A 113,957-nucleotide genomic window follows, 5' to 3' on the forward strand; every position below is an offset into this window, starting at 1 on the left:
TCGGCAGCGGACGGGAGCTGTACGCGCTCGGCTCCAACCCCGAGGCCGCCCGCCTCGCCGGCATCCCCGTCCGCAAGCGGATCCTGGTCGCCTACACCTTCTGCGGCGCCCTCGCCGGCCTTGCGGGCGCCCTCTACCTGGCCCGCTTCGGCAACGTCGACTCCGGCACGGGCACCGGGTACGAACTGACCGTCGTCAGCGCGGTCGTGGTCGGCGGTGTCGTCTTCACCGGCGGCTCCGGCAGCGTCTACGGGGCCGCGCTCGGTGCCCTGCTGCTGACGTCCATCAACAGCGTCCTGCCCGCCCTCGGCGTCAGCTCGGTGTGGGTGCTCGCCATCAACGGCGTCCTGCTCATCCTCGCCATCGCCGTGGACCGTGTGGTCGCACTGCGGGTGGCGACCGCCCTGAAGAAGAGGAACGCCCGCCATGGCTGACCCCACGTCCTCGCGCGCGAGCCGCTGGTCCGCCCTGAAACGGTGGGACTCCGCCGTAGGCGCCCTCCTGGTCGTCGTGCTCCTGCTGTCCTTCTCCACCGTCGACGGCTTCGGTAACGCGCTCAACCTGTCGTTCCTCATCGGCAACACCCTGCCGATCGCGCTGATCGCCCTGCCGATGACCCTGCTCGTGGTGTCCGGCGAGATCGACCTGTCGGTCGCCTCCACGGCCGGCCTGTCCGGCGCGGTCATGGGCGCCCTGTGGAACCAGGGCATGACCATCGAGACGATCATCCCGATCTGTCTTGCCCTCGGCGTGGTCTGCGGCCTGGTCAACGGCCTGCTGGTCACCCGGCTCGGCCTGTCCTCCCTCGCCGTCACCATCGGCACCCTCGCCGCCTACCGGGGCGTCGCGCAGATCGTGCTCGGCTCCAACTCGGTGACCGACTTCCCCGCGCAGTACCTGGACTTCGCGGCCGGCCGCATCGGCGACAGCTTCGTCCCGCAGGCGTTCATCCCCTTCCTGGTGCTGCTCGTCATCGCCGTGATCGCCCTGCACGCCACCCCGTTCGGGCGGTCCCTGTTCGCGATCGGCGCCAGCGAGGAGGCCGCGCGCTTCACCGGCATCCGCGTCAAGCGCCAGAAGCTGATCCTCTTCACCGTCACCGGTCTGATGGCCTCCCTCACCGGGATCTTCTGGGCCCTGCACTACGCCAGCGCCCGCTACGACAACGCCACCGGACTCGAACTGTCCGTCATCGCGGCCGTGCTGCTCGGCGGCATCGACTTCGACGGCGGCAAGGGCACCCTCGGCGGCGCGATCGCCGGAGTGTTCCTCCTCGGCACCCTCCAGAACGTGATGAGCCTCCAGGACGTCTCCGCCCAGTCGCAGATCGTCGTCACCGGTGTCCTGCTCGTCCTCTCCGTGCTCGGCCCCCGGGTCGCACGCCAGATCTCCGTCGCGAGGGCCGGCCGCGGCGCGGCCTCAGCGCCGGTTCCCAAGGCGCCCACTCCAGCCCCCTGACGGCTACCCCCTGGGCCCCCACCGCCGATTCCGCACCCGCACACCCGCCCGTCCCTCCGTATCCAAGGAATCCTCATGCGCAAGGCACCCCTCCGTCGCTCCTGTGCGGCGCTCGCGGCCGTCACCTCCTTCGCTCTGGCGGCCACCGCCTGCGGCGGCACCACCAAGGAGGACGTCAAGAACGACACCGCCTCGGCGAGCGCGACCGGCAAGGCCGACCCGAACGCCGAGCTGAAGAAGGGCCTGACGGTCGGCTTCCTGCCCAAGCAGGTCAACAACCCGTACTTCACCTCCGCCGACCAGGGCGGCGAGGCGGCCCTCAAGGAGCTGGGCTCCCGCTACAAGGAGGTCGGCCCCTCCAGCGCCACCGACACCTCCGGCCAGGTCAACTACGTCAACACCCTCACCCAGCAGCAGGTCGACGCGATGGCTGTCTCCGCGCAGGACCCGGGCGCCCTGTGCACCGCGCTCAAGCAGGCCATGAGCAACGACATCAAGGTCGTCACCTACGACTCCGACACCAAGCCCGAGTGCCGCAACGCCTTCGTCTCGCAGGCCGGCGCCGAGGACCTGGGCCGCACCGAGGTCCAGCTGCTCGCCGAACAGATCGGCCACAAGGGCGAGATCGCGATCCTTTCGGCCGCGCAGACCGCGACCAACCAGAACACCTGGATCGAGTTCATGAAGGACGAGCTCGAGGACCCGAAGTACAAGGACATCAAGCTCGTCAAGGTCGCCTACGGCGACGACGACGCCCAGAAGTCCTTCCAGCAGACCCAGGGCCTGCTCCAGGAGTACCCGAACCTGAAGGGGATCATCTCCCCGACCACGGTCGGCATCAAGGCCGCCGCCCAGTACCTGTCGGGCTCCAAGTACAAGGGCAAGGTCAAGCTCACCGGCCTCGGCACACCCAACGACATGCGCAAGTACGTCAAGGACGGCACCGTCGAGGGCTTCGAGCTGTGGGACCCGGCGAAGCTCGGCGAGCTGGCCGCCCGCACCGCGGTCGCGATGGTCTCCGGCCGGATCACCGGCAAGGAGGGCGAGACCTTCACCGCCGGCGACATGGGCGAGTACACCATCGGCAAGGACGGTGTGATCAACCTCGGCAAGCCCACCGTCTTCACCAAGGAGAACATCGACAAGTTCGACTTCTGATCCCCGCAACCGAGTCAACGCCACCCCCCTCACCCCCCAGGAGCGGTAACTCATGCAGCGCGTCTGTTTTCTGCTCAAGGTCCGCGAGGACCGGATCGACGAGTACCGCGAGCGGCACGCCGCCGTGTGGCCGGAGATGCTCGACGCTCTCTCGGCCACCGGCTGGCACAACTACTCCCTCTTCCTGCGCGACGACGGCCTCCTCGTCGGCTACCTGGAGACCCGCGACTTCCGGGCCGCCCTCGCCGGCATGGAGGCCACCGAGGTCAACGCCCGCTGGCAGAAGGAGATGGGACCCTTCTTCGAGTCCCTCGACGGTGCCCGCCCCGACGAGGCCATGAAGCCCCTCACCGAGGTGTTCCACCTGGCCTGAGCCCCCGCTCTCCCCGCCGCTCACCCGTCACCTCTCCCCATGTCGCACGACAACGGAGTCCCCGAGATGAAGAGACGTACCGTGCTCGGCGCCGCCCTCACAGGCGCCGTGGTGCCCCCCGCCCTCGGCGCCGCCGCCGCCCGCGCCGCTGCCCCGGGCCCCTCGGTCAGCCAGACCGGCACCACCCTGCTGGACAGCCAGGCCATCTACTTCGTCTCCTACGACGGACTGGTCAACAACAACGCCTTCCAGAAGAACGGCCTCTTGACCTACAAGGGCCACCAGTACGCCGTCTGGTACACGGCCGACCGCAACGCCGTCGTCGGCCGCCGCGCCGTCGGCTCCGGCACCTGGTCCACCGTCAAGGTCGGCCACACCCTGCGCTACAACGACTCCCACAACGTCATCTCCATGGGCGTCTCCAAGGTCGACGGCCGCCTCCACCTCAACATGGACTCCCACAGCGACGGCTTCACCTACGTCAAGTCGGTCGCCGGCCTCATGGACGACCCGGTCGGTCTGAGCTGGACCAGCAGCCGCTTCGGCGCCCCCCGGCCCACCCTCGACGGGCTCGCCCTCACCTCGCAGTTCACCTACCCGCAGTTCGTCTCGACGCCCGACGGCAGGCTCCAACTCAGCTACCGCGCCGGCGTCTCCGGCAACGGCCGCAACGCCCTCGCCGAGTACGACGGCACGTCCTGGACGAGCCTCGGCGAGTGGAGCGGCTCCACCGGCACCTACACCAGCGAGCACGGCTCCTCCACCGCCCGCAACATGTACCTGCACGGCATCGACTACGACCGGAACGGCCGGCTGCACTCCTTCTTCACCTGGCGCGAGCAGAACGGCGCCGTGATGTGCAACGGCGGCGGCATCACCAACCACGACACCGGCTACGTCTACTCCGACGACCGCGGCCGCACCTGGCGCAACAACGCCGGTGCCGTCGTCGGCACCACCGGCGGCTCCGACAAGGTCGCCGTCACCGATCCCGGCCTCGTCGTCGACCCGCTCAACCCGGACCACTCGCTGATGAACCAGGAGAGCCAGTTCACCGACTCCGCCGGCCGCCCGCACGCGATCATCAGCTACGTCCCCGGCCGCTTCGGCCAGTGCACGACGAACTACGTCACCGACCGCACAAGCAACGGCCGCGCCTTCCACCTCCGCAGGAACGCGTCCGGCACCTGGCAGAAGACCGAGATCCCCGTCGCCCTCGGCTCCAGCCAGCGCACCAAGCTCGCGCTGGACACGTACGACAACGCGTACGCGATCCTGCCCTTCGGCCGGATATGGGGAGCGTCCGCCGCCTCCGGGCACACCGACTGGAAGCCGCTGTTCGACGCCGGAGGGCTCAACGCCTTCGGCGAGGTCGTCATCGACGAGACCCGTATGGCACAGGACAATGTCCTGTCCGTGATGTACCAGGTGAAGTCCAGCGGAACCACGCCCTCGGCGCTCCGCGTCATCGACTTCGCCCTCCCCGCCTGAATCCCGTACGAGGGGAGCGTTCCTGCGCCTGACCGGGCCATTCCCGTGGTGGCCCGACGGTAATGTGAACGTATGCCCGCCGCTCCGCACCTTCCTGGAGGTCCCCACCCCATGGCCCAGTCGGTGGGTATCAAGGACGTCGCCGCCGCCGCCGGAGTCTCCGTCGGCACGGTGTCGAACGTCATCAACCGGCCGGACTCGGTGGCCTCCGGGACCCGGGCCCGGGTGCTCGCCGCGATCGACCGCCTCGGCTACGTCCGCAGCGAGTCGGCGCGCCAGCTGCGGGCCGGGCGGAGCCGCATCATGGGACTGCTCGTGCTCGACATGGGCAACCCCTTCTTCGTCGACGTCGCGCGCGGTGCCGAGCGGGCCGCGCGCGACGCCGGGCTCGGCGTGATGGTCTGCAACAGCGCCCAGAGCGCGAGCGAGGAGTCCGAGTACCTGTCGCTCTTCGCCGAGCAGCGCGTCCGGGGCGTCCTGCTGACGCCCGCCGACGCGACCGGACGCAACATCGAGGCGTTCCGCCGCCACGGCATCCCCTTCGTCCTCGTCGACCGTGTCGCCGAGGGCACCACCGAGTGCTCGGTCTCCGTCGACGACGTCGCCGGAGGCGCGCTCGCCGTACGGCACCTGGTGGACGCGGGCCATCGCTCCCTCGCCTACGTCAGCGGCCCCTCGGGCCTCAACCAGGTCCGCGACCGCCGCACCGGCGCCCTGAAGGCGCTGGAGGAGGCCGGCCTCGGCCCGGAGGCCCTGCGGGAACTGCCGACCGAGCGCCTCGACGTGGCCGCGGGCCGGGACGCGGGCGCCCGTCTCCTCGGCCTGGCCGACCGCCCGACCGCCGTGTTCTGCGCCAACGACCTGCTCGCCCTCGGCGTGCTCCAGGCCATGTACGCGGCCGGGGTCAGTGTCCCCGACGACCTCGCCATCGTCGGCTACGACGACATCGAGTTCGCCGCCGCGGCCGCCGTCCCCCTCACCTCCGTGCGCCAGCCCGCCGTCACCATGGGCGCCCTCGCCGCCGAGCTGCTCCTGGAGGAGACCGAGGCCGACACCGCGCCGACCCCGCACGAGCACCGGCGGGTCGTCCTCCAGCCGGAGCTGGTGGTGCGCCGCTCCAGCCTCTCGGCGCGCTGACCGGCCGTTCAACCGACGCGGTGCCGTCACCCCCGCCCGTACTGACCGGAAAGTCAGTAACCTGACCCGGACAGAGCGGGCTTTTCTTGATCCACGGGCTCGGCGGGGCGGAGAATCTGTGCTGGACTGGATCACGGTCCGGAATCCGTCCGCTCAAGGAGCCTCGTTGTCCGTCAGCTACCGGCAGCCCGGTGTCGTCCTCACCGACCGCCGCTTCAGCGTCCCCCTCGACCACCACGACCCGGCGGGGGAGCGGATCGAGCTGGACGGGCGTGAGGTCGTCGCGAGCGACAAGGCCGGCCAGGACCTGCCCTGGCTGCTCTATCTCCAGGGCGGCCCCGGCTTCGGCGCCAACCGCTTCGTCGGCCGCCAGGCATGGCTCGACAGGGCCCTGAAGGAGTACCGGGTCCTGCTCCTCGACCAGCGCGGCACCGGCGCCTCCACCCCGGCCAACCGCCAGACACTCCCGCTGCGCGGCGGCCCCGCCGAGCAGGCCGACTACCTGGCCCGCTTCCGCGCCGACTCCATCGTCCGCGACTGCGAGGCCATCCGCCGCGAGGTCACCGGCGGCGCCCCCTGGACCGTCCTCGGCCAGAGCTTCGGCGGCTTCTGCGCGGTCACCTATCTGTCCTTCGCCCCCGAGGGGCTGAGCACCGCCCTCATCACCGGCGGACTGCCCTCCCTCCACGCGACCGCCGACGACGTCTACCACGCCGCCTACCCGCGCATCGAACGCAAGGTCGCCGCCCACTACGCCCGCTACCCGCAGGACGTCGAGCGGGCCCGCCGGATCGCCGAGCACCTGCTCCAGCACGACGTGGTGCTGCCGAACGGCTACCGGTTCACCGTCGAGGCGTTCCAGTCGCTCGGCATCATGCTCGGCCGCTCCGACGGCAGCCACCGGCTGCACTTCCTGCTGGAGGACGCCTTCGTGCGCACCCCGCAGGGACCCGCCCTCTCCGACGCCTTCCAGGAGGAGGTCCAGGGACTGCTGTCGTACGCCGGCCACCCGCTGTACGCGCTCCTCCACGAGGCGATCTACGGCCAGGACCCGGGCCCCACCGACTGGGCCGCCGAGCGGGTGCGGGCGCGGTTCCCGCAGTTCGACGCCGCCAAGACCCTCACGGGTGACGGCCCGCTGCTGTTCACGGGAGAGTCCGTGCACCCCTGGATGTTCGAGTGCGACCCCGCCCTGCGCCCGCTGCGCGAGACGGCCGAGGACCTGGCGCGGGAGCGGGGCTGGGCACCTCTGTACGACCCGGACCGGCTCGCCGTCAACGAGGTGCCGGTCGCCGCCGCGATCTACCACGACGACATGTACGTGGACACGGCCCACTCGCTTCAGACGGCACGGGCCGTGCGGGGCCTGCGCACCTGGGTGACCGACGAGTTCGAACACGACGGCGTACGGGCCGGCGGGCCGCGGGTCCTGGACCGGCTGCTGGCGCTGGCGCGCGACGAGGAGTGACGATGACCGACGCACCGACCGACCGGCTCCTGCCGCTGCCGGACGACTGGCGGCGCGCCCTCGCCGTGGTGGCCCACCCGGACGACCTCGAGTACGGCTGCGCGGCGGCGATCGCCGCCTGGACCGACGCCGGACGCGAAGTGGCGTACGTCCTCGCCACCCGGGGCGAGGCCGGCATCGACAGCCTGGAGCCCGCGCACTGCGGCCCGCTGCGCGAGCGGGAGCAGCGGGCCGGCGCGGCCGTCGTGGGCGTCTCGGTGGTGGAGTTCCTCGACCACCGGGACGGTGTCATCGAGTACGGCACCGCCCTGCGCCGGGACATCGTCGCCGCGATCCGCCGACACCGCCCCGAACTGGTGATCACCCTGAACCACCGCGACACCTGGGGCGGCACCGCCTGGAACACCCCCGACCACGTCGCGGTGGGCCGCGCCACCCTGGACGCCACCGGCGACGCCGGGAACCGCTGGATCTTCCCCGACCTCGTCGAGCAGGGCCTGGAGCCCTGGGACGGCGTCCGCTGGGTGGCCGTCGCCGGCTCCCCGCACCCCACCCACGCCGTCGACGCGACACCCGGCCTCGACCGCGCCGTCGCCTCCCTCCTCGAACACCGCACCTACCTGGAGACGTTGACCGACCAGGACCCCGAGACCTACGCCCGGGACTTCCTCACGGGCCACGCCCGGGCGGCGGGCGAACGCTTCGGCGGGACCCCGGCCGTGGCCTTCGAGGTGTTCCCCCGCTGAAGCGGCGCGCCCGGCCCCGGTCCGGCGTCGTTAGGGTGAGCCCCATGGAACGACCATCCCTGCGCGCCGACTGCGGCAACTGCTTCGGGCTGTGCTGTGTGGCGCTGCCCTTCGCCGCCTCGGCAGACTTCGCCGTCGACAAGGCCGCGGGCAAGCCCTGCGGGAACCTCCGGGACGACTTCCGGTGCGGCATCCACACCCGGCTGCGGGACGAGGGCTTCACCGGCTGTACCGTCTACGACTGCTTCGGCGCCGGACAGAAGGTCTCCCAGGTCACCTTCGGCGGCCGGGACTGGCGCTCGGGCGGCCGCGAGCACGCCCGGCGGATGTTCGACGTGTTCCCGGTCGTACGGCACCTGCACGAACTCCTCTGGTACCTGACCGAGGCCCTGACACTGCCCGCCGCCCGCCCGGCCCACGCGGAGGTCCGCCGGGCGCTCGACGAGACCGAGCGGCTGACCCGGCGCACCGCCGAGGAACTGGCGGAGCTGGATGTCGCCGCGCACCGGCAGCGCGTCAACGAGGTGCTGCTGAAGGTCAGCGACCTCATGCGGGCGGGCGCGGGACGCGCGAAGAACCGCAGGGGAGCCGACCTGATGGGCGCGCGCCTCAAGGGCGCCGACCTCCGGAAGGCCAATCTGCGCGGCGCCTATCTGATAGCCGCCGACCTGACCGGCGCCGATCTGCGGGGCGCCGACCTCATCGGTGCGGACCTGCGCGACACGGACCTCACCGACGCCGACCTGACCGGCGCCTTCTTCCTCACCCAGCCGCAGATCAACGCGGCCCGCGGCAGTGCCGGCACCCGGCTCCCGGCGTCAGTCACCCGCCCCGGTCACTGGGCAGCGTGACGGCGACGCGCCCGTTTGCGCCCCCTCGACCCCGCCTTCGGCGCCCGCGCCCGGCGCGGTGTCCACGGCCTCGGGCCGGTACCCCGGGCGCCGCTCCAGGCGTACCCGAAGTCCGTCCGGCATCAGCGTCAGCCGCTCGGTGACCCTCAGCCGGTACGCCGGGTCAGGCCGCAGCTTGTAACGGCGCAGCAGCAGCCCCAGCACCAGCGTGGCCTCGTGCAGCGCGAACTGGCGTCCGATGCAGGCCCGTGCCCCCGTGCCGAACGGCTTGTAGGTGTGCGGGGGCCGCGCGCGGACGGCCGCCGCGTCGAAGCGGTCCGGGTCGAACGTCTCGGCGTCGGCGCCCCACACCTCCGGATCCCGGTGCAGCATCGTCGTCAGCACCAGCGCCCAGCCGCCGCGCCGCACCGGATGGGCACCGCCGAGCACGGTGTCCTCCAGGGCCTCCCGCGAGTAGGCGGGCGCCGTCGGCCACAGCCGCAGCGTCTCGTCGAGCACCCGGCGTACGGAGCGCAGCTTGGCGACCTGGTCGTAGCCGGGCCTGGGCGTGGTGCCCCACACCCGGTCCACCTCGGCGCGGGCGCGCGCGGCGAGTTCGGGGCGCAGAGCGAGGTAGTGCAGGGCGAACGACAGGGCGCCCGAAGTGGTCTCGTGCCCGGCGATCAGGAAGGTGAGGACCTGGCGCCGCACATTCGTGGCGGACAGCCGTTCCCCGGTCTCGGGGTGCGCGGTCTCCAGCATCCGGTCGAGCAGGTCCCCGGCGCCACCGCCACCGCCACCGCCTCTGCCACCGCCGCCGGACGACCGGCGTGCGCGCACCACCGCGTCCACCGTGTCGTTCAGGAACGCCATGTCCACGGCGTTCTGCCGGGAGGCGGCCCGCAGCAGCAGCGCCAGCGGGTCGGGGACGACATTGCGGCGCTGGGCGTAGGCGAGGACGCCGACCATCGCGGAGACGAAGGGGTGCGGGCGGTCCCGCTCGAAGGAGCCGAAGTCATGGCCGAAGCCGGTCCTGGCGATCGTCTCCAGGGTCAGCTTGGTCATGTCGCCGGGCACGTCCACGGGCCGCCCGGCCGCACCCGCCCGGTCCCAGTGGTCCATCAGCCGTTCGGTGACGTCGAGCATCATCGGGTGGTACCCGGCCATGGCCTCCCGGCTGAAGCCCGGCGCCAGGACGTCGTGGGCGAGCTGCCAGTTGGGCTCGTCGTTGTACGCCGTGAACAGCCCGTCCCCGGCGACCGGCCGCAGATTGGCGACCCCCAGCCCGACGTGCTTGGCGAACCGCGACTCGTCCGCCATGTCGGCCGCGAGAGCCGCGCCCCCCACGAAGACGATCTCCTTGCCGAACGCCTTCCGCCGGAAGATCGGCCCGAGCCGCCGGCCGAGCCGCATGGAGTCCTGGACCGGCGTACGGGGATTGGAGCCGAGGGCGTCGCCGATCAGGGGCAGTCGGCGCGGCGGATGCGGTATCCGGTGGAGCTCGGGCCAGCCCAGCTCCGCGCTGCGGAAACCCCTGGCGGCCGTGGTCCCCGTCGTCGCCGTCATGGCACCGTCTCCCTCGTGCGCAGGCCCTGTCGAAGCTGTTGTACTCGGGTTCAATAACGCGCTCAGTCTCGACCTGTTGTTGAACTCACGTCAAGTAAGGTGACGCCATGGCAGCCAAGCAGGGGGAGCGTCCCCGTCGCCGGCTCAGCACCGCCGAGCGGCGGGAGCAACTCCTCGACGTCGGGGCCCGGCTGTTCTCGGAGAGTCCGTACGACGATGTGTGGATCGAGCAGGTGGCCGAGATCGCGGGTGTCTCGCGGGGGCTGCTCTACCACTACTTCCCGAACAAGCGGGAGTTCTTCGCGGCCGTCGTGGAGTGCGAGAGCGAGCGGATGCTGCGCACGATGACCCCGGCGCCGGGCCGCTCGGCCCGCGAGCGGCTCACCAACGGGGTCGAGGTCTTCCTCGCGTACGTCGACGAACATCCCCACGGCTTCCGGGCCTTCCACCGTGCCGACGCCACCGGCGACCAGGTCGTGCGCAGGGTCTACCAGCGGGCGCTCGCCACCCAGGAGGCGCAGATCCTCCAGGCGCTCGCAGCGGACGCGGAGTTCGGGGCGGCGCTGGACGGGCGGCCCGGTACCCGGCTCGCCGTACGCGGGTGGCTGTCGTTCACCACGGCCGTGTGCCTGGAGTGGCTCCGGGGCTCGGAGCTGTCACGGGAGCAGGTGCGGGACCTGTGTGTGCGGGCGCTGTTCGGGGTGCTCGCGCCCTGACCGGAGGACCACGTCCTGCCCAGGCCCGCACAGTTCACGGAGTCTCTCGGTCGTCGCCGCCTGTCCTGAAGTTCCCGTGGATCGGCGGGTGCTGGTTGGCGTACGCCCGGATCTTCGATAGGTTAGGCAAGGCTTACCTAATGGAGGTTGGGGATGGGTGACCGTCACACCTGGACGGCCGCGCCCGCCGCGGCCGAGCGTGCCCGCTCGGTGCTCGCGGCGGCGTGGTCCTGCGCGGTGACCGCCGAGGGCGGCCGCGAGGAGTTCGTCGGCGCGCACACCGTCACCGAGGACGGCCGGGTGATCCTGCGTGTCCCGGAGGACAGCACGCTCGTCGCCGCCGCGATCTGCGCTCCGCGCGGCGAGCCGTCCGCCGTACTGGAGTTCGCCGACGTCGCGCCCGTCCCCGTGCGGGGCCGCATCCGGGCCCGGCTGTGGCTCGCCGGCTGGTTCGCGCCCAAGGACGGCGACCTGGAGTTCCGGCCCACCCGGATCGTGCTGCGTGAGCCGTCCGGCGCCGTCGTCGTCGACCTCGACGACTTCGCCGCCGCGGCACCCGACCCGCTGGCCACGGCCGAGCCGAGGCTGCTGACCCACCTCGCCGACGCCCACCCCGACGCCGTCGAGCGGCTCACCCGGCTCGTCCCGCACGACAGCCTGCACGGCGCCGTACGCGTCCAGCCGCTCGCCGTCGACCGCCACGGCCTGACCCTGCGCGTCGAACGAGCACGTACCGACGGCGACGTGCGCCTGACGTTCCACAAGCCCGCCGACGACATGGCGCAGCTCACCGAACGCATGCACGTCCTGCTGTCCCAGGCCAGCGCCGCGTCCTGCCCCCGCGCCCTACAGCGGCAGCGCGCAGACGGCGACGGGTGACGCGAACGGCTCACCCGCCCGCCGCAGTTCACCGGAGTCCGGATCGACCCGGAAGACACTGACCGCGCTCGACCGCTGGAGCGCGGCGAACAGCAGACCGCCGTCTGGGGAGAGGGCGATCTGACGGGGGAACTCCCCGCCCACCGGCACCGTGTCCAGCAGCCGCAGCCGGGCACCCCCCGCCTCGACCGCGTACCGCGTCAGACTGTCGTGCCCCCGGTTGGCGAGATACGCGTACGCGCCGTTCGGCGTCACCACCAGCTGTGCCGGATAGTTCGTGCCCGACCCCGTACCCGTGGACTGGGGCCCGCCCGGTGTGAGCCGGCCACTGTCCGGGTCGTAGGCGCAGACCACCACCGTGTCGTCGACCTCGTTCGCGAGGTACGCGTACCGGCCGCCCGGATGGAACGTGAGGTGCCGGGGCCCCGCGCCCGGCCGGGTCCGCGCCCGCGAGACCTCGCTCAGCGTTCCGCGCCTCTCGTCGAGCCGGTACGTGTACACCGTGTCGGTGCCCAGGTCGACGGCGAGGACATGACCGCCGTCGGGGCTCGTGACGACCTGGTGCGCGTGCGGCCCCTGCTGCCCCGGACCCGGCGCCGGGCTGCTGTGCACGACCAGGTCCGTGCGCTCCCCGAGGGCGCCCGAGGGCTCGACGGGGTGCACGGCGACACTGCCCGTGCCGTAGTTCGCGCTGAGCAGCCACCGTCCGCCGGGGTGCACCGAGAGATGGCAGGGGGCCTCGCCGCCGCTGCTCCGGGTGGAGAGGACCTTCCGGTCGGACAGCCGTACCGCGGTCACCCCGCCCTCGGGGCGCTCGTTCACCGCGTACAGCGTCCGGCCGTCCGGGTGGACCGCGAGATACGACGGGTCACCCACACCGTCGATCGTCCCCCGGCCCGTGATCCGGCCACTCCGGGCGTCGTACACCGCCACGCCGACACCGGTGCCGCCCCCCTCCGCCGAGGTGTACGTACCGAGGAACAGCGGCCTCGGGCCGGTGGGCGTGGGGGACGTCGAGGGGGAACCGGCCTCCGCCGCCGGGGTGCTCGCCGACGGCACGGACGACGACGGCCCGGACGACGACGGCCCGGACGACGACGAGGACCCGGTGGTCCCCTCGGACCCGGAGCACCCCGCCAGGGACGCCGGTACGGCCGTCGCCGCCAGCATGCCCAGCACCCGGCGCCTGCTCCAGGCCCCGGGCTCCCGCCCCGCCTCACTCGTCATCCGTCGCACCCCAGGTCTCGCTCGTCCGTCCGAACCCCACCTTGACGGCTCCGAGCGGCCCGACGCAAAACCCGGACGGCGGGCGGGCCCGCCTGACGGCTACCAGTCGCCGTCCTGGATCGGCCTGCCCGGGGCGTCACCGAGGGGCTTGATCTGGCCGGGGGCGGGCGGCTGCCAGGGATCGAGGTCGGTGCCGAGCCAGTCGCCGACCGGCTTGACCGCGCCGAGCGCGTCCGCGGGCTCGACGTCGACGCCGTCCTGGTCGTAGTAGTCGAACCAGGGGAGCCCCGCGTTCGTGTAGGCCGCGCGGTCCACCGGCGACGGCGGCGGGGCCTCACCGGTGATCCGGCGCCACTCGGGCGGGGTGACGAGGTGGACGAAGACCCGGCCGGCCGGCTGCTCCGCCCAGCTGCCGCGCGGCCAGGTGTCCTGGTAGACCTCCTGGCGCATCGAACCGCCGACACCGAGCCCCATCGCGGCCGGGGCCCGCTGTGGCACCGCCGCACGGGCCGCCGGCACGGCACCCGGCGCCCCGAACGCCATCGGGCTGCCGCCCGGCGCCGACGGTGGCAAGGACGCGCCACCGGGTGCCGGCGGAGGCAGGGGCGCGCCACCGGGCGGCGCGGCCATGGGGGCGGGCATCGGGGCGGCGCCCGGCGGCGGCATCGGGACCGGGCCGCCGTAGCCGCCGACCGGGCCGAAGTTCCGCTCCCGCGCGGCCCGCTGCCGCTCCGCCTCCCGCCAGCCGGCGAGCTGGGCGTCGTTCAGCGGGAACGACTGCAACTGCACCCCGCCGAACACCTCCTCGCCGGTGACCTGCCCCTCGACCGTCGCGCCGAGCCCCAGCGGGACGGCCACGAACTGGCGGACCGTGCCCTTTCCGGAGTTGATGCCGTCGAGCCACGGCTGACGCGGCAGCACCACGTAGTTCTGCGGCTTCCGGCTGAGCCGGTTGCTCCACGGCTCACCCGACACCGCGCACACCTTGCCGACGCCGACCTGGAGCGCGGCAGGCTCCAGGGAACCGCCGAAGTGCAGCCACATCGCCTCGCGCAGATACACGGGGAGCATCACCCCGCCACGCGCCCGCATCTCCTCGGGGGCCGTGTGCGGATAGTCCTCGACCCGGCGGATCGGGAAGTCGCCCAGACCGGGCGGAAGCTGGTGCGTGCCCGTCTCGGGCAGGCGCAGCGTGCGGATGAAGCGCACCCGCACCCCACCCGGCAGATGAAGTGTCGTCCCGTCGATCCGCACGGTGCCGTCGGCCATTCCGTACGCTCCCCTCGTCATCGCGTCGTGCCTTGTGACTTAGTACGTCCGACGGGGCCGGAGCGGTTCCGCCGGGAGGGCAGGGTGGTGCGCAGGCGGTCGCGCAGGCCGGTGAGGCGCGGGGCGCGCTCGCGCTGCTCGCGGGTGCAGCGGTCGAGTTCCTCCAGGAGCCGCTTGGTGCGGTGCTGGGTGTCCAGCTCGTCCAGTATGCGGTTGACCTCGGTCAGCACGGCGCCGTACAGCTGCCACTCGCGCGGGTCGCGCCGGACGTCCTCCAGTAGCAGTTGCGCGAGCTTGTCGCGGGTCGCGACGGCCGTCGACAGCTCGGCGGCGAGGCGGTCCTCCGCGGACTCGGCGCTGCGGCTGACGTCGGTGGTGACGAGGACCGCGAAGCTGACCACCGCGTCACCGATCTCGCCGAGCAGCCGTTCGAGGGTCGCCCCCACCTCGGGGGAGAACAGCGGGCTGGGCTCCCGTTCGCGGGCCAGGTCGGTGAGGGTGCGGGCCAGCACGCGCAGCACCACCGTGCAGATCTCCAGCGTGTCGAGGCCGGTGCGCAGCACGACCCGGTGCAGCAGCCCTTCCCGGACGCGCGGATTGAGCTTCAGGCTGTCCTCGGCCTGCCTGAGGGCCGCGTCGACCTCGACGATGTCGAAGTCGAGCTCACGGGCCTCGTGCAGCCGGGCCGCCGCCACCTCGAAGGCGGGGCGGCCGGCGGCCTCCTCGCCGACGCGGTTCATCAGCCGCCGCATACGACGGGCCAGGTCCTCGATGGACTCGCCGGCCGCCTCCACCCACACCGGGGGAGCGAACAGCAGATTGAAGGCGAGTCCGACGACGGCGCCGATCAGTGTCTCCAGGACCCGGGTCCACGCCGTGTCCCCGACGCGGGTCACCCCGAGCACCAGCATCGCGCTGATCGCCACCTCGGGCACGTACTCGCTGACCCGGACCAGATGGCCGACGGCGAGTGAGGCGAGGATGAGCAGGGCGAGGCTCCACCAGGTCAGACCGACGACCGCGCTGAAGCCGATGGCGACGACCACGCCGGCGACCACCGAGTTCACCCGGCGGATGCCGTTGGTGAGCGTGGCGTAGAGGGTGACCTGGACGACGAGGAGCGCGGTCAGCGGTGCCGTCAGCGGCGCCGGTGACGTGCTGAACCAGAGCGCCACCACGTAGGCGACGGATGCGGCAGCGGCCGACCGCACGGACTGCACGACCACCGGATCCTGTCGCCACCGGGACACCTTTGTGTGCATCAGGTCCCATACACCACGTACGTCTCGCATCCTTGCGCTGTTCCCCTTGCCGGTACGCCGAACTCCTGACCGAGGACCCTAATCACCGAAACGATTCGGCAGGAGGAGGGGGCGGCCCCGCGTGTACTGCGGGTTCACCCCGCGGGCGTGTCGCGGCGCCTCCGGCGGCGAGCGGTTCGGACGGCGAGCGGTTCAGGCGTACAGCTTGTCCAGGAAGGCGCTCAGGTGGCCGACCGTCCGGGCGATCTGCTCCTCCGTGGTGAGGCTCTCCTCGAATCGGCTGCCCGTGTCGAGGGCCTTCTTGCCGCGTACGTAGAGGGAACACGCCAGGTCGGCGCACATGTACACCCCCACGGAGTTGCCCTCCCGACCGGCCGTGCCCGCCTTGCGGGCCGTCATCAGCGAGACCCCGCTGCCCCGGTGCGTCGTCAGGCACAGGGAGCACATGCTGCGGTGCAGGAAGCCGCGCTGGGCGGAGGGGAACCGCAGGGTGACCCCCACGGGCCGACCGTCGCGTTCGGTGACGAGATAGCTGCGGTCGGGCGCACCGGGATCCCGCCAGCCGAGGAAGTCCAGGTCGTCCCAGGGGCGTTCGCCCAGGTCGCGGGGGAGGGAGATGCGCTTCGCCTCGCCCTTGGAGCAGTTGATGAACGAGCTGCGGATCTCCTGCTCGGTGAGCGGCTTCATGGCGGTCCTCCGGAGGGGGCTGTGGGACGAGGCTTCGATGCTGAAACGTAGGGTCTGAAACCTAGGGTCACTAGGTTCTTGCCTAAGCTACTCAGACTTCCGAGGAGGGGCCAATGGTTTTCGTCGGGGCCGGGGCCGACGCCGGGGCCGGGGCCGGGGCCGGGGCGGAGCCGGAGGCGGAGGCGGGGGCGGAGGCGGGGGCGGGTGGCCACACTCCGGGGGCCAGGACGCCGAGAGCGTAGGCGCGGGCCACGAGTTCCGTGCGGCCCGTGGCGGACCAGCGGGCGGACAGGCGGCGCAGGTGGTAGTTGACGCCGTCGACGGTGAGGCCGGTCTCCCGCGCGGCCCGCGCGGTGGTGGCGCCGCCCGCCAGCAGCGCCAGGACGCGGGCCTCGGTCGGACTCGCCGGGGGAGCGGCGGGGCGCTCCGCGGCCTCGGCCACTTCGCCCCGCACCCGGACCAGGACCAGCAGCGAGGGTGTGGTGTCCGGGCCGTCGCTGATCGGGTCGGCCGTGAGCTCCCCGTGCCGGCGCACCCCGTCCGCCGCGTCCCACCGCACGGACACCGGATAGCGCGACCGGTGCCGCAGGCGCAGCGCCTGGGCGATCCGTTCCACCTGCGTCGCCTCCTGCGGACGGAACAGCTCCAGCACGTCCCGCCCGCACAGCCGGCCCGGAGTCGCACCCCACTCCGTTGCCATCGCCGGGTTCGCCAGGATCACCCGGCCGTACACGTCGCACACGGCCGTCGGCAGCGGGATGCGGTCGAAGAGGGCCATGGCGCGGTTCCGCCACACGACGCCGTCACCGGACAGTCCGCCCGCCCCGCCCGCCCCGCCTGCTCCGCCCGGCCCCCGGTCCACCCGCGCCGCCTCCTCCGACCCGCCTCCGCGTTCGCCCCGAGCGGCCCCGCAACCCCGGGCGGCCGCCTCTCCCTACACAATCATGTAGTCGGATGGCACGAGTAAGCAGCCCTCGGGGACAACCCTGGAACGCGGTACTCCCGTACAGCGAAAGGCAGTTGCCGCGCCATGTCCCCCACCGTGCCGCACCCCGCCCCCACCGACGCCGTTCCGGCTCCGCCCGGCACCGCTCCCGCCTCCGGCACCGCTCCCGCTCCCGCTCCCGGCACCGTCCCGGTCGTCGACATCTCCGCCACCGGGCCCGGCAGCACCCCCATCCAGCAGGTCATGGATCTGATGCGGGAGCACGGGCCCGTGCTCGTGCGGCGACTGCACGGCAGGGACACCCTGTTCGTCGCCGATCTCGACCTGGTCGCCGACCTGTCCGACGAGACCCGCTTCGCCAAGGCCGTCGGACCCGCGCTGCGGAACGTCCGCGAGTTCGCCGCCGACGGACTCTTCACGGCGTACGGCGACGAGCCCAACTGGGCCAAGGCGCACGACATCCTGATGCCCGCGTTCGCCCTCGGCTCGATGCGCACCTACCACCCGGTCATGCTCCGCGTGGCCCGCCGGCTGATCGACGCCTGGGACGGGGCGAGCCGCGCGGGCCGGCCGGTGAACGTGCCCGACGACATGACCCGGATGACGCTCGACACCATCGGCCTCGCCGGCTTCGGCTACGACTTCGGCTCCTTCGAACGCGACGAACCCCACCCCTTCGTCGAGGCCATGGTCCGCTGCCTGGAGTGGAGCATGAACCGGCTGGGCCGGACCCCCGGCGACGACCACACGGCGGCCGACGCGGCGTTCCGCGCGGACGCCGACCACCTCGCGCGGGTCGTCGACGACGTCATCGCCGCCCGCGTCGAAGCCGGGAACGACGACACCGACGACCTGCTCGGCCTGATGCTCACCGCCCGGCACCCCGCCGACGGCGCCACACTCGACACCGCCAACGTCCGCAACCAGGTCATCACCTTCCTCATCGCCGGCCACGAGACGACCTCCGGGGCGATGTCCTTCGCCCTGTACCACCTGGCCAAGCACCCGGAGGTCCTGCACCTCGTCCAGCGCGAGGTCGACGCCCTGTGGGGCGACGACACCGACCCCGAACCCACGTTCGACGAGGTGGGGCGGCTGACGTACACCCGGCAGGTGCTCAACGAGGCGCTGCGGCTGTGGCCGACGGCCGCCGCGTTCAGCCGGTACGCCCGCGAGGACACCCTGCTCGGCGGCCGGGTGCCGCTGCGCGCCGGACAGGAGGTCACGGTGCTCGGCCCGATGCTGCACCGGCAGCCCGTGTGGGGCGACAACCCCGAGCTGTTCGACCCCACCCGCTTCACCGCCGAGGCGGAGGCGGCCCGCTCCCCGCACGCCTTCAAACCCTTCGGCACCGGGGAGCGCGCCTGCATCGGACGGCAGTTCGCCCTGCACGAGGCGACGATGCTGCTGGCGATGCTGGTGCACCGCTACCGGCCGCACGACTACGCCGACTACGCCCTCACGGTCAAGGAGACCCTCACCCTCAAGCCCGAGGGCTTCACCCTCACCCTCACGCCGCGTACCACCGCCGACCGCGCGCACAGCCCGCTGCCGGGCGCCGTACCCGCCGGCGCACCCGACCGGGCCGTCACCGCGACCGACGGGACCGCGCTGCCCGCACGGCTCCGCCCGGGCACCCGCGTCCTCTTCCTGCACGGCAGCAACTACGGCACCTGCCGGGAGTTCGCCGCCAGGCTCGCCGACGAGGCGGCCGAGCTGGGCGCACAGACGGAGGTCGCGCCCCTGGACGCCTACGCAGACGGGCTGCCCGCCGACCGCCCGGTGATCATCACGGCCGCCTCCTACAACGGCCGGCCCACCGACGACGCCACCGCCTTCGCCGCCCGGCTCGACACGGAGACGGCCGCCTACGACGGCAGGTACGCCGTCCTCGGTGTCGGTGACCGCAACTGGGCCGCCACCTACCAGCAGGTACCGACCCGCCTCGACGAACGCCTCGCCGCTCTCGGCGGCACCCGCCTGCTGGACCGCGCCGCCGCCGACGCCTCCGGCGATCTCGGCGGCACCGTCCGCGCCTTCGCGGCCGCCCTGCGCACCGCCCTCCTGACCGAGTACGGCGACCCCGAGGCCACGGGCACCCCTGAGGGGCCCGCCCCCGCGTACGAGGTCCGTGTCCTGACCGGCGGCCCCCTGCACGCCGTCGCCGAGCGCCACGGCCTCGCCCCGATGACCGTCACCGAGGCGTACGACCTCACCGCGCCGGGCCACCCCCGCACCAAGCGGTTCGTCCGGCTCGCCCTGCCCGAGGGCACCACCTACCGCACCGGCGACCATCTGACCGTCCTGCCCGTCAACGACCCGGCGCTCGTCCAGCGGGCCGTCACCGCCCTCGGCCTCGACCCGGAGGAGATCCTCGACATTCGCTCCCGGCGCCGAGACGGCCTCGCGGTCGACAGGCCGCTGACCGTACGGAACCTCCTCACCCACCACGTCGAACTGCGGACCCGCCCGACCGCCGACCAGCTGGCGGCGCTCGCCGCGGCCAACCCCTGCCCACCCGAGCGCGCGGCCCTCGCGGCGAGCGCGTCCGGCGACGGTGAGCGGCGCACCCTGGTCGAGGTCGCCGAGGCGTACCCGGCGCTGTGCGGCGCCCTGGACCTGCCGGCCCTGCTCGACCTCCTCACCCCGCTGCGCCCACGCCACTACTCGGTCTCGTCCTCACCGGCGGCCGACCCCGGCCACGTCGACCTGATGGTGTCCCTGCTGGAGGCCCCGGCACGCTCGGGCGACGGCACCTACACCGGCGTCGGCTCCGGCTACCTGAACACCGTCAAGCCGGGCGACACCGTCCTGGCCCGGATCCAGCCGTGCCGTGAGGCCTTCCGGGTCGACCACGACGACCCGGCCCCGGTCATCATGATCGCGGCCGGCACCGGCCTCGCCCCGTTCCGCGGCGCCATCGCCGACCGGGTCGCTCTCAAGGCCGCGGGCGCCGAACTCGCACCCGCCCTCTGCTACTTCGGCTGCGACGCCCCCCACGCGGACTTCCTGCACGCCGACGAGCTGCGCGCCGCCGAGGCCGCCGGCGCCGTCTCGCTGCGCCCCGCCTTCAGCGCGGCCCCGGTCGCCGGGGTCACCTTCGTGCAGCACCGGATCGCCGCCGAGGCCGACGAGGTCGGGGCCCTGCTGGACGCCGGCGCCCGGGTCCTCGTGTGCGGCGACGCCTCCCGGATGGCACCCGGCGTCCGGGAGGCGTTCCGCGCGCTCCTCGCCGAGCGGCACCCCGACGGGGGTCCCGGCCGCGGGCTGGACGACCTGATCGCCTCGGGCCGCTACGTGGAGGACGTCTACGCGGCGGGGTGACCTCTGGGGACGACCCGGTGCGGTCCGGGGGTCCGCCTGGCACAGTGGGCCCCTCGTGCCCGGATGCGAACGAAGGGGGACCGCGGTGGACGCGGAGGAGCGTGCTCGGCTCGTCCTGGCGGCGGCGGGACTGCCGCCGGAGAGCCTCGCCGAGCGGCTGCCGCTCGGTGGCGGCACCTACAACACGGTCGAGGAACTCCGCCTCACCGACGGCACCCGGCTCGTGCTCAAGATCCCTCCGCCGTCCACCGTCCCCGGCCTGACCCACGAGCGTGACCTCCTCGTCGGCGAGGCCGCGTACTGCCGTGCGGCCGGGACCGTCGGCGTCCCCGCGCCGGGGGTGGTCGGCGCCGCCCTCGACGAGAGCGCGCCGACCGGCCGCCACGTGCTGCTCAGCCACTGCCCCGGCGCCGGATGGGAGGGACTGACGGCGGAGCGGAGGGCGGGAGTGCGACGCGAGCTGGGCGGCCTGGTGGCCCGGCTGCACGAGGTCACCGGGCCGGGATTCGGCTACCCGACCGGGGCCCTCGGCTCCCTCGCCTCCGACTGGCGCACCGCCTTCACCACCATGTACGAGGCCGTGCTCGACGACGCCCGCCGCTACGCGGCCTGGCTGCCCCGCCCCGTCGACGAGGTGGCCCGTACCGCACGGCACGCCTACGACGCGCTCGACGAGGTGACCGTGCCGCGACTCGTCCATTTCGACCTGTGGGACGGCAACATCCTCGTGGAGCACGGGGCGTCCGCCCGAGTGGGCGGTCTGATCGACGGCGAGCGCATGTTCTGGGGCGACCCGGTCGCCGACTTCGTCTCCCTCGCGCTGCTCGGGGACATCCGGCAGGACACGGACTTCCTGGCGGGCTATCAGGAAGCGGGAGGGGACCCCCACCTGTCTCCCGGCGCCGCCCGGCGCTACGCCCTCTACCGCAGCTACCTCTCCCTGATCATGCTGGTGGAGACGGTGCCGCGCGAGGCCGACGCGGACGACATCGCCTGGCGGCGGGAACGGGTCGCACCCCATCTGACGGCCGCCCTCGACGAACTGGGCGGCGCCGGTCCTGGCACACGGGTTTCAGCCGATCGTCACGAGGTACTCGCGCGCGGTGCACGACAGGAAGGGAGCACGCCGTGACCGATCACCGGATGGAGGGTCCCGGCGAACACGGTGACCCGATACCGAGGGACATGCCCGATCAGCAGGCGACCAAGGGCGAGGACCCCTGGGAGGTGGTCCCCGGGCGGGGGACCGGCGGGCCCGAGGACGAGGACGCGTCCGAGGAGACCGGCACGGATGTGCCGGACACGGACGAGGCGGGCACCGGACGCCAGGGCGCGCCCCGCTCGGGTGGTGTCCACCCGGAGCAGCCCGTCCCCGACGAGCCGGCCGACTGATCCGTCCGGCTGATTCGGAGGGCTCACGGCCGCTGCCACGAGGCGATCGCCGCACGGCCGCTGAGGCCGCGAAGACTCGGCGCCTCCCCGGTGGGACCCGGGGAGGCGCCGTCATGTCCGGGTGGCACGCTCCTCAGCTCAGCCGTCAGGTCCGGGCTGGTTGATCAGCGCACCTGTCCGGGGCGGCTGCTCAGCCCACCCTTCCGGGCGGCTGCTCAACCCACCTTCCGGCCCCGCAGCGGTTCCGTGTCGGCGCCGGCACCCTGCCGTAGCCCCTCCAGGAACTCCTCCAGCACCTCCACGGCCGTCCGCTCGGGCCGCCAGTGCAGCTCGTCGCGGGCCCGGCTGCAGTCCATCAGCGGCAGCCGCAGCACCGCGTCGAAGAGATGCGGCGAGGCGGGCAGCAGCCTCAGGTTCCACGCGGCGGCGACCGCCGACCGGACGGCGGCCCGGGGCAGCCGCATCGGCCGCGACCCCGTCATCTCGCCCAGCAGCCCCGCGTCCACGGGCGGCTCGGCCGCCAGGTTGAAGGCGCCGCGCACATCGGAGTGGAGCGCCAGCCGGTACGCGTGGGCGGCGTCGTCGGTGTGCAGCGCCTGCACCCGCAGCCCCGGAATGTCGGGCATGAACGGCAGCAGCTCGGGCCGGGCGAGCGGCCCCGGCAGAAGACGCCCGCCGAAGATCCGGCGCTGCTCGCTCGCCGATTCCCGCTTGAACAGGAACGCGGGCCGCATCCGCACCACCCGCACCTCGGGATGCTCGTACTCGAAGGAGTCCAGGGCACGCTCCAGATACGCCTTCTCCCGGCAGTACGCGGCGTCCGGCCAGCCGTGCGTGGGCCACGACTCGTCGACGGACCGGTCCTTCGGGCCCGGCGAGTACGCGCCGACCGAGGAGGCGTGCACCAGGGCCGGGACCTTCGCCGCCGCCACCGCCTCGAAGACCCGCATGCTGCCGAGCACATTGGTCCGCCAGGTGGCGGCCGGGTCGTGGGTGGGCTGGAAGGCCCACGCGAGATGGACGACCGCCGTCGCCCCCTCGAACTCCTTCGTCAGATCGGCGTCCCCGGACCCCAGGTCCACTGCCGACCACTCCGTCTTCTCGGGCGACCAGTCGGGGATCCGACGGGCGAGGCCCCGCACCTGCCCGACCCGCTCGTCCTCCGCGAGCAGCCGTACCAGGCTCGTTCCGACATTGCCGGTGGCACCCGTGATCACGATCCTGTCGCCGGACTCCTTGTTCACCGCTGACTCCTCTCGCGCCGCGACTTCCAGGGCCGCCCACGAGTACCCGGACCACGCCGATGCACGCGGCGGCCCTCCCCGGCGGGCGCCGGTCTGGCCGATTCCCGTGGTGCCCCGACGCGCCCACGAGAGGATCACCCCCATGACCGAGATCATCTTGATGTCCGATCCCGAAGTCGCGGCCGTACCCGTGCGCGACTGCGACGAGCCGCTCGTCGACTTACGCCGGGACAGCCCCCTGCCCGTCGATCCCCGCAAGGCCGATGCCACGGGTGCCTACGCCCATCTGCGCGCGGGTGTGGTGGAGAGGCTGGTCCGGGCCCAGTCGCTGCTGCCGGACGGTCTGCGCCTGCTGTTCGTCGAGGGGTACCGGCCCCCGGCCCTGCAACGCCGGTACTTCGACGAGTACACGGCCGAGATGCGCGCCCTCCACCCCGACTGGGACGCCGCCCGCCTCCGCACGGCGGCCAGCCGCTATGTCTCGCCGCCCGAGCTGGCCCCGCACTCGGCGGGCGCCGCCGTCGACCTGACCCTCGTCGACGCCGACGGCCGCGAACTCGACTGCGGTACGCCGGTCAACGCAAGCCCGGAGGACAGCGCGGGCGCCTGCTATACGGGCGCCGAGAACATCCCCGCCGAGGCCCGCGCCCACCGGGAGATCCTGGGGGCCGCCCTCACGGAGGCCGGGCTGGTCAACTACCCCACCGAGTGGTGGCACTGGTCGTACGGCGACCGCTACTGGGCCCTGATGACGGGCGCGCCCGCCGCCCTGTACGGGCCGAGAGACTTCACGAACTGACGCTCCCGCTCAGGAAAGCCGACTGACGCTCCCGCTCACGAGAAGCCGACTGGCGCCCCCGCACGCGGAAAACGGCCGGCTGTTCCCGCTCACAAAGCCGGCCGTTCCCGCTCACGAAAAGGGGAAGCCCCGACCGGACGGGGGAATCACGGTCGGGGCGGTCTGTGTGTGGGTGCGGATGGCGGTCGCCTCTCGGCGAAACGCTCCACAGGGCTTCAGCCGAACGATCGTCCCTGTGGGCAAAAGGTGAGGCCCGGGGACACTGTCCCATCCGCACCCACGGTTTGTTTAACGGGCAACCACCCGTGGCTGTTCCCTCCGACGCCGGGTCTCGCCAGTGATCCGCGTCACGCCGCCAGCGGGCCGCGGCGACCCCCGGCAGATCATTCCTCGCGCCCCAGCGGGCTCTCGTCCAGCGCGGCCAGCAGATGCGCCGCATTCCGGAACACCATCTCCGCCCCGGCCGCCTCCAGCTCGGGACGCGGGATGCCCCCGCTGAGCACGGCCACACAGCGGACCCCCGCCCGGACGCCGGCCCGCATGTCCCACACCGTGTCCCCGACGAACACCGATCGCTCGGCCGGGGCTTTCGCCAGCTCCAGCGCGTGCTCCACGGGGTCGGGGGCCGGTTTGCCCTTGGCCACGTCCTCCGCGCTCGCCGTCGCCATGATGGCGTCGTCCGCGCCGATCGCGCGCCGCAGCGCGGCCAGCTCCGGCCCGCTGGCGGACGTCGCGAGCACCACCCGCCAGCCCTGCCCGTCGAGCCGCCGCAGCAGCCGTCCGGCCTCCGGCAGCGGGGGCAACCGCTCGAAGTACGTCCCGTACAACGCCTTGTGCGCCGCGCTCAGCGCGTCGCTCTCCTCCTGCTTCGGCTCCTCGGCCAGCACATGGGTGATCAGGTCCCGCGACGGCAGCCCCACCGCCCGGTGGATGTCGTGCATCGCCACCTGGTGCCCGGCCTGCCGGAACGCCTCCCACCAGGCGACCACATGCAGATGGTTGGTGTCGACGAGGGTCCCGTCGACATCGAACACAGCGGCCTTGGCCATGACGCACCTTTCCTCGCATCGGGTGTCACTTCTCGCGTTCCGCAAGGGGCGGTGCTCCCCGTGGGGCGCCCGGCGCGGGCACCTCCCGGTCGTGGGCCCACCGCAGCAGGTCCTCCACGCCCCACGTCGTCACCACCCGGTCCTCGGGTACCCCGCACTCCTCGGCTCGCGCACATCCGTGGATCTGCCAGGTGAGCTGGCCCGGCGCGTGCGCGTCCGTGTCCACGGAGAACAGCACCCCGGCCTCCACCGCCCGCCGCAGCAGCCGCCGGGGCGGGTCCAGCCGCTCCGGCCTGGAGTTGATCTCCAGGGCCGTGCCGGTCTCCGCGCAGGCCGCGAACACCGCGTCCGCGTCGAACTCCGACTCCGGCCGGCCCCGCCCGGTGATCAGCCGCCCCGTGCAGTGCCCCAGCACGTCGGAGCGCGGATCACGGACCGCGGCGACCATCCGCCGGGTCATCGACCGGGCGTCCATCCGCAGCTTGGAGTGGACCGACACCACCACGACGTCGAGGCGGTCCAGCAACTCGGGCTCCTGGTCCAGCGAGCCGTCGTCGAGGATGTCGCACTCGATGCCCGTGAGCAGCCGGAACGGCGCCCACGTCTCGTTCAGCGCGGCTACCACGTCCAGCTGCTCGCGCAGCCGCTCGGGGGACAGACCGCGGGCGACGGTCAGCCGGGGCGAGTGGTCGGTGAGGACCGCCCACTCGTGGCCGAGACGTGCGGCGGTCCGGCCCATCTCCTCGATCGGGCTGCCCCCGTCCGACCAGTCCGAATGCACATGGCAGTCGCCCCGGATCAGCTCCCTCAGCCGGAGGCCGCCGTCCGTGAGCGGGGCCTCGGCCTCCCGCTCCAGCTTCCCCAGATAGTCCGGCACCCGCCCGGCCAGCGCCTCCCGCACCACCTGCGCGGTCTTCGGCCCGATCCCCTTCAGCGACTCCAGCGACCCCGAGGCCGCCCGCTCGGCCACCTCGTCCGCAGGCATCGCGGCGAGCACCGCGGCGGCCGTACGGAACGCGCGTACGCGATACGTGGGGGCCCGGTCCCGCTCCAGCAGGAAGGCGATCCGCTCCAGGGCCTCGACGGGATCCATGGCACCTCCAGCGTTCCGCTTACAGACTCGCCCAGGCGCCGGGTACCCGCACGGCGGCCGTCCGCCGCCCGGTCACGGACGGCGGAACGGGCCTACGCTCTAGACATGACGGAAATCGCGAGTCCCTACATCTCCCACCCTCGGGTCATGGTGCTCGGGGTGCAGCCGGGTACGCCGCCGTTCCGGATCGTGGAGATCGACGGTCAGGTGGTCGGTGAGGCCAAGGCGATGACGGACGTGCTCCAGGCCGCCGCGGCGTACGGGATCACCGTCCATGACCTCGACGACCCGGAGCAGGTGCGCTGGGTGGGCGGCGACAAGTTCACTTGGACGCCGCGCTAGCCCGTTCGGCGGCGCCGGCCCCTCCCTTGGCCCGGCGTGGCAGGCGCCAGGCGCGTCCCTTGGCCCGGCGCGGCAGGCGCCAGGCGATCTTGCGGGACGCCGCCTTGCGGGCCGTCCGCGGCCGCCCGGTGGTGCCACCGCGCGGGGTCTTCGGCTGCTTCCCTACCGCGGGGGCGTGCACGGCCCGGCCGAGCCGTCGGCCGAGCAGCAGATAGCCCAGCAGGGCGCCCGTGGTGTTGAGGATGACGTCGTCGATGTCGAACGCGCGGCCGGTCACCAGTGCGCCCTGCACCAGTTCGACCAGCAGCATCATCAGGGCCGTCAGCGCGGGCACTCGCAGCAGTCCGCGGGTCCCCGGCGCCAGCACCGGCAGCAGGATGCCGAAGGGCACCCCCAGCAGGATGTTCCCGCCGAGCTGCTTGACGGCGTCACGCGGCGACGGGTGGTGCCAGTAGAGCTCCAGGGAGCTGCCGGGGCGCAGGTTGCTGTGTGTGAGGGCCTCCGACGCCGGCGACGGCTGGAGCGTGAGCCCCGCCAGCACCGCGCCGAACGCCACCATGGCCGCGAAGGCCAGCGCCATCACCAGCACCCGCACGGGCAGCGGAAGGGGCCGTCGATCGCCTTGCACGGTCGGCGAACGGCGGCCCGAGACGGTGGGCCGGGAACGTGATGTCGTACGGGCCATCCAACCCTCCCAGTTTCAACTTCCTTGTGTGTCAAGGCGGTTACCCCCGAAGCGGCCCGCGATGCCCGCTCCGGGAGGTCCCGGTGGGCGGGTCAGTCGCCGTACGTCACCTTCACCTCCTTGAAGCCCAGGGACTTCAGCAGCCCTTCGAGCATGTCGGTGGTGTTGGCCTCGGCGCGGTCCGTCAGCCGGCTGTCCTTCGCGGCGTCGCCGATGTGCTTGACGGCGAGCCGCTGGACGGCCTGCTCGCTGTTGGGGTTGTCGGAGAACAGGTCGCCGAGGCGGTCGAGGAGGCCGCGCTGCTTGGAGACGGCGTAGGAGTGCTCCGTGTCGAGGGCGGGGGTGCCGAGCCGGGCGTGCGGGAGGTTGATGGTGGCCGACGTGCGCTCCTTGTTCACCTTCACGTCGTCGTCGCCGACCTTGCCGAGGTCGACATAGGCGTCGACGGTGCCCGCGCCGACGTACAGCGTGCGGGTGCCGCGGATCGCGTCCGGCAGATACTTGGCGTCCTTCTCCAGGTCGACGACCACCTGGAAGTTGCCCGAGGCTGCCTCGTAGCGGCTCATGTCCTGGATGGACCGGAGCAGGGTGGGCCCCGAGCGGTCGTGCTCCTCGGTGCCGAACATGTCGTCGAACCCCTTGAAGACCAGCAGCCTCAGTGCGGCCAGCAGCACCACGATGAGGACCACCACGGCTATGAGCACCTTGGCCCAGCCGGGCAGACGTGTGCGCTTGATGGACGTCGTCATGTCGACGGCCCTCCTTCCTGATTCAACGAATGCCCGCGAAGACCTTGGCGGAACGCGGAGTTGGGGATTGTCCGTACTTCGCCGTAGACCGGCGGCGCTCTTCGTCCCGGCGTGGACGCCCGAAACGGCGTAGAAGGGACGGCCAGTAGCATGAGCCGCGCAACCCGTATTGATCATGTTCATGCGAGGAGCCGACCGTGCGTGACATCGCCGTCTTCACCGGCAGCGCCCACCCCGAACTGGCGGAAGAGATCTGCGCGCACCTGGGGGTGCCGCTGAGCCCGTCCCGGGTGAGCCGGTTCGCGAACGACTGTCTGGAGGTGCAGCTCCAGGGCAACTGCCGGGAGCGGGACGTGTTCCTGGTGCAGCCGCTGGTCGCGCCGGTGCAGGAGCACCTCGTCGAACTGCTCCTGATGTGCGACGCGGCGCGTGGCGCCTCGGCGGGCCGGATCGCCGTGGTCATGCCGCACTACTCGTACGCCCGCTCCGACAAGAAGGACGCCCCGCGCATCTCCATCGGCGGTCGTCTCGTCGCGGATCTGCTGGTCTCGGCGGGGGCCGGGCGGGTGCTCACGATGACCCTGCACTCGCCTCAGGTGCACGGCTTCTTCTCGGTGCCGGTCGATCATCTGCACGCGCTGCGGGAGCTGGCCGCGCACTTCCGCCAGTACGACCTGAGTCGTACGACGGTCGTCTCCCCGGACCTGGGCAACGCCAAGGAGGCGGCGGCGTTCGCACGGATGATCGGCGCGCAGGTCGCCGCGGGGGCCAAACAGCGCTTCGCGGACGACCGGGTGAGCATCAGCTCGGTGATCGGCGAGGTCGCCGGGCGGGACGTCATCGTGCTCGACGACGAGATCGCCAAGGGCAGTACCGTCCTGGAGCTCCTCCAGCGGCTGCGGGAGCTGGGGCCGCGCTCGATCCGGGTGGCCTGCACCCACGGGCTGTTCGCGGCCGGGGCCCTCAAACGGCTGGGCGAGCAGCCGGACGTCCTGGAGATCGTGTGCACCAATACGGTGCCCGTGCCGGTCGAGGAGCGCACCGAGAAGCTGCGGGTCCTCTCCATCGCCCCCGCCTTCGCCGAGGCCGTGCGCCGGATCCACAACGGCGAGTCCGTCAGCGCGCTGTTCGACGCGCTGCCGGGTCACTGAGCGCGCGGGCGCGGCGGGCGGGTTCGCGGCGGGCGGGTTCGCGCTTCAGAGGCGGTTGCGCGAGGAAAGGGCCTCTGAAGCGCGTCATAACGTGCCCGAGGTGGCCTCGGGCTGTTCCAGGGCCGCGTCCAGCGAGGGTGCCGGGGGCAGCAGCCGGGACAGGCCCGTCACCTTGAGGACGCGCAGGGTGAGCGGATGGGTGCAGACCAGGCGCAGCTCACCGCCCCGGTCGAGGACCCGGTGCCGGGCCCGGTGGAGGAGGCGCAGTCCGGAGCAGTCGAAGAACTCGACGTGCCTGAGGTCGATCACGATCCGGGCGCTGGGGCGGCCGGTCAGCGCGTCCAGATGCGGGATGATCTCCACGGCCGCCGCGATGTCGATCTCGCCGTGGAGTTCGAGCACGGTGCGGCCGCGGTCCTCGCGCACGCGCAGATGGTCGGTGGCCGGAGGTGTGGGGTCGCTCGACACGACGGCATCGCCTCCAACCGGACTGTGTGAGGGCAAAACCCGTCCCCGCTCTGCAAGTTACCCCCGTCAGGGTGAATTTCAGCATGTTCGATTGACATATGTCTTTGATTTCTGCGGCCGGTTGTCCGGAATTTTGCGCACCACGGTCTACGACAGTGCCTGCCATGCCTTGGACAGGGCCTGCCGGAACTGTTCGGCCTGGTGCGCGGTGAGCTCCCGGATCATGCGTTCCTCCAGGTCACGCACCGGTTCGGCGAAGCGGGCGAGCAGCTCGCGCCCCTCGTCGGTGAGCAGGATCCGCAGCTCGCGCCGGTTGCGCGGATTGCGCTCCCGGCGCACCAGACCACGGGTCTCGAGGCTGCGCACCAGATCCGCGATGGACTGGGCGGTGACGAACGAGTCCCGGGCGAGCTGCGCCGCCGAGAGCCCGTCGTGCCGCTCCAGCACGGTCAGGGAGGTGTACTGCAGGGCCGTGATCCCGGCCGGTCGCACCAGCTCGTCCAGGTGCGAGCGGACAACCAGCTCGACCTGTTTGACCATGTAGAGCAGCGACGGGGGTGCCTTGGTGCCGACCATGGGGTCAGCGTAAGGCATTGACAGGAAACCTGTGTGTACCGAGACTGCGACCAACAGGAAACCTGTTTGTTGAAATCTTGGCGATCAAGGCTGGGGAGTGGGCAATGACGACCACCTTCGAGAGCGGACCCGGGCGGCTGTTCATCGGTGGACAGTGGCGCGATGCGGCCGACGGGGCACGGACGGACGTGATCGACCCGTCCACGGGGCAGGTGGTCACGACCGTCGCGGAAGCGGGCGCCGCCGACGTCGACGACGCCGTACGGGCCGCGCGTGAGGCCTTCGACAGCGGAGCCTGGTCCCGGCTGAGCGGCCGGGAACGCGGCCGGGTGCTCCACCGTGTCGCCCAGCTGATCCGTGAGAACGCCGACGACATCGCCGCACTGGAGAGCCAGGACGTCGGCAAGCCCATCACGCTCTGCCACGCCGTCGACGTGACGAACGCCGCCAACGACTACGAGTACTACGCCTCCCTCGCCTGGACCCTGGACGGCGGCAACCGCGACGTCCCCATGAACCGCCTCGCCTACACCAAGCGCGGTCCGATCGGCGTCGTCGGCGCGATCACCCCCTTCAACTTCCCGCTCATCCTCGCCGGCAGCAAGATCGCCCCGGCGCTGGCGGCCGGCAACACGGTCGTCCACAAGCCCGCCGAGGAGACCCCGCTCAGCGCCCTCTACATGGCGGAGCTCCTCAAGAAGGCCGGCGTCCCCGACGGTGTCTACAACGTCGTCACCGGCACGGGCCCGGTCGCCGGCGAGGCCCTGCTCCGCCACCCCGGTGTCGACAAGATCGCGTTCACCGGCTCCACCGCCGTCGGCCGGCACGCGGCGAGTGTCGCCGGTGAGGGCCTGAAGCCGGTCACGATGGAACTCGGCGGCAACGCGGCCCACATTGTCTTCGAGGACGCCGACCTCGAGAAGGCCGTCGGCGCGGTCATCAAGGGCTTCGTCTTCAACACCGGCCAGTTCTGCATGGGCGGTCCCCGTCTGCTCGTCGCCCGCCCGCTGTACGAGACCGTCGTCGGCATCCTCGCCGACGCGGTGCCCGGTGTGCCCGTCGGCGACCCCCGGCAGCCCGAGACCGTGGTCGGCCCGATGGCGGGGGAGCGGCACCTGAGGAAGGTCGAGGAGTACGTCGAGCTGGCTCGCAAGGAGGGCGCCCGCATCGTCTGCGGCGGTGAGCGCCTCGACCTGAACGGCGGCTTCTACTACAAGCCCACCGTCATCGCCGACCTCGCGAACGACTCCCGCGTCGTCCAGGAGGAGATCTTCGGCCCGGTCCTCACCGTGCAGCCCTTCGACACCGAGGACGAGGCCGTCGCCCTCGCCAACTCCACCCCGTACGGCCTCGCCTCGGGCCTGCAGACCACGGACCTGGGCCGCGCCCACCGTGTCGCCGACCGGCTGGAGGCGGGCATCGTCTGGATCAACGACTGGGCCATGCTCGACCCGGCCGTGCCCTTCGGCGGCGTGAAGTCCTCCGGTTTCGGGCGGGAGTACGGCCCCGAGGCCCTGGAGTCCTACACCAAGGTCAAGTCCGTCGTCGTCTCGCTCGACTGAGCGCCCTCCCGGGATCACCGGCGGGCTGCGGTGCTGCGGCGGCCCGCCACCGAAGAAGGAGTACACGAGCATGTCCACCACCACACGTGCCGCCGTGGTCGAGTCCGGCGGTGCGCCCTTCACCCTCTCCGAGGTCGTCCTCGACCAGCCGGGGCCGGGCGAGGCGCTGGTCCGCATGGTCGCCGCCGGGCTCTGCCACACCGACCTCGGTGTCGCCAGCGGCGCGCTGCCCTTCCCCCTGCCGGGCGTCCTGGGCCACGAGGGCGCCGGTGTCGTCGAGGCCGTCGGCCCGGGCGTCACCTCCGTCGAGCCGGGCGACCACGTCGTGCTGTCCTTCACCTCCTGCGGCGACTGCCGCAACTGCCGTGACGGGCACCCGGCGTACTGCGCCACCTGGCTGCCGCTGAACCTGATCGGTGGCCGCCGCGCCGACGGCACCAGCACCATCAGCCGCGACGGGCAGGACCTCGGCGGCCACTTCTTCGGCCAGTCGTCCTTCGCCGAGCGCGCCCTGGTCGACGAGCGCGGCCTCGTCAAGGTCGACCCCGACGTCCCGCTGGACTCCATCGCCCCGCTGGGCTGCGGCGTCCAGACCGGTGTGGGCGCCGTCTGGAACGTGCTGGAACCCGGCGCGGGCAGCACGCTCCTCGTGCTCGGCGCCGGAGCCGTCGGCCTGTCCGCCGTCATGGCCGCCGCCCTCACCCCGGCGACCACGGTCATCGCCGTCGACAAGGTCGCCGCGCGCCTGGAGCTGGCCAAGGAACTGGGCGCCACGCACACGGTGAACGCGAGCGAGGTCGCCGACATCGCCGAGGCCGTCATGGAGATCACCGGCGGCCAGGGCGTCGACGGCGCCGTGGAGACCACCGGCAGTGTCTTCGTCCTGCGCAAGGGCGTGGACTCCCTGGCCGCGCGCGGCACCCTTGTCATCGTCGGCGCCCCGCCGTTCGGCACCGAGGTCTCCCTCGACGTCAACGGCATGCTCGGCGGCAAGCGCGTCGTCGGACTCACCCTCGGCGACAACGAGATCCAGACGGCCATCCCCGTCCTCGTCCAGCTGGTGAAGGACGGCAAGCTCCCGCTGGAGCGCCTGATCAGCCGCTACAAGTTCGAGGACATCGACCGGGCGGTGGCCGACATGAGCGACGGCACCAGCATCAAGCCCGTGCTGACGTTCTGACCCGAGCCCTCCCTCCGAGCCGCGTCGTCCCCGCGTGGCTCCGGCCCGGTGGCTGACCGCGTACCCGGTCATCCGCCGGGCCGTCGAACGTCCGGGGCCCCCGCGGCGTCGGAGGAGGGAGAGCAGGTCCGGAAACGAGCAAGGGGTGGGGAATGCGCAGAGGGCTCATGGTGGCGGCGGCCGCCCTGGCCGCGCTGGCGGTGGGCTGCGGCGCCGACGGGGACGACAGTGCGGTGATCACCGGGACACCGCCCGCCACTCCGTACGACGGACCGCTGTACGTGCCGCACAAGGAGGTCGACGAGGACGGCACCGACGCGATGCGGACGGAGTCGGGCGCGGCAGGCCGGGCGCTGGAATGCGACGGTGACCTCTACTCGGGCGGCGGCGGCCCGGGCGGCTGGGGCAAGGACGACGGGGGAGAGACGCCCGAGGAGGGGCTGGAGGCGTACTTCGACATCGAGCAGCCCGACGTACCGCGGGAGGGCTACCGCCTGGAGCGCGAGGAGAAGGACCGGGCCCTCTTCTCGTACGACGTCGACGGCCGCACCAAGGTCGCCGTGATCGTCGCCAAGGACCGCGAGGGCAGCCCCGGCTGGGGCCCCGAGACCACCGCGTCCTGCGACCCCGCCGAACTGCCCGCGAGCTACACGGACTCCCAGTGGTACGAGGTCTGGACCGACGCGAGGGGCCGGCGGGTGCCGATCACCACCGTGCACAGCTCCGAGGGCGCCGAACACTGTGACTGGCAGAAGGCCCACTTCCTGTCGACCGGCCGGGATCGGGCCGACGGCAGCGCACTGTACGGCCGTGACCCCGCGGGCGTCCTCCCCGACGGGATGCTCACCTCCGCCTACGACGGCGACGTCCCCCTGCCCGAGGCGGCCCGCGACACCGGGTACCGCTACGAGGACGAGGACTGGGAGCTGTGGCTGGTCGAGGACGACCCGTCGAAGGCGTACGTCCGCACCCCGGACGGCGTCGAGCTGTGGCCCCGGGTGGCCGAGGGCCACGGCTGCGCCTGACCGGGGCTCACCGCGTCGGCGTGGGGGGGGCGTCGGCGCGGGGCGGCGGACCGGGCGGGGGCTCACCGGCTGCGGTGCAGGGCGACGAGCAGTTGCCACGACTGGTGGGCGATCTCCTCCGAGGTGGCCTCGATCCGGCCGTGCAGCCAGTCGGCGAGGACCCCCGCGAAGGTGGCGGCCACGGCTGACGCCACCAGCGGCGCGTCCGCGGCCCCCGCCAGCTCGCGCTCGCGGAGGCTGTACGCCCGCAGGTCCTGGTACAGCACCCGCCCGAGCGGGCCGCTGCCGCCGGGGGCCAGCAGGGCGCGGTACAGGGCGGTGTGCGGGGTGAGCGACGCGAAGAACTCCACCAGGGCCGCGGGGGCCCGTACCGGGTCGGGGCGGCCGCGCCAGGCGTGCAGCGCCTCCACGGCCTCCCGGACGACATCGGCGCAGGCGTCCACCGCCAGCGCCTCCAGATCGGCGTAGTGCACATAGAACGTGGCCCGGCCCACCCCCGCCCGGCGGACCAGCGCGGCCACGCTGACCTCGTCCAGGGGGCGCCGGGCGCACTCGTCGAGGAGGGCTTCCCGCAGCTTGGCCCGGGTGCGGGCGGCCCGGGGGTCCTCCGCGGTCATCCGGCGACGAGGACGGCGGCCAGGGCGAGCGCGGCGGGCAGCGCCTGCATGACGAGGATCCGGCGGTTGGCGGTGGCGGCGCCGTACACACCGGCGACCACGACGCAGCTCAGGAAGAAGATCTGGGCGCGGAACCCGGTCGGGTCGTCCGCGATCAGGCCCCACACCAGGCCCGCCGCGAGGAAGCCGTTGTAGAGGCCCTGGTTGGCCGCCATCGCCGCCGTCCGCTGCGCCATGTCCGCGTCGAACCCGTGGAATCTCATCCCCGGCGCCTTCTGCCACAGGAACATCTCCATCACCAGGATGTACAGGTGCTCCACCGCCACCAACGCAACCAGCGCACTAGCCAGGATCTCCATGCTGAACAACCTCCACAACCCACTCGGCACCCTCGCCGACTTCTTGGACAGGTGTCCACTATAGCTGGACGACTGTCCAGGAAACAAAGGGGGTGACAGAGGGGGTCCGTACGCCGGTGGGTCCGGAAGTTCGGGGTACCCGGGGAGCGTATGGGCGCCGGGGGTCCGCCCGCGTCCGGAGACCGCGCGGAGGAGAGACATGGCACTGGTACGGGCAGGACTCGTCGTGCTGGACTGCGCCGAGCCCGAGAAGCTCGCGGCGTTCTACAAGGACTTGCTCGACGCGGAGGAGACGGACGCGACCGCCAACCGCGTCGAGATCCAGGGGGCCTGCGGCACCAGGATGGCCTTCCGCCGCGACGTGAACGCGACCCCGCCGAGCTGGCCGCGCCCCGAGAACTCCCTCCAGGCCCACCTGGACTTCTACGTCGACGACCTCGACGAGGCCGAGCGGCGCATCGTCTCGCTGGGCGGCCGCCCCGTCGACACGAAGGAGCCGGCCGGGCCGTTCGAGGAGCGTGGCTACTCCGACCCGGCCGGCCACTCCTTCACCCTGCGCCGCGAACACCCCACGGCCCCCAAGCAGGGCTGACTTCCGTCGGTCTCAGGGGGCCCTTTCACTATGAGCGTCCGATCAGGTCGCGTGGTCTGGTGCCGTGCATCGCAAGGCGCCGGAAGGTCGTCGTAGCGGCGCTACTAGGGCCTTTCGGTAACGCAGCGAGGTGCGGTGCCAGACCACGCGACCCGGACGGGCATAGTGAAAGGACCCCTCAGTCCCGGCCCCCTTTCTCCGGGGCCGGCCACACACCGGTGGACCGCTCGATGGCCTTCGCGCCCGTGCGGTCCACCGCGCTGCGCACGACCGCGAAGATCGCACCCTGCACGGCCGCCGCCAGCAGGATCTCGCCCCACCCGCGATCCCGGTCCAGCGCGTCCGGCGCGTCGTCCTCGTGCCGGATCACCTTCCACGTCTTCTGGAACGCCATCGAGGCCAGCGCACCGCTCACCCAGCCGAGGGCGAATCCGACGGGCTTGTAGGCGAGGGGCAGTTTCTTCTTCTTGGACACTTGGCCTTCCTCCTTCGCGTTGCGGTCTGAAGCGTCGCCGTACGGTCGGCGTCAGGCCCGCCCCCGCGGGGGCACGACCTCGGCGGCGGGCACCGGTCCGGGCGGCGTGCCGTCGCCGAACGGGCGGCCGCCCAGATCCGCGCGGCCGTGCGGCGTGAGCCAGCCCGACAGATCCGGCCCGAGCGGCACGATGCCGGTCGGGTTGATGCCCGTGTGCACCCGGTAGTAGTGCTGCTTGATGTGGTCGAAGTCGACGGTGTCACCGAACCCGGGGGTCTGGAACAGATCACGCGCGTACGCCCACAGCACCGGCTCCTCCGCCAGCTTCCAGCGATTGCACTTGAAGTGACCGTGATAGACGGGGTCGAAACGCACCAGCGTCGTGAACAGCCGGATGTCCGCCTCCGTGATCGTCTCCCCGACCAGGTACCGCTGCCGCGCGAGCCGCTCCGACAGCGCCTCCAGCCGCCGGAACACCCGGGTGCACGCCTCCTCGTACTCCTTCTGCTCCGTGGCGAAGCCCGCCCGGTACACACCGTTGTTGACGTCCTCGTAGACCTCCGCCATCACCGCGTCGATCTCGTCGCGCCGCCCCTCCGGATACAGTTCGGGCGCCCCCGGCCGGTGCAGGGCGGTCCACTCGGTGGCGAGGTCGAGGGTGAGTTGCTGATAGTCGTTGGTGACGAGCTTCCCGCTCGGCACGTCCACGACCGCCGGGACGCTCACCCCGCCCGGGTAGTCGCTCTCCCGCGCGTCGTACGCCTCCTTCAGGAACCGGATGCCGAGCACGGGGTCGCGTCCGTCCGGGTCCAGGGTGAACCGCCAGCTGCGGTCGTCCTGGACGGGGTCGGCGATCGCCATCGACAGGGCGTCCTCCAGCCCGAGCAGCCGCCGTGAGATCACCGCCCGGCTCGCCCAGGGGCAGGCCCTGCTGACGACCAGCCGGTACCGGCCCGCCTCCACGAGCCAGCCGTCCCGGCCGTCGGCGGTGATGCGGTCCGTGAAATGGCTCGCCGACCGCTCGAACCGCTTCCGGCCGTACTCCGCGTTGCCTTCGCCGTCACTCACCGTGCTCGCCCCTCCCGATCCGCTCGCCTCGATACGTGTGTCCTGGTGCGGGTTCCCCGATTTCCGCGACCCCCACGGTGTGAGCGGGACCGGCCGGGGCAGTCGGGCACAGGTGACCGGACAGTGACGGCCACGAGGACGACGAGGCCGCCGACGAACACATCGGGCGGCGGGGGCCAGGAGGAGCTTCATGGGGCGGGAACGGCCCGGCATCGGGATACCCGGGCACGGGATGGACGGGGACGGAACGCCGGGAAGGACGACGGGCGGCGACGGAACGCCCCGGGCGGCCACGGCTGGGGGCGGCAAGGGCGGTACACCACGCCACTCGACCCGCGGGCCGGAGCGCGCCGCGGGCGAAGCGGACGGGAAGGGGATCGGCGGGCCGGAGCGCGCCGCGCGCGAAGCGGACGGGAAGGGGATCGGCGGGCCGGAGCGCGCCGCGCGCGAAGCGGACGGGGCGGGATCCGACAGGCGGGAACGCGCACCGCGCGACGCGGACAGGGCGGGATCCGACAGGCGGGAACGTGCACCGCGCGAAGCGGACGGGGCGGGGCTCGAAGCGCCGGACCACGCACCGGGCGACCCGGACGGGGCGGGGCGCCGGATGCCGGAACACGCGCCGGATCGCACGGACGGCGCAGGGCCCGACGAGCGGGAGGGGCTCGGGGACGGTGCGGCCGAGCTGTGTGAGCCGACCCCGCGGCGGGGCGGCGCGGACGGCGCCGACCGCAGGACCCGCGTCACCGTCCTGGTCGCGCTCGGCGCGAACCTCGTGATCGCCGTCGCCAAGACCATCGGCGGACTGCTCGCCGGATCCCCGGCCCTCCTCTCCGAGGCCGCGCACTCGGTGGCCGACAGCCTCAACGAGGTCTTCCTCCTCGCCGCGCTGCGCCGCAGCCGCCGCCCGGCGGACAGCCGGCACCCCTTCGGCTACGGCAAGGAACGCTTCTTCTGGTCCCTGCTCGCTGCCGTCGGCATCTTCGTCATGGGCGGCTGCTTCTCCGTCTTCCAGGGCTTCCACGCCTTGGCAGGCGGCTCGGAGGACTCCTACGACGGCTATGTCGCCGGCCTCGTCGTCCTCGGTGTCGCCCTGCTCTCCGAGGGTGCCTCCCTGCTGCGCGCCCTGCACCAGGTGCGCGCGCAGGGCGGCGCGGGCGGCCTGCGGGACCCGGCGCTGCGGACGGTCGTCGCCGAGGACGGCACCGCCGTACTGGGCGTGACCCTCGCGATCGCCGGGATGGCCCTGCACATGGTGACGGGGCAGGTGCTCTGGGAGGCGCTCGCCTCGTTCGGGATCGGAGCGCTCCTCATGTACGTGGCGTTCTGGCTCGGCCGGGACGCCCGCGAGCAGCTCATCGGGCGCGCGGCGGGCGCCGAGTCGAGCGACAAGATCCGTGCCCTGCTGGAGGCGCAGCCCGAGATCGACAGCGTCGAGGCCCTGCTCACCATGGAGCTCGGTCTGGACTCCACCCTGGTGGCCGCCCGCGTGGACCTCGTCCCCGGCCTCGACAGCGAACGGGTCGAGGAGATCGCCGTACGCATCAAGCGCTCCATCGCGCACATCGTCCCCGAGGCCGAACAGATCTTCCTTGACGTGACGGACGCCCGCGCGGCGCGGCGGGCACAGCAGGCCGAGCGGGGCGAGCGGGGCGAGCGGGGCGAGCGGGGCGAGCGGGGCGAGCGGGAAGAGCCTGGGGAGCGGGCCGCGGGGGGCGAGAAGACAGCGAAGAGCCCCGCCGCGACGGGGGAACGCGGCGGGGCCTGAGACTCGGATGCCCGGCCTCCGGGGGATCATGCGCGTCGATCCGAGGATTTTTCTCCCGCTCGACCGGGCGCCCCGGCCTCCCCTACGCGCCCGTCGCCGGCTCCAGCACGAAGACCGGTATGTCCCGGTCGGTCTTCTTCTGGTAGTCGTCGTACGGCGGGTACGCGGCGACCGCGCGCTCCCACCACTGGGCCTTCTCGTCCCCGGTGACCTCACGGGCCGTCATGTCCTGTCGGGTCGCGCCGTCCTGGAGTTCCACGTGCGGGTCGGACGTGACGTTGTGGTACCAGACGGGGTGCGTGGGCGCTCCGCCCTGCGACGCCACGACCGCGTACCGCCCGTCGTGCTCCACGCGCATCAGCGGGGTCTTGCGGATCTTGCCGCTCTTCGCGCCGCGGGTGGTGAGGATGACGACGGGCATCCCTGTGTCCAGCAGCGTCGTCCCCTCGGTGCCGCCCGAGCTCTCGTACAACTCCACCTGGTCGCGCACCCACTGCGTGGGGCTCGGCACATACTCGCCTTCAAGAGGCATGGGGCAACAGTCCCTTCCTGTCGGGTCCGGATACCGCCCCTTCTTCAACACACGCCCCCGCCGTTTTCATCCTCACCGGGTGGTCCGGGCGCGGAAACGGTTCCCGTGCCCGGACCACCCGGTGTTCAGGACGGCAGCAGCATGCGTGCCGCCAGCACCGCGATGACGGCACTCGAGACGAGCCCCGTCGCCAGCCGCCCCCGGTGCCCGGTCAGCGCGCGGCCGAGGAGGGCTCCGCCACCGGCCAGCAGCAGCTGCCAGCTCGTGGAGGCGAGGAACGCGGCGAGGACGAACACCGTCTGCTCCAGGGGGCGTACGGCCTCGGCGGCGCGGCTGCCCAGGACGAGCGCGGCGAAGTAGACGACGGTGGTGGGGTTCAGGAGGGTGATCCCGAGGAGCGCGGTGTACGCGCGTGCCGGGCCCACCGGGTCCCGCTGCTGCCGGTCGGGCAGCCGCCGGGCGCGGTACTGGCCCAGGGCCGTGATCGCGCCGCGCACCGCGAGCGCGAGGAGCACCAGGGCGGACGCCCAGCGCAACGGCTCCAGCACGGGCTGGAGGGCGACCGCGAGCGCCGTACCGCCGAGGGCGGCGAGCAGGGCGTAGAGCCCGTCGGCGGTCGCGACGCCGAGAGCGGCGCAAGCGCCGGTGCGCAGGGACGTACGGGCGGTGAGGGAGACCAGATAGGTCGCGACCGCTCCGACGGGGATGGCGATGCCATAGCCCGCGAGGAGCCCCGCGACGAGCGCGGCCGTCATGACCGGGGCGGCGTCGGTCCCCACGGTCGGCCGGACTGCTGCCGGCCCCGCACCGGACGAGCGGCGGCGGAGGTCGGCGGCAGGAGGGCATCGGTGATGTACATGGGCAGAGCTTGGGGGCGGGCGCCCCGCCCACGCAATCCAATTACGGCGCCCGGGCCGGGGACGGGCGCGCCGCCGCCGTACCGGCCCCCGCGGACGTCGAACGTCTCGTCGAGCGGGCGCCCGGCGGCTGACGGCGGTTCAGTAGGGTTCCACGGATGACCGACACCGCGCCAGGAACCCGGCAGAGCCCGGCACCCGCCCCCGACCGGCCCTTCCTCTACGTCGTCGTCTGCGCCGCGGGGATCGCCGTCGAGGTCGACAGACTCATCGCGGCGGCACAGCGACGGGGCTGGGAGGTCGGGGTCTTCGCGACCCCCGTCGCCATGGGCGGGTTCTTCGACACGGCGGCAGTCGAGGCACGGACCGGCCGCCCCATCCGCTCCGCGTGGCGCTCCCCGGGCGACCCGCGGCCCTTCCCGCCGCCGGACGCCGTCGTGGTCGCGCCCGCCACCTTCAACACCCTCAACAAGTGGGCGGCGGGCACGGCCGACACCCTCGCCCTCGGCACCCTCTGCGAGGCGTACGGCCTCGGCGTCCCCATCGCCGTCCTGCCCTGCGTCTCCGAGGCCCTGGCGGCCCACCCGGCGTACCGCGCCGGCCTGGAGCGACTGCGCGGCATGGGCGTACGGTTCGGCGACCCGTACGACGGCGAGGTCCGATCCGACGGCGTACGCCCCGAGTTCCGGTGGGAGCGGGCGCTGGACCTGCTGGCGACGGAGGACCCCCGCGTTCAACCGAACGGTTGAACCGATCATCGGCCTTCGGACGACGCGCGGCATCCTCACCCGGCCGCAGACTGACGGCGCCGCCCCGGCGGCACGCCGAACGTCTCAGAGCCGCGGAAAGGACCGTACCCCCCATGGCCAGCAATCTCAGCCGACGACGCATCCTCACCACCTCGGCGGGTGCCGCGCTCGGCGGACTCGCCGTCGGCGGCACCGCACGGGCCGCGGCCCCGGGGACGGTGTCGAGCCGCTCCGCGGCGGCCCGCGGCGAGGAGACCCGGTCGCTCGACGAGCTGTACCGCGCCGCCGTCGCCGAGGGGGGCCGGCTCGTCATCTACGCGGGCGGCGACACCGCCACCCAGCAGAACGGCATGGCCACGGCGTTCCGCGCCCGTTTCCCCGACATCGACCTCACGGTCGTCGTGGACTACAGCAAGTACCACGACGTCCGCGTCGACAACCAGCTCGCCACCGGCACCCTGGTCCCCGACGTCGTCCAGCTCCAGACCCTCCAGGACTTCACCCGCTGGAAGCACCTCGGCGCACTGCTGCCGTACCGGCCCGCCGGGCTCTCGAAGGTGTACCGGCCCTTCCGTGACCCGGACGGCGCGTGGACGGCCGTGTCGGTCATCGGCTTCAGCTACCTGTACGACGTGGCCGCGGTCGGCGCCGAGGCACCCAAGTCGCCCTATGAGCTGGTCGATCCACGCTGGAAGGGCCGCATCGCGTCGTCCTACCCGCACGACGACGACGCGGTGCTCTACCTCTTCTCCCTCTACCAGCAGGCGTACGGCTGGGACTGGATCGCGAAGTTCGCCGCGCAGCAGCCGCAGTTCAACCGGGGCTCGCATTCCCCGGGCGTCGCCGTCAACGCCGGGCAGAAGGCCATCGGCGTCGGCGGCTCCGGCTCACTGACCGCCCCCGCGAGCGCCCCCACCCGCTGGGCCGTGGCCGACGGGCATCCCTTCATGGCCTGGGGCCAGCGTGCCGCGATCCTGCGCAGGGCCGCCCACCCGACCGCCGCCAAGCTGTACCTCAACTGGTCGCTGTCCACCGAGCGCCAGCAGGGCTCCTACAACGGCTGGTCCGTCCGCACGGACGTCACCCCGGCCGGCGGGCTCAAGCCCGTCTGGGAGTACGACAACGCGCATGTCGACGGGTTCCCCCGCTTCATGGAGGACCGCGCGAACGTCGAACGGCTGAAGCAGACGTTCGCCCTCTACTTCGGCGAGGTCAAGGGCGACCCCACGCCGGGGTCCCTGGGTCTGCACCCCGGTCGGTGACCGACTGACTCACAACAGCGGGCACGGCGTCATCCTTCACTACGGTCACACGGGTAACTCCCTACACTCGGCTGGTCGCCCGCCAGTCCGGACCGTCGCGGAGGAGACCACCGCCGTGCCCGCCATCGCCGCCCCCGCCGCCGCGCGCCTGCGTCCGCTGTCGCCAGGACGACTGCCCGACCTGGCGTTCCTGACCGTCGTCATCGGCGGTCTGATCCGGCTCGTCGACCTCAACTCCGCGCTGTGCTGGATCGTCGTGCCCCCGACCGTGCTGCTCGCGGTCGGGTACGTGGGCGGACTGGCCCTCTGGGGGCGGCTGGGGCGGCGGGGCAGACCCGTCTGGCTGGGCACACTGCTGGGCCTGTGGTGCTGGATCTCCTGGGCCGTCCCCGCCGAGCTGGGCAGCGGCTACACCTGGCTCGCGGTCCCGCTCGCGATCCTCGCGCTCAGGATGTTCGGCGAGCGGGCGGCCCTGGCGGCGGTCGGCGTGATCACGGCCCTGGTCGTCCTGTTCGTGGCCCGCGCCACCGGCACCCTCGACATCGAACGGGTCGCGCCGCCGGCCGCCGCGGTCTGGGCGACCGTCGCCCTCTACGGGCGCCAGCAGCGGATCCTCGGCGAACTGCGCGGCACCCGTGAGGAGTTGGCGCGTGGCCAGCGCGAGGCCGGTCGGCTCGCCGAACGCGCCCGGATCGCCCGCGATCTGCACGACACGCTCGCCCAGGAACTCGCCGGCAGCCGCATGCTCCTCCAGGCCGCCGACCGCGACTGGGACCGCCGCCCCGACCTCGCCAGGACCCAGGTCAGGGCGGTCGCCGACGCGCTCGGCGCCCACCTCGCCGAGACCCGCACCATCATCCGCGACCTCACCCCGCCCGCCCTGGAGCACGACGACCTCGGGACCGCGCTGCGCTCCCTGTGCGCCCGCCGCACCAGCACACCGGCCCACGTGGTGTTCCGCGCCGAGGGCCGCCCGGCCGCCCTGACCGCCGAGCGGGCCGCCGCCCTGCTCCGTGTCGCCCAGGGCCTGGTGGCCAACGCCTGCGAACACGCCCGCGCCCGCCATGTGTGGGTCACCCTCGACCACCGCGAACAGACCACGGTCACCGTCGAGGTACGGGACGACGGCGTCGGCTTCGACACCGAGACGGCGCCCGCCCGCCGCGGGGACCGGGGCCACGGGCTGAGCGCGGGCCGGGAACGCCTCGGCGCCCTCGGTGGATCGCTCACCCTCGACAGCGCTCCGGGACGCGGCACCCTCGCCCGCGCCACCCTCCCCGTCGGCACCCCCGCTCTGGCCGGCCGGGCGGGCAGGGCGGGCGGCCGGTGAACGACAGCCGTGCCCCGCTCCGCGTCCTGATCGTCGACGACCACACCGTCGTACGGGCCGGGCTGCGCGCCCTCCTCTCCGGCGAGCCCGGCTTCGACGTGGTCGGTGAGACGGGTGACGGCGCCGAAGCCGTCCGCCTCGCGGCCCGGCTCAGCCCCGACGTCGTCCTGATGGACCTCCGCCTGACGCTCGACACCGACCCGGGCGACCGGCTGAACGGACTCGACGCGACCCGTCGCATCGTCGCCGGCACCCCGCAGACCCACGTGGTCGTCCTCACGAGCTACAGCGGCCAGGGCGATGTCGTCCGCGCGTTGGAGGCGGGCGCCCGCGGCTACATCCTCAAGGCGGGCCCGCCCGAGGAACTGTTCCGTGCGGTGCGCGCCGCCGCGGCGGGCGGGATGGGCCTCGCCCCTGAGGTGGCGGGACACCTCGCCGGTCCCCTGGCCGATCCGGGGACCGTCCTCAGCGAACGGGAGATCCAGGTCGTGCGGCTGCTGGCGCGAGGCGGCAGTAACCGCTCCATCGCCGCCTCCCTGCACCTCACCGAGGCCACGGTCAAGACCCACCTGGTCCGCATCTACCGCAAGCTGGGCACGGAGAACCGGGCGAGCACGGTGTCGGAGGCCGTCCGGCGGGGGCTGCTGGAACTCGGCTGACCTGCTGGAACTCGGCTGGCCCGCCATCCGGCCCCGGCGGGACAGCACACCCCGCAGCCGCGGCGGGACGGCACGCCGCCCGCTGTACGGCGCCCGACGCGGACCCGCGGTGCCGGCCGTCGTCAGGGGGCGCCCGCCGGTTCGAATTCCGTGCCGCACGGGCCCGCGCCCTCGCTCTCCGGCAGCGCGACGGGCTCCCCGCTCATCGTCAGCGTCTCGTAGTACCGCCCGATGCGTTCGGTGGACCGGCCGACGTAGTGGCCGATGAAGGAGCGCCGGAAACGGTCGGTGGTGCGGTTGGGCTGTGAGCCGTGCACCAGGCTGCCGTTGAAGAACAGCACGTCACCCGGCGCCATGTCGACGGGCACGGGGGTGAGTCCGGGCGGCGGCGGAACGTACTCGCGGACGAAGGACAGCTCCTCGTCGGCCTCCTCCGGGCAGAACAGGTCCATGCGGTGCGTCCCCGGCACGACCTCCAGGCCGCCGTTCTCGCGGTCGATCACATCGCAGGCGATCCACGCGGCCACACAGGTGCCGGGCTCCACCCGCAGATAGAAGTTGTCCTGGTGCAGCGCCTGCCCCCGGGCGCCCGGCGGCTTGAAGTAGAACATGCTCTGCGCGGCCAGGACCTCCTCCCCGAGCAACTCCTCCAGGACCTCCCGCAGCCGCGCGTCGAGGAGCACCCGCAGGGACAGGTCGTCGATGCGGTGGGGATGCATCACCCGGGGGTGGGTGTGCAGCGGGTCGGCCGGGGCGTCAGGCGTAGGCGGGCGGGGCTGGAAGTGCCCCGGGATCGGGCCGCCCGCCTGGAGCGCCGTGAACCGCTCGCACAGCCGATCGATCTCGGTGGGGGAGAACAGGCCCCGCACCACCAGATAGCCGTTCTCCTCGAAGTCGGTCTTGCCTGTGACTGCCATCCGAGCGTCCCTTCCCTTCGGTGTCCGCTGTGCTTCACGCTAGGTCGAAGCGCCTTTCGGGAGGATGCCTGTGCGTGCTGACGACTTGTCCGGGACCGCTGCGCCCGCGGATCCGTCGCCGCCGCCGGGCCAGGTGATCATCGGCCGTTTCGACCAGCGCCCGCCCTACGCCGTCAACCGGCCGGACGGCGCCGACAGCTGGCTGTTCACCTGGACCACGGGCGGCGGGGGAGTCGTCCGGCAGGGCGCCGCCGGGACCCTCGCGCACCCGTGCGACCTGGTCGTCCTCGGGCCCGGCGTGCCCCAGCACTACGCGGTCGGACCCGGCGCCGCGCACTGGGCGTTCTGGTGGGTGCACTGCCAGCCGAGGGCGTCCTGGGCGGCGTGGCTGCGGCCGTACGAGATCGGCGACCGGGTGTACGCCGTGACCCCGGCGCCCGACGGCAGCCGCGACCGCGTCGACTCCGCCTTCCGTCGGATGCTCGCCGACGCCCGCTGGACGGGGGAGGGCACGCCCCCGCCGTCCGACGGCGCCCCGGTGGACGGCGAGGTCGCGGTGGCGCACGGCACCGCGGCCCGTGAGCTCGCCCTGTGCTCGCTGGAGGAGGTCGTGCTGCTCACCGCGGCCCGCGCGGAACCCCACCGGTCGGACACCGACCCGAGGGTCCGGCGCGCGCAGGACCTGATCACCGCGGATCCCGGCGCCCCGCACACCGTCCGCTCCCTCGCCGAGCGGGTCGCGCTCTCCCCGTCGCGGTTCGCCCATCTCTTCACCGAGCAGGTCGGCCACTCCCCGATGCGCGCACTGCTGCACGCCCGTCTGCTGCACGCCGCGCGGCTCCTGGAGGCCACCGAACTGCCCGTGGAGCGGGTGGCCACGGCCTCCGGGTTCGGCAGTCCGTTCCACTTCAGCCGGGTGTTCCGGCAGCGCTACGGGGTGCCGCCGGGCGCGTACCGGCAGACGCTCAGGGACGGCGGCTGAGCGGCGACCGGCCGCGTCGGCCCCTTCGGTCCGGCCGGCCGGCGCCGTACGGGCCCGGTCAGCCGCCGAAGACGCGCAGCGACAGCCACAGCGCCACCACGGCCGAACCCAGTGCCGCCGGGACGGTGAGCAGCCCCAGCCGGGTGAACTCGCCGAGGTCCACATCGTGGTCGTGGTGGTGCACGATGCGCCGCCACAGCAGGGTCGCCAGCGACCCGGCGTAGGTGAGGTTGGGGCCGATGTTGACGCCGAGGAGGACGGCGAGGACGGCGCCCGTGCCGAGCGGCGCCGCCAGCGGCACCAGGACGAGGACGGCCGGCAGGTTGTTGATGACGTTGGCGATCAGCGCGGCCAGCGCGGCGACCCCCAGCAGGGCCAGAAGGCCCGAACCGGACGGCATCACCCGGCCCAGCGCGTCGGCGAGGCCGTTGTCCACCACTGCCCGCACCACGATGCCCAGGGCCAGCACGAACGCGAGGAAGGGGAGGGAGATGGAGTGGAACAGCGCCACCGGGGTGGTGCTGCGCCGCACCAGCGCCCGCACCGACAGCACCAGCGCACCGGCCAGCGCCGCCCACGCCGGCTCGATGCCGAGCGCCGACGTCACCACGAACCCGGCGAGCGTGCACAGGACGGTGACCAGCGCGAACATCGGCATCTGCGGCCGCTCGACGGTCTCCTCCACCGGCGTCGCCATGCGGAGGTCGTCCGCGAAGAACCGCCGGAACACCACGTACTCGGCGGCCACCGCGACCGCCCAGGGCGCCGCCATCAGCAGCGCGAACCGGGTGAAGGTGAGCCCGCCCGCGGTGAACGCCAGCAGGTTGGTCAGGTTGGAGACAGGCAGCAGCAGCGACGCCGTGTTCGACAGGTGCGCGGTCGCGTACACATGCGGCTTGGGGCGGGCGCCCAGCCGGGCGACGGTCGCGAACACCACCGGTGTGAGCAGCACGATCGTCGCGTCCAAACTCAGGACCGCCGTGATCCCGGAGGCCAGCACGAACGTCGAGCCCAGCAGCCGCTGGGGGCGCCCCGCCGAGGCCCGCGCCATCCAGGCTCCGCACGCCTTGAACAGCCCCTCGTCGTCGCACAGCTTGGCCAGCACGAGCACGGCGGCGAGGAACCCGAGCACCGGGCCGAGCAGTTCGGCCTCGTCACGCGCGTGGTCGAGAGAGACGGCGCCGGTGGCGACCGCGATCCCGGCCGCCGGTACGGCGACGACGGCCTCCGGCAGCCCGAACGGACGGGCGACCGCGGCGCCGAGTACCACGATGAGAAGGAAGACGGAGAGGACCTCGGCGAGGGCGGTGTTCACAAAAGGACTTTCGGGACTTCGGTGGCACGGCGACTGACGAACATTACCGCCGTGGACGAGCGCACGACGAACGGGCGTACGGCTCCCACGGGCGCTCCGGAAGACGGGCCGGGCGGCTGCCCCGACGGAAAAGCGCAGGTCGGACGCGCCCGGTTCCTCCGGCTGTGCCGGACCCTCGTGGGACCGACGTCACTCCTCCGACAGGGTCAGCTCCGCCCAGATCGTCTTGCCGTCCTCGGTGTGCCGGCTGCCCCACCGCTGGGTGAGCTGGGCTACCAGCAGCAGTCCGCGGCCGCCCTCGTCGAAGGTCTTCGCCCGGCGCAGATGGGGGGCGGTGCCGCTGCCGTCGGAGACCTCGCAGATGAGGGTGGTCTCGTCGTGGATCAGGCGCAGCTGGATCGGTGGGGCGCCGTGCCGGATGGCGTTGGTGACCAGCTCGCTCACCACCAGCTCCGCCGTGAACGCGGCCTCGCTGATGCCCCACAGCGCCATCTGCGTGAGTACGTACTGCCGGGTGCGGGCGACGAACGCCGGGTCGGCCGGGACCGACCAGGTCGCGACCTGGGTGGGCCTCAGCCCCCTCGTGCGGCCCAGGAGCAGCGCCACGTCGTCGGGGGCGCCGCCCGCGGGGAGCAGCGACTGGACGACCTCACGGCAGATGTCGTCCAGCGGCCCCTTGCGGCCGGAGAGCGCGTCGGCGAGCAGTTCCTGGCCGGCGTCGATGTCGCGGTCCCGGGTCTCGATCAGCCCGTCGGTGTAGAGGGCGATGACGGTGCCTTCGGGCAGTTCGAGTTCGGCGGACTCGAAGGGCAGTCCGCCGAGGCCGAGGGGCTGCCCCGACGGCACGTGCACCTCCATCGGCCGCCCGTCCGGGTCCAGCACCACCGGCGGCGGATGGCCGGCGCGGGCGAACGTGCAACGCCGGGTCACCGGGTCGTAGACGACGTACAGACAGGTGGCTCCCACCTCACCGGTCACGCCCTCGCTGCCGGCCTCCGCGGAGAGCCGGACGACGAGGTCGTCGAGGTGGGTCAGCAGTTCGTCCGGGGCGAGGTCGACGTCGGCGAGCGTGCGGACGGCGGTGCGCAGCCGACCCATGGTGGCGGAGGCCTGGACGCCGTGCCCGACGACGTCGCCGACGACCATCGCGACCCGCATCCCCGACATCGGGATCACGTCGAACCAGTCGCCGCCCACTCCGGCCTGCGCGGCCGGAAGGTACCGCGAGGCGGCCTCCAGGGCCGGCATGCGCGGCAGGGACCGGGGGAGGAGGCTGCGCTGGAGGGCGAGGGCGGTCTCCCGCTCGCGGGAGTAGCGGCGGGCGTTGTCGATGCAGACGGCCGCCCGCGCCGTGACCTCCTCGGCCAGCAGCTCGTCGTCCGGGGTGAAGGGGTCGAGGCGTCTGAAGCGGGTCAGGACGGCCACGCCGAGCGTCGTGCCGCGGGCCCGGATCGGCACCGACATGGTGGTGTGGACGCCCAGTTCCTTGACCCGCGCACTGCGCAGGGGGTCCCAGGCGAGCCAGTCCACGAGCGTGTTGGCGGGGTCGGTCGCCACGATCGTGTGCCCCACCGACAGTGAGGCCGCCTGCGGCGAGGTGGCCGGGTAGACGTCGGTCCGGCCTATCTCGACGACGGCCTCGGGGCTGCCGGGGGTGATCGACTGGTGGGCGGCGCGGCGCAGGGTGAAGGGCGCGGACAGGGGGCCCTCGTGCGGTTCGTCGCCGTGGTCCAGGGACTGCATGAGGTCGACGCTGACGAAGTCGGCGAGGGCCGGGACACACACGTCGGCCAGCTCCTGGGCGGTGCGCCGGACGTCGAGGGTGGTGCCGATGCGGATGCTCGCCTCGTTGACCAGCTGCAGCCGCTGACGGGCCAGGTACTGCTCGGTGATGTCGTGCCCGGTGACACAGACGCCGATCGGCCGGCCGGTGTCGTCGCACAGCGGGGCGATCGCCGCCGACCAGGCATGGGCGCGGTTCTCGTCGGCGGCCCTGAGGAACGTCTGCACGTCCTTGCGCCGGCCCCGCGCGAGCACCTCGCGCAGGTCCTCCTCCAGCTTCTCGCCCTGCCGGCCGCCCACGATCTCCGACATGTGCAGTCCCCGGAGCTTCCTCTCGGGGATGCCGACCGCGTCGGCCATCACGTCGTTGATGCCGCGCAGACGCAGGCGGTCGTCGAACACCGCCATCGCGCACGGCGACTGGACCATGACCGCCGCGGCGAGCGGATCGTCGCGGACCAGCGGGCCGGGGTCGTCCAGCGGGCACAGAACCAGCCAGCCGCCGCTGCCGTCGCCGTCCTTCGGTCCGCGCTGGTGGGCGAGGAGCCACACCGTCACCGTGTGTCCGTCGCGGTGACGCAGCGCGAGCGTGCCGCTCCAGCTGAGGCTGCCCGGCGGGGGTGGCACATAGGACGCCTCCGGGGCCAGCAGCTCGGCGGCGGGCCGTCCGACGACCTCCGCCGCGGGCCGGCCCAGCAGGCGTCCAGCTCCTTCGTTCCACTCGACGACGCGGCCTTCGCGGTCCAGGACCGCCCGCGCCGTGGCGGCACCGTCCAGGGCATACGCAGGTTCGTCACCGTGCGTTACCTTGCGGGTCCTCATCGTCGCGAGTTCCATTCCGCCGGACCGAACGGGCTTACGGGTGAATTCAAGCCTATGTGCTCCGATACGAAAGGGGACTCGAAACCGCATTCTGCGGGGGCTGTAGCGCTGTCACGGGCGCGAGGGGCCTGCGGGACCCCTGGCGCCCCTGGTGGAATCCGCCGGATTCTGTTCGGTCGCGATCGGCCGCGATCGGTTGTGATGCCCTGCGGGGCCCCGTCGCCCTTGGTGCTACGGGGCTGAGGGGAGGCTCCGCCGCCGAGGGCGGCACGGTTGGCTCCGGCCCGGCGGATCCGTCCGTTCCGTTTGAACGGCGGATCCGTCCGTTCCGTTTGCGGTGGGAAAACCCGTCCTGTCCGGACCGTTGACGGGCTGTCATGTCTCGAACAGCATGGCCATCGTCCGCATCTGGGAGCGCTCCCACGCCACGTGTCACCGCTGTGCGCCCCCACCTCCTCCGAGGAGCCCAGACGTGAAACGACGTAGAACCACCCTGCTCGCCCTGACGACCCTGCTCGCGGCGACACTGACCGCGCTGCCCGCCGGGTCCGCCCAGGCCGAGGAGGTCGAACAGGTCAAGAACGGCACGTTCGACACCACCACCGCCCCGTGGTGGACCACCGGCAACGTCACCGCGGCCCTCACCGACGGCCGCCTGTGCGCCGAGATACCCGGCGGCACCCCCAACCGCTGGGACGCCGCCGTCGGCCAGAACGACGTCACCCTGGTCAAGGGCGAGTCCTACCGGTTCAGCTTCTCCGCCTCCGGTGTCCCCCAGGGCAAGGTCCTGCGGGCGATCGTCGGCCTCCAGGTCGCGCCGTACGACACCTACTTCGAGGTGAGCCCGCAGCTGAACGTCTCGGGCGACCGGTACTCGTACACCTTCAACTCACCCGTCGACACCGCGCAGGCGCAGGTCGGCTTCCAGGTGGGCGGCAACGCCGACCCGTTCACCTTCTGCATGGACGACGTGTCCCTGCTCGGCGGGGTGCCGCCGGAGGTCTACGAGCCCGACACCGGACCACGGGTACGCGTCAACCAGGTCGCCTATCTGCCCGCCGGGCCGAAGAACGCCACCCTCGTCACCGAGGCCACCGCGAAACTGCCGTGGCAACTCAAGAACGCCTCGGGTTCCGTGGTCGCCCGCGGCTCCACCCGCCCGCGCGGTGTGGACGCCTCCTCGGGGCAGAACGTCCACTCCATCGACTTCGGCTCCTACCACAAGCGCGGTACCGGCTTCACCCTGGTCGTCGACGGCGAGACCAGCCGCCCCTTCGACATCGACCCGAGCGCCTACCGCAGGCTCCGGCTCGACTCGCTGAAGTACTACTACACCCAGCGCAGCGGCATCGCGATCCGCGACGACCTGCGCCCCGGCTACGGCCGCGCCGCCGGACACCTCAACGCCGCCCCCAACAAGGGCGACGACGACGTGCCCTGCCAGCCCGGCGTCTGCGACTACACCCTCGACGTCACCGGCGGCTGGTACGACGCCGGCGACCACGGCAAGTACGTCGTCAACGGCGGCATCTCCACCTGGGAGGTGCTGAGCACGTACGAGCGTTCCCTGTACGCCCGCACCGGGCGGACCCACAAGCTGGGCGACGGCTCGCTGGACATTCCCGAGAGCGGCAACAAGGTCCCCGACCTGCTCGACGAGGTCCGCTGGGAGCTGGACTTCCTGCTGAAGATGCAGGTGCCGCAGGGCAAGCCGCTCGCCGGCATGGCCCACCACAAGATCCACGACGAGCAGTGGACCGGTCTGCCGCTGATGCCGGCCGACGACCCGCAGAAGCGTGAACTGCACCCGCCGAGCACGGCGGCCACCCTGAACCTCGCGGCCACCGCCGCCCAGGCGGCCCGCCTCTACCGCCCCTTCGACCGCGCCTACGCGGCGAAGAACCTCGCCGCCGCCCGCACCGCATGGGAGGCCGCCCGGGCGCACCCCGAGATGTACGCCTCCGAGAGTGACGGCACCGGCGGCGGCACCTACGCCGACAACAACGTCGCCGACGAGTTCTACTGGGCTGCCGCCCAGCTGTACCTCACCACCGGCGAGAAGAAGTACGCCGACTTCGTCCTCGGCTCGCCGGTGCACACGGCCGACATCTTCGGGCCCATCGGCTTCGACTGGGCGAGGACGGCCGCCGCCGGGCGCCTCGACCTCGCGCTCGTTCCGAACAAGCTGCCCGGCAGGGACAAGGTCCGCCAGTCCGTGATCAAGGGCGCCGACCGCTACCTGGCGACGCTCCAGGACCATCCGTACGGCATGCCCTACGCCCCCGACAAGAACCTCTACGACTGGGGATCCAACCACCAGATCCTCAACAACGCGGTCGTCATCGCCTCCGCGTACGACCTCACCGGCGCGTCGAAGTACCGCGAGGGCGCGCTCCAGAGCATGGACTACCTCTTCGGCCGCAACGCCCTGAACATCTCGTACGTCACCGGATACGGCGAGGTCAACGCCCACAACCAGCACGCCCGGTGGTACGCCCACCAGCTGGACCCGACCCAGCCGAACCCGCCCGCGGGCACCCTCGCGGGCGGCGCCAACTCGGGGATCCAGGACCCCTTCGCGCAGGGCAAACTCCAGGGCTGCGTCGGTCAGTTCTGCTACATCGACGACATCCAGTCCTGGTCGACCAACGAGCACACGATCAACTGGAACGCGGCGCTGGCCCGCATGGCCTCGTTCGTGGCGGACCAGACCTGAGTCCCTGACCTGATCCCGGGCGGGCGGCACCCCGGCCAGGGGTGCCGCCCGCTTCTTTTCGGTACCGCATCGCACCTCCGGTGACCTGGGAATATTTACGGGTAAGTACCCGCGCGGTACCGTTGGCGCATGCCAGCTCTGAATGTGGAGTTCAGCGACCGCGAGCTAGAGGACCTGCGGCAGATAGCCAAGGAACGCGGTACGTCGATGAAGGCGCTCGTGCGGGAGGCGGCCGCGGCCGACATCGTGCGACACCGGGCGCTGAAGGAGGGGGCCGAGGCCTTCCGGCAATTCTTCACCGCGCACGCCGACGAGTTCGCCGCCGCCTTCCCCGAGGACGAACCCGTCGCGCGCACCGTCGAGGGACGGGCCGTCTGACCGATGGCTCCCGTCATCCACATCGACGTGCCCTGGCTGCTCCAGCGGCACGAAGAGGTCCTCCCCGAGCAGCCCACGATCAACGACTTCTCCGCCCTCGTCGCCGCCGTGGCCCGGCACCGGGTCGACCCGCCACGCCTCGGGGTCGACTCGGACCCGGCCTGGCGGGCCGCCGCGCTGCTGCACACCCTGGCGGTGCTCAAGCCCTTGCCGGCCGCCAACGCGCGGTTCGCCTGCGCCACGGCCGTCGCGTACATGTTCGTCAGCGGTGTCGGCATCAACCCGCCCTACGGTGCCCTCGTGGACCTCGCCCGGGATCTGATCTCCGGGAAGACGGATGTGTACGGGGCGGCGGACTGCCTCCGCTCCTGGCAGATCTGACGCGGAACGCCGGGGCCGCCGACCGAGGGCGGGAGGAACAAGGTCGGCGGCCCGTTTCGCGCGGGAGAGCCGCCGTTCCGCGCGTGGCCCAAGCGAGTCGGCCGTTTTCAGTCAACAACCAACCCTCCTCGCACCGGGAGAGTGCGTAGGCCACCGAGGCGTGCGCGCGGTTCACACGGGGCGCTTGAACCACGAATCCACCATGGAACCGGAAGGGTTCGTTCTGCGAATCGGAGTGCTGTGTTCCGGTCACCTGACCTGCTTTTAGTGATGCAGATGTTGCCCAAGTGCCTTGTTAGCCACGAGTAACTTGTGCAAGGGTGACCTTCCTGCGCATGGGCAAGGGCCCGGCCTGAAAGGCCAATTGGGTTTTCGGGTCACCGAAGAGTCCAAAAGGCTCAAGGTCGACGGCCATCGTGCGGCTCAGTCCCCGGCCGCTTTCCAGGCGCCCGCCAAAAGGTACGCACCAATCCAGGGCCCTTTTCGGCGGTCACAACTCCGTGTGCCATCTTGTGCCTTGGAAGGAACCCGCTCTGTGCACACCCCCCACCCTCCCCGCCCTGCCTTCGCGCCCGCACCGGGACCGGTCCCCGGGGAGTCCGACGAGACTCTCGCCGCCCGGCTGCGAGGCTGGCCGGAAGGCGGCACCGGCGATCCCGCCGCCCTGTTGATGGCACGGCACTGGCAGCCGACGTACGACTACGCCGTCATCTGCCTCGCCTCGGGGTCCAGTGTCGCCTCGATGGTCACCGCGACCGCCTTCCATCGGGTGTTCGACGGGCTGATGCGGGGCGAGTCGGGCGTCGCGCTGCGGCCCAGGCTGCTCGTGGCCGCGCGGGACACCGTCAAGGAGTGGTCCGCCGAGGAAGGCGTCTCCGGTGTTCTGCCGGACCTCCGGAAACCCGCCGGAGGCCGCGGTATGCGGGCGGCGAAGTCCATGACGCCCGAAAATCGCAAGCTCGTCGAGCGGTCTTTCCAGGCTCTCCCGGCCGTCGCCCAGTGCCTGTTGTGGCACACCGAGGTAGAAGCCGAAACGATAACCATACCCACTGGTCTGCTCGGGCTGGACGCCGACAGCGCGACCGCCACGCTGGAGCAGGCGCGCGAGAAATTCCGCGAGGGCTGTGTGCGCGCCCACCGGGAACTCGCGCCCTCCAAGGACTGCCGCTTCTACAACCGCCTGCTGGACGTGCCGATTCGCCGCGGCGGTGCCCTGCTCCCCGATGTGCAGCAGCATCTGCTGGAGTGCCGCTACTGCCGTTACGCGGCGGAGCAGCTCAGTCATTTCGAGGGCGGACTCGGCGGGGTCATCGCCGAGGCCGTGCTCGGCTGGGGCGCGCGGCGCTATCTCGACTCCCGGCCCGGCCGGATGCCGTTCAAGGGCAATTCGAGACGTTCCGGCGGCGGTGGCAAGCACCGTCTGCTCTCCCAGATCCCCACCCAGCGCCGCCGGATCACCGCCGGGGCACGCTCCCCCCGCGCCCTGCTCACCGTCGGTGTCTCCTCCGGCGCGCTGCTCGCCGCGATCCTCGGGGCCGCCCTGCTGTCCGACGACGGCAGCGGTGCGGACCCCGCCGCGTCCACCAGCGCCGGCGGCGGTGCCGCCACGGCGCCCGACACCGGCGACGAGAGCGGCACCAGCGCCTCGCCGACGCCGCCCGCGAAGGCCGGCCGTCCCACGGCACCCCAGCAGACCCGGCTGCGCAACCAGGCCGCCGACCTGTGCCTCGACATCCAGGGCGGCAAGGCCGTGAAGGGCGCCTCCACGGAACTCGCCGTGTGCTCCTCCGACTGGACCCAGAAGTGGTCCTACGAGGAGGACGGGCTGCTGCGCAGTGTCGCCAACCCGGAGCTGTGCCTGGACTCCCAGGTGGACGCCGGTGTCGTCGTGCTCGGCACCTGCGCCGACGAGGACTCCCGGCGCGGCGAGGACGTGCGCTACGACTTCAGCGCGCAGGGGGAGTTGCTGCCCCGGTGGGGCGAGGGGCTGGCCGTCGCCCCGACCGAGTCCGAGGCCAAGGCCGATGTCGTGGTGAAGGGCCGGGACAACTCCACCATCCAGCGCTGGCTCACGGACGGCGTCACCGCCAGCCCCGAGTCGCTCTCCGTCTCCGGCTCCGAGGCGCCCACCGCCGAGACCGAGCCGGTCACCAAGGAGCCGGAGGTGAAGGCACCGGCGCCGGATGTGCGGAAGTCGGACGAGCCCGAGCCCGACGTCTCCCCGGACGCCGAGCAGAACGGCTCGATCATGTCCATCGGCGACGACACCCCGACCGAACCGGAAGCGGACTCCGACACCCCGCCGTCCCTCACCACGCTGCGTCTGCCGAATCTGCCGAACCTGCTGCCGGGGGTACTGCCGGGTGCCGACGCCTAGGAAGAGGCGGCGCGACGCGTGGCTGTGACCCGCGCGTTCGGTCATGACCGGGGCGCCGCATCCGCGGCGCCCGCGCCGCGGGTGAGCAGGTCGGCGACGCGGGCGATCATCCGGCTCTCCTCGCCGTCGCGGGCGGTCGTCGGGTGGTACACGAGCACGAAGCCGCGCCGCTGGTCGCGGGTGGAGAACGCGGCGTTCTTGTAGCCGTAGGTCTCACCGGTCTTGCCCCAGAACGTGACGCCGTTGACGGTGGCCTGCTGCAGACCGGTGCTGTAGCGGGCCGGGGAGCCGTCCAGCATGCGCACGTCGTCCGGGGGGAGGGTGAACATCAGCCGAAGCAGCTCAGGGGGGAGCAGGTCGCCGGAGAACAGTGCCGCGAGCATCCGGTCGAGGTCCCTCGTGGTGGAGACCATGTCGCCCTCGCCGCGGCTGGACGACTGATCGTAGGTGGTGATGTCCCGCAGGGTGCCGTCGGTCATGCGGAGATAGCCGTGCACGTGCCGGCCGTGGATACGCGGGTCGTCGCCCGGCACGACGGTGTGCGTCAGATCCAGCGGACGCAGGAGCCGGGACTCGACGGCCTTCCCGTAGGGGCGGCCGGTCACCTCGTCGATGATGAGTGCGGCCAGTACGTAGTTGATGCCGCGGTACTCCTGCCGGGTGCCCGGGGCGAACTTCAGCGGCCCGTGCGTCGCCGTCGCCACCCACTCGTGCGGCGTCCAGTGGTCGAAGCGGTGCCGGAACACCTCCTCCGCTGTCCTCGGCTCCGGGGTGCCGACATGGTCGGGCAGTCCACTGGTGTGGTTCAACAGGTGCGCCACCGTGACAGGCGCGAAGCGGCGCGGCAGCAGCCCCGGCAGGACGCGCCGCACCGGCACGTCCAGGGCGACCCGGCCCTCCGCCACCAACTGCAGTACCACGGTGGCGACGAACGCTTTGGTGATGCTGCCGATCCGGACCCTGTCGTACGCCGTCACACGCCGTCGCGTGCGGCGGTCGGCCACCCCCGAGGTGCCGTACCAACGGCCGGCCGTGCCGCCGACCCGTAACTGGGCCGCGGTCGACGGAGGGTGTTCCAGGTCGTCGACAGCAGCCTGCAGCGCCACGGGATCCAACGGCGGGAGCGGCGAGGACGAGGCATGGGCGCGGCCCGCGGGCAGCACCGAGGCGGCGGCCAGAGCGACCGTCCCCCACAGGCTGACGCCCCCAAAGGCCCTGCGTGACATACGAATCGAGGTCATGCCCTCACACTGCCGGACGGCCACCCGCCCACGCATCGGGGTCCGCCCCGGAGAGATCCCTGATCACAGGGGGTTCACGCGGGCCCCGGTTCAGGGGGTCTTCGCGGGGGCCCGCTTCGTGGTCCTCGGTCTGCTCGGTCCGCTTCGGGCGGACGTGGCAGGCGTGGTCTTTCGGGGCGTCGGCTTGTCCGGGGTCGGCCTGTCCGGGGTCGGCTTCGCCGCTTCGCTCGACGCCGTGCGGCTGCCGGCCGTCCGCCACTTGAACTCGATCTCCAGCTCGACCTCGCCGTCGCCGATCTCGACCTCGATCTCGCTGCGGAGGTCGTCGGGGATCCGCAGGCTCAGCGTTCCGGGGGTGAGTTCGATGTCGGCCTCCCCGCCCTCCCGTAGGGCCTCGGCCAGTGCCGTGAGCTGGTCGGCCGCCTCACGACGTGACAGCGAGCGCTTCTGCTCGAACTTGAGGTCCTTCATGGAGGTCTCCCATCCCTCACCCAACGGGTGGACAGTGACCATTCTGCTGCCGCAGGCCAAAACGGACATCCGAGACATCCGTAGGGGTCACGTCGAAACGGCCGCCCCACGGGGCCCACCAGCCCTTCCCGTGCGCGCGGCCCGGACCCGCTCTACCGTTGAGGGAAGCCCCGAGCTCGCGGAACCCGGAGCCCCGGCGCCCATGTCTCCCCCGGCTCACACCTCACCCAGGAGGGCATGCGACATGTCCACTGCATCTGAAACCCCTGTCCTGGACACCCTCGCCGCCATGACGGTCGACTCGTTGGAGCGGTGCGGGCTGCCCCCGGACATGCTGATCCTCACGCGGATCGCGGCACTCGCCGCGTCGGATGCCCCGCCCATCTCCTATGTGGCCCACATCGACCCCGCCCTCCGGGCCGGCCTGACCGCCGAGCAGCTCCAGGACGTGCTGGTCGCCATCGCGCCCATCGTGGGCACCGCCCGTGTCATGACGGCGGCGGGGAACATCTCCACCGCCCTCGGCATCGCCATCGCCGTCGCCGACGCCGGGATCGAGCCCCAGGCCTGACCGTCGGGGCCGGCACCACAGGCAGGAGGGGCTCGATGTCCCAGAACGCGACCACGGCGATGCGCGCGGCACCGCACGCCACGCCCGAGGAACGCGCGGCCCTCGGCAAGGCGGCGCGCCGCCGCTCGCCGCGGTCGGGCCACGCCGTGTACCAGCCGTCCCGCCACCGGCCGGATCCGCTGTCGATCCTGGAGACGCAGTCCGCGGCACGGGTGCCCGAACTGGTCCCGATCCGCTACGGCCGGATGATGGAGTCCCCGTTCCGTTTCTACCGGGGCGCCGCCGCGATCATGGCCTCCGACCTGGCCGGCAGCCCGAGTTCGGGTCTTACGGCGCAACTGTGCGGGGACGCGCACATGCTGAACTTCCGGCTGCTGGCCTCGCCGGAGCGACAGCTGATGTTCGACATCAACGACTTCGACGAGACCCTGCCGGGCCCGTGGGAGTGGGACGTCAAGCGGCTCTCGGCCAGTCTCGTCATCGCGGGCCGGGCCAACGGGTTCGACGACGCCCAGCGGGCCCGTATCGTGCGGGCCACCGTCCGCCAGTACCGCGAGTCGATGATCCGCTTCGCGGGAATGGGGAACCTCGACGTCTGGTACGCGAAGGTCGGCGCGGACGTCCTCGAAACCCTCGCCGCGGGCCGGCTGGCCAAGCGCAGCCAGCGGAATCTGAGCCAGGCCCTGGCCAAGGCCCGTACCCGCGACAGTCTCCAGGTGTTCGACAAGCTCACCGAGACGGTCGACGGCCTGCCCAGGATCGCGGCGGACCCCCCGCTGCTCGTCCCGGTCTCCGATCTGCTGCCGGACATCGAGCGCGTCGGTCTGGAACGCCAGTTCAGAGGTCTGCTGGAACGGTACGGCAGGACCCTGCCGTCCGACCGGCGCACGCTCCTCGAGGACTACCGGCTGGCCGACGTCGCCCGCAAGGTCGTCGGCGTCGGCAGCGTGGGCACCCGGTGCTGGATCTTCCTCCTGCTCGGCCGGGACGGCCGGGACCCCCTCTTCCTCCAGGCCAAGGAGGCCGACACGTCCGTCCTCGCCCCGCACGTCGGCGCGAGCAAGTACGCCAACCAGGGCGAGCGGGTCGTCTCGGGCCAGCGGCTGATGCAGGCCACCAGCGACATCTTCCTCGGCTGGGAACGGGTGGACGGGTTCGACGGCAAGCAGCGCGACTTCTACGTCCGTCAACTGCGCGACTGGAAGGGCATCGCCATGCCGGAGCGGATGCGGCCGAAGGACATGCGGGCGTTCGGCGCGCTGTGCGGGTTCACCCTGGCGCGTGCGCACGCCCGGTCCGGCGACCGGATCGCGATCGCCGCGTACCTGGGCGGCGGCGAGTCGTTCGACCGGGCCCTCGCCACCTTCGCGGAGGCCTACGCCGATCAGAACGAGCGCGACCACGAGGCCCTGACCCGGGCCGTACGCGCGGGCCGGCTCCCCGCGCAGGAACTGCAGGCGGCCTGATCCACCCCTGCCGCCAGTTCCGCCCCCTTCGCCCCGCCGCCGCCCCGTCGTCATGCCGGGGCGGCGGCCAGGCAGCCCCGATCGACCGTCGCCGGTGTCCGGTGTCCTGAGAGAGCCAGGGTGAGGTCGAACTCGGCCAGCAGGGAACGGACGACGTGTTCGACGCCGGCCCGGCCGTCGAGGGCGAGACCGTATACGTACGGACGGCCGACGAGGACGGCCCGGGCGCCCAGCGCCAGCGCCTTGAAGACGTCGTCGCCGGTGCGCACACCGCTGTCGAAGAGGACGGTCAGCCGGTCCCCGACCGCCTCGGCCACCCCCGGCAGCGCGTCCGCGGCGCCGATGGAGCCGGCCACCTGACGGCCGCCGTGGTTGGACACGACCACACCGTCCATCCCGGCGTCGGCGGCGAGCCGGGCGTCGTCGGGATGCAGAACGCCCTTGAGGACGATGGGACCGTCCCAGTGCTCCCGCAGGAACGCGAGGTCGGGCCAGGTCTTCCCCGGATCCCCGAACATGCCCACGAAGTGCAGCACGGCCGCGTCGGGATCCTCGTGCACCGGCTTGGCGAGCCCCGCCCGGAACGCCGGGTCGGAGAAGTAGTTGGCGGTGCCGACGCCGTGCAGGAACGGCAGATACGCCCGCTCCAGGTCCCGTGGCCGCCAGCCGAGCATCGGTGTGTCCAGGGTGACGACCAACACCGAGAACCCGGTGGCCCTGGCCCGCGCGAGGAAGCTCCGGGTGACCTCGCGGTCCTTCGCCCAGTACAGCTGGAACCAGCGCTCCGCGTCGCCCATCACCTCCGCGATCTCCTCCATGGGTGTGCTGGACGCCGAGGACAGGATGTACGGCACGCCCTGCGCGGCGGCGGCCCGGGCGGCGGCGGACTCCGCGTCGGGGTGCACGATCGACAGCACGCCGACCGGGGCGAGGGCCAGGGGCGCGGGCAGGGTGCGGCCCAGGACCTCGACGGAGAGGTCCCGTTCCCGTACGTCCCGCAGCAGTCGGGGCACGATCCGGTGGCGGTCCAGGGCGGCGCGGTTGGCGCGGGCGGTGCTGCCGTGGCCCGCGCTGCCCGCCACATAGCCGACGGGGCCGGCACCGAGACGGTGCTCGGCGAGTTCCTCCAGCCGGGTGAGGTCGGTGGGCAACCGCGGCACGGCCCCCGCCATCCCGTTCAGATAGATCTCGTACTGGAAATCCGCCCAGTGCTTCGCCATCCGCGCCGTCCCGCCTCTCGTCGTCGAGCACGCCCGTTCCGCCGACGATCCTGACGAGTCGGTCAGCCGCCGTCCACCACCGGGACGCGATGCGCCACTTCACCGGCGCTCCCGCCACCCTCGTCCCCCGCGTCCCCACATGAACACCAGTGGTCTCACGGTGGTCTCACCGGGGTCGATCCGGGATGTGTCACGGCGGCAAGCGGAATGTTTCAGGCCGATTGCCGAGCCGTGGAGATCCAGCCATCTGTGATCAACCGACGATCAAGAACCGCTCAGAATCGGGGTTTGCATGTTCGAATTCCGTGACTTCACGCCACTACTTCAACACTCAAAGTTACTGAAACCCGTGGGGTCGATGTGTGTTCCGGCCCCGGACCCGGCAGAGTGGCGCTCGCCGAACCGGCACCGACAGGGCGGCTTCGTCCACGTGACAGGTGAGACGAAACCGCCGGCAATCCAAGAGCGGAAGGATGCACACAATGCCGAAAACCGCGCGATGGGCAGCGGCTCTCACCCTGACGGCCACCGCCGTCTGCGGCCCCTTCGCGGGCTCTGCGCTGGCCGCCCCGCAGCCCGGCACGTCCGGGCTGTACGCACCCTCAGCGATGGTCCTGATCACGGGCCACGGTGAGGACGCCGCGGTCGCCACCCCTGAGCGCGCGGTCACCCTGACCTGCGCGCCGCGCCCCTCCGGAACCCACCCGGCCGCCGTCAAGGCGTGCGCCGAACTCCGGGCGAGCGACGGGGACTTCAGCGCCCTGAACGGTACGAGCGGGGCGTTCTGTACCAAGCAGTACGACCCCGTGATCGTCACCGTCCAGGGCGTCTGGGAGGGCAAGCGCGTCGCGTACGAGCGTGTCTTCTCCAACGATTGCGTGAAGAACTCCGCGACGTCGGCCCTGTTCGCCTTCTAGGGCGACGGTCCCGTTCCCCTTCCGAAGGGGATCCCGAGACCGGGGTCGTGTGGTTCCGCGAGTGATGAGCGAGGGCCCGTAACTGGGGAGTGCGTGCCCTGTCGTGGTGTGCCACGCGATCCCATCCGGGGGTCGGCCAGGCGGAGTGGGGCTGCCGGCCGACCCCCGGCATCTTGTTTCCAGGGTCGAGGGCCCGACCGGTCACTCGGAGGTGACGGTCCAGCGGCCCACCTCCCGGTGCCCGGAGTCGTACAGGGCCTGCCCGTCGCCGGGTGCCATCTCGCAGTGGCGGAGGTTGCCGCCCCAGTACCGCAGGATGCGCTCCAGTTCCTGGACGGCGGTGCCCTCGTCCCAGCCCGTACTGTCCAGGTCGACCTCGAGAAGGAACTTCACTTCGCGCGTCTCCACTTCTGTGTGGCTCGGATTGCGTACCGGCGCGACCGGCACGGGTGTACACCTGCCCCCAGGTCACTCCATCGTTCCACCCGATGTCCCGGCCAACCGCCGAGCGTGGCCTCTCCGTTGGCGCGAGGGCCCTTCTCCCGCGGTCCGCGCACACGTGGGACCGGGCGGTCCGCCGCCCGGCCCCACACGCGCCGTTCACCGGCCTCGCCGGTGTGAGTCACGGGTTCATTCGCGGCTGCGGTCCTGGTCACCGTCGTGCCGCGACTCCTCCTGGGCCCGATCGTTGGGCGTGATCGCCTCACCGGCCTCGCCCCGGTGGCGGCGCCGCCGGGCGGAGTCCGTGACGCGGGTCTCCGCCTCCTCGGCCTCGTGCAGGACCTGCTCCAAGGCCGTCTCGGGCCGGTCGCCGGACGCACGCTTCTGGTGACGGGTCATGGGGGTTCCTTCTCCTTTCTGTGGCGTCAGCCGGCCGGTGTCGCGATCCGCAGGGCGACCGGGCCGGCCTGACTCGGCAGCGGGGCGGCGGGCCCCGCCTCGTCGTGGGTGACCTCCGCCCACCAGGCCGGGCCGTCCTCGATGTGCCGGAGGAACACGCCCTCGCGGATCGCCCACGGGCAGACGGTCACCGACCTGAGGTCGGTCAGCTTCATGGTCGTGTGCCCGACCACCGCTCCGGCCAGGCTCTGCGCCGCGCGCGGCGCGGAGATCCCCGGGAGCGTGGACCGCTCGGCCGCGGGGAGCGCGACGAGGCGGTCGATCGCGCGCGCCAGGTCCGCCCGGTGCAACTCCCGCTCCACGAACGGGCCGTGCCGACCGGGCGAGGCGCCGCAGAGTCTCGCCAGCTGCTGGAACGTACGGGACGTGGCCACCGCGGTGCGCGGCCCCTCCCATCGGATCCGCGCGGCGACGTCCCGCAGTTGGTGGCGGACCTTGCGGCGCAGCGCCTTGACGCTGTCGGGCGACGGGATGTCCTGCCCGTCGAAGAACTCATGGGTCAGCCGGCCCGCGCCCAGCGGCAGCGACGCCACGAAGTCCGGCAGCCGCCCCCGCCCGAACGCCACCTCCAGGGAGCCGCCCCCGATGTCGAGCAGCGCCAGCGGCCCCGACCGCCAGCCCATCCACCGCCGCGCCCCGAGGAAGGTCAGCTCCGCCTCCACCTCGCCGGGGAGGGTGCACAGGCGTACGCCGGTGTCCTCGCGCACGGCGCGCAGCACGTCCCGGCAGTTCGGCGCGGAACGCACCACGGCCGTCGCGAACGCCAACGGGGCCGAGGCGCCCCAGCGTTCCGCCGTCCGCGCCGCGGCCGCGACCGCCTCCGACAGCTGTCGTACGGCTTCGTCGGGGACGTCCCCTCCGGGAGGCACCTGCTCCGACAGCCGCAGCCGCCATTTGGCGGTGTGCACCGGCAGCGGCACGCCGCCCTCGGTGTCCGCCACCACGAGCCGTACGGTGTTCGATCCCACATCCACCACGCTCATCCGCATGACTCCCGGAGTACCCGCGAGCCGCCGCGACACGCGTGCCGTGAGCGGCGGCCAGGGGCGAACAGTCGTGTACCGGCCGACCGGGCGCTCCCGCTCACCACCCCCGGCCATGGCCCGCCGACCCGCCCCCGACCCGGCCCCGACCCGCCCCCGATCAAGATGATCAGCCTTATTGCATATGATGTGCAGGTGCTGGACTACGACATCAGGCCCGCGGGCCCCGACGACCTCGACCGTGCGCGGGCGGTGATGCTCGACACCGTCTACCGGGATTTCGGCACGGGCTACGTCCCGCGCTGGCACGGCGACATCATCGATCCGCGCGAGGCGTACGTGCTGCCCGCCCGGCACACCCTCCTGGTGGCGGTCGACCGGCGGGACGGAGCAGTCGTCGCCACCGGCGCGCTGGACTCCCGCGGCCCCGCGCATCCGCCCAACCCGCGCGCCCTCGCCGAGCGGTACCCGTCCGGCCGGACCGCCCAGCTGCGCCGCGTCTATGTACGCCCCGAGCACCGACGGCGCGGCCTCGCCCGCCGACTGGTCGAAGCGCTGCTGGACTTCGCGGCCGCCGACGGCGGCTACCGCTCCGTCTATCTGCACACCGACCCCGCCGTACCCGGCGCCGAGGACTTCTGGCGCTCCCAGGGCGACGTGGTGTGCGACGAACGCGTGGAGACCGGCGAGCGGGTCGTGCACTTCGAGATCCCGCTGCGGGCACGTCCCGCCCCCGGCACGGCGGTCGGCACGGCCACCTCACCTGTCGGATGACACGGGGTGCCGTGCACCCCGGCACCCAACCGGCCCTCCCTGCCCTCCCCACGGCCCTCCCCGCCTCCCCATCGGCCGTCCCCGCCCCCCCCGGAGAACCAAGGACCATGCGTTCCCCCCGCCGCCGTCGCGTCGCCGGACTGCTCCTCGCCCCCGCTCTGACCGGCTGCTTCGCCCCCGGAGGCGACTCCTCCGGGGGCGGCTCCGCCGACGGCTCCCGGTTGCGGGTCGCCCTGGCGTTCCCGCCCGCCGAGAACTTCTCCCCGTACGGCGCCGACGCCACGCTCCTCAGCCGGCTCGGTGTCACCGAGGGGCTGACCGCGCTGGACGCCAACGGGGCGGCGGCCCCCGCGCTCGCCCAGTCCTGGACGCGCGAGAACGACCGGAACTGGCTGTTCACCCTGCGCGAGGCCACCTTCCAGGACGGTACCGACGTCACTCCCGCCGCGGTCGCCGCCGCCCTCACCCACGCCACCGAGGCCCGGCCCGTCACCCCGGCGCTCTCGGGCGTCACGCTCACCGCGCAGAACAGCGGCGACCGCCAGGTCCGGGTCACCACCGAGAAACCCGACCCCGCCCTGCCGCTGCGCCTGGCCGGCCCCGGCCTCGCGATCCTCTCCGCCAAGGCGTACGCCGGGAAACGCGTGAACCCCGTCGGCGCGGCCACCGGCCCGTTCGAGCTGACCGAGGTCACCGGCACCACCGCCGCCACCCTGGACCGCTACGACGACTACTGGGGCGGCCGGGCCCAGGCGCCCGGCATCGACGTCCGGTTCATCGCCGACGGCACCGCCCGCACCAACGCCCTGCGCACCGGCCAGGTCGACGTGGCCGAGGCCGTCCCGGTGTCGCAGGCGTCCACCCTCACCCGGGGCACCCGCCACGAGACGGCCACCACCCGCACCACCAGCCTCCTGCTCAACACCAGGAACGGCGCTTTCAAGGACCCGGAGCTGCGCGCGGCCGCCCGTGAGGCCGTCGACGGCTCCGTCCTCGCCAAGGACGTGTACGAAGAACACGCCGACCCCGGCGTCGGCGTCTTCGGCCCGGCCGTGACCTGGGCCGCAGGCAAACGCCCCGCACCCGCCGGACGGGCGGAGGCGGCCGACCCCGCGGGCACCTCGATCACCGTCGCCACCTACGACAACCGGCCCGAACTGCCCGAGGTCGCCCAGGTGCTCCAACAGCAGCTCAAGAAGGCGGGGTTCGAGGTGAAACTGGAGGTGCGCGAGTACTCGCGGCTGGAGAGCGACGCCCTCGCCGGGAAGTTCGACGCGTTCGTCGGGGCCCGCAACTCCCTGCTCGACACCGGCGACCCCGTCTCCATCCTGGCGAGCGACTTCACCTGCGACGGCGGCTACAACCTCGCGCTGCTGTGCGACAAGAAGGTCGACCGTGCCGTCGCGGACGCCCAGAAGGAGTCCGACACCGCCGAGCGGCAGCGGGCGGCGCTGAAGGCCGAGGCGGCCGTCCTCGCCACCGACGCCACGGTGCCGCTCGTCCACCAGCGGATCATCACCGGCGTCGGCACCTCCGTACGCGGCGTGCTCCTCGACCCGTACGAGCGGGCCCTCATAGGAACGGGGACCCGGCGCTGATACGGACCCTGTGGCGCGTCCTGCTCGCCGCCGCCCTGCTGTGCGGTATCGGCCTGCTGCCGTGGCTGTCGCGCACCGACCCGGCGCTCACCGTCCTCAAGGCGCGCTCCGCGGAACGCGACCCGACACCGGACGCCCTGGCCGCCGTACGCGATCAACTGGGCCTCGACGCGGGCCCGGCGAGGCTGCTGGGGGAGTGGCTCGGCGGGCTGGCGCGCGGTGACGCGGGACGGTCGTGGATCTCCGGCGGCGAGGTCACCCCCGCCGTCGTCCAGGCACTCGGCGTCTCCCTGCTGCTGATGGCCGCCGCGCTCGTGGTCGCGCTGCTCACGGCCGGCGCGGTGTGCGCCCGCACCCTGCTGCGGGGCGCGGGCCACCGCCTCGACGACCGCGGGGGCGGAGGCGGCGGGGCGGCGATGCTGGCCGCGCTGCCCGAGTTCCTCACCGGATCGGTGCTCGCGGTCGTGGTCGGGGTCCACCTCGGCTGGCTCCCCGCGCTCGGCTGGTACGGGCCGCGGTGGACGGTGCTGCCCGCCCTCGCCCTCGGTCTGCCCGCCGGGGCACTGCTCGGCCGGATGCTCGACGACCTGCTGCCGGGCGCCTTCGCCGAACCCTGGGCGCTCGCCGCCGCCGCGCGCGGGACACCCGGGCGGACCGTGGCCCGCCGCGCCGTACGCCGCTGTGTGCCCGGACTCCTGCCGAACGTGGGTCTGTTCGTGGTCGGCCTCACCGGCGGCGCCGTCGCCGTCGAGCAGATCTTCGACATACCCGGCCTCGGCCGCACCACCCTCCAGGCCGCCGTCGCCCAGGACCTCCCCGTCCTCCAGGCCGGCACCCTCGCCCTCGTCCTGTTGGCCGCCCTCGCCGGAGCCTGCGCCCGGCTCGCCGCCCGCCTCCTCATCGGCCCCGCCCTGCGCGACGGCGCCCTGACCTCCCCGCACCGCCCGCAGCTCGCCGAGCCACGCGTCGCCCCTCTCGTGCTCGGCGCCGTCCTCCTCGGCACCGTCGCCCTCGGGCTGACCCGCGACCCGCTCGTTCTCGACACCGGTGCCCGCCTCGAACCCCCGTCCTGGGCGCACCCGTTGGGCACCGACGCGCTCGGCCGGGACCTCCTCGCCCGGATCGGGCACGGGGCGTTCAGCACCCTCTCCCTGGCGGTCGCGATCAGCGCCGCCGCACTACTGACCGGTGTCCTGCTCGGGATGCTGCCCCGTCTGTCCGGGCCGCTCGTCGACACCGTCAACGCGATACCGGCGGTCCTCGCCGGCCTGCTCGTCGCAGGTGTCGCCGGGAACGGGGCGGCCACCCCGGCGCTCGCCGTGGCCGCCGTCGCCTGGGTGCCGCTCGCCGCCCACACCACCGCCCTGCTCGAACAGGAATGGGCCACCACCCACATCGCCGCCACCAAGGGCCTCGGCGCGACCGGCGGACAACTCCTCCGCCGCGAGATCCTCCCCGCGCTTGTGCCGCCCGTCACCCGCCACGCCCTGCTGCGGCTGCCCGGCGTGGCCCTCGCCCTGACCTCCCTGGGCTTCCTCGGCCTCGGCGCCCAGCCGCCCGACCCCGAGTGGGGCCTCCTCCTCGCCGAGAACCAGCCGTACGCCGAACGCGCCCCCTGGGCCGTCCTCGCGCCCGCCGCCGCCCTCGCACTGCTGGGCGCGCTCGCCGTCACTGCCGCGGGCGGAGTACGGCTGCCCCGCCCACGCACCAAGGCCGCACGGAGGCCGGAGCCCGCCGTCGCCACCCCCGCAGGAGAGACCGCATGACCGAGCCCCAGCGACAGCCGAGCGGAACCGTCCCGGACCGGGTGGCCGCCGCGGACGAGACGCCCGTACCGGAGTTCGCCGATTCCTCGCGACGCCGACCCGCCGATACCTCGCAGCGTCGACCCGCCGAGCCCTGGCGGCGACTCCGGCCAGGCAAGCCCTCGCGAGGCGGGCCCGAAAAGCCCTCGCGGCTGCGCACCTGGGCGCGGCTCAACCCCCTGCTGCGGCTGCTGATCCTCACCCAGCTGGCCTTCAACGTCGGCTTCTTCGCCGTACTGCCGTTCCTCGCCGAGCACCTCGGCACGGCGATCGGCATGGCCGGCTGGATGGTCGGGTTCGTGCTCGGGCTGCGGACATTCAGCCAGCAGGGCCTGTTCGTGGTGGGCGGGGCGCTCGCCGACCGGTACGGCGTACGCCCCGTCGTCCTCGTGGGCTGTGCGCTCCGGATCGCGGGGTTCGTATGGCTCGGCTACGCCGAAGCCGCCTGGTCGGTCATCGGCGCGGTGCTGCTGATCGGCTTCGCCGCGGCGCTGTTCTCACCCGCCGTCGAGTCCGAGGTCGCCCGGCAGGCCGTCGTCTGGGAGGAGTCGGGCGGCGGGTCCCGTACGCGGGTGCTCGCGCTGTTCACGGTCGCGGGGCAGGCCGGGGCGTTCGTCGGCCCGCTCATCGGTGCCCTGCTGCTCGCCGTCGACTACCGCGTGGTGTGCCTCGCGGGCGCCGGTGTCTTCGTCCTCGTCCTCGCCGGCCACGCCCGGCTGCTGCCGCAGCACATACCCGGCCGGGAGCGGGTCGAGGTGCGGGGCGGCCTCGGCGGGCTGCTGCGCAACCGCCGGTTCCTGGCACTGTGCGGCGCCTACGGCGCCTATCTGCTGGCCTACAACCAGCTGTACCTCCTGCTGCCCGACGAGGTGGAGCGGGCCACCGGGTCGCAGGCCGCACTCGCCTGGCTGTTCGGGCTCTCGTCGCTGCTGGTGGTGACCGCGCAGCTGCCGGTGACGCGCTGGGCGGGGGACAGGCTGGATCTGCGGCGGTCGATGGCGGCGGGGCTGCTGCTGATCGCGGCCGGTTTCGGGGTGGTGGCCCTCTTCCGGCCCGCCGGATGGACGGGCACCGCGGGGCTGCTGCCCGCCGCCGGGTTCGTGATGCTGCTGACGCTCGGGCAGATGCTTGTCGCCCCGGCCGCCCGGGCCTGGGTGCCGGACCTCGCCGTCGAGGGCCGCCTCGGGCTCTACACGGGGGCCATGTCCTCCGTCTCCGGGTTGATCGTCCTGCTCGGCAGCGCGGGCACCGGGTCCCTCATGGACACGGGGCTGCCCCCGGCCGTCCCCTGGGCGGTGCTGGCCGCCATCCCGATCGCCTCGATCCTGCTGCTGCCGCGCCGCTCGCGGGCGGCCGGGCAACGCTGACGGTCCCTCCCCGGTGGCCCGTGGCGGGCCCTGCTGTTGCCTCGCGTATCGAATATCGATAGATTTCCATCGCTCATCGAGAGAAGGAGGGGTGATGGGAAAGCTGACGACGCTCGCGCTCCGCGTGGTGATCGCGGTGCTGTTGGCGGGTTCGGTGCTGGTGCAGGGGGTGATGGTGCCCCTGCTGGCCGCCGATCTGGACGATCTCGACCCGGAGATGGCGCATGTGCGCACGCCGGTGCTGGTGATCGTGGTCCTGGGCGTGGTGACGGTCCAGGCGGTCCTGGTCTGTGTGTGGCGGCTGGTGACGATGGTCCGGCGCGACACGGTCTTCTCCCACGAGGCCTTCCGTTACGTGCACGGAGTCATCGGCGCGATGGTCGCGGCCTCCGCCCTGGTGTTCGCACTCGGCGTGGTGCTGGCGCCGGGCGAGGCGGTCGCACCGGGCGTCGTGCTGCTGCTGGGCGGTGTCTCCCTGGCGGTCCTGGGCGTCGCGCTCATCGTGCTCGTCCTGCGGCTGCTCCTTGCCAAGGCCGTCGCCCGCGACATCGAGGCGGCGCGGATGCGGGCCGAGCTGGCCGAGGTGATCTGATGCCGATCGCCGTCGACATCGACGTGATGCTGGCCAGGCGGAAGATGTCCGTGGGCGAACTCGCCGAACGCGTCGGGATCACCCCCGCCAACCTGGCCGTCCTCAAGAACGGCCGGGCCAGGGCGGTGCGCTTCACCACGCTGGAGGCCCTGTGCGAGGTGCTGGAGTGCCAGCCGGGGGACCTCCTCCGCTGGGAGCCCGGCCCACCGGAGGACGGCGACACCGAGGCGGAGGCGGTCCAGTCGGGGGAGGCCCGGCCGGACGCGGTCGAGGCGGGCGCGGTCGAGGCGGGCGCCGCCGGCTGACGCGCGCGGGACGGGCCGGGTCGGGGGAGCGCCCTGTAGAAGTGATCGGAGGGCCGCGGAGGTGTCGGCCCGGTGTCCGGTGAAACCCGGAGGCCGACGACGACACGTCCGCCGAGCACCGGGAGGTCCCGTGATCCACGACTCCGACGCCCTCTACCAGCGGGTGCGCGCGGCGGTCGCCGAAGGGGCCGACGCCTGCTGGAAGCTGGCGACGACCCTGCACGCCGACCCGGAGTACGCCTTCGACGAGCGGCGGGCGGCGGCGCTGCTCACCGGCGAGCTGCGGTGGGCCGGCTTCGAGGTCCAGGACGGGGTGGCGGGCATGCCGACGGCCTTCGTGGCGCGCTCGGGCACGGGGCGGCCCGCGGTGGCGCTGCTGCTGGAGTACGACGCCCTGCCCGGGCTCGGCCACGCCTGCGGCCACCACCTGATCGCCGCCGCCGGCCTCGGCGCCGCGCTCGCCGCCCGCACCGCCCTGGACGACGGCACCGGCTCCGTGCTGGCTGTGGGCACCCCGGCCGAGGAGGGCGGCGGAGGCAAGGCCCTGGAGGTGGAGGCGGGCATCTTCGACGACATCGACGCCGCGCTGATGTTCCATCCGGGGGCGTACGACTGGACCCGGGCCCCGCTGACGGCGCAGGAGCAGTACCGGGTCGCCTTCCACGGGCGGGCCGCCCATCCCACGGGCAACCCCACCGAGGGCGTCGACGCGCTCGCCGCCCTCGTCGAACTCTTCAACGTCCTGGCCGCGCTCGGCCGCCGACTGCCGCTGGCCTCCCACATTCAGGGCATCGTCACCCACGGCGGCGAGGCCACGAACATCGTCCCCGCCCTCGCGGAGGGCCGCTTCGGGCTGCGCGCCGCCACCACCGGCGCCCTCGACGACCTGGCCCGACAGCTCGCGACCAGCGCCGAGGGCGTGGCCCTCGCCACCGGCACGACCGTCACCGTCGAGCGGGCCGGCGTCCGGTACGAGCACTTCCGCGACAGCGGGCCGCTCTCCGACCGCTTCGCCGCCCATCTCGACCGCGCCGGCATCCGCCTGGGCCCGCCCGCGGACGGCGTGTACCTCGGCTCCTCCGACATCGGCAACGTCAGCGCCCGCGTCCCCGCCATCCACCCGTTCGTCGCGATCATGGACGAGGACGGGTCCGACCACACACCCGAGTTCGCCGAGGCCGGCGTCTGCGAACGGGCCCGCCGGGTGCTCCGGGCGGCCACCGAGGCGCTGGCATGCACCGCCGTCGACGTGCTGCGCGACCCCGCTCTGCGGGAGAGGGCCTGGCGCCCTTACGAGTGAGGCGCCACGCTGCGGGCCGTCCGGCAGCCGCGGTCGCACCGCAACGGCAACCCCGCCACCGGCGTGGGCGTCAGGCCATCTGACGCCGTACCAGCTCGTGCAGGCGTCCCCCGGTGTCCGCCAGCAGGGTCGCCGGCGGGCCCACCTCGACGACCTTGCCGTCCTCCATCACGACCACCCGGTCCGCGTCCATCACCGTGGACAGCCGGTGCGCGATCACGATTCGCGTGGCGTTCAGGGCGCGGGTGCTCTCCATGACCGTGCGCTGGGTCTCGTTGTCGAGGGCGCTCGTCGCCTCGTCGAAGAAGAGGATGCGCGGGCGCCGGATGAGGGCCTGGGCGATCATCAGCCGCTGGCGCTGGCCGCCGGAGACCGCCCCGTTGCCCTGGACGATGGTGTGCAGGCCCATCGGCATGCGCCGGATGTCCTCCGCGAGCCCCGCCATCTCCGCCGCCGCCATCGCCTCCTCCGGCGTGTACGGCTCCGTGCCGCAGATGACGTCCAGGATCGACCCCGTGAACGGCTGGGCGTGCTGGAGCACCACACCGCACTGCCGGCGCACCGCGGACTGGTCGAGGGCGGTCAGGTCCTGCCCGTCGTACAGGACCCCGCCCGACACCGGCCGGTCGAAGCCGATGAGCAGACGCAGCAGGGTCGACTTGCCGCAGCCGCTCGGGCCGACGACCGCGACGAACTCGCCGGGCTCGATCGCGAAGGACACGTCGTCCAGTACCAGCGGCCCGTCGTCCGTGTACCGGAAGGACAGTCGGCGGGCCTCGATCGCGCCGGAGAGCACGCCGGGGCGCGTGCTGGCCGTCCGCACCTCGGGGGCGGCCTCCAGCACCGGCTTGATCTCCTCGAACAGCGGCAGCACGGCCACCGCCGACACGAACGCGCCGGTCAGCTGGGTGACCGAGGTGAGCAGCATGGTCACCGAGGTGTTGAAGGTGAGGAACTCCGCCGCCGACATCGAGCCGCGCGCCGGGCCCGCCAGCAGCATGAACATCAGCAGCGTGCACAGCGGCAGATACACCGCCCCCAGCACCGTGTTGAGGTTCTTGATGCCGCCGACCTTCTGCTGGAGCTCCCGGCTGCGGGCGAACTCGCCCGCCCAGGCGGCGTACGCGTAGTTCTCCGCGGCCGCCACCCGCAGCTTCGGCAGACCCCGCAGCGTCTGGAACGCCTGGTTGTTCAGCTTGTTGCCCAGGACCACCAGCCGCCGCTGCCAGCGCACCTGCCACAGCCCGAGGCCGAGGAACACCGCGGTCACCACCACCAGCATGCCGATCGCGGCCAGCGCCATCGGTACGCTGTACCAGAGCAGCAGCGCCAGGTTCACGGCACCGACCGTCACCGACTGCGCGACCACCGGGCCCACCCCGGCGAGCGTGCGGCGGATCGCGCTGATACCCATGGCGGCGCTCGCCAGCTCACCCGTCGAGCGCGACGCGAAGAACTTCGTCGGCAGCCTCAGCAGCCGGTCCCACACCGCCGGTTGGAGCGTCGCCTCGATCCGGCCCTCCAGCCTGAGGATCGTCAGGTTCTGCAACAGCAGGAACGCCGCCGACACCACACTCGCGAGCATCACCGCGAGACACGCCTGCGCGATCAGGTTCTCCTGCGCCTTCGGCACGTACTCGCCGAGGATCCGGCCCGTCGCGATCGGCACCAGCGAGCCCAGCACCACCGTCACCAGACCGCTCAGCAGCAGCCCCGTCATGTCGCCGCCGGTGCCGTGGAGGCTGAACCGCATCAACCGCAGCGGCGTCAGCACCCGTTCGGGCAGCGGCCGACAGAACATCACCGCCCGCGGCTCGAACTCCGCCGCGTTCGCCTTCTCGACCGGTGTCTCCCGGCCCGAGGACGGGTGCACGGCCACATAGCCGCCGCGCCTCCACAACAGGGCCACCGGCGCACCGGACAGCGCCCGGTGACCGACCAGCGGACCCACATCGTCCCGCCACCAGTGCCCGTCCAGCCGTACGGCACGGACCCGGACCCGGGAGGCCAGCGCGATCCGCTCGACCGGATCGAGCCGGTCGCTCTCCGTGCCGCTCTGCGCGGGTTCCGCGAGCACGATCCCGGCCGCGCGGGCGACGAGCCGGCACGCCGCGTACGTGGCATCGGCGTCCGCGGCCGTCGTCCGCCGGGCCGCCGAGGACCGGCCGATGGAGGCGAGCAGGGTGCGGTCGGCCTGGGCGCGGACCGCCTCACCGGCCTTGATGCCGGCGGCCGTACGGTCCTCGTGGGTGCGCTCCAGCTGCTCGATCCAGCGGTCCAGGGTGGCCAGCAGCCGGTACTGCTGGTCGACCATGCTCTGCCAGACCCCCGGGTCCATCAGCAGATCGGCCGCCGCCTCCGCCCCGTACAGCGAGCCGTACTGGACACTGCCCGGCGGGACCTGCATCCAGAACACGTCGTCGTCGGTGGGGGCCGCGGCCTGCTCGGTGGCCATCGGAGCCTGGAAGAGAATGGACAGACCGCGGCCGACGCCCAGGGCGAGCGCGTACTCCAGCGGGCTGCTCTGCGGGGGCACCAGTTGGGGGTTGCCCCACTCGTCGTACGACCAGGTCTCGGTGTTCACCGGCTGATACAGCTCCCGCAGCCCGATACGGCGCAGCACACAGTCCCTCAGCGGGCGTGCCACCAGGGTGTGCTGGGGCCCCGCGACCGGACCGAGCAGCAGGGCGCCCGCCTCCAGCCGGCCGAGATGGTGCCAGTGGCCCTGCTCCACGGCGTCGACCGCGAACAGGTCCAGGGCGCCGGAGGCCACCAGCCACAGCACCTGCGGGCCTTCGAGGTCGAGACGGGTGAGGCCCGCGCAGTCGAAGGGCGTGCCCATGGCGCCCAGCGCACCGAGAACGAGGTCTCCCTCGTGGACGGCAGTCATCTCACCGCTCCCTGACCAGCCGGGCGTACGCGCCGCCCCGCGCCACCAGTTCCTCGTGCCGACCGCGCTCCACGATCGTGCCGTGCTCCAGGACGACGATCTCGTCGCTGTCGCGGACCGTGCTGAGCCGGTGGGCGATCACCACGCAGGCGCAGCCGCGCTTGCGCAGGTTGTCCATCACGATCAGCTCCGTCTCCGCGTCGAGCGCGCTGGTCACCTCGTCGAGGACGAGGATGCTGGGCCGGCGGACCAACGCCCGGGCGATCTCCAGTCGTTGCCGCTGACCGCCGGAGAAGTTCCGCCCGTCCTGCTCGACCCGGCTGTGGATGCCGCCGGGGCGGCGGGCCACCACGTCGTACAGGGCCGCGTCCCGCAGCGCCTCCACCACGGCCTCGTCCGGGATCGACGGATCCCACAGGGCCACGTTGTCGCGGACGGTGCCCTCGAACAGGAACACCTCCTGGTCGACGAAGGAGACGGACGCGGCGAGCGCGCCGCGCGGGATGTCCTCCAGACGCCGTCCGTCGATCCGGATCACGCCCTCCCAGGGCGCGTACAGGCCCGAGATCAGCCGGGACACCGTCGACTTGCCGCTTCCGGAGCCGCCGACCAGCGCCACCTGCCGGCCGGGTCCGACCGTGAGGTCGAAGCCGGTGAGCAGCGGCTTGTCGAGGGGGCTGTAGCCGAAGGTGATGTTCTCCAGCTCGACGTGGCCGTGCAACCGGCGGGTCGACTCTGTGCTGTCGGGGCGGGCGTACAGCGGGTCGGCCTGGAAGTTCTCCACGTCCTTCAGCCGGGCCACGTCGGCCGCGAAGTCCTGGATCCGGCCCGCGACACCGTTGAGGCGGGTGATCGGCGCGGTGAAACGCGTGACCAGCGCCTGGAAGGCCACCAGCAGCCCCACGGAGATGTGGCCCTCGACGGCGCGCATCCCGCCGATCCACAGGATCAGCGCGCTGTTGAGGGTGGCGAGGGTCGGGGCGACCACCCCCAGCCAGGCGCTCGGCACGCCCAGCCGCTGCTGCTCCTCCAGCGTGGTCGCGTGCTGTCCGGCCCACTTGCGGAAGTAGCCGTCCTCGCCGCCGGTCGCCTTCATCGTCTCGATCAGCTGCAGACCGGTGTACGCGGTGTTCGTGAGCCGGGCGTTGTCGGCGCGCAGCTTGGCGGTGCGGGTCGCGCGCAGCCGGATCACGACCCGCATCGCCACCACGTTCAGCAGGGCGACCGCGATGCCGACGAAGGTGAGCTGCGGGTCGTAGGTGTAGAGGAGCACGGCGTAGAGGACCACCACGATCGCGTCCACGCCGGCCGCCGCGAGGTCGCGGGCGAGGGTCTCGGCGACCGCGTCGTTGGACTGGAGCCGCTGGACGAGGTCGGCGGGGCTGCGCTGCGCGAAGAACGTGACGGGCAGGCGCAGGAGATGGCGCAGGAAGCGGGCGCTGCTGAGCGTCGACGAGATCAGCCGGCCGCGCAGCAGGTTCGCCTGCTGAAGCCAGGTCAGCAGCACCGTCAGCAGCACGCACGCGCCCATGGACGTGAACAGCACGCCCAGCAGCGAGGTCTGGCCGCCAATCAGGAACATGTCGATGTAGGTGCGGCTGAGCGCGGGCACCGCCGCGCCGACCGCCACCAGCAGCAGACTCGCGAGGACGGCGGCCGGCAGGGTGCCGGACGTGCCGCGCATCCGGGCGGGCATCGCGCCCAGGACCCCCGGTCTGCGGCCGCCCCGCTCGAAGTCGTCGCCCGGTTCCATGACGAGGACGACTCCCGTGAAGGCGGCGTCGAAGTCCTCCATCGCCACGAAACGGCGGCCCTTGCCGGGGTCGTTGATGTGGACGCCGCGCCGGCCGAAGCGGCGCCCCATTCCGTCGTAGACGACGTAGTGGTTGAACTCCCAGAACAGGATGGCCGGGGCCCGCACCTCCGCGAGGGCGGCCACGTCCATCTGCATGCCCTTGGCGGTCAGACCGTAACTGCGGGCCGCCTTCAGCAGGTTGCTCGCGCGGGAGCCGTCGCGGGAGACACCGCAGGCGATGCGCAGCTCCTCCAGCGGGATGTGCCGCCCGTAGTGCCCGAGGACCATGGCGAGGGAGGCGGCGCCGCACTCCACGGCCTCCATCTGGAGCACGGTCGGGGTGCGGACGCCCCTGCGGACGCCCTTGGGCACGGGGCGCTTCTTCGGGGCCGCCTTGCGCCTGCCGTGCGTCGACGGTGGCGCGGTGTCCGGGGATGAGGTCACGGGAGCAGCCAATCGATCGGACGCTCGTCGGCCATGCGGACGGAAGCCGTGGCCATGGTCATGGAGGTCAGCTCGAACGGCGGCCCGTCCTGCGACGACCACCGGTAGCCCGACGCGGTCGACGCGTCCCGGTCCAGCCGTACGGTGACGGCCACCGGCCGGCCCTTCTTGGTGAACTGCTCACCGAGCTGGCGGTCCCCGAGGAACGCGGCGATGGACTGCGGGGTCTGCGCGGTGCGGTCCACGGACCGCACATGGCCGCGCAGCACCCCGTAGCGCTGGGTGGGCGCCGACTGGACAGTCAGGTCCACGCGCGCGTTCCGCGGGATGGAGGCCGCGTTCTCTGCGGGCACGTACACCGTGGCGTACAGCGGGTCGTCGGGTTCGGCGACCTTCTCGACGGCCGCGACATCGGCGCCGGTGCGGATGATCTGGCCCATGGTGGCGGCGAGCGCGGAGATCCGGCCCGCGGCGACGGACCGTACGACGGTCTCGCCGTCGGCGGTGGCGACCTTCAGGACCGGGGCCCTGGCGGGGAGCCGCTCGCCCTGCTTCACGAGGACGGCGGTGACCTGCCCCGAAACCGGGCTCTGCAGGACGTAACTGCCCTGGTTGTGCGTGAGGACGGCGGGCGCGCCGACCGTGGAGGCGACGGAGCCCGTGACGGCCCACACGGACGCGGCGGCCATGGCCACCACCGTCACGGACAGTACGAGCCAGCCCTGGGGGCGGGCGAAGCGCACGGGGAGGTCGAGTTCCTCCGGCGACTGGAGCTTGGCGAGGGCCTGTTGGCGGAACTGCACGGGACTTCCCTCACCTGCGAGGAACGAAGGACGGGGCGACGGCACCCGAGAGTCCCGGAACCGTCGGACGGTTCCGGGACTCAGCGGTACCAGGGGTCGATCAGAGACCGGCGACCAGGCTGGTGACCGGCGCGGTGTTCAGGCCGGTGACACCCTCGACGGTGCCGACGGCCGTGTTGACCAGGCCGGAAACCGGGGCGACGCCGTCCACCAGGCCGGTGACGGTGCCGACGGCGTTGATCTGCAGACCACCGGCAACGGCGTCCAGCGCGGCGTCCGACAGCTCGGCGGTCTCAACCTGGGGGGTGGAGTTCATGATGGAACTTCCCTTCGTATGGATATTCATAAGGGGGGAGCGGCCCCCTTCTGGGGACAGAACGACGGCCGCACACGGGGGCGCTCGACTCTCGTCTCCGAGAGCTCGGCGGCCCCTCGCGGTGCGATGGATCAAAGCAGATCGCCGTGGCGCACATCCAATCAAGAAGCGCTCTCACCAGCGCACTTGGTGACCAAGGCCGGTCATCCGTGCAGGGCCGCGCACGCGTTGGGGCCAAGTTCTTCACACCGCGCCCGTCATCGCCATCGCGGCTTGATTGCCATGCGGAAAACGAACTGGACACTCCCGCCTCAAAGGCGCGGCGCCCGGCGGACCGCTGTGCAGATCCGCCGGGCGCCGTGACCCCGCTGGGCATTCGGTGTGGAGATTCCTGGAAGCCGTCGTTTTCATCGGTGACCGGAACGGACCGCTGTCGAGCCGTCGCCGAACGTGCTCACCGCGGCGCCCATGTGTGGTGGTTGGCCCTGGAAAGGGCGGCTTCTCACCCCAACAGGGCGTACACCGTGCTCGCCCGGGCCGCCAGTTCGCCCGAGTCGGCCGTCGTCATCGCGATCTCGGCGAAGGCCATCCGGCGGCCCAGCTTGGTGAGCACCGCCTCGACGAGCACGTCCTCACCCACCACCGCCCGCTGGAAGCTGGTCGACTGCTGGACCGTCGTCATCGGTACGAAGGAGCCGCGCGCCGCCGACACCGCGATCACCGTCGCCGTGTCGGCCGCCGCCATCAGTGCCTGACCCGACAGGGCACCGCCCTCACGGGCCAACCGGTCGGACCACGGCAGGCGCAGCATCGCGCGCCCCTCGTCCAGGTCGACGGCCGTCAGGCCCAGGTCGAGCACCCAGGGGGCGAAGTTGGCGGCGAGGATCTTGTCGGCTTCGGCGGGTGTGAGCGTCATGCGGGCATCGTTCCCGCTCACGCGGGAGGGAAGTCGTGAAATGCCCACCCGAACCACGCTTTGCGAAACGCAACGTCGAAATCTTTTCGCGAGGCGTTGAACACCCCACCGGAACCATCCGTACCAACTGGCAACCAGGCGCCCCCAGTTCACCCGCAGGACGGCGGCACGGACCCCGTCCCCAGGAGGTCAAGAGTTGAGTCACAAACGAGCCACCAAGCGTAAGGCGTTCATTGCCGCAGGCGGTGTGGCGGCGCTCGGGGCCGCGGCCCTCATCCTGCCGAACGCGATGGCGTCCCAGACGGAGTCGAACCAGGCCGCCCCGAAGACGCTCGCCGCGAGTGACGCCTCCCTTGTCGCCGCCCAGCTCCAGAAGACGCTCGGCGAGGCGTTCGCAGGCGCGTACTACGACTCGGGCGACAAGCAACTCGTCGTCAACGTCGACCGCCAGCGGATCCAGGGCGGCGACAACGTGCTCGCCCAGGCCGAGCAGGCCGGCGCCGAGATCCGTGAGGTCGACAACAGCTGGTCCGAGCTCAAGGCCGGCGCCGCCACGTTGAAGAAGCAGGCGACCGTCCCGGGCACCGCCTGGGCGATCGACCCCCGCACCAACAAGATCCAGGTCACCGCCGACTCCACGGTCACCGGCGAGAACTGGGACACCGTCGAGTCCACGGTGAAGTCCCTCGGCGCCGGCATGGCGACCGTCAAGAAGTCCGCCGGCACCTTCAAGCCCTTCCTGGAGGGCGGCGACGCCATCTTCGGCGGCGGCGCGCGCTGCTCGGCCGGCTTCAACGTCACCAACGCCGACGGCACGCCGGGCTTCCTGACGGCCGGTCACTGCGGTGTCGTCGAGCCCGAGTGGGCGGAGGAGGAGGGCGGCGCGCCGATCGGCACCGTCGACGCGGAGACCGCCACCTTCCCCGGCGTCGGTGACTTCGCCCTGGTCAAGTACAACGACCCCGCCACCCAGGCGGCCAGCACCGTCGACCTCGGCAACGGCCAGACGGTGAACATCGACGCCGCGGGCGAGGCCACCGTCGGCCTCCAGGTCTTCCGCATGGGCAGCACCACCGGTCTCGCCGACGGCCAGGTCACCGGCCTCGACGCGACGGTCAACTACCCCGAGGGCACCGTCACCGGCCTCATCCAGACCAACGTCTGCGCCGAGCCCGGCGACAGTGGCGGCTCGCTCTTCACCCAGGACGGCCAGGCCATCGGTCTGACCTCCGGTGGCAGCGGTGACTGCACCGTGGGCGGCGAGACCTTCTTCCAGCCCGTCACCACCGCCCTCGCGGCGGTCGGCGCCACCATAGGCGAGGGCGGCGCGGACGCCGGCCAGGAGGCCGATGGCGGTGCCGGTGACGCCGCGGGTGCCGGAGAGGAAGCGGCCGGCGGCGCGGGTGCGGGCGAGCAGGCCGACGGCGGCGCGGGCGCCGGTCAGGAAGAGGGCGCGGGCGAGCAGGCGATCGGCGGTGCCGGTGACGCGGGCGACGCCGGTGCGGGCGACAAGGGCGACGCGGGCGCCGTGGCCGGTGCCGGCGACGCCGGTGCGGGCCAGGAGCAGCAGCAGGGCGCCGACGACCAGGGCGTCGACCACCAGGGCGACGCCAGTCAGTGACCGCACACCGGTGAAGGCGTGGACGACGGTTCCGTGATCAGCGGCCACTGACAGCGGACCGTCGGTCCCACGATCCACCCGCGGGCCGCACCCCACCACACCGGCCCGCAGGTGGAACGGTCCGGCCCTCCGAGGGGAGGGCCGGACCGCTGCCGTGTCCGCGGTCGGTGACGGTCAGACCGGCTGCCACAGCTCGATGCGATTGCCCTCGGGATCGGTGACCCAGCCGAACCGGCCGACACCGTCCATCTCCTGCGTCTCCTCGGCCACATCGGCGCCCGCGGCCCGCAGTTGGGCGAGCATCGCGTCCAGGTCCCGCACCCGGAAGTTGAGCATGGTCCGCTGGTCACCCGGTCCGAAGTAGTCGGTCCCGGACTCGAACGCCGCGAACACCGTCGGCCCGGCCTCCTGACGCCACAGCCCCGTCGCGTCGATGTCCAGGCCCAGGCAGTCGCGGTACCAGGCGCTCAGGGCCTCCGGGTCGGCGGCCCGGACGAAGTACCCGCCGATTCCCCGCACATGTTCCATGGCGCCATCCTTCCCGTGTCCCGTGTCCCGTGTCCCGTGTCCCGTGTCCCGTGTCCCGTGCCCCATGTGTCGTGTTCCGGCCCGCGGACCGCGCCCGCGATCGTCGTGTCACCCGGTGGCGACCGCTCGCAGCAGCAGCAACGCCACGTCGTCCGACCGTTCCTCCGCCGTCCCCGTCTCCCGGACGAGCCCGTCGGCGAGCGCTTCCAGCGGCCGGTTCCCGGTCGTGGCGAGCCGCTCCCCGAGATCGGCCAGCGCGTCCTCGATGTCGACGCCCGGCGACTCGATGAGCCCGTCGGTGTAGAGCGCGAGCACGGAACCCTCCGAGAGCGCGACCTCCGTCGTCGGATACGTGGCGGACGCGTCGATGCCGAGGAGCGGCCCGCCCGCGAGGTCCAGCACCTTCACGCGCCCGTCCGGTCTGCGCAGCAGCGGCGGCGGATGACCGGCACGCGCCATGACGGCCGTGCCGTGCGCCGGGTCGAGACGCAAGTACAGACAACTGGCGAACAGATCGCTGCCGAGGTCGATCAGCAGGCGGTTGGTGCTGCTCATCACGTCCTCCGGCGCCTGCCCCACGGTCGTGTACGCGCGGACGGCCGTACGGATCTGCCCCATCAGCCCCGCCGCCGTCACGTTGTGCCCCTGCACGTCGCCGATCACCGCCGACGCCCGGCCGTGCGAGAGCACCAGGTCGAAGAAGTCGCCGCCGATGTCCATGCCCCGGGTCGCCGGCAGATAGCGGGAGGCCGCGTCGATACCGGGGATCGACGGCAGCGAGTGCGGCAGCAGCGCCGCCTGCAGACCGTGCGCGAGCTGATGCTTGGCGTCGTACAGCAGCGCCCGCTGCAACGCCTGGGCGATCAGCCCGCTGAGGCTGGTCAGCACCGCGCGCTCCTCCGCCGGGAAGGGATGCGGATCGGCGTACCCGAGCACACAGGTGCCCACCGGCTGCCCCTGGGCGATCAGCGGCAGATACGCCCAGGCGCCCATCCCGTCCGGGGTCGTCTGGCGCACCGGATACAGATGCTCCAGCTGCTGCCGGCTCTCGAAGAAGGCCGGCACCCCGGCGGTCAGGGCGCGGGCGCCGGGGGTCTGCGCGCTCAGCGGCATGCCGTCGAATCGTTCGACGAGGTGCGGGTCCGTGTACCCGTGGTGGCCCAGCACATGGAGCCGTCCCGCCCGGGAGCCGAGCATCACCAGCGCCTGGGAGCCGACGGCCGGGACGATCTCGTTCGCGACCAGCTCCACCACGTCCTGCACCCCCACCGCCTCGGTGAGGGCGCTCGCCATGGCCAGCACATGGTCGATGGTCACCAGCCGGCCGGGCCCGTCGTCGTCCTCCTGGCGTGCGGCACTCTTCGGCGAGGCGACCGAGCGGGCCCGGGAGATCCGCACGCTCAGCCCGTTCGTCCCCGGGTACAGCCGGAACGACAGCCACTCGCCCGGCGGCTTCAACGCCATGAACGACGTGATGTGCTGACTCATCAGCGCGGCCCGGTAGCGGTCCTCGTGCGCGGGGTCGTTCAGCCACGGCACGGACGCCCACAGCTGCATGCCCAGCAGCGCGCTCACCGGGATGCCGAGCAGCTCGGCGGTGGCCGCGTTGGCGAAGGTGATCCGCCCGTGCAGATCGAGCGAGCACATCCCGTACGGCAGCCGCGCCACCATCCGGGCCGCCTCCACCGTGCCGAGCGTCCCGGCCACCGTGGTCGTCGACGGCGCGGAGAGGTCCGGCTCAGGCAGTACCGGCCTGCCCTCCTCCTCCGCGCGCCGCAGCCGTATCGCGAGCCGGTCGCAGGCCGAGGTGAGCTTGTCCCGCTCGCGTTCGCTGAGCTCCGGGGGGTGCGAGCCCGGCCAGGTCAGGAAGACGGCGCCGTAGGTGGTGTCACGGGTCGCCACCGGCAGTGCGGCCATCGCGAACGGATAGGGCAGGACGACGGCGATCCGGGGGTAGCGGCGGGCCATCTGCTCCTCGCCGTTGACCCACACCAGCCGCCGGTTCCGGACGGCCTCGGAGACCGGGGCCGGGGCGCTCAGGCTCACCCGCTCCCACGGCGCGGCGAAGGACCGAGGCAGCCCCGCCATCACCGCCATCTCCAGGACGGGCGCGTCATGGGCCAGCAGGTACACCGCACCGGAGTGCGCCTGGACGTCGTCCATCATCGCGGCCAGCGCGAGGGACAGCAGGGGGTGGCCCACGCGTGCCGTCTCGACCGTCGTCCGCTCACCGGACGCCGGGACGTCGGACATGCCGACCACCTCCTCGCACGGTCGCGCCACGCCCCCGCGTCAAGGCTCCCTCTTGACGGCCCGACACGCACGGCGAGCACTCCGCGGAGGCTGAGCCCTCGTACCCCGACTCGCCGCGGACATTCCCCCTGGATGGATGCGCGACCTTGCCCACGGGCGCCGTGCGTGCGCCCCCGCGCACCCCGTTGGCTGGTTCTTCGTGAACCGTGCGCGGTCACAGACGCCAACAATGGGCACGCGCTGAGACGAGGAAGCGGCGGCGGCCGGGGGAGGCGGAGGGCGATAGTGATCCGGGTGCTTCTCGTGCACGACGAATGTCTGGTCCGGTCGGTACTGGCGGAGTGGCTCCGCCGGGAGACCGACCTGCTGGTGTACGACGCGCCCTGGCGCACCGCGCCGGGGCGTGCGCGGTCCCTGCGGCCGGACGTCTGCGCGGCGGACCTGGACTGCGCCGACGCCGTGGGCATCCCACCCCTCGGCGATCTGCGCGGCGGCGCGGGCGGCGCCGCCGCGGGGCTCGTGGTGCTCGCCCAGGCCAGCCGCCCCGGTCTGCTCAAGCGCGCGGCGGAGGCCGGGGCCCTTGGCTACGTGGACAAGGAGGGCGCCCCGGAGCGGCTGGTGGCCGCGATCCGCCAGGTCGCCGTGGGGAAACGTTTCGTCGATGACTCGCTCGGCTTCGGCTTCCTCAAGGCCGCCGAGATGCCGCTGACCAGACGCGAGCTGAGCGTGTTATCCCTGGCTGCCGAGGGTGCCTCCGTCGCGGAGATCGCCGGCAGCCTTCATCTGTCCCACGGGACCGTGCGCAACTACATGGCCGCCATCACCCGCAAGACGGGCGCGCGCAACAGGATCGACGCCATCCGGATCTCCCAGGGCGAGGGCTGGCTCTGACGACGGGACCAGGTCGGTGGGGGACGACAGGACCGGGGCCGTGGGGGACGACGGGACCGGGGCCGTGGGGGACCATGTGCCCATCAGGTCCCGGTAGAGCGGGGAGCGGGTCATCAGGTCGTCGTGCGTGCCGAACGCGACGCGGCGGCCGTCCATGACCAGTACACGGTCCGCGCGGTGGGCCGAGCCGGCACGGTGGGCGACCACCACGAGGGTCGTGCCCGGCCGCCGTACGAAGGCCCGCTCCGCGCGCTCCTCCGCCTCCGGGTCCAGATGACAGGTCGCCTCGTCGAGGATCACGACCGGCGCGTCCGACAGATGGGCCCGGGCCAGGGCGATCAGCTGCCGCTCGCCGGCGGACAGGGCGCCGGGGTCGATCTCGGCCCCCGGCCCGCCCAGCCGTTCCATCAGCTCCGTCAGCCCCACGGCCTCCGCGGCGGCCCACAGTTCCTCCTGGGGCACGGGTTTCGGCCGTAGCTCGCCGAGATTTTCGGCTAGGGATCCCCTGAAGACGTACGCCTCCTGCGGAATGAGCACCCGGTGTGCGCGGGATGTGGCGCCGGGCACCCGATGTCCGCACAAATGGACGGAGCCGTGCCGGGGGAGCAGGAGCCCCGCGACGATCCCGGCAAGCGTGGACTTCCCGATGCCGCTGGGACCCACGACGGCGAGATGGGTGCCCCGGGGCACCCGGAGGTCGAGGTCCTCGATCACGGGCGCGGCGGCGGGACCGTAGGCGAAGGTGACGGAGGAGAGGGTCAGGGCGTCGGGCGGGGTGGGGGGGAGTGGGGGGTCGGTCGGGGTTGGTGGGGCGGCCGCAGGCGTTCGGGGGGCTGTGGGGTGGGCTGCGGCGGGGGGCGACGCCGGTTCCTGTCGCGGCCCCGTGGGGCGGGTCATCGGGGCCGGGGCCGGCCCTGGCCCCCGCCGGGGCGCGTGCGACGGCTCGTCCGCCGGGGCCAGTCGGCGCAGGACCACCGCGAGGCGGGAGCCGCTCGTGCCCAGGCCGTGGACCAGGTTCTGCAGGGCCGGGAGGAGCGACTGGGTGACGTAGGCGAGCGCGCCGATGAGGGCGCCCGCGGTCACACCGCGCGCGAGCAGCCAGGGGGCGGCCGCCAGCAGGAGCACGACGGGGAGCTGGCCGCCGACCGCGAGGGACGCGACCCGCAGGACCCCCCAGCGGGCGAGGGAGCGCGCCGCGCGGTACTCGGCGTCGACGCCCCGCCCCGTGTCGTCGGCGACCGACTCCTCCGCACCGGCCGCCGTGATGTCCCGCAACCCCGGGCACACGGCGCCCAGACCGGTGGCGAGGGCCTCGTCGGCCACGAGGAACGCCTCCTGCCTGCGCGCCAGGGGGCGGAGCGACGCGAGGAAGAGGGCCACGCCCACCACCAGCGGGGGGACGACGACCAGCAGCAGCGGGGGAGCGAGCGAGAACAGCCCGACGAGCGCGCCGGCGGCCGTGAACACGAACGAGCGGGACACCATCACCAGGCCGGCGAAGGTGTCCCGGGCGATCTCCACCTGCTGGGTCAGCCCGGACAGCGCGCCGTCGTCGGCCTCCCGCACACCCCGCTCGACGACGCCGCGCACCAGACGGTCCCGCAACGGTTCGACCAGTGCCGCGACGCACCCGTACACCCGCCCGGTCCCGAACGCCCCGACCACCACGGCCGCGGCCCCGACACCGAGCCACGCCAGCCCGACGCCCGCCCGCCCGGCCAGGAACCCCTCGTCGAGGGCCTGGGCGAGCGCGTACCCCATGAGGAACGTCTGCGCCGTCTCCAACACCGACCATGCCACGAGCCGCACGACGACGGAGGCCCGCCGCCACAGAAAGCGGACGCCGCGCCCCGGGAGACCGGGGTGTGGGGTGTGGGGTGGGGCCGTTGGTTTGGCGGGGGTGGGGTGAGGGGTGCGGGGTGGGGCCGGTGGCTCGGCGACCACGCGGGCGGTTGCTGATCCGGCGGTGCCGCCTGGTGGGGCTCCGACGGTGTCGCCCGGCGTGGCGTCGGCGCGGTCGCTTCCCACCGGCCCGGTCCCTTCGCCGTCCGCCGTGCGGGGCCCTGGGCGCTTCTCGCCGTCCGCGGTGCGGGGCTCCGGACGCCCCTCGCTGTTCGCCGTGCGGGGCTCCGGGTGCTCCTCGCTGCTCGCCGCGCGGGACTCCACGCGCTGCTCGCCCGAGTCTGGTTCGGTGGCCGGCGTCGGGGAGTTGGGCTGCCTGTCGGGCCGTCGCCCCCGCATCAGGTCTCTCCCCGCGCTGGGAAAGGCGGCCCGCAGACGCCGTCCGACGCGCTCCTCTTCCCGGCGCGACCGACGCGACCGGCGCGACCGGCGCGACCGGCGCGACCGGCGGGACCGGCGGGACCGCTGCGACCGACGTTCCGTACGCCTCCGGATGCCCCTCCCGCCCCCACCGAACCATCGCCCCCCGCCCCGAACAGCTCCCGGTAGCCCGGCAGCCGCCAGAGCTCCCTGTGCGTGCCCGTCGCCCGCACGCGCCCCCCGTCGAGCCAGACGACGGTGTCCGCGCTGGCTGCCGTGGTGGGGCGGTGGGTGATGAGGAGGCGGGTACGGGCGGGGGTGCCATGGAGGAGGGCGGCGGTGATGTGGCGTTCGGTGACCGTGTCGAGGCTGGAGAGGGCGTCGTCGAGGACGAGGAGACGGGGCGCGCGGGTGAAGGCGCGGGCGAGGCCGAGGCGTTGGGCCTCGCCGCCCGACAGGGGGGCTTCCGCGCAGCGCGTGGCGTAGCCGTGGGGGAGGCGGTCGATGAAGACATCGGCGCGGGCGGCCTCGGCGGCCCGGCGCACCCGGCCGGGGGCGGGGCGGGAGACGCCGAGGGCGATGGTGTCCTCGATCGAGTCACCGAGCAGGGCGGGCCGTTCGAACGCATGGGTGATCGCTTCCCGCAGTTCCCGGCGGTCCAGCGCGCGCAGGGGTACGCCGTCCAGCCGTACCTCTCCCTCGTCCGGGTCGACCAGACGTCCGGCGACGGCGGCGAGCAGCGACTTGCCCGCGCCGGAGCGGCCGACCACCGCGAGCGTGGTCCCGGCCGGTACGACGAGGTCCACCCCGTCGAGGACGGGGCGCGCGCCCCGGCGGACGGTCACCCCGCGCAGCTCCAGCCGACCGCGCCCGGACGGCGGCAGCCGGTGTTCCCCGTACGCGAGAGGAGGCTCGGCCAGCACCTCGGAGAGGCGGCGGGCCGCCGCCCGGGCGCGGACCAGCCCGGAGAGCTGTCCGACGAGAACACCGACGCCCGCCGCCAGCACGGCGTAGCGGGACGCGGCCAGCAGCTCGCCCACCGACACCTGTCGGCGGGCGAGCAGTGCACCGGCCGTGGCCAGCACCCCTATCTGGAGGAGAGGGGCCACGGCGGCCGCCTGCGCGGCGGCACGCCCCTGGACGCGCCACATGCGGTGGCCCTCGCGGGAGAGTTCCGGCAGCGGGCGCAGGACGCGGGCCACGGTCCGGCCGGCGGTTCCTGCCGCCGCGATCGTGCGCGCACCTGCGACGGCCTCGGCCAGTCCGCCGGCGATACGGCCCTGGAGCTCCTGGTAGCGGGTCACACAGGCCGAGGAGTCACGGGCGAGGCCGCGCAGCAGCAGGGCGAGGACGGGGGCCCCGACCAGGAACACCCCCGCCGGCCACGGATCGATCAGGGCGAGCGCCACCACCGCGCCCACCGGCCCGGCGAGGGCGGCGAGCAGCGCAGCCACGGTGGCGGGGGCCGTCCCCGCCTGCGCGGCGTTCCCCACCAGCCGTGCCACCAGGTCCCCGGGCCCGGACCGGGCGACGGCGCGCGGGCCCACCGCCAGCACGTGCCCCGTCAGGCGCCGGCGCAGCCAGGCCGTGGCCCGCGCGTTCGTCGTCCCGCCGACGACGGTCTCCACCGCGTCCAGCACGGCGAGGAGCAGCATCAGCGTGGCGCACCACAGCACCCAGCGGGTCGCCGCCGGGTCGGCCGTCAGCAGGAGGTCCAGGGCGCGGCCGAGGGCGACCGGCAGCACCAGGTTCGCCCCCGCGCCGGCCAAGGCCACCAGGACGAGGGCGGTGCAGCGACGCGCGGAGTACCGCACCGTCGCGGACAGCAGGGCGTCGGACGCGGGCGGCGCGATCGGTGCGGTCGATGTGCCCGACGCGCGGGCGCGGGCCGTGGCGGGGTCGGTGGGGTCGGTGGACGTGGCGGCCGGACCATGACCACCGGGGTCGGTGAGGGTCGTCATACCCGTCCTGACGTGGGGCCGAGGGGAACTGCCAGGGAACTGCCGCGGTCGCTCCACCCGGGCGGGGAGGCACCGTACGGGGCCCGGACATGCGCACGGCCCGGACGGCCCCTCCCCGGACTGGGGAGGAGGGACCGTCCGGAGCCGTGGCGCGACCCCGCCGCCGCGGATGCGACCGCGGTGCCGCGCCGATGCGACGGAAGAACCGTCCGGGGGCTGCCGCCCCGGCGGGTCAGAGACAGAGCGTGATGCTCGCCGCGCTCACACACGACAGCACGCTCAGGGAGCTGGGCCCGCCGGTGCCCGTGGTCTCGTCTGCTTCCATCGTCTGCAGGTCGAGGAGTGCCATGTCGATTCCTTTCGGTTGGGTCCCCCGAAGGGGACTTGGGGACGGGGGTGGTGCGTCACGACTCCGTCAGAGCGGGGAGCCGCGTCTCAGGGCCGCCGTGGCGGCGGAAGGAACGGCAGGTGGGGCCGGGCGTCGTCGGCGAGCGCCGCGCCGAGCGCCAGCAGGCACCCCGCCGTTCCGGTACCGAGGTCCATGGAGAGCCGCATCAGGTGACTGCCGGGGAAGGCGAGTTGCCCCTGGTACGGCATGGCGTGCCAGCCGAGCGCGTCGATCTGCTCCCTGAGCAGGTCACGGGACGCGCCCGTCCGCGCGAGATGGAGGATCATCCCGGCCCGGCCCTCGAAGAGGCCGGGCTGCGCGTAGAAGCGGTAGGTGGCGGCGGCGAGGACACCCGCGCGGGCCCGCTCGAACTCGCCGGAGGCAGCGGGCCCGGACAGGAGCCCCGTGGCCGCCAGGTAGTCGTCGAGGACCATGCCGACGCCCGCCCCGCCGTCGCCGAGGTACGGCATCGTCCGCCAGCCCTCGTCGACGGCCAGGCCGCCGTTCTTCTGCTCGACGAGGCACTCCAGGTCGAGCCGCAGGGCGTCGCCCGCCGAGTCGAGGAGCGCCCGGTCGCCCGTCGCCTCGTACCGGCGCAGCAGGAGAAGCGCGGGACCGCTCGCGCCGCGCAGCAGCCCGGCGCGTCGGCGGGGCGGTGCGGGGCGGGGTTCGGCGAGGCGCCGCACGAGGAGCGCCGCGATGTCGTCGGCGTGTTCGTCCAGCTCCGTCTCGCCGGTGGCCCGCGCCAGGTGCCCGAGGACCAGCCCGAGTCCGGCCAGGCCGCCGCGCAGGTCGGAGGAGAGCTTGTGCCACTTCTCGGACAGGACGCGCTCGACGAGGTCGAGGGCCCGCTCCCGGTGACCGAGCAGGTCCAGGACGTGCGCCACCCCGGCGAGCCCGTCGTACAGGCCGAGCGGAGTGCCGAGGGGCACCGGGTCGGTGTGGTCGAGCAGCCAGCGCTCGCCCTCCTCGTACCGCTCGGCCCCCGTCACGGCCAGCGCGTACAGCACGCCGGCGGCGCCGTGGGCGAGGCCGAGACCGCCGCCGTCCGAGAACTGGGCGACGTCACCGGGGAAGAGCCGGTCGTCCCGCTCGGGTGTGGCCGACGCCAGGATCGCCTTGACCATCGAGTCCCGGCTGTACGGCCAGTCCACGGGCTCGGCGAGCGACGCGAACGGCGAGGCCGCGGCAGGGACGACGGAGGGGCCGCCGCCTCCTGTGCCAAGCCCCCGTGCGGGGCCGCCCGCCGCGCCGCGCCCCCGTGCGCCGTCGCCGCCCGTTGCGTCAAGCTCCCGCCCGCCGTCGCCGCCCGCTGGGGCACGGCCGTGGCGGTCCGCCCCGCTCCCGGTGCCCGCGCCCGCCCGTACGATCTCGGCGACCGCCTCGTCCAGGAACCGTCGCGGCACGGCCGGGAACTGTCCCGCGATCACCTCGGCCAGATGCCCGGCCTTCGCCCGGTCGATCACGAGGAGCGAGGTGACGGGCAGGAACAGCGCGAGGCGCAGACAGGCGAGGGCGTAGCGGTCGACGTCGGGGCCCGTGCGGTCCGGGGGTGCCAGGAAGCCGGGGTGGGCGACGATCTGCCGGCCGTTCTCCTCGGCGGGGGCCGCCGCCTCGAAGTCCAGCAGGGACACCGACCGCCCGTCCGGCGCGACCATGATGTTGAAGACATGCAGGTCGTTGAAGACGATCCCGCGCCCGTGCACCGCCTCGACCGCCTCCTCGACGGCCCGGTGGACGCGTAACGCCCAGTCGGTGTACGCGGCCACCGCGTCCGGGTCGGGATCGGAGGCCAGCAGCGGGTGCCGTTCGGCGACGTACGCGTTGAGCGGGCGGCCCTCGACGAAGTCCATGACGAGGAAGCGGTGCTCGCCGAGGGTGAACCAGTCGCGGACCCCGGGCACGACGCCCAGCCCCGACAGCCGCTCCAGCGCGGCCCTCTCCCGCTCCAGCCGGGTCACCGCGTCGGCCCCGTCGGCGGCCAGTCCGGCGTGCGGGCGCCCTTCCTTGAGGACCACCTTGCGCCCGTCGCGGGTGTCGGTGCCGACGTACACCCCGCCGCCGTTGGAGAAGTGCAGGGCCTTCTCGATGCGGTACGGCAGATCGCCGACCGTGGTGGTGTTCCGCGCCGCCAGCTGCGGTGCGAGGAACGCGGGCAGCGTCACCCACTCGGGTACATGGAAGGTCGGCTTCCGCTGGTCCGGCACCAGGGTGCCCGAGCCGTCGCGGACCGCCGGGACGAGTGAGCCGCGCTCGTCGACGACGAAGGACCGGGCGAAGGCGCCGTAGCGGACGTACAAGGGACCGTCGTTCCAGCGCAGGTCGGTGAGGATGTACGGGCCGTCGAGGCCCTCCAGGAGCGCGCCCAGTTCCCGCAGGACGAGGTGCAGCTGCTCCTCGTCGGCCGGGTAGAGCGTCACGAACTTGCCGCTGGTGTCGCGGCCCGCGTACTTGGCGTTGCGCAGATGCAGCAGATGCGGGCCGGGCACGAACTTGAACGGGATCAGCCGGGGCACGCAGTAGTCCCACACGGTCGCCGCGATCCGCTCCGCGTTCGCCCGGGTGGCGGAGGCGTGCACCTTCCAGCCCTGGGTGGGCGCGGGGCGCGTACGGCCGGCGCCGCCGACGGGGGTCAGGGTCAGCCAGTCGCCGATCCGGGCGGCCCGCCAGCCCTCCGGCACCGCCCGGCGGGCCGTGTCAAACTCGGGCGCGGTCGTGCCGGCGCGCTCACCGGCCGAGAGCCGGTCGGGTGTCTCGTAGAAGTGTCTGTCGGCGAGTGCGTACGCCTCGTACCGCTTGTCCATGCGAGTTCCCCCGGGTCGTGTGAGCCGTGTCCCTGGGCCGTGTGGCGTCGAGCCTTCCAGCCGGGCGGGGCGGCCCGACAGTCACGGCTGTCACCAGAAAGCCGTCACGCGTGTCACGCGATCACCGTGCGGAACGCATGCGTAAAGACTTGTTCGGGGCGTTTCGATCCCCGCTGTGCGCGGTGGGTGTTCCGGTCTCCCCGGAACGGCCGCAGGGGCTGCGCGAGCGTGCCGGAAGCGCTGTAATTGCGGACGTGGTCAGTGAGGGTGCGGCGGAACGCGGAACGAGGAAGCCGCGTGCCGAACTTGCCCTGGCGGCCCTCGCCGACGACCTCGACCCACGCGACCGCCTCCACGCCATCCTCGAACAGGTGCTCGTCTTCACGGACGCGACGCTCGCAGCCGTCTACACCCCGGACGACGAAGGCGAACGGCTCTCGCTGAGCGGGTCGGCCGGCGTCCCGACGAGCCTGTACGGGCTGCTCGACAGCTATCCCACCTCCGGCGCCACCTCCTTCGCCGAGGCGGTCCGCACGGGCCGGCCGGTGTGGCGGGGCTCCGCCGACCTCGTCCAGGACGCGGACGCCCGCCGCTCGGTCGTCGGGGAGTTCTCCGTGGGGGTGCTGCCGCTGGACGAACGGGGCTGCCTGCTCGCCGTGAGCGACGACCTCGACGGCTTCCCCCCCGAGGACCGGCGGTGCCTCGACCTGTTCGCGCGGGCGGTCACCCGGGCCGCCCCGCCCCCGCCGCTCGGGCCGGGCGCCTCGTTCGACCTGGCCATGGACACCGGACAGGTCGAGGTCGACGACCAGCTCCTGGAGCTGTTCGGGATCGGCCCCGACGACTTCGAGGGCCGGGTCGAGACCCTGCTCGCGATGACCGTGCCCGAGGACCTGCCCGCCGTGATGTCCGTCGTCGAGGCCGACCACATGTCCATCGGCGACCGGGAACTGGAGTTCCGGATCCTGCAACCCTCCGGCGAGCAGAAGTGGCTCAGGCTGCGCGGCCGGCTGCTGCCGGGCGGCGAGGACCGCCCGGCCCGCCTCGTCGGCACCGTCACCGACGCCTCCACCGTGCGCACCGGCCGCGGCGACGTGGCCCGCGTCCAGCGCCTCGCCGCCGCCCTCGCCACCGCCGGCACCGTCCGGGACGTCAGCCAGGCCGTCGTCGCCGCCCTCCGCAAGCCCCTCCAGGCGGACCGGATCGCCCTCGCCGAACTGGAGGGCGACCGCCTCGTCGTCACCGTGCTCGACCCGCCCCAGCCCGAGGCGTGGCCCGAGGTCTGGCGCACCGAGTGGCGCTCCGAATGGCCCGACGCGCCGGTGCGCACCATGCCGACCCTCGCCACGGCGCTCCGCGAGGGCCGCGCCGCGATCTGGCCCGCCGACGCCGATCTGGAGCCCGCACTCGCCGAGGTCGGACCGGGCGGCCTCGCCGTCCTCCCGCTGCCGGCCGGCGGCCGGATGGCCGGGGCCTGCCTCATCGGCTGGGACAGCCCCCACGACTTCGGGCCCGAGGAACGCGCCCTGCTCACCGCCGCCGCGGGCCTGGCAGGTCAGGCCCTGATGCGCGCCCACGCCTTCGACGCCGAACACGAACTCGTCGGCATGCTCCAGCGCACCCTCCTCCCGCGCCGCCTGCCGCAGCTGCCCGGCGCGGTCGCCGTCGCCCGCTACCTGCCCACCACCGCCGGGCTGGAGGTCGGCGGCGACTGGTACGACGTGATCCCCCTGTCCGACAACCACGTCGCGTTCGTCATCGGCGACGTCCAGGGCCACAACGCGGGCGCCGCCACCCTCATGGGCCAGATGCGCACCGCCCTGCGCGCGTACGCCGTCGAGGGGCACCCCCCGGACGTCGTCGTCGCGCACGCCAACCGCCTTCTCGTCGACATGGAGACCGACCTCTTCGCCACCTGTTGCTACGTCGACGTCGACATGGAGGAGGGCCTCGCCTGGTACGTCCGCGCCGGCCACATCCCGCCCGTGCTGCGCCACCCGGACGGCACCGTCGAGATCACCGAGTCCGAGGGCGGGCCCCCGCTCGGCGTCCTCCGGCAGGCCGACTTCCCGATGGCCTCGCTGCGCCTGGCCCCCGGCGCCCTCCTCGCGCTCACCACGGACGGCCTCGTCGAGTCGGCGGACCTCGACGTGGAGGACGGACTCGACCAGCTCGCCGCGGACCTGTCCGCCGCCGACCCCGCCCACCTCGGCGTCGTCGCCGACACCCTGCTCGGCGGCGCCAACCGCGACGACGACGTGGCCCTGCTCCTCGTCCGCTACGACGGCATGGCCGTGCGCCCGCGCCGCGAGAACTGGACCGTGTGGCGGGTGCCCCAGGCGGTCGGCCAGGCCCGCCGCTACACCCGGCGCGTCCTGCGGGCCTGGGGCATCCGGGACGAGGCGGACGCCGTCCTGCTCGTCGTCTCCGAACTCGTCACCAACGCCCTCGTGCACACCGACGGCCGGGTCCGCCTCGACCTCACCCTCCTGCACGACCGGCTGCGGGTCGCCGTCGCCGACAACTCGCCGCGTACCCCGATCAAACCGGCCAGCATCGGCTGGCAGGCCACCGGCGGCCGCGGTGTCCTCCTCGTCGAGGCCATGGCGTCGGCGTGGGGCACCGTGCCGGTGAGCGGCGGCAAGTATGTGTGGGCGGAGATCCCCATCGGCTGACACCCTGGTGGTGTGCGCCTGCTCCTGATGTCCGACACCCACCTGCCCCGACGCGCCAGGGCACTGCCCGAGCGGCTCCTCGCCGACCTCCCGCACGCCGACGTGGTCGTCCATGCCGGCGACTGGGTCGACGAGGCCACCCTCGACCTCCTCGAACAGCGCTCCCGCCGTCTCATCGGCGTCTACGGCAACAACGACGGCCCCGCCCTGCGCGCCCGCCTCCCCGAAGTGGCCCACGCCGACCTCGACGGGCTGCGTCTCGCCGTGGTCCACGAGACGGGGCCGGCCCAGGGCCGCGAACGCCGCTGCGCCGACCGCTTCCCCGACACCGACGTCCTCGTCTTCGGCCACAGCCACATCCCCTGGGACACCACCACCGACACCGGCCTGCGGCTGCTCAACCCCGGCTCCCCGACGGACCGGCGCCGCCAGCCGCACTGCACGTACATGACGGCGACCGCGACGGACGGCGAGCTGAGGGACGTACGCCTGCACCGGCTGCCGCCCCGCACCTGACCCTCACCCGGACCCCTCCCGGGGCCGCCTAGGTGGCCAGTCACTCACGGCGTCGGCGCATGGATCGCCCCGGCCGTCACCGTCAGCGGCGCCCCGCTGCCGCCCCACCTGAGCGCGACGATCTCCGCCGCGACGGACACCGCCACCTCCTCGGGCGTACGGGCGCCCAGGTCGAGGCCGACGGGGGAGCGCAGCCGGGCCAGCTCGGCGTCGTCCAGGCCGGCCTCCCGCAGCCGCCGCATCCGGTCGTCGTGCGTACGTCGGCTGCCCATCGCCCCGATGTACGCGGCCGGCCGGCGCAGCGCCTCCTCCAGCAGCGGCACGTCGAACTTCGGGTCGTGGGTCAGGACGCAGACGACCGTGCGGTCGTCGGTGGGTGTCCCGCGCAGAAAGCGGTGCGGCCACTCGACGACCACCTCGACGGGGTCCGGGAACCGCCGCGGCGTCGCGAAGACGGGCCGGGCGTCGCACACCGTCACCCGGTAGCCCAGGAAGACACCGATCCGGGCGACCGCGGCCGCGTAGTCGATCGCGCCGAACACCAGCATGCGCGGCGGCGGCGCGAACGAGTGCAGGAACACGGTCACGGCGTCCTCACGGCGTTCCCCGTGCGGCCCGTAGTGCCGCTCCACCGTGGCGCCCAGGGCCAGCTCCCCGCGCGCGTCGGCGGCGACCGCCGCGTCCAGCCCGGCCGCGCCGAGGGAGCCGGACACCGCCTCCGGCCGGACGGCGAGGGTGGCGCCGCGCGGTGCGGGGCCGTCGACGACGGTCGCCAGGGTCACGGGTCGGCCGGCGGCCACGGCCCGGACGACCTCCCCCAGCGCCGGGTCCTCCTCGGGTGTCACCCGCCGCACCAGCACACCGATCTCCCCGCCGCAGGTCAGCCCCACCGCGAACGCGTCCTCGTCGCTGTACCCGAACGTCTCCAGCCGCGCCTGCCCGGACGCCACCACCTCCTGGGCCAGTTCGAACACCGCGCCCTCCACACAGCCGCCGGACACACTGCCCACGACCTCGCCGCCGGGGCCGACCGCCAGGGCGGCTCCCGGTTCGCGGGGCGCGCTCCGGGTGACCGTGACGACGGTCGCGAGCCCGAACGGGGCGCCCGCCGCGTACCACGCGCCGACCGCCGGGAGGACCTCACGCATGGCCGCGCTCCTCTCACCACCCCCGCGGTTCCAGCGTCCGACAGTTCCGCCTCCGCCGCCCCTCCGGCCCGCGGGCCGCGAGCAGCCGTGCCCCGGGGGAGTGCCCCACCTGCCCCAGGAGGCGCGGACGGGCTGTTTCGGACCCGCCCCGGCCGGGGACCCGGCAGCCATGGTGCACATCGGATACACGATGATGACCGAGCAGGCCGGTCCCCGTGAGCTCGTCGACCATGTCGTCAGGGCCGAGGACGCGGGCTTCGACTTCTCGGTCACCTCCGACCACTACTTCCCGTGGCTGCGCTCGCAGGGCCACTCGCCGTACGCGTGGAGCGTCCTCGGCGCCGCCGCCCAGGCGACCTCCCGCATCCCGCTGATGACCTATGTGACCTGCCCGTCGTTCCGCTACCACCCGGCGGTGGTGGCGCAGAAGGCGGCGACGATGCAGCTGCTGTCCGAGGGACGGTTCCGTCTCGGGCTCGGCTCGGGCGAGAACCTCAACGAGCATGTCGTGGGCGGCGGCTGGCCCTCCGTCGACGTACGGCACGAGATGCTGGAGGAGGCCGTGGAGATCATCCGGGCGCTCTTCGAGGGCGGCCATGTGACCCACCACGGCCCCCACTTCGACGTGGAGTCCGCCCGGCTGTGGGACCTGCCGGACGAGCCGCCGCCCCTCGGCATCGCCGTCTCCGGCGAGCAGTCCTGCGCCCTCGCGGGCCGGCTCGCCGACCTCGTCATCGCGACGGAGCCGGACGCCGAACTGCTGTCGGCCTTCGACCGGCACGGCGGCGAGGGCAAGCCCCGCGTGGGTCAGCTGCCGATCTGCTACGACCCCGACCGCGACACGGCCGTCCGGCGCGCCCACGACCAGTTCCGCTGGTTCGGCAGCGGCTGGAAGGTCAACTCCGAGCTGCCGCACCCCGATTCGTTCGACTCGGCCACCCAGTTCGTCCGGCCCGAGGACGTCGCCGAGTCCATCCCCTGCGGCGACGACCCGGACGCCTTCGTCGAGGCCGTACGCCCCTACGCCGACGCCGGGTTCACCGAGATCGCGCTGGTGCAGATCGGCGGTGACTCCCAACCCGCCTATCTGGACTGGTCGGAGAAGACACTGCTGCCCGCACTGCGCGCCGCCTTCGACTGACACCGGCGGTACGGGCGGGCCGACCCAGGGGTGGGACGGGCGGGAGCCGACGGTGCCCGCCGCCCGCCCTTGCGGTCGAGCGCACTCCAACTCCTAGGCTGACGCTCCGCCCCACCCCACCTGCGACGGAGCAACGGCATGCGCTATCGAGTCCTCGGCAAGACCGGCATCGAGGTCAGCACCCACTGCCTCGGCACGATGATGTTCGGCGCCGTCGGCAACCCCGACCACGAGGACGGCGCGCGCATCATCCGCGCCGCGCTCGACGCCGGCATCAACTTCGTGGACACCGCCGACATGTACTCGGCCGGGGAGAGCGAGGAGATCGTCGGCAAGGCACTCAAGGGAGTGCGCGACGACGTCGTGCTCGCCACCAAGGTGCACTTCCCGCTCGGCGAGGGACGCAACCGCAGCGGCAACTCGCGCCGGTGGATCGTCCGTGCCGTCGAGGACAGCCTGCGGCGGCTGGACACCGACTGGATCGACCTCTACCAGGTGCACCGCCCGGACCACACCACCGACATCGAGGAGACGCTGTCCGTCCTCACCGACCTGGTACGGGCGGGCAAGATCCGGGCGTTCGGCTGCTCCACGTTCCCCGCGGAGGACCTCGTCGAGGCGCACCACGTGGCGGAGCGGCGCGGGCTGATGCGGTTGCGCACGGAGCAGCCGCCGTACTCGATCCTCGCGCGCGGCATCGAACGGGCCGTGCTGCCCACCGCGGAGCGTCTGGGCATGGGGGTGCTGACCTGGTCGCCGCTCGCCTCGGGCTTCCTGTCCGGGGCCTACCGCGAGGGACGACCGGTCGACCTCACCGCCGGCCGGCCCAAGCTCACCCCGCACCGCTTCGACCCGGCGCTCCCGGGCAACGCGGAGAAGTACGCGGCCGTCGAGCGCCTCGTCGTCCTCGCCGAGGAGATGGGCCGAACCCTGCCGGAACTGGCCGTCGCCTTCCCGCTGGTGCACCCGGCCGTCACCTCGGTCATCATCGGCCCGCGCACGATGGACCAGCTCACCTCGCTGCTCAAGGGGGCCGACGTGGTGCTCGACGACCCGGTGCTCGACCGGATCGACGAGATCGTCGCCCCGGGCACGGACCTCTACCGCGCCGACGGCGTCTGGCAGCCCCGCCCCCTCACCGAGCCGGCCCTGCGCAGGCGCCCGACAGCCGAGCGAGCGGCCACGGACTGACCCTCGCCGGAGGGCGGTGACGGCCGCGCGGGCCAGGGCCCTTCGCGACATCCCGGGGGCTGCCTCGCCGGTCGCGGGGCGCCGACGCGTTGGCCGACGACATCGGCGCAGCGTGGTCGATCAGGGCCTCGACCACCTGTACGTCAGACGGTCGTCACTCCGCGGGGCCGTCACCGCAAAGGCTTCCGACCAGGACACCACGACCAGCGTGCCCGGGGCGATGTGCCCTCAGCAGATGTCGACGTGAGTGAAGTCGTACACCGCCTCGTTCGGGACGACCTCGGTGATCCGGCCGTTCGCCTCGATGTTGGCGCGATAGTTGGGCCCCCAGAAACGGACTACGGCTCCGCCGGTCTGGTTGTTGCGAACAGCCAGCGCGTCGATGAAGTTCGAGAGCGAACGCGTTTCGCACCTGAACAGGTGGAAGATGCTGTGTTTGCCGTCGCCCTGGCCAACCGACACGCAGGCGATTCCAGATGCCCAGGAGCACGCACCCAGCTGCGCGTTCCGGTCGGCACTCGGCACATCCCGTGCCCATACCCGCTCGCCCGAGTACAGCGGGTAGATCTCCGGTGTCCATGCGGCCCTTCCGGCCGCGACGTTCGGCGCTGCCTGTGCTGGTGCCTGCGCCGCCAGCGGAAGGGCCAATGCGGCGATCATCGTCACGACCATTGCGGCCGCCCGCTTTCTGGAACTTGTCACGCTCTTTCGATCTCCTCTGTGGTCGCAACCGGTCCAGCCGGACCGCCCCCTCCCGCGAAGGTGCCCTGACCCTCGGGCTTGGTGGGTCCCTGTGGTTCGGCCTCAGTGTGGTCGGCCTGCCGGAAAGCAGGCCACGCCTTTCGGTCAGTGCCGAAAGGCCGTGGTCATCGCTCCGTCCCACTGCCGCCTGACGGGCGGTGGCGGCGAAGGATCGCCGTTGCAGGTGAACTGTCTTGAGAAAACGGGTACTTACTTGTGAGTCAGATGGTATTGACGGCTCGGCTGTCCATTGGGACGGTAGGGACATGTCGAATGTGGCGGACATGTCAAGATTGCGCACACGTCTGCTCGGTGTCCTGGTACTCGTCACCGGCTTCCTGACCACGGCGGGCCCCACCCAGCCAGCCTCCGCTCTCACTGACGAACTCTGGTTCGACTCCCAGGCCGCGGCGACCCTCACGGTCGACGGCGGCAGGTTCAAGGACGGCCTCGGCCGCGAGGTCGTCCTGCGCGGCTACAACGTCTCCGGTGAGACGAAGCTCAAGGAGAACAACGGTCTGCCCTTCGCCTCGGTCGCCGACGCCAGGAAATCGGCGACCGCGCTCCGGGCGCTCGGCGGCGGCAACTCCGTCCGTTTCCTGCTGTCCTGGGCGTACGCCGAGCCCGTGCGCGGCCAGGTGGACACCGCCTATCTCTCGGCGGCCACCGCCCAGATGGGCGCCTTCCTCGACGCCGGGATCCGGGTCTACCCGGACTTCCACCAGGACCTCTACTCCCGGTGGCTGTTCGACTCCGACAGCTGGTACACCGGCGACGGCGCCCCCAAGTGGGCCGTCGACCTCGGGAACTACCCCGACGAGTACTGCGGCATCTGCCCGTTCTGGGGGCAGAACATCACCTCCAACGCCGCCGTCACGAAGTCGACGTACGACTTCTGGCACAACACGTACGGCGTCCAGGACTCCTTCCTGGCCACCGCCCAGAAGACCATGGCGCACATCAAGCAGAACCTCTCGGCCGCGCAGTTCCAGGGCGTCGTCGGCTTCGACCCGTGGAACGAGCCGCATCCCGGCGTCCTCGACTCGGGGCAGACGAGCAGGGCGTGGGAGAAGGACGTCATGTGGCCCTTCTACGTCAAGTTCCGCGCGCGGATGGACGCGGCGGGCTGGCAGTCCAAGCCCGCCTTCGTCGAGCCGAACCTCTTCTGGAACGCCAACATCGACTTCCAGAAGCAGGAGGGCGGACTGCTCGACGCGGGCACCATCGGGCCGCGCTATGTCTTCAACACCCACTTCTACGACCAGAAGGCGATCTCCGGCATCTTCATGTGGGGCAAGGCGGAGAACGGCCAGTACACGACCAACTTCGGGACCATCCGTGACCGGGCCACCGCCGGTGGCACGGCCGCGATCGTCAGCGAGTTCGGGCACCCGCTCGCCGGGTCGGTCTCCGACAAGGCGCCCACGGTCTACAAGGCCATGTACCAGGCGCTCGACTCCCGCGTGAAGGGCGGGAGTTGGTGGTCGGACCCGGCCGCCTCCGGCCCGGTCCTGTCCGGTTCGCAGTGGCAGTGGGACCTCTACCACGGCCGCCACCGCGAGCTGATGAACGACAACCCCGACAAGGTGCAGAGGGAGGGCGACGCCTGGAACGGGGAGGACCTCTCCGCCGTACGCCTCGACGACTCCGGTACGGCCGTGCTCCGCCAGGACGCCCGGCTCCTCGACCGGGTCTACCCGAGCGCCACGGCGGGCAGCGCCCTCGCCTTCACCTACGAGGACCGCTCCCGCGACGGCTCCACGACGCTGACCTGGAACCCGGTGCCCAGCACCCTGCCGAACGTCTCCTCGCTCGTCGGGTCCGGGCAGTACGCCCTGCTGGTGTGGCGTTCCGACGGCAGCACCGAGCCGACGGAACTGCACCTGCCGGCGTCCTTCCCCACCGCGTCCACGACCGTGGTGTCCGACCTCGGGGTGACGTCCGCGCCGCCCGCGTACACCACGTCCACTCCCATCGCGGCGGCCAAGGAACCCGGCGGCACCGGCAGCCGACGGCTGCTGCTCACCGCCCCCGACTCGGGCAAGCTGCACTACGCCCTGGTCACCAACGGGGCGACAGCCCCGTCCGCGACGCGGTTGGACGCGGCGCGCACGGAGCTGTCGGGGTGGCTGGCCTCGGAGTTCAACTAGCGGAAGGTCAGTCCAAGGTCAGCGGGCGGAGGTCCCGGTCCAGCCGGCGGGCACCTGCGCGACGCGCACCCGCTGCGGGTGGTCGCCGACCGGCACGGACAAGGTCTTCTTCCCTGTGGCGAAGTCGATCACCGTGACCTGGTCGGCGCCGCTCTCGGAGACCACACAGGACTTTCCGTCACCGCTGACGGTCGACCAGTACGGCTTGGAGACGGGGACGAGCGGCCCTTCCTGGAGGGTCGCGCGGTCCACGACGGTCGCGTAGTCGTCCATCGTCCCCGCGATGCACAGCTTGGTGCCGTCCGGCTTCATCGTGAGGCCGTGGTGACGGGAGTCGTTGACGAAGGTGGTGCGGTCGTCGCTGACCCCCGGCGACTTCGGCAGGGTCTTGGTCCGAGTGATCTTGTCCGTGGCGATGTCGTACTCGAAGAAGCCGTTGAAGAACGACACCTGGAAGTACAGCTTCGTCTCGTCGGGCGAGAACGCGGCGGGGCGGACGGCGTCCGAGTAGTCGTTCAGCCCGATCGCGTTCAGCCGGTCGCGCATGTCGATCACCTTGACCTGCTGGAAGGTGTTCGCATCGGCGATGGTGATCTTCCGGTCGCCCTTCGTCCAGTCCAGCCAGGGCGCGTCGCTCTGGGTGTTCACATCGCCGATCGCCATGTTCCAGATGTACTTGCCGTCACGGGTGAAGATGTTCTCGTGCGGCTTGTCGCCGGTCTTGAAGGAACCGACCTGATTGCCGGTGACGATGTCCAGGACGTGCACGGTGTTCCCGGTCGACGCCGAGACCGCGACCCGCTTGCCGTCGGGGGAGACCGCCATGTGGTCGGCGCGGAAACCCGACACCGGGAACCGCCAGTTGATGGCGCCGGTGGTGAGGTTGATCGACACGACGTCGGCGAAGCTGGGGCGGGAGACGACCATCGCCGAGCCGTCGGGCGTGGAGTACATGTCGTCCACGAACTGGTCGTGGCCCTCGCCCACGCTGTTGCGGATCGTCATGAAGGCGATCCACTTGATCGGGTTGGCGTTGATCTCCGCCATCCGCTGGGCCTTGTCCGGGATGACGTTCACCCGGCCGATCTTCGCGAAGTCGCCGGAGCCCTTGATGACATCGGCGGTGCCCTCCCAGTTGTTGCCCACGAACATCACCTCGCGCAGGTCCGCGGTGCCGGCCGCGGGGGCGGCGGACGCGGTCGCGGCGGCGGAGGCGGTCAGGGTGAGCGCGGCGGCCACGGCACCGAGGTGACGGGTCCGGCGCCGACGGGGGCCGGGGGTGGGGATCATGGCTGGTTCCTCCTGCTTGCTGGGGGCATGACAAGGCGGCTCTGGGGAGAGAACGGGGTGGAGAAATCTGAATACAGCGGCGTTCAGAGTTGACTTACTGGAAAGTAAGGAACGGGTGTGCTTCTCCACAAGCCCACGGACACGACAAAATCGGGGGAGCGTCGGTTCGACCGTCGAACGGGTGACGCTGTGTCGGGAGGAGAAGCGTGGCGGGCAGGCTCAAACAGCCCACCGGCCGTTACGGAGGACGGTCCGCCGAGGAGCGCCAGGCCGAGCGCCGACGCCGTTTCCTCGACGCGGGCCTCCAACTCTTCGGCGACAGCCCCGGTTTCCGGGGCACCACCATCGCGGCCCTCAGCGAGGCGGCGGGTCTGTCGACCCGTCAGTTCTACGAGGAGTTCCGCACCCTGGAGGACGTGCTGGCCGCGCTCCACCTCCAGGTCAACGACTGGGCCGAGGAGGCCGCGCTCACCGGCCTCGCCACGGCGGAGGGACGGCCGGTGGCCGAGCGGGTCACCGCCGCGTTCCGCGCGTACGCCGCCAACGTGACCGGGGATCCGCGCCGGTTGCGCATCACCTTCACCGAGATCATCGGCGTGAGCCCCCGGTTGGAGCGGCAGCGTCTCGAACGCCGCTCCCGCTGGGTCGACTTCCTCTGCGCGGAAGCCGCCGCGGCCGCCGACCGCGGGGAGGCCGCCCACCGCGACTACCGCCTCGCCGCCACGGCCTTCATCGGCAGCGTCAACGGCCTCCTCCACGACTGGCAGGCCGGCTACGTCGACGCCGACCTCGACGAGGTGGTCGACGAACTGGTCCGACTGCTCCTGGGGATCCTCCGCCCGGTGGGGTGGCGCCCCCTGCCCTGAGACACCGACGGTCGGCATGTTCCCTTCGCCGGACCGACCCGTCGCCTCAGCCCGCCAGCCGGTTCACCGCCTCCAGGACCGGGGCCACCCCGTCCTCCGCTTTCAGCTCCTCCGCCAGAGTGCGGGCGTGGTGGGCGTACGACGGGTCGCTGGTCGCCCGTCGCAGCGCCGCGGCCAGGGCGTCGGCGGTGAAGCCCCGCAGCGGTACCGCTCCCGGCGACACCCCGAGGGCGACGAGCCGGGCCGCCCAGAACGCCTCGTCGAACTGGACGGGGACCGGTACGGCGGGGACACCGGCGCGCAGGCCGGCCGCCGTGGTGCCGGCGCCCGCGTGGTGCACGACCGCGGCCATCCGGGGGAAGAGCAGGGAGTGCGGCACCTCGCCGACGGTCAGCATGTCGTCGCCCTCGCCGCGCAGTTCGCCCCAGCCGCGCTGGATCACCCCGCGCAGTCCGGCCGCCCGCAGGGCCCGTACGACCTGGTCGCTCATCCGCTCGGCATCCGGCACCGTGGCGCTGCCGAGTCCCACGAACACCGGGGCCGGCCCGGCGTCGAGGAAGTCCAGCACCTCCGCGGGCAGCCGGTCCTCGCGGTCGTACGGCCACCAGTACCCGGTGACGTCCAGTCCGTGCCGCCAGTCGCCGGGCCGGGGCACCACCCGTGCGCTGAAGCCGTGGAACACCGTCCACCCGAGCCGCTCCCGGGCCCGGTGCGCCGCGACCCGCCCGCTGCGCGGCAGCCCGTACGCGGCGCGCAGCCTGCGCACCTCCTCCGTGAAGATCCACTCCACGGCGAGGTTCACCGCGTGCCCCGCCGCCCGGTTGAGGACGGGCCCCCAGGACCGCACCCCCGTCATCGGGGGCGCGAACTCGCCGGTCGGCGCCAGTGGCTGGAGGTTCACTCCGAAGCTCGGAACCGACAGTGCCTCGGCGACGGTGTGTCCGAACGGGGCGAGCGTGCCGGCCAGCAGCAGGGCCTCGCTGGTGCGGGCGGCGACCACCAGGTCGTCGGCCATCCGCCCGACGGCGTCACGGGCCATGTTCACCGCCCGCAGCAGCTTCCCGGCACCGGTGCTGCTGCGATGCAGTTTCCGCCCGCTCGCCGACTCCAGCTCGGCCCGCGGATCCACGGGCAGCGCGTGGAAGGCGATCCCCGATCCCGCCACCAGCGGCCGGAAGCGGTCGTGCGTCACTAGGGTGACCTCGTGCCCGGCCCGCACCAGCCCGTGCCCCAACCCGGTGTACGGGGCCACGTCGCCCCGGGAACCCGCCGTCATGATCGCTACGCGCACGCAGGCCAGTATGGCGGCGCTACCGCCCCGGATCAGGCGGACGGCCCGCGATGACGCGAAACCGCCTCTCCTCTCCGGCTGCCGCCCCCGCCGTACGATGACCGGCCGGTACGACGACGGGGGAGCCGATCAATGACGTACGAACGGAGCGAGGTCGTCCAGGGCCTGGCCCTGAACAGGGCCGCGAGCGCCGGGGTGCTGCTGCGGCTGATGCGGCCCGAGGCGAGGGCCGCCTGGTTCCTGCTCTGTCGGCGGGCGGGGCTGCCGGCCGCGGTGGTCGACGCGTTCGTCACCCACCCGGACTGGCGGATGCGCGCCTCCTTCGCCCAGAGCGAGGGCGCCTCCGCGGCCGACCGGGCACGGCTGGTGGACGACACCGACCGCCGGGTACTGCTGGAGCTGGCGCACGGACCGACGCCGTACCGCGGCGCCGCCGAACCCCTCCCCGACGCCGTGTACACCCGGCTGCTCACCGCCGCCGACCCGGAGGTGCGCGGCACGGCGGCCATGTCGCCGAGCATCCCGGCCAGGATCCTCGCCGGTCACACCGGCCACGGCGACCCCGGGGTCCGCACGGGCGTGTGCCGGGCCTGGGACGCGCTGACCCCGGCCGACCGGGCGGCACTGCTCGCCGACCCCGACACCGCCGTACGCGCTGCGGCGGCCCGGCAGGCGTGCCGGACGGACCCCGCCCACACCGACGGCGTGCTCGCCGCCATGGCACCGGTCCACCGCCGGGAGATCCTGGCCGGGGCGTGCCTTCCCCGCGCCACCGCCGAGCGGCTCATGGACCTCGACGACCCCTACGACCGGCAGACGCTGGCGGGCAATCCGTCGCTGCCGCCCGACCTGGTGGCGCGGCTGGCCGCGGACCCCGAGCACGAGGTGCGCCGCGCGGTGTCGGCGCGCCCCGAACTCACCGAGGAGCAGCGCGCGACCGTCGACCACAGCGTGCGGCGCTCGGACGCCCTGCGCCCCCTCGGCTGGGTCCTGGCGCTCGACGGGGACTCGGACGCCCTGCGCGCCTGCGCGTCCTCCGCCCACCGCTGGCTGCGCAGGAGCGCGGCCGTCCACCCGGCTCTCCCGGCCGATCTCGTCGAACGGCTCGCCGAGGACGAGGACTTCGTGGTCCGTCTGATGATCTGCGAGCACCAACCGGACGCGCCGGCCGGGGTGTTGCTGCGGACGGCGCTGGAGTGGGACGGCCGCTCCGTCCACGACATGGTGCGCCTGCCGCAGTTCCCGGGGAAGGGCCTCGCCCGGTACGCCGACCACGAGGAACCCCGCTTGCGGCGGCTGGCCGTTCAGGACCCGGACGCCTCACCGGAGGTGATCGAGCGCCTGACCCGCGACGAGGCCGTGTGGGTGCGCAGGGCCGCCGCGTCCGATCCCCGGCTCACCCGCGACAGGATCGAGGAACTGCTCAAGGAGCCGGACACGGCCTGGCCCGCGGCCTCCAACCCCCGACTCGCCGAGGCGGACATGCACCGGCTGCTGGACGCGGTGGGCGTACCGGAATGACGGCGTGACCGCATGACGCTGTACCCGCATGACCGCGCGCCGCTGGTCACGGAGGCCGACGGTCGGCCCGGGGTGCGTGCCGCCCGGCTACTCGTCCCAGGCCTGGAGCAGCGTGTGCTCGACGATCTTGCCGTCGCGCAGGGTGATCATCGAGCTGGCCAGGACCCTCACACCGTCCGGGTACTCGCAGGACTCGGTGTAGGCGACCTGGTCGCCCTGGACGACGCACTGCTCCACCTTGTGCGTCATGTCCCGGCTGCAGACGTCCTCCAGCATCGCGCCGATCTCCCCGCGGCCGTGCAGGACCTTGGGGTGGCTGGGCTGGGTGTTGTGGTCGACGACGCGCAGCTCGGCGTCGTCGGCGTAGAGCGACAGCAGGGTCGACGCGTCCGCCTGCTCGGTGCCTCGGCGCAGCACCTCGGTGTCGAAGGCGGGGCTTGCCGTGGTAGCCATGGGTGACCTCCTCGGAAGGCCGCGGCCCGGCGGGTGAGCGGGCCGCGAGGGGCTCCTGCTATCGAGGCTCCTCCGCCGAGCGGAACCCGGCAAGCGCTGACGCGCCCCGGCGCGCGCCTGCGCCTCACGGATGAGCGGGCGTGACCGTACGGGGCCGGGGACCGTGGACTCCGTCCCCGCCCCTCGGAGCAGCTCGCCCACCTCAGCCGGGTCGACGAACCGAACAAGCTGAACGAACTGCACCAGGTCACCGACCTGGCCGCGCCCGCCCTCGGTCTCCTGGGCGCCATCGAGTAGCGGAACGCACCAGGAATCGGGAGCCCCGCCGCGTGTCCGCGGTGGGGCCCTTGACTTTCCCGGGACCCCGGCAGAGCATCACGAGTGAGTAACGTGAAGTGATCTTCACTTTGCGAACAACGGGTGGGATTTCGCCCCTTCCCGTACCGTCGTCGACCGTACCCCCGAGGAAGCCGCGCCATGGCCATAACCCGTGACCTTCTGATCGGCGGCAAGGACGTGCCCGCCGCGTCCGGCCGCACCACCGAGGACTTCGAGCCGTACACCGGGGAGGTGTACGCGACGGTCGCGGCGGCCGGTCCGGAGGACGTCCGGCGGGCCGTGGACGCCGCCGACGCGGCGTTCGAGGACTGGGCGGCCCTCGCGCCCTTCGCCCGGCGGGCCGTCTTCTTCAAGGCCGCCGAACTGCTGGAGGCCCGGGGCGAGCAGGTCGCCGAGATCATGGCGCGGGAGGCGGGCGGCACCCGCCCCTGGGCGCTGTTCAACGTGATGCTCGCCGCCAACATCCTGCGCGAGGCGGCCGCCGCGATCACCGCTCCGCGCGGCGAGGTGCTCAGCTCCCAGAAGGAGGGCGCGCTGAGCCTCGCCGTCCGTGAACCGCTCGGCGTGGTCGCGGCGTTCGCACCGTGGAACGCGCCCGTCATCCTCGGGGTACGGGCCGTCGCGGCGCCGCTGGCGGCGGGCAACACCGTCGTCGTCAAGCCCAGCGAGGACGCGCCCATCGCCTGCGGTCTGCTCATCGCCGACGTGTTCCGTGAGGCCGGCCTGCCCGACGGTGTCCTCAACGTGATCACCAACGCGCCCGAGGACGCGGCCGAGATCGCCGAGGCGCTGATCTCCGACGAGCGGGTGCGCGCGGTCAACTTCACCGGCTCCACCAACGTCGGTCGGATCATCGGCGAGCACGCGGCCCGCCATCTCAAGCCCGCCGTCCTGGAGTTGGGCGGCAAGAACGCGGTCATCGTCCTCGACGACGCCGACGTGGACTACGCGGTCGACGCCGTCACCTTCAGCGTCTTCATGAACGCCGGGCAGATCTGCATGTCCGGCGACCGGATCCTCGTCCACGAGTCGCTGGCCGAGGAGTTCGCGCAGAAGTTCACCGCCAAGGTCGCCACCCTGCGCGCCGGCGACCCCGGCCACCCGCACACCGTGGTCGGGCCCCTGGTGACCGCCTCCGCCGCCGAGCGGATCGCGGCGCTGGTGCAGGACGCGGTCGCCAAGGGCGCCACCGTCCTCACCGGCGGCGGCAGGCCCGAGGGCGCGGTGCACCCGGCGACCGTCCTGACGGACGTCCCTCAGGACGCCGACCTGTACTACACGGAGTCCTTCGGCCCGCTCTGCGTCCTGGAGACGTTCGCCGAGGACGACATCGCCGTGAAGCTCGCCAACGACACCGACAACGGCCTGAGCTGCGGCATCATCACCGAGAACGCCACGCACGGCCTGGCCGTCGCCCGCCGGATCCGCACCGGCATCGTGCACATCAACGACCAGTCCGTGGCCGACGAGCCCCAGGTGCCCTTCGGCGGGGTGAAGGCCTCCGGCTACGGGCGGTTCGGCGGCCGCTGGGGCATCGAGGCCTTCTCGAACACCCGCTGGGTGACCATGTCCACCCAGCAGGCGCACTACCCGTTCTGAGCCACCGGGTCGGACGCCAGGAACTGTGTGGCCGCCAGCTCCGCGTACAGCGGGTCGGCGGCCACCAGTTCCCGGTGGGTGCCGACCGCACGGACCCGCCCGGCGTCCATGACCACGATGCGGTCGGCCATCGTCACCGTCGACAGCCGGTGCGCCACCACCAGCACCGTCGTCGTCCGGGCCACGTCGGCCACCGTGTCGCGCAGCGCCGCCTCGTTGACCGCGTCCAGCTGACTGGTCGCCTCGTCGAGCAGCAGCAGACGCGGCCGCCGCAGCAGCGCGCGGGCGATGGCGACGCGCTGGCGCTCACCCCCGGACAGCTTGGTGCCCCGGTGGCCGACCAGTGTCTCCAGACCCTGCGGCAGCTTGGCGACCAGGCCGTCCAGCCGGGTCGTCTTCAGCACCCGGCCGAGTTCGCCCTCGTCGGCCTCGGGGTTGCCCAGCAGCAGGTTGTCCCGCAGAGTCCCGGACAGCACCGGAGCGTCCTGCTCCACATAGCCGATCGCCGCCCGCAGCCGGGGCAGCTCCCACGCGGTGACCTCCCGGCCGTCGACCGTGATGACGCCCGCCTCCGGGTCGTAGAACCGCTCGATGAGCGAGAACACGGTGGTCTTGCCCGCGCCCGAGGGCCCGACGAACGCGGTCATCCCCCGCGCCGGGACCTCGAACGTCACCCCGTGGTGCACATACGGCAGGTCGTCGGCGTACCGGAAGCGGACGTCGGCGAAGGCGACCGCGGCCGGCTCGGTGTCCGGGCCCGGCAGCGGTGCGGGCCGGGCGGCCGGCTCGGCGGGCAGCCGCAGCGCCTCCTGGATGCGGGCGAGCGCGGCGGCACCGGTCTGGTACTGGGTGATGGCACCCACGACCTGCTGGATCGGCGACATCAGATAGAACACGTACAGCAGGAACGCCACCAGTGTGCCCACGTCGATCGCCCCGGTGGCGACGCGGGCGCCGCCCACCGCTAGCACCGTGATGAAGGCGATCTGCATGGCGAGCCCCGCAGTGTTGCCCGCGGCCGCCGACCACTTGGCGGCCCGTACGCTCTGCCGCCACGACTCCTCGGCCGCCGCGTGCACTCTCTCCTCCTCGCGGTGCTCGGCGCCGGACGCCTTCACCGTGCGCAGCGCGCCGAGGATCCGCTCCAGCGAGGCGCCCATCGCCCCGACCGCGTCCTGCGCCGCCCGGCTGGCCCGGTTGATGCGCGGCACGATCACACCGAACACCACACCCGCGCCGAGGATCACGCCCAATGTCACGGCCAGCAGCACCGGGTCGACGAACCCCATCAGCACCACCGTCGCGACGAGTGTGAGCCCGCCGGTGCCGAGGCCCACGAGGGTGTCGGTGGTGACCTCGCGCAGCAGGGTGGTGTCGGAGGTGATCCGCGCCATCAGGTCGCCCGGCTCGCTGCGGTCCACCGCGGTGATCCGCAGCCGCAGCAGATACGACGACAGGGTGCGCCGCGCGCCCAGCACCACCGACTCGGCGGTGCGCCGCAGCACGTACGAACCCGTGGCGCCCACCGCCGCGTTGCCCACGACCAGCGCGGACATCAGCAGCAGCGCCCAGGTGATGGCGCGGTCGTGGGACAGGTCGTCGATCAGTTCACGGGCGACCAGGGGCAGGGCGAGCCCGGTCGCCCCGGTGACCAGGGACAGCAGTGCGCCCAGCAGAAGTGCCCAGCGATGGGGCCGTACATAACCGAGCAGCAGCCGCCAGTTGGGCTGCTGCTCGGCCTGGGGGTCAGTCGTGCTCACGACGCTCCTCGGCAGGTCGGTCGGGGAGTGGGGACCGGGCGCGGAGCTTCAGCCTACGTCGGTGCTGAGCGGCACCGTGAACGACTTTTCCCCGCCCAGCAGCAGCCTCCGGCCCCGGTTCGGGGCCGGCACGTGCCCCTTCCGTCCCGATGCCTCCACCCCCTCCAACGCCGCGCCGCGCGACGCGACCGGCGGGTTCCAGCTCGTCCGGCCGGGGCTCGAAGGTGTCGTCCTCGCTGTGGGCGCCGCCCTCGACCCGGTGCTGCGACCTCGCCGTCCTCTACGCCGCCACCATCCGCCCGTTCGACGAGATCGGCCTCCGGACGGCCGTCCTCGCCGCCCGCCACGCCGACGTCGTCCTCGTCGGCCGCGCGCGTCCGGCACTCCTCCCCCCGAGGCTTGGCTAGCGCGTGCCGGACGCTGTCAGTGCGGCGAGCGTCGTGTCGAGGTCGGTGGCGCGTGGTCGGTTGTGCGGCAGCCTCGCCAGCAGCGCGGCCATCCCGCAGGTGTCGGTGAGCGCCGAGAGGACGAGGCCGCCCGCAATACCCGCCGAGAGCAGCTGCGACGCCGGGTGGAGCAGCCCGAGCCCAAGGCCGGCCAGGACCAGCGCGCCGGCGGTGAACCGGACCTGACGCTCCATCGCCCAGCCGGCCCGAGCGGCCCCGGCCGGGCGGTGCAGTTCCTGTCCGTCGGCCGCCCAGGCGGTCGTACCGCCGGTCAGGTCGGCCGCCACGATGCCGTGCCCGGCCAGCAGCGCGCACGCCTTCGCGGACCGCACGCCCGACCGACAGACGATCAGCAGCTCGCCGCCGGCGGCCCTCAGCGCGGGCAGCGCCCGCTCCAACCGGTCCAGCGGCACGTTCAGGGCACCGGGCAGATGCCCGGAGGCGTACTCGCCGGGCGTACGCACGTCGACGACGGTCAGCTCCGCCAGGCGCGCCCGGACCTCACGGACGGTGAGGCGGCGGGGAGCGGAGGGAGTGAGGGGAGTGGTCATGGTCCTGCGATCCTTTCCTGAGGGGGGCGGTAAAATACCCCCAAGGGTATGTAGAGGAAGTGGGTCGGTCGTGGAGTTGCAGTTCGAGGGCGATGAGCTCAAGTCGGTACTGAACCGGCTGCGCCGGGCGCAGGGGCAGATCTCCGGGGTGATCAAGATGATCGAGGAGGGTCGCGACTGCGAGGACGTCGTCACCCAGCTCGCCGCGGCCTCCCGGGCGCTCGACCGGGCCGGATTCGCGATCATCGCCACCGGTCTGCAGCAGTGCCTCACCGACTCCGAGAAGAACGAGCGGAACGGGGAGACGACGGAGCAGATGCGGGCGCGACTGGAGAAGCTGTTCCTGTCGCTGGCGTGAGGGGCGGGGCGGCCCCGGGGGGGCGGCGCCTTCGCCCGTCGGGTTCGGGCCGGGGCGCCTGGTGGCTCGGGGGTGCGCGGTTCGTCGGCGGGTGCGGGTTCGCCGTGGTTTCTCGCGCAGTTCCCCACGCCCCTGGAGGAACGGGCCTGCGGCCCGCCCTCCCGATGAAAGATCCCCGGGTCAGGCGAGTCCCCGGTTCAGGCGAGCGCGTCGACCAGCATGAGCCCGGCCATCGCCAGTAGCGCCCAGGCGAAGACCCGCCGCAGGGTGTCGCCGGAGACCTTGCCCGCCAGGCGTCTGCCGTCCCACGCGCCGAGGATCGCGGCCCCCGTGAACGGGGCGACGACCGCCCAGTCGAGGTGCGTGCTCGACCCGGCGCGGGCGGCCAGCGCGGCCAGCGAGTTCACGGTGATCACCAGCAGACTGGTGCCGACCGCGTCGCGCATCCGCAGCCCCACCACGTTCACCAGGGCCGGTACGGCGAGGAAACCGCCGCCCACGCCCAGGACACCGGTGACCGCGCCGAGCCCCGCGCCGGACGCGGCGACCCGGCTCGCCCGTACGGTCGACTCCGCCCGGCGCGTGGCCGAGGGACGCAGCATCCGATGGCCGGCGAGCCCCGCGACCAGGGCGAACGCTACCGTCAGTAATCCGGCGGGCAGATGCGCGGTGAGCGCCCCGCCGAGCGCCGAGGGCACCAGTCCGGCGGCCGCGAAGAGCATCCCGCCGCGCCAGCGGACCGCACCCGACCGGGCGTGGGCGGCCAGCGCGGTCGCCGAGGTGACCGCGACGATCACCAGACTCGCGGTGGTGGCCGCGGCCGGCGCGAACCCCAGCAGATAGACCAGCGCGGGCACGGCGAGCACACTCCCCCCGCCGCCCAACGCCCCGAGCGCCACCCCGATCACACCCCCGGCGAGCAGGGCGAGAACGAGGCCGCTCATTCGGACGGGACACCCGTCGACGCGGACACAGGGAGCCCCGGGCGGGGGGCCGTAGCCGCACGCTCAGCGTGGGGCGTGGCCGTGCGCTCCGCGGGCATCAGCGCCCCGGAGGCCCCGGCCATCGGCAGTCCCGCCCCGGCCGCGTTGGCGAAGGCGTCGTCCACGGCGACGACCCGATGGCCGGCCGCGTCGAGCACGGAGGCGGCGATGGCGGCCCGCATGCCGCCGGCGCAGTGGACCCAGATCGTGCCGCCCGGTATCTCGGGGAGCCGCTCGCGCAGCTGATGCACGGGGATGTGCAGTGCCCCCGCCACATGGCCGCCGGCGCGCTCGGAGTCGCGCCGCACGTCCAGGACGACGGTCCCCTCGACGCCGTGGACCCGCGCCAGGTCGGCGAACGTGCCGCGCGGGAACGAGCGCGGACTCTCGCCCTCGCGCAGCCAGTCGCCCGGGGAGCCGGTCGCCGCCGCCACCGGCCGGTCGATCCCGACCCGAACCAACTCCCGCTGAGCAGAGGCGAGTTGCTCCGGCGATGCGGCGAGCAGCGTCACCGGCCTGCCCCACGGCAGCAACCACGCGAGATACGTGGCGAGCTGTCCCTCCGCCTCGAAGTTCACCGCCCCGGCCACATGCCCCTGCGCGAACGCGACACGGTTGCGCAGATCCACGACCCATTCGCCCGCCGCCAGTCGGGCGGCGATCTCCTCCGCGTCCGCCGGGGCGGGCGGCGTCAGATCCACCGGGGCGGGGCCCCGCGCGTTCACGGGGCCCATCTGGGCGTAGTACGCCGGTACGTCGTCGAGGTCGGCCAGGAGATCGGCGACGAACGTCTCGACGTCCTTGACCAGCGCCTCGTTGGTGGCCCGCTCGTGCCCGACGGTCGTCGCCCCGACCGTCGCCCGCCCGGCGGAACAGAAGCTGCCGAAGCCATGTGTGGGCAGCACGGCCGTCTCCTCCGGCAGCGTGTCGGCGAGCCGGTGCGCCGAGGCGTGCTGCGCACGGGCCAGCTCGCCGGTCAGCCGGGGCTCGACCAGATCCGGGCGGCCGACCGTCCCGATGAGCAGGGACCCGCCGGTGAACGCGGCCACCGCCCGACCGTCCTCCTCCAGCACGTACGCGGTGTGGTGCGGGGTGTGGCCCGGGGTGGCCACGGCGCGCAGGGTCAGTTCCGCGTCGATCTTCACCGTGTCCCCGTCGTGGACCGGCACTCGTTCGTAGGCGACGCGCGCTCCGGCGGGCACCAGGTACGCGGCGCCGGTCAGCCGGGCCAGCTCCAGGCCGCCGGTGACGTAGTCGTTGTGCACGTGCGTCTCGACGACGTACGCGATCCGCGCGCCCCGCCGGGCCGCGGCCGTGATCATCCGGTCGATGTCGCGCGGCGGATCGACCACCACGGCGCCCTGCGGACCGCCCGCCAGGTAGCTGCGGTTGCCCAGCCCCGGCACCTCGATCGTGTCGACGAAGTACACGGCAGTGCTCCTCTCCTCGTTCGACGGCAGATGCCTGAGAACCCGGGGGTGAATTACCCCCGGGGGTATATTCACTACGGTAGCAGAAATACCCAGGGGGGTATCTGAGGGGCTCGGGAGCAGGGCGGCGCGTACGTCGCGGGCGAGCTTTTCGGCCAGGGATCCGCCCGGACGGGCGGGCCTACCCGCTGGTCGGTCCGTAGGGTGACCGTGGACGGGAGACCGTCCGTACGGAACGACGGAAGGGTTCACCATGGCGCAGGAAGTACGCGGCGTGATCGCACCGGGCAAGAACGAACCGGTGCGGATCGAGACGATCGTCGTGCCCGATCCGGG

General features: G+C 72.9%; 101 protein-coding genes and 1 pseudogene (2 of these 102 cut by a window edge). 54 read left to right on the top strand and 48 right to left on the bottom strand.

The annotated features are described in order from the left end of the window. From M8J73_RS03385 to M8J73_RS03425, 9 genes are all read left to right on the top strand, one after another. A protein-coding gene (locus M8J73_RS03385) for an ABC transporter permease (RefSeq protein WP_055541498.1) crosses the window boundary here: on the top strand, window positions 1-434 show its 3' portion. 607 nt of this gene lie to the left of the window's left edge; 434 of the gene's 1,041 nt are visible here — the last part of the coding sequence; its start codon lies beyond the left edge, outside the window; the stop codon is at window positions 432-434. Then, window positions 427-1,458, top strand: coding sequence for an ABC transporter permease (locus M8J73_RS03390; RefSeq protein WP_055541499.1), 1,032 nt, complete (start codon window positions 427-429; stop codon window positions 1,456-1,458). Before M8J73_RS03385 ends, M8J73_RS03390 begins: the two co-directional genes overlap by 8 nt. A gap of 75 nt (window positions 1,459-1,533) precedes the next feature. Beyond that, window positions 1,534-2,616, top strand: coding sequence for a rhamnose ABC transporter substrate-binding protein (gene rhaS / locus M8J73_RS03395; protein ID WP_055541500.1), 1,083 nt, complete (start codon window positions 1,534-1,536; stop codon window positions 2,614-2,616). Between the two features lie 52 nt (window positions 2,617-2,668). Next, window positions 2,669-2,989 (top strand): L-rhamnose mutarotase, encoded by a 321-nt coding sequence (locus M8J73_RS03400; protein WP_055541501.1) that lies wholly within the window; start codon window positions 2,669-2,671, stop codon window positions 2,987-2,989. A gap of 66 nt (window positions 2,990-3,055) precedes the next feature. After that, entirely contained in the window at window positions 3,056-4,480 is a 1,425-nt protein-coding gene (locus tag M8J73_RS03405) for a BNR repeat-containing protein (RefSeq protein ID WP_249828207.1), read from the top strand. A 111-nt stretch (window positions 4,481-4,591) separates the two neighbouring features. Next, window positions 4,592-5,617, top strand: coding sequence for a LacI family DNA-binding transcriptional regulator (locus tag M8J73_RS03410; protein WP_055541535.1), 1,026 nt, complete (start codon window positions 4,592-4,594; stop codon window positions 5,615-5,617). A 166-nt stretch (window positions 5,618-5,783) separates the two neighbouring features. Next, window positions 5,784-7,085, top strand: coding sequence for an alpha/beta fold hydrolase (locus tag M8J73_RS03415; protein WP_055541536.1), 1,302 nt, complete (start codon window positions 5,784-5,786; stop codon window positions 7,083-7,085). Between the two features lie 2 nt (window positions 7,086-7,087). Beyond that, window positions 7,088-7,831 carry a PIG-L deacetylase family protein gene (locus M8J73_RS03420; RefSeq protein ID WP_055541537.1) on the top strand — a complete coding sequence of 248 codons (744 nt, stop codon included), beginning with the start codon at window positions 7,088-7,090 and terminating at the stop codon, window positions 7,829-7,831. A gap of 44 nt (window positions 7,832-7,875) precedes the next feature. Beyond that, window positions 7,876-8,682, top strand: coding sequence for a pentapeptide repeat-containing protein (locus tag M8J73_RS03425; protein ID WP_055541538.1), 807 nt, complete (start codon window positions 7,876-7,878; stop codon window positions 8,680-8,682). Here the strand turns inward: M8J73_RS03425 and M8J73_RS03430 are convergent. Then, a complete protein-coding gene (locus M8J73_RS03430; RefSeq protein WP_055541539.1) occupies window positions 8,650-10,227 on the bottom strand; it encodes a cytochrome P450 in 1,578 nt (525 codons plus the stop codon). The two genes, M8J73_RS03425 and M8J73_RS03430, sit on opposite strands and share 33 nt — an antisense overlap. Window positions 10,228-10,334: 107 nt before the next feature. On the opposite strand from M8J73_RS03430, the gene M8J73_RS03435 reads away from it, so the two are divergent. After that, on the top strand, window positions 10,335-10,943 hold the full coding sequence (locus M8J73_RS03435) for a TetR/AcrR family transcriptional regulator (RefSeq protein ID WP_055541540.1): 609 nt from the start codon (window positions 10,335-10,337) through the stop codon (window positions 10,941-10,943). A 153-nt stretch (window positions 10,944-11,096) separates the two neighbouring features. Next, window positions 11,097-11,822, top strand: a complete 726-nt coding sequence (locus M8J73_RS03440; protein WP_055541541.1) for a DUF2470 domain-containing protein — start codon at window positions 11,097-11,099, stop codon at window positions 11,820-11,822. Here M8J73_RS03440 and M8J73_RS03445 read toward each other — a convergent pair. The 5 genes from M8J73_RS03445 to M8J73_RS03465 form a co-directional block, all read right to left on the bottom strand. Then, entirely contained in the window at window positions 11,790-13,049 is a 1,260-nt protein-coding gene (locus M8J73_RS03445; protein ID WP_055541542.1) for a lactonase family protein, read from the bottom strand. The two genes, M8J73_RS03440 and M8J73_RS03445, sit on opposite strands and share 33 nt — an antisense overlap. A 99-nt stretch (window positions 13,050-13,148) precedes the next feature. Further along, window positions 13,149-14,318, bottom strand: a complete 1,170-nt coding sequence (locus M8J73_RS03450) for a hypothetical protein (protein WP_249828208.1) — start codon at window positions 14,316-14,318, stop codon at window positions 13,149-13,151. Between the two features lie 17 nt (window positions 14,319-14,335). Then, the gene (locus M8J73_RS03455; RefSeq protein ID WP_055543385.1) at window positions 14,336-15,610 is read right to left on the bottom strand and encodes an FUSC family protein; all 1,275 of its coding nucleotides are present in this window, start codon (window positions 15,608-15,610) and stop codon (window positions 14,336-14,338) included. 162 nt (window positions 15,611-15,772) lie between these two features. Continuing rightward, window positions 15,773-16,267 carry an FBP domain-containing protein gene (locus tag M8J73_RS03460; RefSeq protein ID WP_055543384.1) on the bottom strand — a complete coding sequence of 165 codons (495 nt, stop codon included), beginning with the start codon at window positions 16,265-16,267 and terminating at the stop codon, window positions 15,773-15,775. Between the two features lie 91 nt (window positions 16,268-16,358). After that, on the bottom strand, window positions 16,359-17,045 hold the full coding sequence (locus tag M8J73_RS03465; protein WP_249828258.1) for a PAS domain S-box protein: 687 nt from the start codon (window positions 17,043-17,045) through the stop codon (window positions 16,359-16,361). Between the two features lie 252 nt (window positions 17,046-17,297). On the opposite strand from M8J73_RS03465, the gene M8J73_RS03470 reads away from it, so the two are divergent. The 3 genes from M8J73_RS03470 (at window position 17,298) to M8J73_RS03480 (ending at window position 21,929) form a co-directional block, all read left to right on the top strand. Next, a complete protein-coding gene (locus tag M8J73_RS03470) occupies window positions 17,298-20,537 on the top strand; it encodes a cytochrome P450 (RefSeq protein ID WP_249828209.1) in 3,240 nt (1,079 codons plus the stop codon). Window positions 20,538-20,622: 85 nt separating this feature from the next. After that, entirely contained in the window at window positions 20,623-21,669 is a 1,047-nt protein-coding gene (locus M8J73_RS03475) for a phosphotransferase family protein (RefSeq protein WP_079055101.1), read from the top strand. Then, window positions 21,666-21,929 (top strand): hypothetical protein, encoded by a 264-nt coding sequence (locus tag M8J73_RS03480; protein ID WP_055541305.1) that lies wholly within the window; start codon window positions 21,666-21,668, stop codon window positions 21,927-21,929. Before M8J73_RS03475 ends, M8J73_RS03480 begins: the two co-directional genes overlap by 4 nt. Before the next feature lie 215 nt (window positions 21,930-22,144). Here the strand turns inward: M8J73_RS03480 and M8J73_RS03485 are convergent, their stop codons facing one another. After that, window positions 22,145-23,173, bottom strand: coding sequence for an SDR family oxidoreductase (locus M8J73_RS03485; protein WP_055541306.1), 1,029 nt, complete (start codon window positions 23,171-23,173; stop codon window positions 22,145-22,147). A gap of 142 nt (window positions 23,174-23,315) precedes the next feature. Here M8J73_RS03485 and M8J73_RS03490 point away from each other — a divergent pair, with 142 nt between their 5' ends. Continuing rightward, window positions 23,316-23,972, top strand: a complete 657-nt coding sequence (locus tag M8J73_RS03490) for a M15 family metallopeptidase (protein ID WP_055541307.1) — start codon at window positions 23,316-23,318, stop codon at window positions 23,970-23,972. A gap of 383 nt (window positions 23,973-24,355) precedes the next feature. Here the strand turns inward: M8J73_RS03490 and M8J73_RS03495 are convergent, their stop codons facing one another. Both M8J73_RS03495 and M8J73_RS03500 read right to left on the bottom strand, forming a co-directional pair. Further along, window positions 24,356-25,021, bottom strand: a complete 666-nt coding sequence (locus M8J73_RS03495) for an HAD family hydrolase (RefSeq protein WP_055541308.1) — start codon at window positions 25,019-25,021, stop codon at window positions 24,356-24,358. A 25-nt stretch (window positions 25,022-25,046) separates the two neighbouring features. Then, on the bottom strand, window positions 25,047-26,114 hold the full coding sequence (locus M8J73_RS03500) for a PHP domain-containing protein (RefSeq protein ID WP_055541309.1): 1,068 nt from the start codon (window positions 26,112-26,114) through the stop codon (window positions 25,047-25,049). Between the two features lie 105 nt (window positions 26,115-26,219). On the opposite strand from M8J73_RS03500, the gene M8J73_RS03505 reads away from it, so the two are divergent. After that, window positions 26,220-26,456, top strand: coding sequence for a hypothetical protein (locus tag M8J73_RS03505; protein ID WP_055541310.1), 237 nt, complete (start codon window positions 26,220-26,222; stop codon window positions 26,454-26,456). On the opposite strand, the gene M8J73_RS03510 is transcribed toward M8J73_RS03505, so the two are convergent. Together M8J73_RS03510 and M8J73_RS03515 are read right to left on the bottom strand one after the other, a co-directional pair. Beyond that, complete coding sequence (locus M8J73_RS03510; RefSeq protein ID WP_055541311.1) at window positions 26,437-27,141, bottom strand: VanZ family protein; 705 nt, start codon at window positions 27,139-27,141, stop codon at window positions 26,437-26,439. The genes M8J73_RS03505 and M8J73_RS03510 overlap by 20 nt on opposite strands. Window positions 27,142-27,233: 92 nt before the next feature. Then, a complete protein-coding gene (locus M8J73_RS03515; RefSeq protein ID WP_055541312.1) occupies window positions 27,234-27,890 on the bottom strand; it encodes a DUF4230 domain-containing protein in 657 nt (218 codons plus the stop codon). Between the two features lie 197 nt (window positions 27,891-28,087). On the opposite strand from M8J73_RS03515, the gene M8J73_RS03520 reads away from it, so the two are divergent. Continuing rightward, entirely contained in the window at window positions 28,088-29,041 is a 954-nt protein-coding gene (locus M8J73_RS03520; RefSeq protein ID WP_055541313.1) for a ribose-phosphate diphosphokinase, read from the top strand. A gap of 84 nt (window positions 29,042-29,125) precedes the next feature. Here the strand turns inward: M8J73_RS03520 and M8J73_RS03525 are convergent, their stop codons facing one another. Together M8J73_RS03525 and M8J73_RS03530 are read right to left on the bottom strand one after the other, a co-directional pair. Further along, window positions 29,126-29,509 (bottom strand): anti-sigma factor antagonist, encoded by a 384-nt coding sequence (locus M8J73_RS03525; RefSeq protein ID WP_055541314.1) that lies wholly within the window; start codon window positions 29,507-29,509, stop codon window positions 29,126-29,128. Window positions 29,510-29,656: 147 nt separating this feature from the next. Beyond that, window positions 29,657-30,085 (bottom strand): MarR family winged helix-turn-helix transcriptional regulator, encoded by a 429-nt coding sequence (locus tag M8J73_RS03530; RefSeq protein WP_055541315.1) that lies wholly within the window; start codon window positions 30,083-30,085, stop codon window positions 29,657-29,659. A 104-nt stretch (window positions 30,086-30,189) separates the two neighbouring features. Here M8J73_RS03530 and M8J73_RS03535 point away from each other — a divergent pair, with 104 nt between their 5' ends. The 3 genes from M8J73_RS03535 (at window position 30,190) to M8J73_RS03545 (ending at window position 33,852) form a co-directional block, all read left to right on the top strand. Beyond that, window positions 30,190-31,647, top strand: a complete 1,458-nt coding sequence (locus M8J73_RS03535) for an aldehyde dehydrogenase family protein (protein ID WP_055541316.1) — start codon at window positions 30,190-30,192, stop codon at window positions 31,645-31,647. A 70-nt stretch (window positions 31,648-31,717) separates the two neighbouring features. After that, entirely contained in the window at window positions 31,718-32,827 is a 1,110-nt protein-coding gene (locus M8J73_RS03540; RefSeq protein WP_055541317.1) for an NAD(P)-dependent alcohol dehydrogenase, read from the top strand. A gap of 152 nt (window positions 32,828-32,979) precedes the next feature. Beyond that, complete coding sequence (locus tag M8J73_RS03545; protein WP_249828210.1) at window positions 32,980-33,852, top strand: hypothetical protein; 873 nt, start codon at window positions 32,980-32,982, stop codon at window positions 33,850-33,852. Window positions 33,853-33,914: 62 nt separating this feature from the next. Here M8J73_RS03545 and M8J73_RS03550 read toward each other — a convergent pair whose 3' ends face one another. Both M8J73_RS03550 and M8J73_RS03555 read right to left on the bottom strand, forming a co-directional pair. After that, a complete protein-coding gene (locus M8J73_RS03550; RefSeq protein WP_055542976.1) occupies window positions 33,915-34,469 on the bottom strand; it encodes a TetR/AcrR family transcriptional regulator in 555 nt (184 codons plus the stop codon). Next, the gene (locus M8J73_RS03555; RefSeq protein ID WP_055542975.1) at window positions 34,466-34,828 is read right to left on the bottom strand and encodes a DUF1304 domain-containing protein; all 363 of its coding nucleotides are present in this window, start codon (window positions 34,826-34,828) and stop codon (window positions 34,466-34,468) included. The genes M8J73_RS03550 and M8J73_RS03555 overlap by 4 nt, the downstream gene beginning before the upstream one ends. Window positions 34,829-35,027: 199 nt before the next feature. On the opposite strand from M8J73_RS03555, the gene M8J73_RS03560 reads away from it, so the two are divergent. Further along, complete coding sequence (locus M8J73_RS03560) at window positions 35,028-35,420, top strand: VOC family protein (RefSeq protein ID WP_055542974.1); 393 nt, start codon at window positions 35,028-35,030, stop codon at window positions 35,418-35,420. A gap of 178 nt (window positions 35,421-35,598) precedes the next feature. Here M8J73_RS03560 and M8J73_RS03565 read toward each other — a convergent pair whose 3' ends face one another. Next, window positions 35,599-35,895 carry a DUF4235 domain-containing protein gene (locus M8J73_RS03565; RefSeq protein WP_055542973.1) on the bottom strand — a complete coding sequence of 99 codons (297 nt, stop codon included), beginning with the start codon at window positions 35,893-35,895 and terminating at the stop codon, window positions 35,599-35,601. Between the two features lie 51 nt (window positions 35,896-35,946). Continuing rightward, entirely contained in the window at window positions 35,947-36,963 is a 1,017-nt protein-coding gene (locus tag M8J73_RS03570) for a glutathione S-transferase family protein (protein ID WP_055542972.1), read from the bottom strand. A gap of 607 nt (window positions 36,964-37,570) precedes the next feature. Between M8J73_RS03570 and M8J73_RS03575 the strand changes: the two genes are divergently transcribed. Beyond that, window positions 37,571-38,731: a cation diffusion facilitator family transporter gene (locus M8J73_RS03575; RefSeq protein ID WP_249828211.1), complete on the top strand. Its 1,161-nt coding sequence runs from the start codon at window positions 37,571-37,573 to the stop codon at window positions 38,729-38,731. Between the two features lie 82 nt (window positions 38,732-38,813). Here the strand turns inward: M8J73_RS03575 and M8J73_RS03580 are convergent, their stop codons facing one another. Then, the gene (locus M8J73_RS03580) at window positions 38,814-39,263 is read right to left on the bottom strand and encodes a nitroreductase family deazaflavin-dependent oxidoreductase (RefSeq protein WP_055542604.1); all 450 of its coding nucleotides are present in this window, start codon (window positions 39,261-39,263) and stop codon (window positions 38,814-38,816) included. 125 nt (window positions 39,264-39,388) lie between these two features. Next, on the bottom strand, window positions 39,389-40,018 hold the full coding sequence (locus M8J73_RS03585; RefSeq protein WP_055542607.1) for a LysE family transporter: 630 nt from the start codon (window positions 40,016-40,018) through the stop codon (window positions 39,389-39,391). Window positions 40,019-40,278: 260 nt separating this feature from the next. Between M8J73_RS03585 and M8J73_RS03590 the strand changes: the two genes are divergently transcribed. From M8J73_RS03590 to M8J73_RS03605, 4 genes are all read left to right on the top strand, one after another. After that, window positions 40,279-40,869, top strand: a complete 591-nt coding sequence (locus M8J73_RS03590) for a flavoprotein (RefSeq protein WP_055542605.1) — start codon at window positions 40,279-40,281, stop codon at window positions 40,867-40,869. 113 nt (window positions 40,870-40,982) lie between these two features. Beyond that, window positions 40,983-42,131 carry an ABC transporter substrate-binding protein gene (locus tag M8J73_RS03595; protein WP_055542606.1) on the top strand — a complete coding sequence of 383 codons (1,149 nt, stop codon included), beginning with the start codon at window positions 40,983-40,985 and terminating at the stop codon, window positions 42,129-42,131. A gap of 115 nt (window positions 42,132-42,246) precedes the next feature. Continuing rightward, on the top strand, window positions 42,247-43,461 hold the full coding sequence (locus M8J73_RS03600) for a sensor histidine kinase (RefSeq protein WP_249828212.1): 1,215 nt from the start codon (window positions 42,247-42,249) through the stop codon (window positions 43,459-43,461). Beyond that, window positions 43,458-44,120 (top strand): response regulator transcription factor, encoded by a 663-nt coding sequence (locus M8J73_RS03605; RefSeq protein WP_249828213.1) that lies wholly within the window; start codon window positions 43,458-43,460, stop codon window positions 44,118-44,120. The genes M8J73_RS03600 and M8J73_RS03605 overlap by 4 nt, the downstream gene beginning before the upstream one ends. A 122-nt stretch (window positions 44,121-44,242) precedes the next feature. Here the strand turns inward: M8J73_RS03605 and M8J73_RS03610 are convergent, their stop codons facing one another. Next, a complete protein-coding gene (locus M8J73_RS03610) occupies window positions 44,243-45,037 on the bottom strand; it encodes a phytanoyl-CoA dioxygenase family protein (RefSeq protein WP_055537765.1) in 795 nt (264 codons plus the stop codon). Window positions 45,038-45,101: 64 nt separating this feature from the next. On the opposite strand from M8J73_RS03610, the gene M8J73_RS03615 reads away from it, so the two are divergent. Then, complete coding sequence (locus tag M8J73_RS03615; protein WP_079054727.1) at window positions 45,102-46,019, top strand: helix-turn-helix domain-containing protein; 918 nt, start codon at window positions 45,102-45,104, stop codon at window positions 46,017-46,019. A 58-nt stretch (window positions 46,020-46,077) separates the two neighbouring features. Here M8J73_RS03615 and M8J73_RS03620 read toward each other — a convergent pair whose 3' ends face one another. Both M8J73_RS03620 and M8J73_RS03625 read right to left on the bottom strand, forming a co-directional pair. Further along, window positions 46,078-47,334, bottom strand: coding sequence for an SLC13 family permease (locus tag M8J73_RS03620; RefSeq protein ID WP_055537767.1), 1,257 nt, complete (start codon window positions 47,332-47,334; stop codon window positions 46,078-46,080). 189 nt (window positions 47,335-47,523) lie between these two features. Continuing rightward, window positions 47,524-49,938, bottom strand: a complete 2,415-nt coding sequence (locus M8J73_RS03625; RefSeq protein WP_206187791.1) for a SpoIIE family protein phosphatase — start codon at window positions 49,936-49,938, stop codon at window positions 47,524-47,526. Between the two features lie 472 nt (window positions 49,939-50,410). Between M8J73_RS03625 and M8J73_RS03630 the strand changes: the two genes are divergently transcribed. The 4 genes from M8J73_RS03630 (at window position 50,411) to M8J73_RS03645 (ending at window position 55,790) form a co-directional block, all read left to right on the top strand. After that, entirely contained in the window at window positions 50,411-52,654 is a 2,244-nt protein-coding gene (locus M8J73_RS03630; protein ID WP_055537768.1) for a glycoside hydrolase family 9 protein, read from the top strand. A gap of 129 nt (window positions 52,655-52,783) precedes the next feature. Next, window positions 52,784-53,032, top strand: a complete 249-nt coding sequence (locus M8J73_RS03635) for a hypothetical protein (RefSeq protein WP_055537769.1) — start codon at window positions 52,784-52,786, stop codon at window positions 53,030-53,032. Between the two features lie 3 nt (window positions 53,033-53,035). Beyond that, a complete protein-coding gene (locus tag M8J73_RS03640; RefSeq protein ID WP_055537770.1) occupies window positions 53,036-53,413 on the top strand; it encodes a hypothetical protein in 378 nt (125 codons plus the stop codon). A gap of 535 nt (window positions 53,414-53,948) precedes the next feature. After that, on the top strand, window positions 53,949-55,790 hold the full coding sequence (locus M8J73_RS03645) for a ricin-type beta-trefoil lectin domain protein (RefSeq protein WP_249828214.1): 1,842 nt from the start codon (window positions 53,949-53,951) through the stop codon (window positions 55,788-55,790). Between the two features lie 41 nt (window positions 55,791-55,831). On the opposite strand, the gene M8J73_RS03650 is transcribed toward M8J73_RS03645, so the two are convergent. Both M8J73_RS03650 and M8J73_RS03655 read right to left on the bottom strand, forming a co-directional pair. Then, entirely contained in the window at window positions 55,832-57,031 is a 1,200-nt protein-coding gene (locus M8J73_RS03650; protein ID WP_055540249.1) for a serine hydrolase domain-containing protein, read from the bottom strand. A 90-nt stretch (window positions 57,032-57,121) separates the two neighbouring features. Then, window positions 57,122-57,502, bottom strand: coding sequence for an amphi-Trp domain-containing protein (locus tag M8J73_RS03655; RefSeq protein WP_055540248.1), 381 nt, complete (start codon window positions 57,500-57,502; stop codon window positions 57,122-57,124). Window positions 57,503-57,746: 244 nt separating this feature from the next. Here M8J73_RS03655 and M8J73_RS03660 point away from each other — a divergent pair, with 244 nt between their 5' ends. Together M8J73_RS03660 and M8J73_RS03665 are read left to right on the top strand one after the other, a co-directional pair. Next, window positions 57,747-58,073: a carboxymuconolactone decarboxylase family protein gene (locus tag M8J73_RS03660; RefSeq protein ID WP_055540247.1), complete on the top strand. Its 327-nt coding sequence runs from the start codon at window positions 57,747-57,749 to the stop codon at window positions 58,071-58,073. 35 nt (window positions 58,074-58,108) lie between these two features. Next, window positions 58,109-59,539 (top strand): DUF2252 domain-containing protein, encoded by a 1,431-nt coding sequence (locus M8J73_RS03665; RefSeq protein ID WP_249828215.1) that lies wholly within the window; start codon window positions 58,109-58,111, stop codon window positions 59,537-59,539. Between the two features lie 50 nt (window positions 59,540-59,589). On the opposite strand, the gene M8J73_RS03670 is transcribed toward M8J73_RS03665, so the two are convergent. Next, window positions 59,590-60,759 (bottom strand): lactate 2-monooxygenase, encoded by a 1,170-nt coding sequence (locus M8J73_RS03670; protein ID WP_055540628.1) that lies wholly within the window; start codon window positions 60,757-60,759, stop codon window positions 59,590-59,592. 482 nt (window positions 60,760-61,241) lie between these two features. Here M8J73_RS03670 and M8J73_RS03675 point away from each other — a divergent pair, with 482 nt between their 5' ends. Further along, window positions 61,242-61,676, top strand: coding sequence for a protease inhibitor (locus M8J73_RS03675; RefSeq protein ID WP_206187938.1), 435 nt, complete (start codon window positions 61,242-61,244; stop codon window positions 61,674-61,676). 201 nt (window positions 61,677-61,877) lie between these two features. Here M8J73_RS03675 and M8J73_RS03680 read toward each other — a convergent pair whose 3' ends face one another. The 3 genes from M8J73_RS03680 to M8J73_RS03690 form a co-directional block, all read right to left on the bottom strand. Next, window positions 61,878-62,069, bottom strand: coding sequence for a hypothetical protein (locus M8J73_RS03680; protein WP_055512888.1), 192 nt, complete (start codon window positions 62,067-62,069; stop codon window positions 61,878-61,880). A gap of 237 nt (window positions 62,070-62,306) precedes the next feature. Next, entirely contained in the window at window positions 62,307-62,516 is a 210-nt protein-coding gene (locus M8J73_RS03685) for a hypothetical protein (protein ID WP_055540630.1), read from the bottom strand. Between the two features lie 26 nt (window positions 62,517-62,542). After that, on the bottom strand, window positions 62,543-63,565 hold the full coding sequence (locus tag M8J73_RS03690) for a Ppx/GppA family phosphatase (RefSeq protein ID WP_249828216.1): 1,023 nt from the start codon (window positions 63,563-63,565) through the stop codon (window positions 62,543-62,545). Between the two features lie 159 nt (window positions 63,566-63,724). Here M8J73_RS03690 and M8J73_RS03695 point away from each other — a divergent pair, with 159 nt between their 5' ends. The 7 genes from M8J73_RS03695 (at window position 63,725) to M8J73_RS03725 (ending at window position 71,300) form a co-directional block, all read left to right on the top strand. Then, complete coding sequence (locus M8J73_RS03695) at window positions 63,725-64,333, top strand: GNAT family N-acetyltransferase (RefSeq protein ID WP_283946254.1); 609 nt, start codon at window positions 63,725-63,727, stop codon at window positions 64,331-64,333. 107 nt (window positions 64,334-64,440) lie between these two features. Beyond that, on the top strand, window positions 64,441-65,931 hold the full coding sequence (locus M8J73_RS03700; RefSeq protein WP_249828218.1) for an ABC transporter substrate-binding protein: 1,491 nt from the start codon (window positions 64,441-64,443) through the stop codon (window positions 65,929-65,931). Window positions 65,932-66,230: 299 nt separating this feature from the next. Beyond that, window positions 66,231-67,697: an ABC transporter permease subunit gene (locus M8J73_RS03705; protein ID WP_308408333.1), complete on the top strand. Its 1,467-nt coding sequence runs from the start codon at window positions 66,231-66,233 to the stop codon at window positions 67,695-67,697. Continuing rightward, the gene (locus tag M8J73_RS03710; RefSeq protein ID WP_240501404.1) at window positions 67,694-69,103 is read left to right on the top strand and encodes an MDR family MFS transporter; all 1,410 of its coding nucleotides are present in this window, start codon (window positions 67,694-67,696) and stop codon (window positions 69,101-69,103) included. Before M8J73_RS03705 ends, M8J73_RS03710 begins: the two co-directional genes overlap by 4 nt. Window positions 69,104-69,197: 94 nt before the next feature. After that, a complete protein-coding gene (locus M8J73_RS03715) occupies window positions 69,198-69,695 on the top strand; it encodes a DUF2975 domain-containing protein (RefSeq protein ID WP_055539829.1) in 498 nt (165 codons plus the stop codon). Beyond that, on the top strand, window positions 69,695-70,000 hold the full coding sequence (locus tag M8J73_RS03720; protein WP_055539830.1) for a helix-turn-helix domain-containing protein: 306 nt from the start codon (window positions 69,695-69,697) through the stop codon (window positions 69,998-70,000). Before M8J73_RS03715 ends, M8J73_RS03720 begins: the two co-directional genes overlap by 1 nt. Before the next feature lie 130 nt (window positions 70,001-70,130). Further along, complete coding sequence (locus M8J73_RS03725; RefSeq protein ID WP_107424013.1) at window positions 70,131-71,300, top strand: amidohydrolase; 1,170 nt, start codon at window positions 70,131-70,133, stop codon at window positions 71,298-71,300. 70 nt (window positions 71,301-71,370) lie between these two features. Here the strand turns inward: M8J73_RS03725 and M8J73_RS03730 are convergent, their stop codons facing one another. From M8J73_RS03730 to M8J73_RS03750, 5 genes are all read right to left on the bottom strand, one after another. Continuing rightward, a complete protein-coding gene (locus tag M8J73_RS03730) occupies window positions 71,371-74,190 on the bottom strand; it encodes an NHLP bacteriocin export ABC transporter permease/ATPase subunit (protein WP_055539831.1) in 2,820 nt (939 codons plus the stop codon). 1 nt (window position 74,191) lies between these two features. Beyond that, window positions 74,192-76,357, bottom strand: a complete 2,166-nt coding sequence (locus M8J73_RS03735; protein WP_055539838.1) for an NHLP family bacteriocin export ABC transporter peptidase/permease/ATPase subunit — start codon at window positions 76,355-76,357, stop codon at window positions 74,192-74,194. Between the two features lie 68 nt (window positions 76,358-76,425). Next, window positions 76,426-77,232 carry an HlyD family efflux transporter periplasmic adaptor subunit gene (locus M8J73_RS03740; RefSeq protein ID WP_055539832.1) on the bottom strand — a complete coding sequence of 269 codons (807 nt, stop codon included), beginning with the start codon at window positions 77,230-77,232 and terminating at the stop codon, window positions 76,426-76,428. Window positions 77,233-77,332: 100 nt separating this feature from the next. Then, a complete protein-coding gene (locus tag M8J73_RS03745; RefSeq protein WP_055539833.1) occupies window positions 77,333-77,548 on the bottom strand; it encodes a hypothetical protein in 216 nt (71 codons plus the stop codon). 502 nt (window positions 77,549-78,050) lie between these two features. Continuing rightward, window positions 78,051-78,464, bottom strand: a complete 414-nt coding sequence (locus M8J73_RS03750) for a PaaI family thioesterase (protein ID WP_055539834.1) — start codon at window positions 78,462-78,464, stop codon at window positions 78,051-78,053. A 196-nt stretch (window positions 78,465-78,660) separates the two neighbouring features. Here M8J73_RS03750 and M8J73_RS03755 point away from each other — a divergent pair, with 196 nt between their 5' ends. Continuing rightward, entirely contained in the window at window positions 78,661-80,085 is a 1,425-nt protein-coding gene (locus M8J73_RS03755) for a S1 family peptidase (RefSeq protein WP_240501405.1), read from the top strand. 174 nt (window positions 80,086-80,259) lie between these two features. On the opposite strand, the gene M8J73_RS03760 is transcribed toward M8J73_RS03755, so the two are convergent. Both M8J73_RS03760 and M8J73_RS03765 read right to left on the bottom strand, forming a co-directional pair. Continuing rightward, the gene (locus M8J73_RS03760; RefSeq protein ID WP_063799234.1) at window positions 80,260-80,613 is read right to left on the bottom strand and encodes a VOC family protein; all 354 of its coding nucleotides are present in this window, start codon (window positions 80,611-80,613) and stop codon (window positions 80,260-80,262) included. A gap of 108 nt (window positions 80,614-80,721) precedes the next feature. After that, complete coding sequence (locus M8J73_RS03765; protein WP_249828219.1) at window positions 80,722-82,866, bottom strand: SpoIIE family protein phosphatase; 2,145 nt, start codon at window positions 82,864-82,866, stop codon at window positions 80,722-80,724. Between the two features lie 132 nt (window positions 82,867-82,998). Between M8J73_RS03765 and M8J73_RS03770 the strand changes: the two are divergent. Beyond that, a pseudogene (locus M8J73_RS03770) lies at window positions 82,999-83,673 on the top strand (LuxR C-terminal-related transcriptional regulator); the annotation flags it as partial. On the opposite strand, the gene M8J73_RS45180 reads toward M8J73_RS03770, so the two are convergent. The 4 genes from M8J73_RS45180 to lanKC form a co-directional block, all read right to left on the bottom strand. Further along, a complete protein-coding gene (locus tag M8J73_RS45180) occupies window positions 83,596-85,998 on the bottom strand; it encodes an ATP-binding cassette domain-containing protein (protein WP_372503884.1) in 2,403 nt (800 codons plus the stop codon). The pseudogene M8J73_RS03770 and the gene M8J73_RS45180 sit on opposite strands and share 78 nt — an antisense overlap. Further along, window positions 85,998-87,980 carry an ABC transporter ATP-binding protein gene (locus M8J73_RS03780; protein WP_249828220.1) on the bottom strand — a complete coding sequence of 661 codons (1,983 nt, stop codon included), beginning with the start codon at window positions 87,978-87,980 and terminating at the stop codon, window positions 85,998-86,000. The genes M8J73_RS45180 and M8J73_RS03780 overlap by 1 nt, the downstream gene beginning before the upstream one ends. 232 nt (window positions 87,981-88,212) lie before the next feature. Next, window positions 88,213-88,329 carry a SapB/AmfS family lanthipeptide gene (locus M8J73_RS03785; protein ID WP_005483995.1) on the bottom strand — a complete coding sequence of 39 codons (117 nt, stop codon included), beginning with the start codon at window positions 88,327-88,329 and terminating at the stop codon, window positions 88,213-88,215. A gap of 86 nt (window positions 88,330-88,415) precedes the next feature. Then, window positions 88,416-91,172, bottom strand: a complete 2,757-nt coding sequence (gene lanKC / locus M8J73_RS03790) for a class III lanthionine synthetase LanKC (RefSeq protein ID WP_055538773.1) — start codon at window positions 91,170-91,172, stop codon at window positions 88,416-88,418. Window positions 91,173-91,426: 254 nt separating this feature from the next. Here lanKC and M8J73_RS03795 point away from each other — a divergent pair, with 254 nt between their 5' ends. Continuing rightward, window positions 91,427-93,847, top strand: a complete 2,421-nt coding sequence (locus M8J73_RS03795) for a SpoIIE family protein phosphatase (protein ID WP_249828221.1) — start codon at window positions 91,427-91,429, stop codon at window positions 93,845-93,847. Between the two features lie 12 nt (window positions 93,848-93,859). Next, complete coding sequence (locus M8J73_RS03800) at window positions 93,860-94,363, top strand: metallophosphoesterase family protein (RefSeq protein ID WP_055540716.1); 504 nt, start codon at window positions 93,860-93,862, stop codon at window positions 94,361-94,363. 44 nt (window positions 94,364-94,407) lie between these two features. On the opposite strand, the gene M8J73_RS03805 is transcribed toward M8J73_RS03800, so the two are convergent. After that, window positions 94,408-95,511: an XdhC family protein gene (locus tag M8J73_RS03805; RefSeq protein WP_249828222.1), complete on the bottom strand. Its 1,104-nt coding sequence runs from the start codon at window positions 95,509-95,511 to the stop codon at window positions 94,408-94,410. A 169-nt stretch (window positions 95,512-95,680) separates the two neighbouring features. Here M8J73_RS03805 and M8J73_RS03810 point away from each other — a divergent pair, with 169 nt between their 5' ends. Further along, on the top strand, window positions 95,681-96,652 hold the full coding sequence (locus tag M8J73_RS03810) for an LLM class F420-dependent oxidoreductase (RefSeq protein WP_249828223.1): 972 nt from the start codon (window positions 95,681-95,683) through the stop codon (window positions 96,650-96,652). A gap of 138 nt (window positions 96,653-96,790) precedes the next feature. Further along, on the top strand, window positions 96,791-97,843 hold the full coding sequence (locus M8J73_RS03815) for an aldo/keto reductase (RefSeq protein ID WP_249828224.1): 1,053 nt from the start codon (window positions 96,791-96,793) through the stop codon (window positions 97,841-97,843). 228 nt (window positions 97,844-98,071) lie between these two features. On the opposite strand, the gene M8J73_RS03820 is transcribed toward M8J73_RS03815, so the two are convergent. Beyond that, window positions 98,072-98,545: a hypothetical protein gene (locus M8J73_RS03820; protein ID WP_157873296.1), complete on the bottom strand. Its 474-nt coding sequence runs from the start codon at window positions 98,543-98,545 to the stop codon at window positions 98,072-98,074. A gap of 323 nt (window positions 98,546-98,868) precedes the next feature. Here M8J73_RS03820 and M8J73_RS03825 point away from each other — a divergent pair, with 323 nt between their 5' ends. After that, complete coding sequence (locus tag M8J73_RS03825) at window positions 98,869-100,734, top strand: glycoside hydrolase family 5 protein (RefSeq protein ID WP_169797914.1); 1,866 nt, start codon at window positions 98,869-98,871, stop codon at window positions 100,732-100,734. A gap of 18 nt (window positions 100,735-100,752) precedes the next feature. Here M8J73_RS03825 and M8J73_RS03830 read toward each other — a convergent pair whose 3' ends face one another. Continuing rightward, window positions 100,753-102,024, bottom strand: coding sequence for a beta-propeller fold lactonase family protein (locus tag M8J73_RS03830; protein ID WP_249828225.1), 1,272 nt, complete (start codon window positions 102,022-102,024; stop codon window positions 100,753-100,755). Window positions 102,025-102,230: 206 nt separating this feature from the next. Between M8J73_RS03830 and M8J73_RS03835 the strand changes: the two genes are divergently transcribed. After that, a complete protein-coding gene (locus M8J73_RS03835; protein ID WP_055541098.1) occupies window positions 102,231-102,890 on the top strand; it encodes a TetR/AcrR family transcriptional regulator in 660 nt (219 codons plus the stop codon). Between the two features lie 46 nt (window positions 102,891-102,936). On the opposite strand, the gene M8J73_RS03840 is transcribed toward M8J73_RS03835, so the two are convergent. Beyond that, window positions 102,937-104,166, bottom strand: a complete 1,230-nt coding sequence (locus tag M8J73_RS03840; RefSeq protein WP_249828260.1) for a glycosyltransferase — start codon at window positions 104,164-104,166, stop codon at window positions 102,937-102,939. A gap of 147 nt (window positions 104,167-104,313) precedes the next feature. Between M8J73_RS03840 and M8J73_RS03845 the strand changes: the two genes are divergently transcribed. Next, complete coding sequence (locus M8J73_RS03845; protein ID WP_249828226.1) at window positions 104,314-105,702, top strand: DNA alkylation repair protein; 1,389 nt, start codon at window positions 104,314-104,316, stop codon at window positions 105,700-105,702. An 87-nt stretch (window positions 105,703-105,789) separates the two neighbouring features. On the opposite strand, the gene M8J73_RS03850 is transcribed toward M8J73_RS03845, so the two are convergent. Beyond that, window positions 105,790-106,155, bottom strand: a complete 366-nt coding sequence (locus M8J73_RS03850; protein ID WP_055539205.1) for a nuclear transport factor 2 family protein — start codon at window positions 106,153-106,155, stop codon at window positions 105,790-105,792. A gap of 477 nt (window positions 106,156-106,632) precedes the next feature. On the opposite strand from M8J73_RS03850, the gene M8J73_RS03855 reads away from it, so the two are divergent. After that, window positions 106,633-108,093: an aldehyde dehydrogenase family protein gene (locus M8J73_RS03855; protein ID WP_055539206.1), complete on the top strand. Its 1,461-nt coding sequence runs from the start codon at window positions 106,633-106,635 to the stop codon at window positions 108,091-108,093. Here the strand turns inward: M8J73_RS03855 and M8J73_RS03860 are convergent. Then, the gene (locus M8J73_RS03860; protein WP_055539207.1) at window positions 108,081-109,853 is read right to left on the bottom strand and encodes an ABC transporter ATP-binding protein; all 1,773 of its coding nucleotides are present in this window, start codon (window positions 109,851-109,853) and stop codon (window positions 108,081-108,083) included. The two genes, M8J73_RS03855 and M8J73_RS03860, sit on opposite strands and share 13 nt — an antisense overlap. A gap of 224 nt (window positions 109,854-110,077) precedes the next feature. On the opposite strand from M8J73_RS03860, the gene M8J73_RS03865 reads away from it, so the two are divergent. Continuing rightward, entirely contained in the window at window positions 110,078-110,260 is a 183-nt protein-coding gene (locus M8J73_RS03865) for a hypothetical protein (protein ID WP_240501319.1), read from the top strand. Here M8J73_RS03865 and M8J73_RS03870 read toward each other — a convergent pair. Beyond that, complete coding sequence (locus M8J73_RS03870; protein WP_055539208.1) at window positions 110,257-110,850, bottom strand: rhodanese-like domain-containing protein; 594 nt, start codon at window positions 110,848-110,850, stop codon at window positions 110,257-110,259. The genes M8J73_RS03865 and M8J73_RS03870 overlap by 4 nt on opposite strands. Before the next feature lie 70 nt (window positions 110,851-110,920). Between M8J73_RS03870 and M8J73_RS03875 the strand changes: the two genes are divergently transcribed. After that, entirely contained in the window at window positions 110,921-111,208 is a 288-nt protein-coding gene (locus M8J73_RS03875; RefSeq protein ID WP_055524155.1) for a metal-sensitive transcriptional regulator, read from the top strand. Window positions 111,209-111,405: 197 nt separating this feature from the next. Here M8J73_RS03875 and M8J73_RS03880 read toward each other — a convergent pair whose 3' ends face one another. Beyond that, the gene (locus tag M8J73_RS03880; RefSeq protein ID WP_055540790.1) at window positions 111,406-112,152 is read right to left on the bottom strand and encodes a sulfite exporter TauE/SafE family protein; all 747 of its coding nucleotides are present in this window, start codon (window positions 112,150-112,152) and stop codon (window positions 111,406-111,408) included. After that, window positions 112,149-113,621: an MBL fold metallo-hydrolase gene (locus tag M8J73_RS03885; protein WP_079055050.1), complete on the bottom strand. Its 1,473-nt coding sequence runs from the start codon at window positions 113,619-113,621 to the stop codon at window positions 112,149-112,151. The genes M8J73_RS03880 and M8J73_RS03885 overlap by 4 nt, the downstream gene beginning before the upstream one ends. A gap of 253 nt (window positions 113,622-113,874) precedes the next feature. Between M8J73_RS03885 and M8J73_RS03890 the strand changes: the two genes are divergently transcribed. Next, window positions 113,875-113,957 carry the beginning of an S-(hydroxymethyl)mycothiol dehydrogenase gene (locus M8J73_RS03890; RefSeq protein ID WP_055540791.1) on the top strand. The gene runs 1,006 nt beyond the window's last position, so the window shows 83 of its 1,089 coding nt (coding positions 1-83); the start codon lies at window positions 113,875-113,877; its stop codon lies beyond the right edge, outside the window.

It is taken from the genome of Streptomyces neyagawaensis (assembly GCF_023516595.1).
In the GTDB taxonomy this organism is placed as follows: domain Bacteria; phylum Actinomycetota; class Actinomycetes; order Streptomycetales; family Streptomycetaceae; genus Streptomyces; species Streptomyces neyagawaensis.

Excerpts from the sequence above, each read along its gene's own strand:
- M8J73_RS03845 (WP_249828226.1), top strand. The coding sequence starts at position 104,314 with ATGACGTACGAACGGAGCGAGGTCGTCCAGGGCCTGGCCCTGAACAGG.
- M8J73_RS03850 (WP_055539205.1), bottom strand. The coding sequence starts at position 106,155 with ATGGCTACCACGGCAAGCCCCGCCTTCGACACCGAGGTGCTGCGCCGA.
- lanKC (WP_055538773.1), bottom strand. The coding sequence starts at position 91,172 with ATGGACAAGCGGTACGAGGCGTACGCACTCGCCGACAGACACTTCTAC.
- M8J73_RS03450 (WP_249828208.1), bottom strand. The coding sequence starts at position 14,318 with ATGGCCGACGGCACCGTGCGGATCGACGGGACGACACTTCATCTGCCG.
- M8J73_RS03545 (WP_249828210.1), top strand. The coding sequence starts at position 32,980 with ATGCGCAGAGGGCTCATGGTGGCGGCGGCCGCCCTGGCCGCGCTGGCG.
- M8J73_RS03760 (WP_063799234.1), bottom strand. The coding sequence starts at position 80,613 with ATGGAACATGTGCGGGGAATCGGCGGGTACTTCGTCCGGGCCGCCGAC.
- M8J73_RS03660 (WP_055540247.1), top strand. The coding sequence starts at position 57,747 with ATGTCCACTGCATCTGAAACCCCTGTCCTGGACACCCTCGCCGCCATG.
- M8J73_RS03670 (WP_055540628.1), bottom strand. The coding sequence starts at position 60,759 with ATGGCGAAGCACTGGGCGGATTTCCAGTACGAGATCTATCTGAACGGG.
- M8J73_RS03410 (WP_055541535.1), top strand. The coding sequence starts at position 4,592 with ATGGCCCAGTCGGTGGGTATCAAGGACGTCGCCGCCGCCGCCGGAGTC.
- M8J73_RS03810 (WP_249828223.1), top strand. The coding sequence starts at position 95,681 with ATGGTGCACATCGGATACACGATGATGACCGAGCAGGCCGGTCCCCGT.
- M8J73_RS03615 (WP_079054727.1), top strand. The coding sequence starts at position 45,102 with ATGCCTGTGCGTGCTGACGACTTGTCCGGGACCGCTGCGCCCGCGGAT.
- M8J73_RS03695 (WP_283946254.1), top strand. The coding sequence starts at position 63,725 with ATGATCAGCCTTATTGCATATGATGTGCAGGTGCTGGACTACGACATC.
- M8J73_RS03830 (WP_249828225.1), bottom strand. The coding sequence starts at position 102,024 with ATGATCCCCACCCCCGGCCCCCGTCGGCGCCGGACCCGTCACCTCGGT.
- M8J73_RS03435 (WP_055541540.1), top strand. The coding sequence starts at position 10,335 with ATGGCAGCCAAGCAGGGGGAGCGTCCCCGTCGCCGGCTCAGCACCGCC.
- M8J73_RS03715 (WP_055539829.1), top strand. The coding sequence starts at position 69,198 with ATGGGAAAGCTGACGACGCTCGCGCTCCGCGTGGTGATCGCGGTGCTG.
- M8J73_RS03640 (WP_055537770.1), top strand. The coding sequence starts at position 53,036 with ATGGCTCCCGTCATCCACATCGACGTGCCCTGGCTGCTCCAGCGGCAC.
- M8J73_RS03690 (WP_249828216.1), bottom strand. The coding sequence starts at position 63,565 with ATGCGGATGAGCGTGGTGGATGTGGGATCGAACACCGTACGGCTCGTG.
- M8J73_RS03595 (WP_055542606.1), top strand. The coding sequence starts at position 40,983 with ATGGCCAGCAATCTCAGCCGACGACGCATCCTCACCACCTCGGCGGGT.
- M8J73_RS03580 (WP_055542604.1), bottom strand. The coding sequence starts at position 39,263 with ATGCCTCTTGAAGGCGAGTATGTGCCGAGCCCCACGCAGTGGGTGCGC.
- M8J73_RS03745 (WP_055539833.1), bottom strand. The coding sequence starts at position 77,548 with ATGAACTCCACCCCCCAGGTTGAGACCGCCGAGCTGTCGGACGCCGCG.
- M8J73_RS03460 (WP_055543384.1), bottom strand. The coding sequence starts at position 16,267 with ATGAAGCCGCTCACCGAGCAGGAGATCCGCAGCTCGTTCATCAACTGC.
- M8J73_RS03390 (WP_055541499.1), top strand. The coding sequence starts at position 427 with ATGGCTGACCCCACGTCCTCGCGCGCGAGCCGCTGGTCCGCCCTGAAA.
- M8J73_RS03825 (WP_169797914.1), top strand. The coding sequence starts at position 98,869 with ATGTCAAGATTGCGCACACGTCTGCTCGGTGTCCTGGTACTCGTCACC.
- M8J73_RS03655 (WP_055540248.1), bottom strand. The coding sequence starts at position 57,502 with ATGAAGGACCTCAAGTTCGAGCAGAAGCGCTCGCTGTCACGTCGTGAG.
- M8J73_RS03705 (WP_308408333.1), top strand. The coding sequence starts at position 66,231 with ATGGCCGCCGCGCTCGTGGTCGCGCTGCTCACGGCCGGCGCGGTGTGC.
- M8J73_RS03470 (WP_249828209.1), top strand. The coding sequence starts at position 17,298 with ATGTCCCCCACCGTGCCGCACCCCGCCCCCACCGACGCCGTTCCGGCT.
- M8J73_RS45180 (WP_372503884.1), bottom strand. The coding sequence starts at position 85,998 with ATGCGGGGGCGACGGCCCGACAGGCAGCCCAACTCCCCGACGCCGGCC.
- M8J73_RS03675 (WP_206187938.1), top strand. The coding sequence starts at position 61,242 with ATGCCGAAAACCGCGCGATGGGCAGCGGCTCTCACCCTGACGGCCACC.
- M8J73_RS03590 (WP_055542605.1), top strand. The coding sequence starts at position 40,279 with ATGACCGACACCGCGCCAGGAACCCGGCAGAGCCCGGCACCCGCCCCC.
- M8J73_RS03625 (WP_206187791.1), bottom strand. The coding sequence starts at position 49,938 with ATGAGGACCCGCAAGGTAACGCACGGTGACGAACCTGCGTATGCCCTG.
- M8J73_RS03685 (WP_055540630.1), bottom strand. The coding sequence starts at position 62,516 with ATGACCCGTCACCAGAAGCGTGCGTCCGGCGACCGGCCCGAGACGGCC.
- M8J73_RS03585 (WP_055542607.1), bottom strand. The coding sequence starts at position 40,018 with ATGACGGCCGCGCTCGTCGCGGGGCTCCTCGCGGGCTATGGCATCGCC.
- M8J73_RS03440 (WP_055541541.1), top strand. The coding sequence starts at position 11,097 with ATGGGTGACCGTCACACCTGGACGGCCGCGCCCGCCGCGGCCGAGCGT.
- M8J73_RS03730 (WP_055539831.1), bottom strand. The coding sequence starts at position 74,190 with ATGACTGCCGTCCACGAGGGAGACCTCGTTCTCGGTGCGCTGGGCGCC.
- M8J73_RS03650 (WP_055540249.1), bottom strand. The coding sequence starts at position 57,031 with ATGACCTCGATTCGTATGTCACGCAGGGCCTTTGGGGGCGTCAGCCTG.
- M8J73_RS03455 (WP_055543385.1), bottom strand. The coding sequence starts at position 15,610 with ATGCGAGACGTACGTGGTGTATGGGACCTGATGCACACAAAGGTGTCC.
- M8J73_RS03780 (WP_249828220.1), bottom strand. The coding sequence starts at position 87,980 with ATGACGACCCTCACCGACCCCGGTGGTCATGGTCCGGCCGCCACGTCC.
- M8J73_RS03805 (WP_249828222.1), bottom strand. The coding sequence starts at position 95,511 with ATGCGTGAGGTCCTCCCGGCGGTCGGCGCGTGGTACGCGGCGGGCGCC.
- M8J73_RS03465 (WP_249828258.1), bottom strand. The coding sequence starts at position 17,045 with ATGGCCCTCTTCGACCGCATCCCGCTGCCGACGGCCGTGTGCGACGTG.
- M8J73_RS03575 (WP_249828211.1), top strand. The coding sequence starts at position 37,571 with ATGCCGGAACACGCGCCGGATCGCACGGACGGCGCAGGGCCCGACGAG.
- M8J73_RS03700 (WP_249828218.1), top strand. The coding sequence starts at position 64,441 with ATGCGTTCCCCCCGCCGCCGTCGCGTCGCCGGACTGCTCCTCGCCCCC.
- M8J73_RS03750 (WP_055539834.1), bottom strand. The coding sequence starts at position 78,464 with ATGACGCTCACACCCGCCGAAGCCGACAAGATCCTCGCCGCCAACTTC.
- M8J73_RS03550 (WP_055542976.1), bottom strand. The coding sequence starts at position 34,469 with ATGACCGCGGAGGACCCCCGGGCCGCCCGCACCCGGGCCAAGCTGCGG.
- M8J73_RS03610 (WP_055537765.1), bottom strand. The coding sequence starts at position 45,037 with ATGGCAGTCACAGGCAAGACCGACTTCGAGGAGAACGGCTATCTGGTG.
- M8J73_RS03505 (WP_055541310.1), top strand. The coding sequence starts at position 26,220 with ATGACGGAAATCGCGAGTCCCTACATCTCCCACCCTCGGGTCATGGTG.
- M8J73_RS03785 (WP_005483995.1), bottom strand. The coding sequence starts at position 88,329 with ATGGCACTCCTCGACCTGCAGACGATGGAAGCAGACGAGACCACGGGC.
- M8J73_RS03430 (WP_055541539.1), bottom strand. The coding sequence starts at position 10,227 with ATGACGGCGACGACGGGGACCACGGCCGCCAGGGGTTTCCGCAGCGCG.
- M8J73_RS03445 (WP_055541542.1), bottom strand. The coding sequence starts at position 13,049 with ATGACGAGTGAGGCGGGGCGGGAGCCCGGGGCCTGGAGCAGGCGCCGG.
- M8J73_RS03840 (WP_249828260.1), bottom strand. The coding sequence starts at position 104,166 with ATGACGGCGGGTTCCCGGGGCGACGTGGCCCCGTACACCGGGTTGGGG.
- M8J73_RS03540 (WP_055541317.1), top strand. The coding sequence starts at position 31,718 with ATGTCCACCACCACACGTGCCGCCGTGGTCGAGTCCGGCGGTGCGCCC.
- M8J73_RS03635 (WP_055537769.1), top strand. The coding sequence starts at position 52,784 with ATGCCAGCTCTGAATGTGGAGTTCAGCGACCGCGAGCTAGAGGACCTG.
- M8J73_RS03880 (WP_055540790.1), bottom strand. The coding sequence starts at position 112,152 with ATGAGCGGCCTCGTTCTCGCCCTGCTCGCCGGGGGTGTGATCGGGGTG.
- M8J73_RS03710 (WP_240501404.1), top strand. The coding sequence starts at position 67,694 with ATGACCGAGCCCCAGCGACAGCCGAGCGGAACCGTCCCGGACCGGGTG.
- M8J73_RS03530 (WP_055541315.1), bottom strand. The coding sequence starts at position 30,085 with ATGGTCGGCACCAAGGCACCCCCGTCGCTGCTCTACATGGTCAAACAG.
- M8J73_RS03535 (WP_055541316.1), top strand. The coding sequence starts at position 30,190 with ATGACGACCACCTTCGAGAGCGGACCCGGGCGGCTGTTCATCGGTGGA.
- M8J73_RS03870 (WP_055539208.1), bottom strand. The coding sequence starts at position 110,850 with ATGACCACTCCCCTCACTCCCTCCGCTCCCCGCCGCCTCACCGTCCGT.
- M8J73_RS03815 (WP_249828224.1), top strand. The coding sequence starts at position 96,791 with ATGCGCTATCGAGTCCTCGGCAAGACCGGCATCGAGGTCAGCACCCAC.
- M8J73_RS03425 (WP_055541538.1), top strand. The coding sequence starts at position 7,876 with ATGGAACGACCATCCCTGCGCGCCGACTGCGGCAACTGCTTCGGGCTG.
- M8J73_RS03855 (WP_055539206.1), top strand. The coding sequence starts at position 106,633 with ATGGCCATAACCCGTGACCTTCTGATCGGCGGCAAGGACGTGCCCGCC.
- M8J73_RS03405 (WP_249828207.1), top strand. The coding sequence starts at position 3,056 with ATGAAGAGACGTACCGTGCTCGGCGCCGCCCTCACAGGCGCCGTGGTG.
- M8J73_RS03765 (WP_249828219.1), bottom strand. The coding sequence starts at position 82,866 with ATGTCCGACGTCCCGGCGTCCGGTGAGCGGACGACGGTCGAGACGGCA.
- M8J73_RS03515 (WP_055541312.1), bottom strand. The coding sequence starts at position 27,890 with ATGACGACGTCCATCAAGCGCACACGTCTGCCCGGCTGGGCCAAGGTG.
- M8J73_RS03720 (WP_055539830.1), top strand. The coding sequence starts at position 69,695 with ATGCCGATCGCCGTCGACATCGACGTGATGCTGGCCAGGCGGAAGATG.
- M8J73_RS03510 (WP_055541311.1), bottom strand. The coding sequence starts at position 27,141 with ATGGCCCGTACGACATCACGTTCCCGGCCCACCGTCTCGGGCCGCCGT.
- M8J73_RS03495 (WP_055541308.1), bottom strand. The coding sequence starts at position 25,021 with ATGGCCAAGGCCGCTGTGTTCGATGTCGACGGGACCCTCGTCGACACC.
- M8J73_RS03490 (WP_055541307.1), top strand. The coding sequence starts at position 23,316 with ATGACCGAGATCATCTTGATGTCCGATCCCGAAGTCGCGGCCGTACCC.
- rhaS (WP_055541500.1), top strand. The coding sequence starts at position 1,534 with ATGCGCAAGGCACCCCTCCGTCGCTCCTGTGCGGCGCTCGCGGCCGTC.
- M8J73_RS03400 (WP_055541501.1), top strand. The coding sequence starts at position 2,669 with ATGCAGCGCGTCTGTTTTCTGCTCAAGGTCCGCGAGGACCGGATCGAC.
- M8J73_RS03420 (WP_055541537.1), top strand. The coding sequence starts at position 7,088 with ATGACCGACGCACCGACCGACCGGCTCCTGCCGCTGCCGGACGACTGG.
- M8J73_RS03560 (WP_055542974.1), top strand. The coding sequence starts at position 35,028 with ATGGCACTGGTACGGGCAGGACTCGTCGTGCTGGACTGCGCCGAGCCC.
- M8J73_RS03555 (WP_055542975.1), bottom strand. The coding sequence starts at position 34,828 with ATGGAGATCCTGGCTAGTGCGCTGGTTGCGTTGGTGGCGGTGGAGCAC.
- M8J73_RS03500 (WP_055541309.1), bottom strand. The coding sequence starts at position 26,114 with ATGGATCCCGTCGAGGCCCTGGAGCGGATCGCCTTCCTGCTGGAGCGG.
- M8J73_RS03665 (WP_249828215.1), top strand. The coding sequence starts at position 58,109 with ATGTCCCAGAACGCGACCACGGCGATGCGCGCGGCACCGCACGCCACG.